The 115,343-nt window shown below is 73.5% G+C and carries 100 protein-coding genes, 1 tRNA gene, 1 other RNA gene and 1 pseudogene (1 of these 103 cut by a window edge); 54 read left to right on the forward strand and 49 right to left on the reverse strand.

The genetic code is table 11. The annotated features are described in order from the left end of the window. The 3 genes from V1634_RS09660 to V1634_RS09670 all read right to left on the reverse strand — a co-directional run. Positions 1–101 carry the start of a HelD family protein gene (locus V1634_RS09660; RefSeq protein ID WP_331207420.1) on the reverse strand. 2,026 nt of this gene lie to the left of the window's left edge, so only the first 101 of its 2,127 coding nucleotides appear in the window; the start codon lies at positions 99–101; the stop codon falls past the left edge of the window. 150 nt (positions 102–251) lie between these two features. Continuing rightward, positions 252–1,256: an alpha/beta fold hydrolase gene (locus V1634_RS09665; protein ID WP_331207612.1), complete on the reverse strand. Its 1,005-nt coding sequence runs from the start codon at positions 1,254–1,256 to the stop codon at positions 252–254. A 305-nt stretch (positions 1,257–1,561) separates the two neighbouring features. Then, on the reverse strand, positions 1,562–1,891 hold the full coding sequence (locus V1634_RS09670) for a hypothetical protein (protein ID WP_331207421.1): 330 nt from the start codon (positions 1,889–1,891) through the stop codon (positions 1,562–1,564). 294 nt (positions 1,892–2,185) lie between these two features. Between V1634_RS09670 and V1634_RS09675 the strand changes: the two genes are divergently transcribed. The 4 genes from V1634_RS09675 (at position 2,186) to V1634_RS09690 (ending at position 7,938) form a co-directional block, all read left to right on the forward strand. Further along, positions 2,186–2,677, forward strand: a complete 492-nt coding sequence (locus V1634_RS09675) for a DUF3145 domain-containing protein (protein ID WP_107261790.1) — start codon at positions 2,186–2,188, stop codon at positions 2,675–2,677. A 71-nt stretch (positions 2,678–2,748) separates the two neighbouring features. Next, positions 2,749–4,470: a glycoside hydrolase family 3 protein gene (locus V1634_RS09680; protein WP_331207422.1), complete on the forward strand. Its 1,722-nt coding sequence runs from the start codon at positions 2,749–2,751 to the stop codon at positions 4,468–4,470. Positions 4,471–4,564: 94 nt separating this feature from the next. After that, a complete protein-coding gene (locus V1634_RS09685; RefSeq protein WP_331207423.1) occupies positions 4,565–5,662 on the forward strand; it encodes a glycosyltransferase family 2 protein in 1,098 nt (365 codons plus the stop codon). Continuing rightward, positions 5,659–7,938, forward strand: coding sequence for a hypothetical protein (locus tag V1634_RS09690; protein ID WP_331207424.1), 2,280 nt, complete (start codon positions 5,659–5,661; stop codon positions 7,936–7,938). The genes V1634_RS09685 and V1634_RS09690 overlap by 4 nt, the downstream gene beginning before the upstream one ends. 18 nt (positions 7,939–7,956) lie before the next feature. On the opposite strand, the gene V1634_RS09695 is transcribed toward V1634_RS09690, so the two are convergent. From V1634_RS09695 to V1634_RS09725, 7 genes are all read right to left on the reverse strand, one after another. Next, positions 7,957–9,222: a D-arabinono-1,4-lactone oxidase gene (locus V1634_RS09695; protein WP_331207425.1), complete on the reverse strand. Its 1,266-nt coding sequence runs from the start codon at positions 9,220–9,222 to the stop codon at positions 7,957–7,959. A gap of 8 nt (positions 9,223–9,230) precedes the next feature. Then, positions 9,231–9,863 (reverse strand): class I SAM-dependent methyltransferase, encoded by a 633-nt coding sequence (locus V1634_RS09700; protein WP_331207426.1) that lies wholly within the window; start codon positions 9,861–9,863, stop codon positions 9,231–9,233. 121 nt (positions 9,864–9,984) lie between these two features. After that, the gene (fabF, locus tag V1634_RS09705; protein WP_331207427.1) at positions 9,985–11,211 is read right to left on the reverse strand and encodes a beta-ketoacyl-ACP synthase II; all 1,227 of its coding nucleotides are present in this window, start codon (positions 11,209–11,211) and stop codon (positions 9,985–9,987) included. Positions 11,212–11,213: 2 nt separating this feature from the next. After that, entirely contained in the window at positions 11,214–11,453 is a 240-nt protein-coding gene (locus tag V1634_RS09710) for an acyl carrier protein (protein ID WP_107261778.1), read from the reverse strand. 135 nt (positions 11,454–11,588) lie between these two features. Next, positions 11,589–12,518, reverse strand: a complete 930-nt coding sequence (locus tag V1634_RS09715) for a beta-ketoacyl-ACP synthase III (protein ID WP_331207613.1) — start codon at positions 12,516–12,518, stop codon at positions 11,589–11,591. Between the two features lie 52 nt (positions 12,519–12,570). Next, on the reverse strand, positions 12,571–13,746 hold the full coding sequence (locus V1634_RS09720; protein ID WP_331207428.1) for an acyltransferase domain-containing protein: 1,176 nt from the start codon (positions 13,744–13,746) through the stop codon (positions 12,571–12,573). Between the two features lie 133 nt (positions 13,747–13,879). After that, entirely contained in the window at positions 13,880–15,100 is a 1,221-nt protein-coding gene (locus tag V1634_RS09725; RefSeq protein ID WP_331207429.1) for a PucR family transcriptional regulator, read from the reverse strand. 59 nt (positions 15,101–15,159) lie between these two features. Between V1634_RS09725 and V1634_RS09730 the strand changes: the two genes are divergently transcribed. Next, positions 15,160–15,822, forward strand: a complete 663-nt coding sequence (locus tag V1634_RS09730; RefSeq protein ID WP_331207430.1) for a phosphatase PAP2 family protein — start codon at positions 15,160–15,162, stop codon at positions 15,820–15,822. Positions 15,823–15,858: 36 nt separating this feature from the next. Here V1634_RS09730 and V1634_RS09735 read toward each other — a convergent pair whose 3' ends face one another. Together V1634_RS09735 and V1634_RS09740 are read right to left on the reverse strand one after the other, a co-directional pair. Beyond that, the gene (locus V1634_RS09735; protein ID WP_107264336.1) at positions 15,859–16,512 is read right to left on the reverse strand and encodes a response regulator; all 654 of its coding nucleotides are present in this window, start codon (positions 16,510–16,512) and stop codon (positions 15,859–15,861) included. After that, positions 16,509–17,948 (reverse strand): sensor histidine kinase, encoded by a 1,440-nt coding sequence (locus tag V1634_RS09740; protein WP_331207431.1) that lies wholly within the window; start codon positions 17,946–17,948, stop codon positions 16,509–16,511. Before V1634_RS09740 ends, V1634_RS09735 begins: the two co-directional genes overlap by 4 nt. Positions 17,949–18,150: 202 nt before the next feature. Between V1634_RS09740 and V1634_RS09745 the strand changes: the two genes are divergently transcribed. Together V1634_RS09745 and V1634_RS09750 are read left to right on the forward strand one after the other, a co-directional pair. Next, positions 18,151–18,708 (forward strand): hypothetical protein, encoded by a 558-nt coding sequence (locus tag V1634_RS09745; RefSeq protein ID WP_331207432.1) that lies wholly within the window; start codon positions 18,151–18,153, stop codon positions 18,706–18,708. 198 nt (positions 18,709–18,906) lie between these two features. Next, positions 18,907–19,590 (forward strand): hypothetical protein, encoded by a 684-nt coding sequence (locus V1634_RS09750; RefSeq protein ID WP_331207624.1) that lies wholly within the window; start codon positions 18,907–18,909, stop codon positions 19,588–19,590. Positions 19,591–19,675: 85 nt separating this feature from the next. Here V1634_RS09750 and V1634_RS09755 read toward each other — a convergent pair whose 3' ends face one another. After that, the gene (locus V1634_RS09755) at positions 19,676–20,332 is read right to left on the reverse strand and encodes a hypothetical protein (protein ID WP_407951743.1); all 657 of its coding nucleotides are present in this window, start codon (positions 20,330–20,332) and stop codon (positions 19,676–19,678) included. A gap of 224 nt (positions 20,333–20,556) precedes the next feature. Here V1634_RS09755 and V1634_RS09760 point away from each other — a divergent pair, with 224 nt between their 5' ends. Next, entirely contained in the window at positions 20,557–21,183 is a 627-nt protein-coding gene (locus V1634_RS09760) for a copper resistance CopC family protein (RefSeq protein WP_331207434.1), read from the forward strand. Between the two features lie 33 nt (positions 21,184–21,216). On the opposite strand, the gene gltX is transcribed toward V1634_RS09760, so the two are convergent. Beyond that, positions 21,217–22,626, reverse strand: a complete 1,410-nt coding sequence (gene gltX / locus V1634_RS09765; RefSeq protein ID WP_331207435.1) for a glutamate--tRNA ligase — start codon at positions 22,624–22,626, stop codon at positions 21,217–21,219. 195 nt (positions 22,627–22,821) lie between these two features. On the opposite strand from gltX, the gene V1634_RS09770 reads away from it, so the two are divergent. Then, positions 22,822–23,259: an SRPBCC family protein gene (locus tag V1634_RS09770; RefSeq protein WP_331207436.1), complete on the forward strand. Its 438-nt coding sequence runs from the start codon at positions 22,822–22,824 to the stop codon at positions 23,257–23,259. Between the two features lie 61 nt (positions 23,260–23,320). Here the strand turns inward: V1634_RS09770 and aceE are convergent, their stop codons facing one another. Continuing rightward, a complete protein-coding gene (gene aceE, locus V1634_RS09775) occupies positions 23,321–26,077 on the reverse strand; it encodes a pyruvate dehydrogenase (acetyl-transferring), homodimeric type (protein ID WP_331207437.1) in 2,757 nt (918 codons plus the stop codon). A gap of 224 nt (positions 26,078–26,301) precedes the next feature. On the opposite strand from aceE, the gene V1634_RS09780 reads away from it, so the two are divergent. Continuing rightward, entirely contained in the window at positions 26,302–26,706 is a 405-nt protein-coding gene (locus tag V1634_RS09780) for a YjbQ family protein (protein ID WP_331207438.1), read from the forward strand. Between the two features lie 71 nt (positions 26,707–26,777). Continuing rightward, positions 26,778–28,430 carry a DUF4139 domain-containing protein gene (locus tag V1634_RS09785; RefSeq protein WP_331207439.1) on the forward strand — a complete coding sequence of 551 codons (1,653 nt, stop codon included), beginning with the start codon at positions 26,778–26,780 and terminating at the stop codon, positions 28,428–28,430. A 96-nt stretch (positions 28,431–28,526) separates the two neighbouring features. On the opposite strand, the gene V1634_RS09790 is transcribed toward V1634_RS09785, so the two are convergent. Then, positions 28,527–30,182: an alkaline phosphatase D family protein gene (locus V1634_RS09790; protein ID WP_331207440.1), complete on the reverse strand. Its 1,656-nt coding sequence runs from the start codon at positions 30,180–30,182 to the stop codon at positions 28,527–28,529. Positions 30,183–30,481: 299 nt separating this feature from the next. On the opposite strand from V1634_RS09790, the gene V1634_RS09795 reads away from it, so the two are divergent. The 5 genes from V1634_RS09795 (at position 30,482) to V1634_RS09815 (ending at position 35,239) form a co-directional block, all read left to right on the forward strand. Continuing rightward, complete coding sequence (locus V1634_RS09795; protein ID WP_407951750.1) at positions 30,482–32,896, forward strand: transketolase C-terminal domain-containing protein; 2,415 nt, start codon at positions 30,482–30,484, stop codon at positions 32,894–32,896. A 111-nt stretch (positions 32,897–33,007) separates the two neighbouring features. Beyond that, on the forward strand, positions 33,008–33,445 hold the full coding sequence (locus tag V1634_RS09800) for a DUF3052 domain-containing protein (RefSeq protein ID WP_101367358.1): 438 nt from the start codon (positions 33,008–33,010) through the stop codon (positions 33,443–33,445). A gap of 148 nt (positions 33,446–33,593) precedes the next feature. Then, positions 33,594–34,058, forward strand: coding sequence for a peroxiredoxin (locus tag V1634_RS09805; protein WP_331207442.1), 465 nt, complete (start codon positions 33,594–33,596; stop codon positions 34,056–34,058). Between the two features lie 121 nt (positions 34,059–34,179). Then, positions 34,180–34,251, forward strand: a tRNA-Val gene (locus V1634_RS09810). Positions 34,252–34,540: 289 nt separating this feature from the next. After that, positions 34,541–35,239 (forward strand): DUF4142 domain-containing protein, encoded by a 699-nt coding sequence (locus tag V1634_RS09815; RefSeq protein WP_331207443.1) that lies wholly within the window; start codon positions 34,541–34,543, stop codon positions 35,237–35,239. A gap of 65 nt (positions 35,240–35,304) precedes the next feature. Here V1634_RS09815 and V1634_RS09820 read toward each other — a convergent pair whose 3' ends face one another. Further along, positions 35,305–35,514: a hypothetical protein gene (locus V1634_RS09820; RefSeq protein WP_331207444.1), complete on the reverse strand. Its 210-nt coding sequence runs from the start codon at positions 35,512–35,514 to the stop codon at positions 35,305–35,307. A gap of 56 nt (positions 35,515–35,570) precedes the next feature. Beyond that, the gene (locus V1634_RS09825) at positions 35,571–35,894 is read right to left on the reverse strand and encodes a zinc ribbon domain-containing protein (protein WP_331207445.1); all 324 of its coding nucleotides are present in this window, start codon (positions 35,892–35,894) and stop codon (positions 35,571–35,573) included. A 399-nt stretch (positions 35,895–36,293) separates the two neighbouring features. On the opposite strand from V1634_RS09825, the gene V1634_RS09830 reads away from it, so the two are divergent. Both V1634_RS09830 and V1634_RS09835 read left to right on the forward strand, forming a co-directional pair. After that, entirely contained in the window at positions 36,294–39,524 is a 3,231-nt protein-coding gene (locus V1634_RS09830; RefSeq protein ID WP_331207446.1) for an SNF2-related protein, read from the forward strand. Continuing rightward, a complete protein-coding gene (locus V1634_RS09835; protein WP_331207447.1) occupies positions 39,521–40,402 on the forward strand; it encodes an SWIM zinc finger family protein in 882 nt (293 codons plus the stop codon). Before V1634_RS09830 ends, V1634_RS09835 begins: the two co-directional genes overlap by 4 nt. A 14-nt stretch (positions 40,403–40,416) precedes the next feature. Here V1634_RS09835 and V1634_RS09840 read toward each other — a convergent pair whose 3' ends face one another. Further along, positions 40,417–40,671, reverse strand: a complete 255-nt coding sequence (locus V1634_RS09840; RefSeq protein ID WP_101367351.1) for a DUF3040 domain-containing protein — start codon at positions 40,669–40,671, stop codon at positions 40,417–40,419. A gap of 276 nt (positions 40,672–40,947) precedes the next feature. Next, entirely contained in the window at positions 40,948–41,628 is a 681-nt protein-coding gene (locus V1634_RS09845; protein WP_331207448.1) for a bifunctional DNA primase/polymerase, read from the reverse strand. A gap of 238 nt (positions 41,629–41,866) precedes the next feature. On the opposite strand from V1634_RS09845, the gene V1634_RS09850 reads away from it, so the two are divergent. From V1634_RS09850 to V1634_RS09870, 5 genes are all read left to right on the forward strand, one after another. Next, positions 41,867–43,099, forward strand: coding sequence for a helix-turn-helix domain-containing protein (locus V1634_RS09850; protein ID WP_331207449.1), 1,233 nt, complete (start codon positions 41,867–41,869; stop codon positions 43,097–43,099). Positions 43,100–43,121: 22 nt separating this feature from the next. Beyond that, on the forward strand, positions 43,122–43,691 hold the full coding sequence (locus tag V1634_RS09855; protein ID WP_331207450.1) for a flavoprotein: 570 nt from the start codon (positions 43,122–43,124) through the stop codon (positions 43,689–43,691). A gap of 81 nt (positions 43,692–43,772) precedes the next feature. Further along, positions 43,773–44,636: a Nif3-like dinuclear metal center hexameric protein gene (locus tag V1634_RS09860; protein WP_407951744.1), complete on the forward strand. Its 864-nt coding sequence runs from the start codon at positions 43,773–43,775 to the stop codon at positions 44,634–44,636. Continuing rightward, a complete protein-coding gene (locus V1634_RS09865; protein WP_331207452.1) occupies positions 44,633–45,373 on the forward strand; it encodes a zinc ribbon domain-containing protein in 741 nt (246 codons plus the stop codon). The genes V1634_RS09860 and V1634_RS09865 overlap by 4 nt, the downstream gene beginning before the upstream one ends. Positions 45,374–45,405: 32 nt before the next feature. Continuing rightward, the gene (locus V1634_RS09870) at positions 45,406–46,572 is read left to right on the forward strand and encodes a bifunctional RNase H/acid phosphatase (protein ID WP_331207453.1); all 1,167 of its coding nucleotides are present in this window, start codon (positions 45,406–45,408) and stop codon (positions 46,570–46,572) included. A 45-nt stretch (positions 46,573–46,617) separates the two neighbouring features. On the opposite strand, the gene V1634_RS09875 is transcribed toward V1634_RS09870, so the two are convergent. After that, on the reverse strand, positions 46,618–47,496 hold the full coding sequence (locus V1634_RS09875; RefSeq protein WP_331207454.1) for an alpha/beta fold hydrolase: 879 nt from the start codon (positions 47,494–47,496) through the stop codon (positions 46,618–46,620). A 372-nt stretch (positions 47,497–47,868) separates the two neighbouring features. Here V1634_RS09875 and V1634_RS09880 point away from each other — a divergent pair, with 372 nt between their 5' ends. Together V1634_RS09880 and mctP are read left to right on the forward strand one after the other, a co-directional pair. Beyond that, positions 47,869–48,117, forward strand: a complete 249-nt coding sequence (locus V1634_RS09880; RefSeq protein WP_331207455.1) for a DUF3311 domain-containing protein — start codon at positions 47,869–47,871, stop codon at positions 48,115–48,117. A 6-nt stretch (positions 48,118–48,123) separates the two neighbouring features. Next, on the forward strand, positions 48,124–49,800 hold the full coding sequence (gene mctP, locus V1634_RS09885; RefSeq protein WP_331207456.1) for a monocarboxylate uptake permease MctP: 1,677 nt from the start codon (positions 48,124–48,126) through the stop codon (positions 49,798–49,800). Between the two features lie 315 nt (positions 49,801–50,115). On the opposite strand, the gene V1634_RS09890 is transcribed toward mctP, so the two are convergent. Continuing rightward, a complete protein-coding gene (locus V1634_RS09890) occupies positions 50,116–50,931 on the reverse strand; it encodes a sulfite exporter TauE/SafE family protein (RefSeq protein WP_331207457.1) in 816 nt (271 codons plus the stop codon). Positions 50,932–51,059: 128 nt separating this feature from the next. Here V1634_RS09890 and rnpB point away from each other — a divergent pair. Further along, an RNA gene (gene rnpB / locus V1634_RS09895) (RNase P RNA component class A) lies at positions 51,060–51,500 on the forward strand. A 164-nt stretch (positions 51,501–51,664) separates the two neighbouring features. Here rnpB and V1634_RS09900 read toward each other — a convergent pair. Beyond that, positions 51,665–52,009: a hypothetical protein gene (locus V1634_RS09900; RefSeq protein ID WP_331207458.1), complete on the reverse strand. Its 345-nt coding sequence runs from the start codon at positions 52,007–52,009 to the stop codon at positions 51,665–51,667. A gap of 154 nt (positions 52,010–52,163) precedes the next feature. Here V1634_RS09900 and V1634_RS09905 point away from each other — a divergent pair, with 154 nt between their 5' ends. Together V1634_RS09905 and V1634_RS09910 are read left to right on the forward strand one after the other, a co-directional pair. After that, a complete protein-coding gene (locus V1634_RS09905; protein WP_331207459.1) occupies positions 52,164–52,730 on the forward strand; it encodes a hypothetical protein in 567 nt (188 codons plus the stop codon). A gap of 31 nt (positions 52,731–52,761) precedes the next feature. Next, positions 52,762–53,304, forward strand: a complete 543-nt coding sequence (locus V1634_RS09910) for a GNAT family N-acetyltransferase (RefSeq protein WP_331207460.1) — start codon at positions 52,762–52,764, stop codon at positions 53,302–53,304. A 57-nt stretch (positions 53,305–53,361) separates the two neighbouring features. Here the strand turns inward: V1634_RS09910 and V1634_RS09915 are convergent, their stop codons facing one another. Beyond that, positions 53,362–54,165, reverse strand: coding sequence for a protein kinase family protein (locus tag V1634_RS09915; protein ID WP_331207461.1), 804 nt, complete (start codon positions 54,163–54,165; stop codon positions 53,362–53,364). A gap of 426 nt (positions 54,166–54,591) precedes the next feature. Between V1634_RS09915 and V1634_RS09920 the strand changes: the two genes are divergently transcribed. Both V1634_RS09920 and V1634_RS09925 read left to right on the forward strand, forming a co-directional pair. Next, positions 54,592–54,855, forward strand: coding sequence for a hypothetical protein (locus V1634_RS09920; protein ID WP_331207462.1), 264 nt, complete (start codon positions 54,592–54,594; stop codon positions 54,853–54,855). After that, positions 54,852–55,592, forward strand: coding sequence for an alpha/beta hydrolase (locus V1634_RS09925; protein ID WP_331207463.1), 741 nt, complete (start codon positions 54,852–54,854; stop codon positions 55,590–55,592). The genes V1634_RS09920 and V1634_RS09925 overlap by 4 nt, the downstream gene beginning before the upstream one ends. A 227-nt stretch (positions 55,593–55,819) precedes the next feature. On the opposite strand, the gene V1634_RS09930 is transcribed toward V1634_RS09925, so the two are convergent. Beyond that, entirely contained in the window at positions 55,820–56,323 is a 504-nt protein-coding gene (locus V1634_RS09930) for an NUDIX hydrolase (protein WP_331207464.1), read from the reverse strand. A 62-nt stretch (positions 56,324–56,385) separates the two neighbouring features. Then, entirely contained in the window at positions 56,386–56,853 is a 468-nt protein-coding gene (locus V1634_RS09935) for a hypothetical protein (protein ID WP_331207465.1), read from the reverse strand. 405 nt (positions 56,854–57,258) lie between these two features. On the opposite strand from V1634_RS09935, the gene V1634_RS09940 reads away from it, so the two are divergent. After that, the gene (locus tag V1634_RS09940) at positions 57,259–57,462 is read left to right on the forward strand and encodes a hypothetical protein (protein ID WP_107261704.1); all 204 of its coding nucleotides are present in this window, start codon (positions 57,259–57,261) and stop codon (positions 57,460–57,462) included. Here the strand turns inward: V1634_RS09940 and V1634_RS09945 are convergent. After that, on the reverse strand, positions 57,459–58,229 hold the full coding sequence (locus V1634_RS09945; protein WP_331207466.1) for a hypothetical protein: 771 nt from the start codon (positions 58,227–58,229) through the stop codon (positions 57,459–57,461). The two genes, V1634_RS09940 and V1634_RS09945, sit on opposite strands and share 4 nt — an antisense overlap. Before the next feature lie 140 nt (positions 58,230–58,369). On the opposite strand from V1634_RS09945, the gene npdG reads away from it, so the two are divergent. Beyond that, the gene (gene npdG / locus V1634_RS09950; RefSeq protein WP_331207467.1) at positions 58,370–59,068 is read left to right on the forward strand and encodes an NADPH-dependent F420 reductase; all 699 of its coding nucleotides are present in this window, start codon (positions 58,370–58,372) and stop codon (positions 59,066–59,068) included. 82 nt (positions 59,069–59,150) lie between these two features. On the opposite strand, the gene panB is transcribed toward npdG, so the two are convergent. Beyond that, positions 59,151–60,008, reverse strand: coding sequence for a 3-methyl-2-oxobutanoate hydroxymethyltransferase (gene panB, locus V1634_RS09955; protein ID WP_407951745.1), 858 nt, complete (start codon positions 60,006–60,008; stop codon positions 59,151–59,153). 131 nt (positions 60,009–60,139) lie between these two features. Then, positions 60,140–61,924: an NAD+ synthase gene (locus V1634_RS09960; RefSeq protein WP_331207468.1), complete on the reverse strand. Its 1,785-nt coding sequence runs from the start codon at positions 61,922–61,924 to the stop codon at positions 60,140–60,142. Positions 61,925–62,232: 308 nt separating this feature from the next. On the opposite strand from V1634_RS09960, the gene glnA (V1634_RS09965) reads away from it, so the two are divergent. After that, positions 62,233–63,585: a type I glutamate--ammonia ligase gene (glnA, locus tag V1634_RS09965; RefSeq protein WP_101367317.1), complete on the forward strand. Its 1,353-nt coding sequence runs from the start codon at positions 62,233–62,235 to the stop codon at positions 63,583–63,585. Between the two features lie 105 nt (positions 63,586–63,690). On the opposite strand, the gene V1634_RS09970 is transcribed toward glnA (V1634_RS09965), so the two are convergent. Beyond that, positions 63,691–64,056: a hypothetical protein gene (locus V1634_RS09970; protein ID WP_331207469.1), complete on the reverse strand. Its 366-nt coding sequence runs from the start codon at positions 64,054–64,056 to the stop codon at positions 63,691–63,693. Between the two features lie 350 nt (positions 64,057–64,406). Here V1634_RS09970 and V1634_RS09975 point away from each other — a divergent pair, with 350 nt between their 5' ends. Continuing rightward, positions 64,407–66,044 carry a N,N-dimethylformamidase beta subunit family domain-containing protein gene (locus V1634_RS09975; RefSeq protein WP_331207470.1) on the forward strand — a complete coding sequence of 546 codons (1,638 nt, stop codon included), beginning with the start codon at positions 64,407–64,409 and terminating at the stop codon, positions 66,042–66,044. A gap of 25 nt (positions 66,045–66,069) precedes the next feature. Here the strand turns inward: V1634_RS09975 and V1634_RS09980 are convergent, their stop codons facing one another. Continuing rightward, a complete protein-coding gene (locus V1634_RS09980) occupies positions 66,070–66,999 on the reverse strand; it encodes a S66 peptidase family protein (RefSeq protein ID WP_331207471.1) in 930 nt (309 codons plus the stop codon). A gap of 71 nt (positions 67,000–67,070) precedes the next feature. Between V1634_RS09980 and V1634_RS09985 the strand changes: the two genes are divergently transcribed. From V1634_RS09985 to V1634_RS10015, 7 genes are all read left to right on the forward strand, one after another. Further along, on the forward strand, positions 67,071–67,886 hold the full coding sequence (locus V1634_RS09985; RefSeq protein ID WP_331207472.1) for a type 1 glutamine amidotransferase: 816 nt from the start codon (positions 67,071–67,073) through the stop codon (positions 67,884–67,886). 62 nt (positions 67,887–67,948) lie between these two features. Continuing rightward, entirely contained in the window at positions 67,949–71,098 is a 3,150-nt protein-coding gene (locus tag V1634_RS09990) for a bifunctional [glutamine synthetase] adenylyltransferase/[glutamine synthetase]-adenylyl-L-tyrosine phosphorylase (protein ID WP_331207473.1), read from the forward strand. Continuing rightward, entirely contained in the window at positions 71,091–72,800 is a 1,710-nt protein-coding gene (locus tag V1634_RS09995) for a hypothetical protein (RefSeq protein WP_331207474.1), read from the forward strand. Before V1634_RS09990 ends, V1634_RS09995 begins: the two co-directional genes overlap by 8 nt. A 119-nt stretch (positions 72,801–72,919) precedes the next feature. Further along, positions 72,920–73,084: a hypothetical protein gene (locus V1634_RS10000; protein WP_331207475.1), complete on the forward strand. Its 165-nt coding sequence runs from the start codon at positions 72,920–72,922 to the stop codon at positions 73,082–73,084. A 49-nt stretch (positions 73,085–73,133) separates the two neighbouring features. After that, the gene (locus V1634_RS10005) at positions 73,134–73,343 is read left to right on the forward strand and encodes a hypothetical protein (RefSeq protein ID WP_331207476.1); all 210 of its coding nucleotides are present in this window, start codon (positions 73,134–73,136) and stop codon (positions 73,341–73,343) included. Beyond that, positions 73,336–74,559: an asparagine synthase-related protein gene (locus V1634_RS10010; RefSeq protein ID WP_331207477.1), complete on the forward strand. Its 1,224-nt coding sequence runs from the start codon at positions 73,336–73,338 to the stop codon at positions 74,557–74,559. The genes V1634_RS10005 and V1634_RS10010 overlap by 8 nt, the downstream gene beginning before the upstream one ends. Positions 74,560–74,732: 173 nt before the next feature. Then, positions 74,733–76,343 carry a pyridoxal phosphate-dependent decarboxylase family protein gene (locus V1634_RS10015; protein ID WP_331207478.1) on the forward strand — a complete coding sequence of 537 codons (1,611 nt, stop codon included), beginning with the start codon at positions 74,733–74,735 and terminating at the stop codon, positions 76,341–76,343. A 161-nt stretch (positions 76,344–76,504) separates the two neighbouring features. Here V1634_RS10015 and V1634_RS10020 read toward each other — a convergent pair whose 3' ends face one another. The 3 genes from V1634_RS10020 to glnA (V1634_RS10030) form a co-directional block, all read right to left on the reverse strand. Continuing rightward, positions 76,505–77,608 carry a GlsB/YeaQ/YmgE family stress response membrane protein gene (locus V1634_RS10020; protein WP_331207479.1) on the reverse strand — a complete coding sequence of 368 codons (1,104 nt, stop codon included), beginning with the start codon at positions 77,606–77,608 and terminating at the stop codon, positions 76,505–76,507. After that, a complete protein-coding gene (locus tag V1634_RS10025; protein ID WP_331207480.1) occupies positions 77,605–78,009 on the reverse strand; it encodes a PadR family transcriptional regulator in 405 nt (134 codons plus the stop codon). Before V1634_RS10025 ends, V1634_RS10020 begins: the two co-directional genes overlap by 4 nt. Positions 78,010–78,172: 163 nt before the next feature. Continuing rightward, positions 78,173–79,597 (reverse strand): type I glutamate--ammonia ligase, encoded by a 1,425-nt coding sequence (gene glnA, locus V1634_RS10030; protein ID WP_331207481.1) that lies wholly within the window; start codon positions 79,595–79,597, stop codon positions 78,173–78,175. Between the two features lie 337 nt (positions 79,598–79,934). Here glnA (V1634_RS10030) and V1634_RS10035 point away from each other — a divergent pair, with 337 nt between their 5' ends. The 3 genes from V1634_RS10035 to V1634_RS10045 all read left to right on the forward strand — a co-directional run bounded on the left by V1634_RS10035 (position 79,935) and on the right by V1634_RS10045 (position 81,820). Further along, positions 79,935–80,372 carry an RDD family protein gene (locus tag V1634_RS10035; RefSeq protein WP_407951746.1) on the forward strand — a complete coding sequence of 146 codons (438 nt, stop codon included), beginning with the start codon at positions 79,935–79,937 and terminating at the stop codon, positions 80,370–80,372. A gap of 177 nt (positions 80,373–80,549) precedes the next feature. After that, on the forward strand, positions 80,550–81,596 hold the full coding sequence (locus V1634_RS10040) for a LacI family DNA-binding transcriptional regulator (protein ID WP_331207482.1): 1,047 nt from the start codon (positions 80,550–80,552) through the stop codon (positions 81,594–81,596). Between the two features lie 2 nt (positions 81,597–81,598). Beyond that, positions 81,599–81,820 (forward strand): hypothetical protein, encoded by a 222-nt coding sequence (locus V1634_RS10045; protein ID WP_331207483.1) that lies wholly within the window; start codon positions 81,599–81,601, stop codon positions 81,818–81,820. Positions 81,821–81,845: 25 nt separating this feature from the next. On the opposite strand, the gene V1634_RS10050 is transcribed toward V1634_RS10045, so the two are convergent. Then, positions 81,846–82,538: a DUF4191 domain-containing protein gene (locus tag V1634_RS10050; RefSeq protein ID WP_107261650.1), complete on the reverse strand. Its 693-nt coding sequence runs from the start codon at positions 82,536–82,538 to the stop codon at positions 81,846–81,848. Positions 82,539–82,840: 302 nt separating this feature from the next. Between V1634_RS10050 and V1634_RS10055 the strand changes: the two genes are divergently transcribed. After that, on the forward strand, positions 82,841–83,023 hold the full coding sequence (locus V1634_RS10055) for a hypothetical protein (RefSeq protein ID WP_331207484.1): 183 nt from the start codon (positions 82,841–82,843) through the stop codon (positions 83,021–83,023). A 156-nt stretch (positions 83,024–83,179) separates the two neighbouring features. Then, positions 83,180–86,098 (forward strand): helix-turn-helix transcriptional regulator, encoded by a 2,919-nt coding sequence (locus tag V1634_RS10060; RefSeq protein ID WP_331207485.1) that lies wholly within the window; start codon positions 83,180–83,182, stop codon positions 86,096–86,098. Between the two features lie 50 nt (positions 86,099–86,148). On the opposite strand, the gene V1634_RS10065 is transcribed toward V1634_RS10060, so the two are convergent. Further along, positions 86,149–87,624, reverse strand: a complete 1,476-nt coding sequence (locus tag V1634_RS10065) for an NAD(P)/FAD-dependent oxidoreductase (RefSeq protein ID WP_331207486.1) — start codon at positions 87,622–87,624, stop codon at positions 86,149–86,151. Between the two features lie 199 nt (positions 87,625–87,823). Next, positions 87,824–88,912, reverse strand: a complete 1,089-nt coding sequence (locus V1634_RS10070) for a lipoyl synthase (protein WP_407951747.1) — start codon at positions 88,910–88,912, stop codon at positions 87,824–87,826. A gap of 463 nt (positions 88,913–89,375) precedes the next feature. Here V1634_RS10070 and aspS point away from each other — a divergent pair, with 463 nt between their 5' ends. Then, positions 89,376–90,662: an aspartate--tRNA(Asn) ligase gene (gene aspS, locus V1634_RS10075; RefSeq protein WP_331207488.1), complete on the forward strand. Its 1,287-nt coding sequence runs from the start codon at positions 89,376–89,378 to the stop codon at positions 90,660–90,662. Positions 90,663–90,743: 81 nt separating this feature from the next. Here the strand turns inward: aspS and lipB are convergent, their stop codons facing one another. Further along, positions 90,744–91,400 (reverse strand): lipoyl(octanoyl) transferase LipB, encoded by a 657-nt coding sequence (gene lipB, locus V1634_RS10080; RefSeq protein ID WP_331207489.1) that lies wholly within the window; start codon positions 91,398–91,400, stop codon positions 90,744–90,746. Positions 91,401–91,494: 94 nt separating this feature from the next. Between lipB and V1634_RS10085 the strand changes: the two genes are divergently transcribed. Further along, positions 91,495–91,962, forward strand: a complete 468-nt coding sequence (locus V1634_RS10085) for a hypothetical protein (protein WP_331207490.1) — start codon at positions 91,495–91,497, stop codon at positions 91,960–91,962. 55 nt (positions 91,963–92,017) lie between these two features. Here V1634_RS10085 and V1634_RS10090 read toward each other — a convergent pair whose 3' ends face one another. Further along, a complete protein-coding gene (locus tag V1634_RS10090) occupies positions 92,018–93,856 on the reverse strand; it encodes a DUF2079 domain-containing protein (protein WP_331207491.1) in 1,839 nt (612 codons plus the stop codon). Between the two features lie 117 nt (positions 93,857–93,973). Between V1634_RS10090 and V1634_RS10095 the strand changes: the two genes are divergently transcribed. Then, complete coding sequence (locus V1634_RS10095) at positions 93,974–94,984, forward strand: ATP-binding protein (RefSeq protein WP_331207492.1); 1,011 nt, start codon at positions 93,974–93,976, stop codon at positions 94,982–94,984. A 102-nt stretch (positions 94,985–95,086) separates the two neighbouring features. Further along, a complete protein-coding gene (locus V1634_RS10100; protein ID WP_331207493.1) occupies positions 95,087–95,479 on the forward strand; it encodes an SCO5389 family protein in 393 nt (130 codons plus the stop codon). Positions 95,480–95,511: 32 nt separating this feature from the next. Here V1634_RS10100 and V1634_RS10105 read toward each other — a convergent pair whose 3' ends face one another. From V1634_RS10105 to lpdA, 4 genes are all read right to left on the reverse strand, one after another. Next, a complete protein-coding gene (locus V1634_RS10105; RefSeq protein WP_331207494.1) occupies positions 95,512–95,916 on the reverse strand; it encodes a hypothetical protein in 405 nt (134 codons plus the stop codon). Positions 95,917–96,101: 185 nt separating this feature from the next. Next, positions 96,102–97,004 (reverse strand): TIGR01777 family oxidoreductase, encoded by a 903-nt coding sequence (locus V1634_RS10110; protein WP_331207495.1) that lies wholly within the window; start codon positions 97,002–97,004, stop codon positions 96,102–96,104. A 138-nt stretch (positions 97,005–97,142) separates the two neighbouring features. Further along, positions 97,143–99,008 carry a 2-oxoglutarate dehydrogenase, E2 component, dihydrolipoamide succinyltransferase gene (sucB, locus tag V1634_RS10115; RefSeq protein WP_331207496.1) on the reverse strand — a complete coding sequence of 622 codons (1,866 nt, stop codon included), beginning with the start codon at positions 99,006–99,008 and terminating at the stop codon, positions 97,143–97,145. 72 nt (positions 99,009–99,080) lie between these two features. Then, positions 99,081–100,469 (reverse strand): dihydrolipoyl dehydrogenase, encoded by a 1,389-nt coding sequence (gene lpdA, locus V1634_RS10120; protein ID WP_331207497.1) that lies wholly within the window; start codon positions 100,467–100,469, stop codon positions 99,081–99,083. Positions 100,470–100,737: 268 nt separating this feature from the next. Here lpdA and V1634_RS10125 point away from each other — a divergent pair, with 268 nt between their 5' ends. Next, positions 100,738–101,064 carry a hypothetical protein gene (locus V1634_RS10125; protein WP_331207498.1) on the forward strand — a complete coding sequence of 109 codons (327 nt, stop codon included), beginning with the start codon at positions 100,738–100,740 and terminating at the stop codon, positions 101,062–101,064. A gap of 48 nt (positions 101,065–101,112) precedes the next feature. On the opposite strand, the gene V1634_RS10130 is transcribed toward V1634_RS10125, so the two are convergent. Continuing rightward, positions 101,113–102,696 carry a leucyl aminopeptidase gene (locus tag V1634_RS10130; protein ID WP_331207499.1) on the reverse strand — a complete coding sequence of 528 codons (1,584 nt, stop codon included), beginning with the start codon at positions 102,694–102,696 and terminating at the stop codon, positions 101,113–101,115. Positions 102,697–102,858: 162 nt separating this feature from the next. On the opposite strand from V1634_RS10130, the gene gcvT reads away from it, so the two are divergent. Further along, the gene (gene gcvT, locus V1634_RS10135) at positions 102,859–104,049 is read left to right on the forward strand and encodes a glycine cleavage system aminomethyltransferase GcvT (protein WP_331207500.1); all 1,191 of its coding nucleotides are present in this window, start codon (positions 102,859–102,861) and stop codon (positions 104,047–104,049) included. Between the two features lie 29 nt (positions 104,050–104,078). Here gcvT and V1634_RS10140 read toward each other — a convergent pair whose 3' ends face one another. The 3 genes and pseudogenes from V1634_RS10140 to V1634_RS10150 all read right to left on the reverse strand — a co-directional run. Further along, positions 104,079–105,371, reverse strand: a complete 1,293-nt coding sequence (locus tag V1634_RS10140) for a DUF2314 domain-containing protein (RefSeq protein WP_331207501.1) — start codon at positions 105,369–105,371, stop codon at positions 104,079–104,081. Between the two features lie 83 nt (positions 105,372–105,454). After that, positions 105,455–106,225 carry an adenosylcobinamide-GDP ribazoletransferase gene (locus V1634_RS10145; protein ID WP_331207502.1) on the reverse strand — a complete coding sequence of 257 codons (771 nt, stop codon included), beginning with the start codon at positions 106,223–106,225 and terminating at the stop codon, positions 105,455–105,457. 223 nt (positions 106,226–106,448) lie between these two features. Then, positions 106,449–108,446: pseudogene (locus V1634_RS10150) on the reverse strand (bifunctional adenosylcobinamide kinase/adenosylcobinamide-phosphate guanylyltransferase); the annotation flags it as partial. 148 nt (positions 108,447–108,594) lie between these two features. Between V1634_RS10150 and V1634_RS10155 the strand changes: the two are divergent. Then, complete coding sequence (locus V1634_RS10155; protein WP_331207503.1) at positions 108,595–108,795, forward strand: hypothetical protein; 201 nt, start codon at positions 108,595–108,597, stop codon at positions 108,793–108,795. Between the two features lie 5 nt (positions 108,796–108,800). Beyond that, positions 108,801–109,598 carry a site-2 protease family protein gene (locus V1634_RS10160; protein ID WP_331207504.1) on the forward strand — a complete coding sequence of 266 codons (798 nt, stop codon included), beginning with the start codon at positions 108,801–108,803 and terminating at the stop codon, positions 109,596–109,598. Positions 109,599–109,662: 64 nt separating this feature from the next. Here the strand turns inward: V1634_RS10160 and V1634_RS10165 are convergent, their stop codons facing one another. Both V1634_RS10165 and V1634_RS10170 read right to left on the reverse strand, forming a co-directional pair. Then, positions 109,663–110,661, reverse strand: coding sequence for an aldo/keto reductase family protein (locus tag V1634_RS10165; RefSeq protein ID WP_331207505.1), 999 nt, complete (start codon positions 110,659–110,661; stop codon positions 109,663–109,665). Between the two features lie 107 nt (positions 110,662–110,768). Continuing rightward, positions 110,769–115,055: a WG repeat-containing protein gene (locus V1634_RS10170; RefSeq protein WP_331207506.1), complete on the reverse strand. Its 4,287-nt coding sequence runs from the start codon at positions 115,053–115,055 to the stop codon at positions 110,769–110,771. Positions 115,056–115,343 lie beyond the last annotated feature (288 nt).

Raw genomic sequence — 115,343 nt, forward strand, 5'->3', positions numbered from 1 at the left:
AGTACGGCGGAGTGCCGCAACTGCGCCAGCCGGGCGTAGACCCGGTCCAGGTGGCGCTGTTCGGCTTCGATCTCCTGCCGCAGCGTGGTGTTGTCGGTCAACGCGTCTGCTCCCGGAGATCGATCTGCGGCGACGTCGCCGTCCGGCACCGGAGTCCGGGCGGCCGCGCGCCGAATTGCCAGGAAGCGAGGGTACGCCGTGCCGGCGCGGCCCGGCTCGGCCACGCCAGTCGCGCAGCGGCCGGATTCGGCTCAGGGACAGGGTGCGCCGCGTCCGGCGCCGACCCGTCTGGGCTGTTCGAGGATGGCGGCGGTCCGCCTCGGCCGGCTGGCGCGGGTCGCCTTCCGGGTGATCTTCGTCGCGGTCCGGACCCGGTCGACGACCGAGCGCAGCGCGGCGGTGACCTCCTCGGGCCGTTCCAGCATCAGCATGTGGCCGGCGCCGGGGCAGACGGTGAGTTCGGCCGAGGGGAGGGCCTCGCTGATCGACACCGTGCAGGGCGGCGGGGTGAGCCGGTCGCGGTCCCCGACCAGGGCCGCCGCCGGCAGGTCGCCGAGGGTGGCGAGCGTGTCCAGCCGTCGCTGCGCCCCGATGGACGACCGGAAACCGCCGATCGAGACGAGCGAGGCCCGGGCCACCGCCGAGGTGGTGAGCCGGATGTCGGCCGGGTCGCAGGCGTCGCCGAAGAGCAGCCAGCGCAGGGTGGGGCGGAGCGCGTGCAGCAGGGGTGGCGGGGTGCGCAGGCCGCCGCACCGGGCCAGCAGGCCGGCGCAGGTGGTCTCGGCGAGCCGGATCAGCCGGGCCAGTGGGGTCGGTACGCCGTACCCGGTGTGCGCGTGTCCCTCGGCGGTGGTGGCGACGAAGACGACTCCGGCGACCCGGCGGGCGAAGTCGGCGGGGTGCCGGTGGGCGTACTCCATCACCGTCATGCCGCCCATCGAGTGCCCGGCCAGCACCACCGGCCCGGTCGGCGCGACCTGGGCGAGTACCTCGGCCAGGTCGTCACCGAGTTGGTCGAGGGTGGCCGAGGGGAGCGTGGTCGGGCCGGACCGGCCGTGCCCGCGCGCGTCGTAGCAGACCACCCGGACGGCGTCGCCGTACGTCTCGCGCAGCGCGGCCGACTGCCGGTGCCAGGTACGCCCGTCCAGGGTCCAGCCGTGCAGCAGCACCACGGTCAGCGGGGCGGTGTCCGGACCCGAGACGTCGACGTGCAGTCGTACGCCGTCGGTGAGCCGTACCGAGGCCGGGTGGGGCATGGTCACCTCCGCATCGGGCCGGTAGCCGTACCGGTTGGTAACAATTGTGCCCGGTGCGGCGCTCCGGCTGCGGGTGGCGCCGACGGGTCCGGCCGGCGCGGCGCCCACGTCCGCGGACTGCCGGAACGCGTCGCTGCGTCGGTGGATACCCGCGCGCCGTCCCGGCGAATCATCCGGACCGGACGTGAGGTCGCCGACCCGGAAGATCGACCGGCGGGACGGCCGGCGCAGATGCGAACGCCCCGACGCGGATGATCCGGGTCGGGGCGTTACGGGTCGTGCGACTGGTTCTGTGCCGGTGCGGCTCAGGCCTCGAAGACGCCGGCCTCGACCAGGCGCTTCTCGGTGGTGTCCCAGCCGTCGGCCGGGTAGGTGGCGGCCAGGTTGTTCAGCTCGGCCCGGATCTTGATGGCGTGGCCGGCACCGGCCAACGTCCGGATCTCCTCGACGAAAGCCTCGGAGTCGGTGCGCAGGTGCGAGGTCTTGCCGTTGGTCAGGTTCCGCACGTAGGCGTGCTTGCCGCCGTTGAGCGGGATGAGGTACTTGAACTCGCCGAGCACGCTCAGGGCACCACCCTGGCCTGCCTGGCCGGCACGGACGGATGCGCGCGCGGTCTTGGAGGTGTTGCTCGCCACGGAGGGACTCCTTGAAGACGTACGGGAGGACTGGAAGTCCGGGAGGGACAGGGCTGTGCGACAGACGCCAGCGGGCAAATTTTACACGACACCGGTGATGGCCGGACGGCTACCGCCGCTGACGTGCGGTCCAACTACCGTCACCGGTACGGCTATTCCCCCCGGGCAGTTTCGTGAATCCCTGGCGTACCATCCGTCACAACCGTCATCATGTGTTCCAGCAATCGCACAGGTGATCAGCCGCCGAGGCCGAGGTCGTAGGGGAAGACGCACCTCGCTCTCCGGGAGGTCACCGTGCCAACGCGTGGCGTCGTATACGTCCACTCGACCCCACTCGCCGTGTGCCAGCACGTCGAGTGGGCGATCGCGCGCGTCCTTACCGCGCCGGTCACCCTGCACTGGACGGCCCAGCCGGTCGATCCGGGCGCCCGTCGGGCGGAGTGCGGGTGGTCCGGCCGGCCGGGGACCGGCGCGGAGCTGGCGGCTGCCCTGAGACAGTGGCCCATGATCCGCTTCGAGGTCACCGAGGAGCCGAGTCCCGGCGTCGACGGTGAGCGGTTCATGTACGTCCCCGGCCGGGGGCTCTTCCGGGCCACCGCCGGCGCGGCCGGCGACATCCAGCTCGGCGAGGACCGGCTGCGGTCGATCATGGAGTCGGCCCGGGCGCCGGAGGCGCTCGCGCACGCCCTCGACAAGGCGATGGGCACCGCCTGGGACGCCGAACTCGAGCCCTACCGGTACGCCGGGGACGGTGCCCCGGTCACCCTGCTCACCCGGGTCGGCTGAGCGACGGCCGGCCGTTCCCGGGGCCGATGGTCAAGTTGCCCGGCCGGGGACGGGCTGGTGGGATAGCGGGCGTGTCGACTCCCCTCCGGCGCGCTCTGGTCGTGCTTCCCCTCGTCACCGCCTTGATCGTCTCCGGCTGCGCCGGCTCGCGGCAGCCCGGGGCGGCCCCCGCGCCCGCCTCGCCGTCAACGGCGCCGAGCAGCACCGCCCCGACGGCCGCGCCGGACCCGGCGGCCCGGGCCGCCCAACTGGTCGGCACCCTCGCCGACGAGGACCTGGTCGGCCAGGTGCTGATGCCGTACGCCTACGGCAACTCCGCGACCAAGGTGTCGGGCGGCTCGGCGGCCGGCAACCGGAAGCTGGCCGGAGTCGAGACCCCGGCCGAGATGATCGCCAAGTACCGGCTGGGCGGGCTGATCCTGGTCGGCTTCTCCGCCGACGACCCGACCAGCGACACCCAGCCGACCACCAACGTCGACAACCCGGCCCAGGTACGCGAGCTGACCGCCGGGCTACAGGCCGCGGCCGGAAAACTGCCGGCCGGTGCCGCCGGGGCGCTGATCGGCATCGACCAGGAGTTCGGCGTGGTCACCCGGATCTCCGAAGGGGTGACCAACCTGCCCAGCCCGATGGCGTTCGGCGCGGCCGGTGACCCGGCGCTCACCGAGTCGGCCTGGCGGGCCGCCGGCACCGAACTCGCCGCCCTCGGGGTCAACGTCGACTTCGCGCCCAGCGCCGACGTACTGGAGGCGAACAGCAAGGTGATCGGCTCCCGCTCGTACGGGTCGGATCCGAAGGCCGCCGGGGTGCAGGTCGGCGCCGCCGTACGCGGATTGCAGGGCGCGGGCGTCGCGGCCACCCTGAAGCACTTCCCGGGGCACGGCCAGACCGCCGCCGACTCCCACAAGGGCCTGCCGGTGGTCACCGCCGACCGGAAGAAGCTGGAGTCGGTCGCCCTGCCGCCGTTCTCGGCCGGGATCGCCGCCGGAGCCTGGCTGGTGATGGCCGGGCACCTCGACGTGCGGGCGGTCGACCCGGAGGTGCCGGCCACCTTCTCCCGCAAACTCCTCACCGACGTGCTGCGCGGACAGCTCGGCTTCACCGGTGTGCTGGTGACCGACGCGATGGACATGGCGGCGGTGGCGAAGCAGCCGCCCGGGACGACCGCGGTCCGCGCGCTGAACGCCGGCAACGACCTGGTGCTGATGCCGCCGAACGTGACCGAGGCGTACAACGGGGTGCTGGCGGCGCTGCGGGACGGCTCGCTGCCCCGGGCCCGGCTGGTCGAGGCGGTGACCCGGGTGTTGACGCTGAAGTTCCGGCTGGCCGGGCAGCCCCGGCCGGAGATGGGCACGCTGAACAGCGCCGCACACCAGGAGGCGGCACGCCGGGCGGCGGCCTCGTCGATCACCATGCTGCGCGGAAGCTGCCGCGGGCCGCTGGTGACCGGGCCGGTGACGGTGACCGCGGCGAGCGGCCGGGAGGGGAGCCGGGACCGGCTCGGCAGGGCGCTGGCCGCCGCCGGGGTCAGGGTGACACCCTCCGGCGGGGCCGTGGTGCACCTCGTCGGGTACGGCGACACCGCCGCCGACCTGCGCGGGAACGCGGCCGTGACGGTGGCGATGGACACCCCGTACCTGCTCGGCCGGGCCGACTCCAAGGTGCTGCTGGCGACGTACTCGTCGAACTCGGCCTCGCTGACCGCGCTCGCCGAGGTGCTCGCCGGCCGGACCCGACCGACCGGGCGCTCCCCGGTGCCGGTGGGCGGCCTGCCCCGGACGAGTTGCTCCTGACCTGGCCGCTCCGCCCGCCGCTGGTGAGATCGGTCACTGGGCCGGCTGGTAGCGTTCGGCTGTCCGGTGATCTGGAAACGGGGGTGTACGCACGGTGACGAGCCGGGAGCCGACCCTCTCCGTGGTCGTGCCGATCTACAACGAGGAGAGCGTCCTCCCGTTGCTGGTCGAACGGCTGCGGCCGGTCCTCGACGGGCTCGGCGAGCCGTACGAGGTGGTCGCCGTCGACGACGGCAGCAGCGACGCCACCCCGGTGATCCTGGTCGGGATGCGGCGCGGCTGGCCACAACTGCGGGTCATCCGGCTGCGCCGCAACAGCGGCCACCAGGCGGCGTTGATCGCCGGCCTGTTCCGCGCCCGGGGGCACTACGTCGCCAGCATCGACGCCGACCTCCAGGACCCGCCGGAGGTGCTGGTCGAGATGCTGCGGCTGGCCCTTGCCGAGGGACTGGACATCGTCTACGGAGTACGCGGCGACCGCTCCACCGACACCATGTTCAAGCGGTACACCGCCGGCATCTACTACCGGCTGGTCCGCCGGCTGGTCGGCAACGCCGTACCGGCCCAGGCGGGTGACTTCCGGCTGCTCAGCCGGGCCACCGTCGAGGCACTGCGCGAGCTGCCCGAACGCCGCCCGGTGCTCCGGCTGGTGGTGCCCTGGCTCGGTTTTCCCAGCGGCGAGGTGAGCTACATCCGCGAGGCGCGGGCGGCCGGCCGCACCAAGTACTCGCTGTCGCGGATGGTCCGGCTCGCCACCGACAGCATCATCAGCTTCTCCGAGGCGCCGCTGCGGGTGGCGACCTGGCTCGGTGCCGGCGGCATGCTGCTCTGCCTGCTCATGGTGGTCTTCGCGGTCGTCATGTACTTCCGCGACTCGACCGTCACCGGCTGGGCCTCGCTCTACGTCGCGGTGCTCTTCCTCGGCGCCGTCCAGTTGCTCTGCCTCGGGCTGCTCGGCGAGTACATCGCCCGGATCTACGCGGCGGTGCAGGGCAGGCCGGCCTACTTCATCGGCTCCGACACCGCCGACGGGCCGGCTGCGGCGACCGAGGTGCCGGCCGGTCCGCCGTCCCCCGCCTCCGACGACCACGTCCCGGCCGCACCGGCCGCGCGGGATGCCGCCGAAGAGCACCCGGCCGCGCGGGACGCCGCAGGCCCGGCCAGCCGCAACGGCGTGCGGGTGGTCCGGTGACCGCTACCGAAGCGGCGGTGGCGGCCTCCTCCGCCCCGGCCGCACCGCCGCGCCGGACCGCGCTGCTGCGCTGGGCGCCGCTGCTGGCCGGCGCCGGCCACTTCGCCGTGGTGCTGCTGGCCGCCGACACCGACCCGGTCGACATCGCCCGGTACGCCGGCTACCTGCTGCTGGCCCTGATCCTCCCCGGCACCCTGGTCTACCGGGCGCTGCGCCGCCGGCCGCACACCCTGGTCGAGGACGTGGCGATGGGCGCCGCCGTCGGGCTGGTGCTCGAACTGCCCGCCTGGGCGCTGTGCGCCTGGCTCGGTCTCGCCGGCTGGCTCTGGACCTGGCCGGCGGCGATCGTCGCGCTCTTCCTGGCCGTGCCCCGGCTGCGCCGGCACTGGCTGGTCCGGGACTACCGGCCCACCCCGGTCGGCTGGTCGTGGTCGGTGGCGGGTGCGGTGGCCTTCTTCACCACCTATCTCTCCAGCACCTTCCTGGAACGCAACCCGGTGCTGCCCACCTCGGAGCAGACCCACCAGTACCTGGACCTGGCCTACCAGCTCTCGCTGGCGGGCGAGGCGAAGCACCAGTTCCCGATCCACCTGCCCCAGGTCGCTGCCGAACCCCTCGACTACCACTGGTTCGGCTATGTGCACATGGCCGCGACCAGCCTGATCGGCGGGATCGACCTGCCGGTGGTGGCGCTGCGGCTGACCATCCCGGCGCTCTGCGCGGCGGCGATCGTGCTCACCGCGGTGCTGGGCTGGCGGGTCAGCGGCCGGCCGGCGGTCGGTGCCGTCGCCGCGGTGCTCTTCTTCGTGATCGGCGAGACCAACTTCACCGACCCGGTGACGATGCCGTTCGGCACCCAGGCGTCGTTCGTGATCTGGCACGGCATGTCGATGATCTACAGCTGGGTACTGTTGATCGCGCTGATCGCCGTCCTCGCCGACGTGGTGGACCGGCGCCCGGACCGGCCGGTCGCGGCGATCGGCCGGGGCGCGTTCGTGCTCGCCCCGCTGCTGATGCTCGCCTCCAGCGGGGCGAAGGCCAGCTCGCTGCCGGTGGTCGGGCTGGCGCTGGCGTTCACCGCGGTCGCGCTGCTGGTCGCCACCCGACGGATCCCGTGGGCGGTGGTCGGGGCCGGGCTGGGCACCGCCGCCGCGCAGCTCTTCGCCACCGCCGTGCTCTACCGGTTCAAGGCGTACGGGATCGAGGTCGATCCGCTGGCCAGCAGCCTGGAGCCGTACTGGACACCGCCGCCGGAGGGCTGGCCCGTCCCGCTGGCGGTACTCGCCGTGGTCGCCGCCTTCGCGGTGAACATGCAGCTCCGGGTGGTGGGCATCGGGCCGCTGCTCTGGCTGCGCCGGGGCCGGCTCGAACCGGTGCAGTGGTTCCTGCTCGGCGGTGCGCTGGCCGGCCCGCTGCTCTACCTGCTGCTGCGCCAGCCCGGCGGGGCGAACCAGTACTTCACCCGGGCCGGCTTCACCTTCGCGGTGGTCCTCTCCGCCTGGGGATACCTGATGGTCGCCGACCGGGCCCGGCTGACCCGGCGCTCCGGCACCGTACTCGGGCTCTGCGCGCTCGCCCTGGCCGCCGCGCTGGTCGCGCTCCAGTTCCGGTACGCCGGCCCGGCCGCCGGGGAGACCATGTTCGACTGGCTGCGACCGTTGCTCTGGTGGTCGGCCGGGCTCGCCGTGCTGGCGGTGATCGCCGTCGGGATCTGGCTACCGGCCAGCCTCGGCATCGCCGCGCTGCACCGGCGGGGCGCGATCGCGCTGCTCACCGCCGTCCTGGTGGTCGGGGCACCCGGACTGCTGATGGACATGCGCAAGTCGGAACGCTCCCCGAACGGCGGCGCGTACGCCAACATCGCGCTGCCGAAGAGCCGGGTCGACGCCGCCCGCTGGGCCCGGGACCACAGCGAACCCGGCGACGTGCTGGCGACCAACGTGCACTGCCTGGCGGTGGTGAACGGCTGGTGCGACGCCCGCTCGTTCTGGCTCAGCGCGTACGCCGAGCGCCGGGTGCTCGTCGAGGGCTGGGGGTTCGCGCCCCGGGTGGCGTCGTCGGGGGCGTACACCCCGTTCTGGGATCAGGAGCTGTTGCGGCGCAACGACGCGGCGTTCACCGAGCCGACCGAGGCCGGGCTGCGGGAGTTGCGGGACCGGCACGCCGTGCGGTGGCTGGTGGTGGACCGGACCGTCGGGGTGGAGTCTCCGGAGTTGGCCCGGCTGGCCCGGCTGCGCTACGAGAACGACCGGATGGCGGTCTACCAGCTCCGCTGAGCTGTGCCGCGCCCGGGTTCAGCCGGCGGCGGGGAAGTAGCGGTCCAGCATCTCGTTGCGGAACTTGCCGCTCGGGTCGTAGCGGCGGGCCAGCTTGGCGAAGTCGGCGTACCGGTCGTAGCGGTCGCGGAGCTGCTCCGGCGGGGTGACGAAGAGCTTGCCCCAGTGCGGCCGGGGCGCGTACGGCGCGAGCCGTTCCTCGATCGCCGCCAGCACCGGCAACACCGCTTCGGTCTCCTTGACCCAGGTGAAGTGCAGCGCGGCGCTGTCCCGCCGGTGGCTCGGGCTCAGCCACAGCTCGTCGGCGGCGATGGTGCGGATCTCCGAGATCTGGAGTACGGCGGCGATCCGGTCGGCGATGCCGTCCAGGGCGGCCATCGCCGCGCCGAGGTGCTCGCGCGGCACGAAGTATTCCGACTGGAGTTCCTCGCCGCTGCTCGGGGTGAACTCGAGCCGGAAGTGCGGCAGCCGGGCGTGCCACGGCCCCGGCACGCCGAGCTGCTCGGTGCAGTGCACCGCCGACATCCCGGGTACCGGGTGCCGGGGCTCGGCCGCCAGCGTGCCGCCGTACCAGTGCGGCTCGGCGGCGCCACCGTCGGCGCCGTCCACCCGGCGCTTGCGCCACACCTGGTTGATCCGGGGACCCGTCCAGTCGGTGAAGAGGCTGACGCTGTAGCCGCCGCCGAGGATCTCGGCGGCATGCGCGTCGAGCTGGTCGCGGGGCAGGTCGTCGTAGACGTACTGGGCGATCTCGAAGGCCGGGACGAGATCGAGGGTGAGCCGGGTGACCACGCCGAGCGCGCCGAGCCCGACCACGGCGCCGAGGAAGTCGTCGTCGCCCCGGCGCAGCGTCAGCAGGTCGCCGTCGGCGGTGACCAGTTCCAGCGCGGCGACGGCGGTGGCCAGGTTGCCGTTGCCCGGTCCGGAGCCGTGCGTGCCGGTGGCGCAGGCGCCGGCCACCGAGATGTGCGGCAGCGAGCCGAGGTTGTGCAGCGCGAAGCCGGCCCGGTCCAGCTCGCCGACGAGGTCGCCGTAGCGCAGCGCCGCCGAGACGGTGACGGTGCCGGCCGCCCGGTCGATCTCCAGCACCGGCGGCAGGCCGGCGACCGAGACGAGGTCGCCGGTGGTGTCGGCGATCCGGTTGAAGGAGTGCCCGGTGCCGAGGGCGCGGATCCGGTCGCTGCCGGCGACCAGCGACCGCAGTTCGGTGAGCGAGTTCGGCCGGTGCAGCCGGCCGGCCCGGAAGTCGACGTTGCCGGCCCAGTTGCGCAGCGGGGTGGTCATCGCGGCCGTCAGCCGGCGTCGGGGACGAGTGCCGGGGTCCGCATCCGCATCATCCAGTGGCTGGTCGGTATCCGGGTGGCGTCGTCCACGACCTCGCCGTCGACGTCCGCGAAGGTCTCCCGGCCGAGCGCCACGAACGCCTCCGGGGTGCGGACGTACTCGCCACGGTCGTTCTTCGACATCCACCGCGAGATGGGATGCTGCCCCGGCACCAGGGTGGGGTCGACGGCGATCACCCGGCCGCCCGGGGCGAGCGCCTTGGCGGAGACCCGCAAGAGGTGCCGGCATTCGTCGTCGGAGAGGTGGTGCAGCAGCCCGAGCAGCAGGATCGCGTTGGCCGGCGGAATCTGGGCCAGGTGCTGCTCGCCGAAGACCTCGCAGCGGAACTCGACCTGGTCACCGCCCCAGCGCTTGCGGGCGTGCGCGATGTATTTCTCGCTGGTGTCGAAGCCGTAGTAGCGGACCTTCGGCAGTCGCCCGAAGTAGTAGGCCGGGCCGCAGCCGACGTCGATGATGGTGTCGCCGTCGACCAGGGCCAGCTCGTCGAGGCAGCGGTAGCGGAGCCGGTCCGCGCCGAGGCCCTTCTGTAGGGCCACGTAGAGCGCCTCGTGCCCGAGCAACCCCTTCAACGCCGCCAGCATCCGCGCCTCTCCTCGGCTCGCCGTGCTGTGAGAGTCCCGCCCGCCGCACCCGGTGGTGCGGCGGGCGCCAGAACGACCGAAAATCTACCACCGCCCGCCGTACCGGAGGTCGGGCGGACGGTCAGGCCCGGGCGAAGACGAGGACGGCGTTGTGCCCGCCGAACCCGAACCCGTTGTTCAGGGCCGCCGGAATGTCCATGTGCCGGGCCTTGTGTGCGGCGACGTCCAGGTCGAGGGCGTCGTCGGGGTCGTCGAGGTTGATCGTCGGCGGGATCACCCCGTCCCGGATGGACAGGATGGTGGCGATCGACTCCAGCGCGCCCGCGGCGCCCAGCAGGTGCCCGGTCATCGACTTGGTGGCGGTCAGCACCGGGTGGGTGCCGAGCGCGGAGCGCAGCGCGACGATCTCGGCGATGTCACCGACCGGGGTGGAGGTGGCGTGCGCGTTGACGTGCACGATGTCGGAGCGGTCGATCCCGGCGTCGGCGATCGCCATGTTGATGGCCCGGATGACGCCGCGTCCCTCGGGGTGCGGCTGCACGATGTCGTAGCCGTCGGAGGTGAGCGCGGCGCCGGCCAGCCGGGCGTAGACCCGGGCACCGCGCGCGGCGGCGTGGTCGGCCCGCTCCAGCACCACCGCGCCGGACCCCTCACCGAGTACGAAGCCGTCCCGGCCCTTGTCCCAGGGGCGGGACGCGCGCTCCGGGTCGTCGTTGCGGGTCGACATCGCCCGCATCGAGGCGAACCCGGCGATCGGCAGCGGGTGTACCACCGCCTCGGTACCGCCGGCCAGCACCACGTCGGCGCGCCCGGAGCGGATCATGTCGAGGCCGAGCGCGATCGCCTCGGCCCCGGTGGCGCAGGCACTGGCCACCGAGTGCACGCCCGCCTGCGCACCCAGCTCCAGCCCGACCCAGGCGGCCGGGCCGTTCGGCATCAGCATCGGGACCGTGTGCGGGGAGACCCGCCGTGGCCCGGACGCCTCCAGGATGTCGTCCTGGGCGAGCAGGGTCTGCGCGCCGCCGATGCCGGAGCCGACGCTCACCGCGAGCCGCTCCGGGTCCGGCGGGGAGTCGGCGAGGCCGGCGTCCGCCCACGCCTCGTGCGCGGCGATCAGCGCGATCGCCTCCGACCGGTCGAGCCGGCGCAGCTTGACCCGATCCAGTTTCTCGGTCGGTTCGACCGCGAGCTGGGCGGCGATGCGTACCGGAAGCTGCCCGGCCCACTCCTGGGTGAGCGGACCCACCCCGGAGCGGCCTGCCAGCATGGCTTCCCAGGTCGACGCGACGTCCCCGCCGAGCGGGGTCGTCGCGCCGAGCCCGGTGACGACGACGTCGGGACGAGTCATGATCAGGACTGTGCCTCGATGTAGGCGACGGCGTCGCCGACGGTCTTGAGGTTCTGGACGTCGTTGTCCGGGATCTTGACGCCGAACTTCTCCTCGGCGGCCACCACGACCTCGACCATGGAGAGCGAGTCGACGTCGAGGTCGTCGGTGAACGACTTCTCCTCGGCGACGTCGTCCGGGCTCACCCCGGCGACCTCTTCGAGAATCTCGGCGAGGCCGGCGGTGATCTCGTCACGGGTCATTGTGGTTCTTTCCTCTCCATGGATGGATATCTGCGGTGGCGGCGGATCCGTCCGCCGCCGCTGGTCAGCGTTCGACCGGTTGATGGTGCTGGGCCAGGGGCGGCGGGTGTGCCGCCCCGGGTCCGGAGCATCCGGTCAGGGGCACCGGACGACCTGCCCGGCGTAGGTGAGGCCGCCGCCGAAGCCGAACAGCAGTACGGGGGCGCCGGAGGGCACCTCCCGGCGTTCGACCAGCTTGGAGAGGGCCAGCGGCACGCTCGCCGCCGAGGTGTTGCCGGACTCGACGATGTCCTTGGCGATGACCGCCTGCGGCATGTCGAGCCGCTTCGCGATGCCCTCGATGATCCGCAGGTTGGCCTGGTGCGGCACGAACGCGGCGATTTCCGACGGGGCGACGCCGGCCCGTTCGCACGCCTTCAGGGCGAGCGGGGCGAGCGCGGTGGTGGCCCAGCGGAAGACCGACTGCCCCTCCTGCTGGATGTACGGCCGCCAGCCCTCGATCCGGACCGCGTCGCTGCGCTCCGGGACCGAGCCCCAGACGACCGGTCCGATGCCGTCCGGCTCGCCCTCCCCGGTGGCGGTGAGTACCGCGGCACCGGCGGCGTCGCCGAAGAGGATGCAGGTCGACCGGTCGGTCCAGTCGACGAAGTCGGAGAGCTTTTCCGCGCCGATCACGATGGCGTTGCGGGAGGCGCCGGCCCGCAGTGCGTGGTCGACGGTGCCGAGCGCGTAGGAGAAGCCGGAGCAGGCGGTGTTGAGGTCGAACGCGCCCGGGGCGTCGATGCCGAGCTTGGCGGCGACCCGGCAGGCGGTGTTCGGGCTGCGGTCCACGGCCGAGCAGGTGGCCACCACGACGAGGTCGATGTCGGAGGCGGCCAGCCCCGAGTTGGCCAGCGCCTTGTCGGCCGCGGCGGCGGCCATGTCGGCGACGGTCTCCGTGTCGGCGATCCGCCGGGTGGCGATGCCGACCCGCTCGCGGATCCAGGTGTCGTTGGTGTCGACGATCTGGGCTAGGTCGTCGTTGCTGAGCACCCGGGACGGCTGGTAGTGGCCGAGCGCGATCATCCTGCTCACCGGGTCACCGCCAAGCGGTGGCCCGGGGTCTCCCGGTGGCCGGTCATGAAAGCTGTCCTCCGATGCGGGCGAGGGGCTGGCCCGGGGCGACCGGGTCGTCGTGGTGGGCGAGCCATTCGGTGAGCACGCCGGAGCCGTGCGCGGTGACCTCCACCGCGCCCTGCCGGGTGGTGACGTGGCCGACGACCTGCCCGGACTCGATGGTGGCGCCCTCGGCGAGGTCCTCGGCCGGAGTGAAGGTGCCGGCGGTGCCGGCCACCACCACCCGGAACCGCGCGGCCGGCGCGGGCCGGGACGGTGTGCCGTGCCGGGCGATCAGGTCGCGGGCCGCGGCCAGGTCGCCCGGGGTGTTCAGGGTGACGATCTCGGGAACCTGCCCGGTGCCCTTGAGTTCCCGCTTGATCAGCCCGGCCAGGGTGCCGGCCGGGGGCAGTTCGATCACCGCGGTGACGCCGAGGTCGACGAGGCGGCGGATGCAGAGGTCCCAGCGGACCGGGGCGGTCACCTGGCGTACCAGGCGTTGCCGCAGCTCCCGGCCGTGGCCGACGGCGGCGCCGTCGGCGTTGGAGAGCAGGATCCGGGTCGGGTCGGCCGGTACGATCCCGGCGGCGACGGCGGCGAGGGCCCGCTCGGCCGGTGCCATGTACGGGGTGTGGAAGGCTCCGGCCACCTTGAGGGCGATCACCTTGGTGCCGGCGGGCGGGTTGGCGGCGAACTTGGCCAGCCGGTCGACCGCGCCGGCCACCACGAGCTGGCCGGCGCCGTTGAAGTTGGCCGGGTACAGATCGTGTGCCGCCAGTGCCTCCAGTACCTCGTCCGGGTCGCCGCCCATCACCGCGGACATTCCGGTCGGTTCGAGCGCACAGGCGGCGGCCATCTCCCGGCCCCGTACGCCGGCCAGGGTGACCGCCGCCTCCTGGCTCAGTACGCCGGCCAGTGCCGCCGCGGCGAGTTCACCGACGCTGTGCCCGGCGGTGACGCTCACGTCGTGCATCGGAAGCTGTTCGGCGGCGAGCAGGGCGGCGGCGACCAGCAGCGGCTGGGTCCGGGCGGTGTCGCGGATCTCCTCGGCGTCGCCCTCGGTGCCGAGCCGGACGAGGTCGACGCCGGCCAGGGCGGACCACCAGCGCAGCCGTGCCTCGGTGCCGGGCAGGTCGAGCCACGGAGTCAGGAAGCCGGGCTTCTGGGAACCCTGGCCGGGTGAGAGTACGGCAAGCACGCCTACGACTCTCCTGGATCAAGCGCCCCGGCGTGGTTGCCGTGATGTACCAATCCACACTACGACCTTTGTGAAGACCCTACAAAAATCCATGGCGGTCACGGGCTTCTCGTTCCGTCTGTCCCAAACGGGGTTAGTGTCCCGGCCCAGGTCCGACCGGGGCGGCCGGGTCGAGTCGTCCGATCGTCAGCGCCATCCGCAACGCGAAGGCGTCCCGGGCGGTCAGCGGGGAGAATCCCGTCACATCCGCGACCCGGCGCAGCCGGTACCGGACGGTGTTCGGGTGCACGAAGAGGGTCCGGGCGGCGCTCTCCAGTACCCCGTTGGCGGCGAAGAACGCGTCCAGGGTCTCCAGCAGTTCGCCGCCGGCCCGGACCAGCGCCGCGTAGACGTCCTGGCGCAGCGCCCGCCGGGCCTCCGGGTCACCGGCGAGGGCCCGCTCGGGGAGCAGGTCGGCGGCGGCCACCGGGCGGGGTGCGGCCGGCCAGGCCGGTGCGGCCCGGAAGCCGGCCAGCGCCGCCCGGGCTGAGTCGGTCGCCGCGTCCAGGCTCGGTACCGCCGGCCCGACCACCACCGGGCCGGGGCCGAAGCCGGCGAGCATCTTCGCGGTGGCGGCCAGCGGGTCGGTCGCGCCGCCGAGCACCAGCACGAGCCGGTCCCCGTGCACCCCGCCGATCATCTCCAGGCCGAGTCGCCGGGTGACCCGGTAGATGGTGTGCAGCACGGCGGCGACCTCGCCGCCCGGGGAGCGGCCCACCGCCACCGCCACCGGTGGGGCGTCCGTCCAGCCCAGTGCTGCCGCCCGGCTGGCCAGCACGTCGGGGGAGTCGCCCCGGAGCAGCGCGTCCACCAGCAGCGCCTGGAGCCGGGCGTCCCAGGAGCCGCGCGACTCGGCGGCCCGCGCGTAGACCCGGGCGGCCGCGAAGGCGATCTCCCGGGAGAACTTGAGCACCGCCTCGTGCAGCAGCCGCTCCTCGCCCGGCGCCGCCAGGTGCGGCACCTGCTCCTCCACCACGTCGATGGTCACCTTGATCAGGGCCACCGTCTGCTGGAGGCTGATCGACCGGGCCAGCGCCCGGGGCGCGGCGGCGAAGACCTCGTCGGGGCTGTCCGCCAGGGCGTCGGCCCCGCCGGGGCCGTCGGCGGCCGGTCGCGACCGCAGCCACTCGACCAGGGACCGGACGCCGGCCTGGGCGACCAGCATCACCCAGGACCGCTGCTCGGCCGGCAGGTCGCGGAACCAGGGCAGGGTCTCGTCCATCCGGGTGACACTGGCGCTGGCCAGCGTGCCCGCCGCCCGCTCGATCCGGCGCAGCGTGGCCGCCAGTTCGCCGTCACCCGCCTCGCTCGCCATCGGCCCAGCGTGCCACGCGGAACTCCGAAGGCCGCCACCGGCCGTGGCATCATGTCCCGATGGTCGCCCGCCCGCCGCTGGTCGTCCCGCTGCTCGCGCTCGCCGGCTTCCTGGCGCTGCTCGCCCTGACCGTGGCCGGCTGGGCGCCGCTGGACCGCTTCGACGCCGCCGTCAGCGACGCCTTCCGGGGGTACGGCGACGCCAGCCCCCGCACCGTCGACGTGTTGCGGGTCGCCACCGACGTGGCCGCCACGGTGCCGTTCCTGGTCGCCGGCCTGGCCGTCACGGTGGGACTGGCGGCCCGGGGCGGGCGTCGGCCGGCCGCGTTCTGTGCCGTGGTGACGGTGCTGATCCCGGTGCTCTGGGGGCTGATGCACTGGCTGGTGCACCACCCCCGGCCGGAGAACGGCTTCGTCGTGATCAGCAGCAACGGGTTTCCGAGCGGGCACACCAGCAACGCGGCGGCGGCGGCGCTGGTGGCCGTACTCCTGCTCTGGTCCCGGCTCGGCGGTCCGGCCCGGGCGCTCACCGTCGGGCTGGCCGTGGCCTTCGCGGCCTTCGTCGGGCTGACCCGGGTCGCCCTGCTGGCGCACTGGCCGACCGACGTGCTCGGCGGTTGGCTCCTCGCGCTCGCCGTCGTCCCGCTGGCCGCCCGGGCGGTGCGGCGCCCGGCCGGCACCGCGCGGGTGCCCGCATCCCACCGGGACCGGGCCGTCCGGTAGCCCGGCGGCAGCCCGGCCGGCGGCGGTCCGGCCGGGTCAGGGCGGTGGCGGCAGGGCCAGCTCCTGGGCGAGGATCGCCGCCTGTACCCGGCTGCGCAGGCCGAGCTTGCCGAGGATCCGGCTCACGTGCGTCTTGGTGGTGCTCTCCGCCATCGTCAACCGCTCGGCGATCTGCTGGTTGGACAGCCCGAGGCCGAGACAGGCCAGCACGTCCCGTTCCCGTGGCGTCAGGTCGGCCAACGCCGCCCGGGCGGTCGCCGGGGTGGCCGGCACGGCGGCGGCGAAGGCGCTGATCAACCGACGGGTCACCGCCGGTGCGATGATCCCCTCGCCCCGGGCGACGGTACGCACCGCGTCGACCAGTCCGGTGGCGTCGGTGTCCTTGAGCAGGAACCCGGACGCGCCGGCCCGGAGCGCGCCGAAGACGTACTCGTCGAGGTCGAACGTGGTCAGCACGAGGACGTCGGCGAGCCGCTCGGCGACGATCTCCCCGGTCGCCGAGACACCGTCGAGCCGGGGCATCCGGACGTCCAGCACCGCCACGTCCGGCCTGAGCCGCCGGCAGAGCGCCACCGCCTCCTCGCCGTCGGCCGCCTCGCCGACCACCTCCAGCCCGGGCGTACCGGCGAGGATCAGCACCAGGCCGGCCCGCACCGCGTCTTGGTCGTCGGCGACCACCACCCGGATCATCCGCCCCGCCCCGGCTCCGTCAGCGGTCCCCGGTCGGGGAAGTCGGCGTTCGGCAGTTCCGCGTGTACCCGCCAGTTCGTTCCGCGCGGTCCGGCCTCGAACCGGCCGCCGAGCAGGGCGGCCCGCTCCCGCATCCCGATCAGGCCGGCGCCCGCCCCGGGCAGCCCGGCCCCGGCCGCGACGCCGGTACCCCGGGGCTCGCCGGAGCGGGCGAGCGGGTTCACGATGGTGAGGTTGACCGAGCGGCGCTCGTGGCAGATGGTCAGGGTGGTCTGCCCGGCGCCGTGCTTGAGCGCGTTGGTCAGCGACTCCTGGACGATCCGGTACGCGGCCAGGTCCACGCCGACCGGCAGCGGGCGTACCTCGCCGGTCGTCTCGAACCGTACCGGGAGGCCGGCGTCCCGGGCCTGGCCGACCAGCCGGTCCACCTCGGCGAGCCGGGCCCGGACCGGACCGTCGACCGTCCCCAGCCGGGCCGGTTCGGTGCCGGGGCGGCCGCCCCGGGCCGATACTCCGGTCGACTCCGCGCCGGCACCGGACCGGGCATCCGAGGCGGAAGTCCCGCCCTCGCCCGGTGCGGGGTCCGGGGTGGCCGGCCGGCTCGGGTCGTGCCCGGGCGGACCAGGCCCGGCCCCGGTCGGAAGCGGGGCCGAGCCGGGGGCGGCCGGTTCCCGGAGCAGGCCGATCATCTGCCGCATCTCGGCGAGCCCCTGCACGCTGTTCTCCCGGATCACCCGCAGCGCCTGGTCGAGCTGTGCCCGGTCCAGCCCGGAGACCGAGAGCGCCGCGGTGGCGTGGATGGCGACCGCGCTCAGGTGGTTGGCGATCACGTCGTGCAGTTCCCGGGCCATCCGGCTCCGTTCCGCCGCCACCGCCTGGCGCCGGTCGAGTTCGGCCAGCCGGGCGGTCTGCTCGGCCCGGGCGCGTTCGGCGGCGGCCTGGTCGCGGTACTGCCGGACGCCGATCCCGCTGACCACCGGCAGTACGCCGATCAGCACCACCGGAATCGCCAGCCCGATGCCCTGCCAGGCCGGGGTGGCCAGGAAGACCCCGACCAGCGCGGCGACCCCGGTCAGCGCCAGGTTGGCCTGGAGCAGCCGGCGCCAGAGCCGCGCCGACCCGTAGACGCAGGAGTCGAAGAGCACCTGGGTGTAGACCAGCGTGGTGGCCAGCGACGATCCGTGCAGCAGGTCGACGACGATGGCGACGGTGCCCAGCGCCAGCCCGAGCCGGGTCGCCACCCGGCGCAGCGCCACGGCGAGGCAGGTCACGGCGAGGAGGCCGACGGTGAGTCCCGGCGGGGCGTCCAGCAGGCCGGGGTTGAGCGGGTGGTAGACCCCGAGCGCCATCATCAGCAGCCCGCCGGCCAGCGACGCGGACGCCAGCGCGATGTCCCGGGACAGGGACCCGCGTTCCAGGCGCAGCCGTGCGGTCATGCCCCGATCCCATCACACCGGCCGGCCGTTCCCGTCGGCCCCGACGACGAGCCGGCGCCGGCCGGGGTCCGTCGAAGGGTGTACGCGTACCTCTTTCGGCGGACCCGGATCTCGGTATCGGTACCGAGGCCGCGGCCCCTCGCGCTGCCGAGACTGGTGACAGTGACCGGGCGGCGGCCGGGTGAGGATCGGGGGGTACGGCATGCTGGCAGTGATCGCCGCGGGCGAGATCGGGTTCTGGGTACTGCTCGGTGCCGGCCTGATCGCGCGCTATCCGCTCCGGATGCCCCGGCTCGGCGCGCTGCTGCTGCTCGGTACGCCGTTGATCGATCTTGTGATCCTGGTCGCCACCGTACTGGACCTGCGCGCCGGTGCCACGGCGAACTTCACGCACGGGCTCGCGGCGGCGTACCTCGGTTTCTCGGTCGCCTTCGGGCACAGCATGATCCGCTGGGCCGACCAGCGGTTCGCGCACCGGTTCGCGGGTGGGCCGCCGCCGTGGAAGCCGCCCAGCGGCGGCTGGGCCCGGGCCCGCTACGAGTGGCGGGAGTGGGGCAAGGGGCTGCTCGGCTGGGCCATCGCCTGCGGCCTGCTCGGCCTCGGCATCCTCATGGTCGGCGACCTGGACCGTACCGCCGAGCTGCTGGCCTGGATCGTCCGGCTGAGTGTGGCGATGGTGATCTGGCTCGTCGCCTTTCCGGTCTGGGCGACCGTCTTTCCCAAGCCCGCCGCGCCGGAGTCACCGCGGGCCGGAGGTTAACCGGTTCGTGACCTGGATCTTCCACACCAGCGGAATGCAGCAGTTTCTCGCCACGGCAACGTCGAACTCGTCGTCGGGGACCAGTACGGTGACAAGGTCCCGGTGATGCGCTTTCCCGCACTGGCTCACCGTCAACCGCGTGGGTGCCGCGCGCCGGGGCGACCGCCCACCCGGCGGCGAGTGTGTGAGGAGGCCTGGATGGCGCATGACGCCGAGCGTGGCTGTTCGGAGGACGAGCAGGACTCGCTGCTTGGCGATCGTGGGCCGCTGCCCCCGCTCGGCCCGGTCGGCCGGTTCCGCTGGGTCTGTGGTGCCAGTGCGGGGCTGCCGGCGAGCCCGCTCGACGCGACGCCCAACCGGCCGGGTGCCGAGCCGGTCGATCGGCTGTCGGGCGCCGAGCCGGTCGACCCGCCCGGTGCGGCCCGCCCGGCGGCGGCGCGGACCGGAGCGCGTCCGGCCGGAGCGGCGGCAGCGGACGAGCAGGTCGGGATGGCGCGGCCGGGCCAGCCGGGGGAGGGCGCCGTGCTGGCTTCCGACGCCGGTGGCTCGGAGCGCGCCCCGACCGACCCCGGTCGGCTGGGCGACCGGTCGAGGCTGGTTCCCCGGCCCCGCCCCGGCGAGCCGGACGGCGACGACCAAGCCCGGCCCGACGGCGACGACCAAGCCCGGCCCGACGGCGACGACCAGGGCCGGCCGGCTGCTGCCACCACCGGGCCGGGTGAGCCGGACGGGGCACCGGGCACGTCGCCCGAGCCGGCGAGCCGGCGTACGCCGGGCTGTCAGACCGATCTGCCGGGCTGGGCCGGGGCGCACCGGCACGGGGCCGTACGCCCGTCGCGGCGCTCCGTCCGGCGTGACCGCCCGCCACGCCGCTGGTGCTGAACCCCGCTGCCGCTGCCGCTGGACCCTGCCGCTGCTGTCGCTGAGACCCCGTGCGGGGAAGTGCCCGGGCCGCCGGCCGCTCGGGTCAGCGGGTGCGGCGCCGGACCAGCAGCGCGATGCCGGCGAGCCCCAGCGTGATGGCGAGCAGCACGGCGCCGTTGAGCAGCATCAGCTGCCGCAGCTCGCCGAGCAGCCGGTCGACGTCCTTGCCGGTGCCGATCGCGTCGTCGGGGATCACCCGCTCGCCGCCGCCGATGCCGCCACCGTGCAGGCTGGTGACGTTCTGTTCGGGCAGTGGCGCACCGGCCGCCAGGAGGGCCTCCGCCATGGTCAGCCGGCCGAAGAACCAGGCCGCGCCGGGGCGGCTCTTGTCCGGCTGCCGGGCGGGCCGGTACACCCGGGGCCCGCCCTTGGCCAGCGGGTAGAGGTCGTACGACTGCTGCGCGGCGTCGCCGACGTGCACCACCATGGTGTATTTCGGACCCAGGTCGGCGGCCTTCAGCCCACCGGTGTTGCCGGGGCCCGTCTTCAGGAAGCCCACCTGGTCGAGGAGCGCGGCGAAGAGTTCGGGCTTGCCCTGGGCCCGGATGGTCACCGGGGTCGACAGGTCCTTGCCGGTGATCACCACCGACGTCGGTCTGGCCGGCTTCGCCTGGGCGGCGCCCGCGATTCCGAGCCAACTCGCCGCCGCGATCAACAACGTGGCCACGCCGACAAGTCGACGACTCACCCCTCCGGCCATCGCCGACCTCCTCGCCCCGTCTCGATGGTGGCCATGATGCAGGTCACGCGCTGGTTGGTCGGTGGCGTGCACGACACTGTCCGGGATGGACCTGTCGTACTCACTACAAAGACTCCGCAGAACGCCGCTCGGTTGCACCTGGACGAGCGGTTATTTGGAACTATCTGCGATCTAGGGTCGACTAAGTGACGAGCCAATGATCAGTTGTGCGAAATCGTAGCGGGATGGAGGCGATCATGGGGGCCCGGGTCACCCGTGTCGGGACACTGGTGCTGAGCGTCGTGGTGGTGGCGCTCAGCGTACTGCTGCCGGCCGGTCCCGCCGCCGCGCACAACTCGCTGACCAGCAGCGATCCCCGTAACGGAGCCCGGCTCGGCAAGGCGCCGGCCACCGTACGGCTGACCTTCCTGAACAAACTCGATCCCACCACCACGAGGGTCACGGTGACCGGCCCGGACAACGTCGACGCGGCGGCGGGAAAGCCGGCCTTCTCCGGCCCCCGGGTGGCCGTGCCGGTCCGGCCGGGGGCCGCCGGGCTCTACATCGTCCGCTACCAGGTCGCCTCCGGCGACGGGCACCCGGTCAAGGGTGAGGTCCGGTTCACCCTCACCGTGGGCGCCACCCCGACCGCCTCGCCCTCGGCAGCCGTGCCCACCGCGACCCCTCCGGCCAGTTCCGCACCGGCCGCGCCGCCGTCGCCGGCCGAGGCCGGGCCGCTGACCCCGGCCGCCGACTCGTCGGGTCCCGGGTGGTGGCCCTGGCTCGCCGGTGCCGTACTGGCGCTGGCCGCGCTGGCCGGCGCGGTGCTGCTCCGCCGCCGGCGTCCGGGACGCCCGGGCTCGGCGAACTGAGACCTGCGTCGGTCAGACCAGCCGGAGGGCCGGTCAGACCAGTCGGAGCCGGGCCGCGCGGAGCCGGGTGAGGCTACGCTCGCGGCCGAGTACGGCCAGCGACTCGAAGAGCGGCAGCCCGACGCTGCGCCCCGTCACGGCCACCCGGACCGGTGCCTGCGCCTTGCCGAGCTTCAGTCCCCGGCGGGCGCCGACCTCCTCCAGGGTCGCCTTCAGCGGCTCCGCCGCCCACTCCGGCAGGGCCTCGAAGGCGGCGATCGTCTCGTCCAGCAGCTCGGCGGAACCCTCCTTCATGGCCTTCGCCCAAGCCGCCTCGTCGATCAGCGGCGAGTCGAGGAAGAGGAAGTCGACGTTCGGCACGATCTCGCTGAGTACGGCGATCCGGGTCTGTGCCAGCGGCGCCACCGCGGCGAACGCGGCCGGGTCGAACTCGGCCGGCTGCCAGGGCGGCGGAGCGATGGTGCCGGTACCGGTCAGCCACGGCTGGCAGGCCGCGACGAACTCGTCCACCGACAGCGCCCGGATGTATTCGCCGTTGAAGGCCCGCAGCTTCTTCTCGTCGAAGAAGGCCGGTGACGGGTTCACCTCGGCGAGCCGGAACTCGGACTCGATCACCGACCACGGCACGATCTCCCGGTCGCCGGAGGGCGCCCAGCCGAGCAGCATCAGGTAGTTGCGCATCGCGTCGGCGAGGTAGCCCTCGTCCCGGTACGCCTCCAGGGCCACCTTGTCGCGCCGCTTGGAGAGCTTCTGCCGCTTCTCGTTGACCACCACCGGCACGTGGGCCCAGATCGGCGGCTTGACCCCGAGCGCGTCCCAGAGGAGCTGCTGCTTGGGCGTGTTCGGCAGGTGCTCCTCGGCCCGGATCACGTGTGTGATGCCCATGCTGAGGTCGTCCACGACGTTGGCCAGCAGGAAGACCGGCGAGCCGTCGCCCCGGGCGATCACGAAGTCCTCGATCAGCTTGTTCTCGAAGGTCGGTTCGCCGCGGATCAGGTCGACGACCACCGTCTCGCCCTCGTCGGGGGTGCGGAAGCGCAGGGCGCGTCCCGGTGCCGGTTCGAGGCCGCGGTCGCGGCAGAAGCCGTCGTAGCCCTGGTACTGCGAGCCGGTGCGGGCCTGGATCGCCTCCCGGGTGCAGTCGCAGTAGTACGCCCGGCCGGCGCGGTGCAGCCGGGTCGCGGCGTCGCGGTGCTCGCCCGCGTTCGCGGACTGGAAGTACGGTCCCTCGTAGCTGCCCCGGGCGATCCCGATCCAGTCCAGCGCGGAGAGGATGCCCTCGATCCATTCCGGCCGGTTGCGGGCCGCGTCGGTGTCCTCGACGCGCAGCACGAAGACGCCGCCCTGCTGCTTCGCGAAGATCCAGTTCTGTAGGGCCGAGCGGGCACCTCCGACGTGGAACATTCCAGTCGGGGAGGGGGCAAAGCGTACGCGTACCGTCACGACCTCCAGCCTACGCACGCTCCCCGGGCGGCCCGCCACCAGGTTTCCGTCGTCCGGTTCCGCGGCCGCTCCGGGCCGGCGAATTCCACGGCGGTAGTTTCCCCCGGCGTGTCGATGGCTAATCGTCCGTTTTCGTCCGTAATCGTGAATAAGCTGCCAATGGTCACGGGTTGTCCGCAATGGAGGCGACTGAGGATGATGCTCATCGAACGCAGCACGCGGGTGTCCGCACCGATCGAGGCGGTGTGGGACCTCGTTCAGCGGGCCGAACACCTGCCGGGCTGGCTCGCCGGGGTACGACAGGCGGAGGTGCTCTCCGGGGAGGGCATCGGCCGCCGCCAGCGGGTGCACGCGGACGGGCGGGCGCTGGACGCCGAGGTGATCGCGTACCAGGAGCCGACCCTGATCGCCTGGCGCGAACGGGCCGAAGGCTCGGGTGCCCGGGCCGAGGCCCGCACCGAGGTCTACGTCGAACTCGCACCCGAGGAGGACGGCACCTCGGTACGCCTGATCATGGTCCGCTGGCCCGCCGGCCCGGTCAGCGGGGCGCTGCTGCGCTGGGGAATGCGTCGGGTCGGTGCCGACCTGGAGGGCTCGCTGGCCCGGCTCACCGGGCTGGCCACCGTCGGCTGAGGGGCGGGCCGTCGCCGTCGCGACGTCCCGCCCCCCAAGGCTGCCGATCAGTACGGAACCGTCAGGAGTCCCCGCCGGTCTCGCCCACCGGGGCCGCCGCGATGTCGTCGATCGCGTACTTCTTCGCGGCCTCGGCCGGCACCGAGGCCGGCACCACGCCGCGCCGCGCCAACTGGCGCAGCGTCGCCACGGTCACCGACTCGGCGTCCACGTGGAAGTGCCGGCGCAGCGCGTGCCGGGTGTCCGAGAGCCCGAAGCCGTCGGTGCCGAGCGAGGTGTAGTCGCCGGGGATCCACCGCGAGATCAGGTCCGGTACCGCCCGCATCCAGTCGCTGACCGCCACCACCGGTCCGTCGGCGTCGGCCAGCTTGCGCTGGACGTACGGCACCCGCGGCTCGTCACCCGGGTGCAGGAGGTTGTACTCCTCGCACTCCACCGCGTCCCGGCGCAGCTCCGTCCAGGAGGTGACCGACCAGACGTCGGCGGCCACCCCCCAGTCCTGGGCCAGCAGGTTCTGGGCCTTGAGCGCCCACTGCATGCCCGTGCCGGAGGCGAGGATGTTGGCCCGGGGCGCGTCGCCGCCGTCCTGCCCGTCGACCGAGCCGGCCGGCGAGTACCGGTAGATCCCCTTGAGCAGCCCCTCCACGTCCACGTTCTCCGGCTCGACCGGCTGGAGGATCGGCTCGTTGTAGACGGTCAGGTAGTAGAAGATGTTCTCCGGCTGCTCGCCGAACATCCGGTGCAGGCCGTTCTCGAAGATGTGCGCGATCTCGAACGCGAACGCCGGATCGTACGCCACCACGGCCGGGTTGGTCGCGGCGATCAGGTGCGAGTGCCCGTCCTCGTGTTGCAGGCCCTCACCGTTGAGCGTGGTCCGGCCGGCGGTGGCGCCGAGGACGAAGCCCCGGGCCATCTGGTCGGCCGCCGCCCAGAACGCGTCACCGGTGCGCTGGAAGCCGAACATCGAGTAGAAGATGTACAGCGGGATCATCGGCTCGCCGTGCGTGGCGTACGACGAACCGGCGGCGGTGAACGAGGCCACCGAACCCGCCTCGTTGATCCCCTCGTGCAGGATCTGCCCGGTGACGGACTCCTTGTACGACAGGAACAGCTCCCGGTCGACCGAGGTGTACTTCTGCCCGTGCGGCGAGTAGATCTTCTGGGTCGGGAAGAGCGAGTCCATCCCGAAGGTCCGCGCCTCGTCCGGGATGATCGGCACGAACCGCTTGCCGAACTCCCGGTCCTTCATCACGTCCTTGAGCAGCCGGACGAAGGCCATCGTGGTGGCGATCTTCTGCTTGCCGGAGCCCTTCTTGACGTCGCCGAAGCGCTCGCTGCCCGGCACCGGCAGCGGCACCCACTCGGTGCGCCGGCTCGGCAGGTAGCCGCCGAGCTGCTGCCGCCGCTCGCGCAGGTATTCCATCTCCTCGGACTTCTCGCCCGGGTGGTAGTACGGCGGCAGGTAGGGGTTGGTCTCCAGCGCCGAGTCGGGGATGTCCAGGTAGAGGCGGTCGCGGAAGCTCTTCAGGTCGTCCAGGGTGAGCTTCTTCATCTGGTGCGTGGCGTTGCGGCCCTCGAAGCTCGACCCCAGCGTCCAGCCCTTGATCGTCTTCGCCAGGATCACCGTCGGCTGGCCGGTGTGCTCGACCGCCGCCTTGTACGCCGCGTAGAGCTTGCGGTAGTCGTGCCCGCCCCGCTTGAGGTTCCAGATCTCGTCGTCGGAGAGCCCCTCGACCATCTTGCGGGTGCGCGGGTCACGGCCGAAGAAGTGCTCCCGGACGTACGCCCCGGACTCCGCCTTGTAGGTCTGGTAGTCGCCGTCCGGCGTGGTGTTCATCAGGTTGACCAGCGCGCCGTCGGTGTCCGCGGCGAGCAGCGGGTCCCACTCGCGGCCCCAGACCACCTTGATCACGTTCCAGCCGGCGCCCCGGAAGAACGCCTCCAGCTCCTGGATCACCTTGCCGTTGCCCCGCACCGGCCCGTCCAGCCGCTGGAGGTTGCAGTTGATCACGAAGGTGAGGTTGTCCAGCTCCTCGCGGGCGGCCGCGCCGATCGCGCCGAGCGACTCCACCTCGTCCATCTCGCCGTCACCGAGGAACGCCCAGACGTGCTGCTGGGAGGTGTCCTTGATGCCCCGGTGCTGCAGGTAGCGGTTGAACCGGGCCTGGTAGATCGCGTTGATCCCGCCGAGCCCCATCGAGACGGTGGGGAACTCCCAGAAGTCCGGCATCAGCCGAGGGTGCGGGTACGACGGCAGCCCGCCGCCCGGGTGCGACAGCTCCTGCCGGAAGCCGTCGAGCTGGTCCTCGGTCAGCCGCCCCTCCATGAACGCCCGCGCGTACATCCCGGGGGAGCCGTGGCCCTGGTAGAAGATCTGGTCACCGCCACCCGGGTGGTTCTTGCCCCGGAAGAAGTGGTTGAACCCGACCTCGTAGAGCGACGCCGAGCTGGCGTAGGTGGAGATGTGCCCGCCCACGCCGATCTCCGGCCGCTGCGCCCGGTGCACCAGCATGGCGGCGTTCCACCGGATGTACGCCCGGATCCGCCGCTCGATGTGCTCGTCCCCCGGGAACCAGGGTTCCTGCTCCGGCGGGATGGTGTTGATGTAGTCGGTGGTGGTCAGGGGCGGCACCCCGACCTGGCGCTCCCTGGCCCGCTCCAGCAGGCGCAGCATGACGTAGCGGGCGCGTTTGGCGCCGCGCTCGTCAATGACACCGTCAAGCGACTCGACCCACTCGCTGGTTTCTTCGGGGTCGATGTCCGGAAGCTGGCTCGGTAGGCCGTCGCTGATCACCGGGCGCTTGCGTTCCGTGGCCACAGGCGTTCCCTAGGTTGTGTGTGGGATAGGTCTCTAGCGCCATCCTGCCCCCTCATGCCTGGCTCCGTCACCTCTAGACCCGGCAGAGGCGACGCGCGACACAGGTACCAGCCGGTAACTTTCCGGCAACAGGTCGTTTTCACCTCAGGAATTCCAGGACCGCGCGCGGCGGCGGAAAGCGGACCGCCCCGACCTGGCGCCGACGGGTCGGGGAGACTGGGGGAATGCAGAGTGAGGTGATCACCATTCGGACCGGTTCCCGGCCGGTGGTCCGGGACATCACCCGGGAGGCCGAGCAGTTCCTCGCCGGCCGGGGCGACGGGCTGCTGCACGTCTTCGTGCCGCACGCCACCGCCGGCCTGGCGATCATCGAGACCGGGGCCGGTTCCGACGACGACCTGCTGACCGCGCTGGACGAACTCCTCCCCACCGACGACCGCTGGCGGCACCGGCACGGCTCGCCGGGGCACGGCCGGGACCACGTCCTGCCCGCCTTCCTGCCGCCGTACGCCACCCTGCCGGTGCTGGACGGCCGGCTCGCGCTCGGCACCTGGCAGTCGATCTGCCTCGTCGACCCGAACGGCGACAACGCCACCCGCCAGGTCCGGTTCTCCTTCCTGCCGGGCTGACCGGTTTCCCTCCCGGACCGGAGGAGGCTTCGGGACAGCCCGGTGTGGCGGCGGATCGGTAGCCTCGCGCGATGACCCCATCCCGAATCGACGCGCCGATCGTCGCCGTGACGGTCTATCCGGACCGGGCCCGGGTGACCCGCCGGACCGATCTCCAGCTTCCGCCCGGGGAGCACCGGGTCCGGATCGGACCACTGCCGCTCGGCCTGCTCCGCGACTCGCTGCGGGTCGGTGGACGCGGCCCGGCGACCGTACTCGGGGTGGACGTGGCGACCGAGGTGCTGCCCCGGGCCACCGAGGGGACCGCCGCCGAACTGGCGCAGCGGCGTCGGGACATCACCGCCGAGCTGGCCGGGCTGGCCGACGCCGAAGCCGTCGAGCAGCAGCGCGCCGACTTCCTGACGCTGCTCACCCAGCGGGCCGGTGCCAGCTACGCCCGGGCCCTGGCCGCGGGGGACGCCACCCCGGGCGACGTCGCCGGTTTCACCGACTCGGTGGCCGAGCAGACCGCCGCCAGCCAGGCCCGGCGGCGGGAACTGGCCCGTCGCCAGGAGGAGGCCCGGGAGCGGCTGGCCGCCGTCGAGCGCGAGATCGCGGCGCTCTCCGGCCGGCGGTCACCGGACCGGCTGGCCGCCGAGGTGAGCCTGCGGATCGAGCCGGACGGCGACGCCGAGCCGACCGCACCGGAGCGGCCCGCCGAGGTCCAACTCGAGCTGTCGTACGTGGTGGAGGGCGCCGGCTGGACCTCCTCGTACGACCTGCGGCTGGTCGAGGAAACCCTGACCCTCACCTGGTTCGGGCTGGTCAGCCAGCGCACCGGGGAGGACTGGCCCGAGTGTGAACTGCTGCTCTCCACCGCCCGCCCGGCGACCGGCACCGAGCTGCCGGAGCTGGAGCCGTGGTATCTCCGCCAGGCGGAGCCGGTGGTCTGGATGGAACAGGAGGGCAGCCGGGGCGGCGGGCCGGTCCGGGCCAGGACGGCCGGCGGGCCGCTCTCCCCGGCCGCGATGCCGGCACCGGGCGCCGCCGGCAAGGCCCAGCCGTTCGGCGCCGCACCCCGCCCGCCCGCGCCGGTGGCACAGTCCGGCGCCACTCTCAGCCAGGGCGCGCTGGCCGCCACCTACCGGCCGGCCCGCCCGGTGGCCGTACCCGCGGACGGGGGCGCGCACCGGGCCGTCGTCGCCGTACTGGAGCTGCCGGCCCGGCTCGACCACGTCACCGCGCCGGTGCGTGCCCCCGGAGTACACCTGCGGGCCACCGCCGTCAACGGCTCCGAACACACCCTGCTGCCCGGGCCCGCGTCGGTCTTCCACGGCGGGGACTTCGTCGGCGGTACCACGCTGCCGACCTGGGCGCCGGGGGAGGAGGTCGAGGTGGCGCTCGGGCTCGACGACCGGATCCGGGTGAAGCGGGAGCTGGTGCGGCGCAGCGACACGAAGGCCACCCTGGGTTCGACCCGGCGGCGGGAGGTCGAGTACCGGATCACCCTGGCCAACCACACGCCCCGGCCGGCTCGGTTGACGGTGCGCGACCAGCTCCCGGTCTCGCAGAGCGACGGGATCACGGTCCGCGAGCTGCGCCTCGACCCGCCGCCGGACGAGCGGGCCGCGCTCGGCGAGCTGATCTGGCGGGTCGAGCTGCCGCCGGGCGGCTCCCGGGAGATCGTCACCGGGCTGCGGGTGGAACTGGCGAAGGGGGTCGAACTGCTCGGCTGGCGCGAATAGGGCAGCGGTGGGCGGTCCTGGCCGGCCCGGACGGCGAACCGGGCCGGCCAGGGGGTCGACCCGCGGGATTGCCGGATCGACGCCGTGCGTGGTCGGTCAGGGCCGCAGGTTCTCCCGGGCCGCGGTCTCCGCCGCCTGGTCGACCAGGGACCGGGCGGTGGCGGTGGCCGGGTCGACCGGCCGGTCGTACGTCTGGTGCAGCCCCGGCACACGGTCCTCGACCACGAACGACGCCCGGGTGTACGCCTCCGCGCCCGGCGTCCTGACCTGCGGCAACACCTTGAAGTCGGCCCGCATCTCCCGCTCGGTGAACCGGGTCAGCACGTAGCCCCGCTGGTTGTTGTGGAACCGCAGGTGCGGATTGTGCGGGAAGTACGGGTGGCTGCCGGTCACCGAGTCGGCGCCGTCGCCGCCCGAGGTGATCGACGAGCAGACCAGCTCGGCGCCGACGGTCCGGGAGGTCGGGTCGTCGTAGTCGAGCTTGAGGTCGGTGGCCCAGTGCGCGTGCACGTCGCCGGTCAGCACGATCGTGTTGCGGACCTTCGCCTCCACCCAGCCCCGGGTGATCCGGTCCCGGGAGCCGACGTACCCGTCCCAGCTGTCCATCGAGGTGAACCTGGCCGGGCCGGCGTCGGTGTCCCGCTGGCCGAAGAAGACCTGCTGGCCGAGGACGTCCCAGCGTGCGTCGGAGCGGCGGAACCCGTCGATCAGCCAGCGCTCCTGCGCGGCGCCGGTGATCGAGCGGGCCGGGTCGAGTGCGGCCGGGCAGTCCTTCGTGCCGTCGCCGCAGGCCTGGTCGTCCCGGTACTGCCGGGTGTCGAGCATGTGGAAGTTGGCCAGCCGGCCCCAGCGGATCCGCCGGTAGAGCTGCATGTCGATGCCGTTCGGGATCGAGGTGCGGCGCAGCGGCATGTTCTCGTAGTACGCCTGGAACGCCGCCGCCCGGCGGGCCAGGAAGTCCGGCTGCGGGATCTCGGGCTTCTCGTAGACCTCGTCGGCCCAGTTGTTGTCCAGTTCGTGGTCGTCCCAGACCACCACCCAGGGCGCGACCTGGTGCGCGGCCCGCAGGTCGGGGTCGGACTTGTACTGTGCGTGCCGCTGCCGGTAGTTCGCCAGCGTGACCGTCTCCGGCCCCTCGTGGTCGCGCGGGTTGCCGCCCGGGATGGTGTACGACCCCAACGCGTACTCGTACTGGTAGTCGCCGAGGTGCAGGACCAGGTCCGGCTGCTCCTCGGCGAGCCGCCGGTAGGCGGTGAAGTAGCCGTGCTCGAACTGCGAGCAGGAGGCGAAGGCCATGGTCAGGGCGCCGCCCCGGGCCCAGGGCGCCGGAGCGGTACGGGTCCGGCCGGTCGGCGAGGTGTGCCGCTCGGCGTGGAACCGGTAGAAGTACTCGCGTCCCGGCTGCAACCCGTGCAGCTCGACGTGCACGCTGTGCCCGGACTGTGGGCGGGCCACCGCCGTGCCCCGGCGTACCACGTGCCGGAACCGCTCGTCGGCGGCGAGTTCCCAGCGGACCGGGACGGCCCGGTTCGGCATGCCGCCGAGGCCGTCCTCGGCCAGCGGGGTCGGCGCGAGCCGGGTCCAGAGCACGAAGCCGTCGGAGTCAGGGTCGCCGGAGGCGACACCGAGGGTGAAGGGGTCGGCGGCCAGCGGCCGGGCGGCGGCGGCGGACGCGGCGGGCAGGCCGGTCACCGCGCCGGCGGCCCCGACCGCGGCGCCGGTGAGTAGGAGGGTACGGCGGGACAGAGCCATCGAGATCTCCCAAGATCCGGTGGACAGGCTCCGAGCAGCCTGGCGATCACCGGTTCATCGGGCCGATCGTCCCGATAACGCCCCGTCGAACAGTACGTGGAGGAGAGGGGCAGCTTGCCCGGTTCGGGCCGTCCCCGCCCCGGCGCGCCCGAGCGGTCCCTCACGGAGGGTCGCGGACGCCACGGGCGGTTGTGACGTGTCTGAGTGGTCAGGGGTGGCCGGCGTCGGTAATGCTGTCGGACGTGACCACCCCCCAAGATCTCGACGAACGGTTCCGGGAGGCGGTCGGCGCCATCGAGGTGTCGGCGACCGGGCGCACGGCTGCCGAGCCGGTCCGGGACGGCGGCACGCTCGACGGCCGGACGGCCCTGGAGCTGTTCGACGCCCAACTGGTCAGCCGGCATCTTGATCTCGCGGCGCGCTGGCTGCGCAGCTTCGGCGAGGGGTTCTACACCATCGGCTCCTCCGGGCACGAGGGGAACGCGGCGGTGGCGCTCGCGGTCCGGCACACCGATCCGGCCCTGCTGCACTACCGGTCCGGCGCCTTCTACTGCGCCCGGGTCGCCCAGGCCGAGGCGGAGGGCTCCGCCGCGCGGGCCGAGCAGGCCGACGGCCCGGCGCACCGGGTCGGAAGCGCCGAACGGGTGGCCGAGGCGATGCGCGGTCAGGACGGCAACGGGAACTCCGGCGACCGGGACGACGACGCCGACGACGGGGCCGGCGCGCCGGAGGCGGTCCTGGAGGCCGCCCGGGACGTGCTGCGCGGGGTGGTGGCCTCCGCCGACGAGCCGGTCGCCGGTGGCCGGCACAAGGTCTTCGGCAACGCCTCCGTCGCCGTCGTGCCGACCACCTCGACCATCGCCTCGCACCTGCCCCGGGCGGTCGGGATCGGCTTCGCCATCGAACGGCTGCGCCGGCTCGGTGACGGTCGGGGCCGGCCGGTCGGCCGGCGGGCGGCCGGCGGCGCGCCCCGGCAGCGCGGCGAGACCGATCCGGCCTGGCCGGCCGACGCGATCGTGGTCTGCTCGTTCGGCGACGCCTCGGTGAACCACGCCACCGCCGTCGCCGCGTTCAACACCGCCGGCTGGTGCGACCACACCGGGCTGCGCATCCCGGTGCTCTTCGTCTGCGAGGACAACGGGCTCGGGATCAGTGTCAGGTCGCCGGACGGCTGGGTCGCGCAGGCGCTGCGGGCCAAACCGGGGATCCGGTACTTCTCGGCGGACGGCTGCGACCTGGTCGAGACGTACGACGTGGCGGTCGAGGCGGCCGCCTGGGTGCGCCGGCACCGCCGGCCGGCCGTACTGCACCTGTCCACGGTGCGGCTGATGGGGCACGCCGGTGCGGACGCCGAGATCGCGTACCGGAGCGCCGCCGAGATTGCCCGGGACGTGGAACGGGATCCGGTGGTGGCCACCGCCCGGCTGCTCGCCGAGGCCGGCCTGGCCACCCCGGAGGAGCTGATCGCCCGCTACGACGAGGTCGGCTGGCAGGTCCGCAAGGTCGCCGAGGAGGTGCTCGGCGAGCGCAAGCTGGAAAGCGCGGCGGACATCGTGGCGCCGCTGGCACCCCGGCGGCCGGTCCGGGTCGCCCGGGCGATCACCGACGCCGCCGGGCGGGCCGCCGGGCCGGGTGCGGCCGCCCGTGGCGCCGCCTTCGACGGCAAGCTGCCGGAGCAGGCCGGCCCGCTCACCCTGGCCCAGACCATCAACGCGGCGCTCGCCGACGGCCTGCTCGACTATCCGGGCATGACCGTCTTCGGCGAGGACGTGGCGGTCAAGGGCGGGGTGTACGGGGTCACCAAGGGCCTGCGGGAGCGGTTCGGCGCGCCCCGGGTCTTCGACACGCTGCTGGACGAGACGTCGATCCTCGGGCTCGGGCTCGGTGCCGGGCTGAGCGGGATGCTGCCGGTGCCCGAGATCCAGTACCTGGCGTACCTGCACAACGCCGAGGACCAGTTGCGGGGCGAGGCGGCGACCATGCAGTACTTCTCCCGGGGCGCCTACCGCAACCCCATGGTGGTGCGGATCGCCGGGCTCGCCTACCAGGACGGGTTCGGTGGGCACTTCCACAACGACAACTCGCTGGCCGTACTCCGGGACGTTCCGGGGCTGGTGCTCGCGGTGCCGTCCCGGGCCGACGACGCCGCCCCGATGCTGCGCTCGTGCCTGGCCAGCGCGGCGGTCGACGGCAGTGTCTGCGTCTTCCTGGAGCCGATCGCGCTCTACCACACCCGCGATCTGCACGCCGACGGCGACGGGGAGTGGCTCGCCCCGTACCTCGGTCCGGGCGGCTGGACGGCCAGCCACGTGCCGATCGGCCGGGGCCGGGTGTACGGCGTCGGCTCGGCCGAGGACGTCACGATCATCACGTTCGGTAATGGTGTTCGCATGTCGCTGCGGGCCGCCGCGAAGCTGGCCGAGGAGGATGTCGGCGTCCGGGTGCTGGACCTGCGCTGGTTGGCTCCGCTGCCGGTCGCGGACATCATCCGGGAGGCCCAGGCCACCGGCCGGGTGCTGGTCGTGGACGAGACACGCCGGTCCGGCGGGGTCGGCGAGGGTGTGGTGGCGGCGCTGGTCGATGCCGGTTTTGTCGGTTCTGCCCGTAGAGTTGCTTCTATCGACACGTTCGTCCCGTTAGGTCCGGCTGCCCGTCACGTACTGGTCTCCGAAGAGGCCATTACCCAGGGTGCCCGAACGCTGCTGGCACGGTAAATTCCCTTCGACCCGGTGCGCCACTTGCGCGCGACCGGACAACTGTGTGGACTTTGCGTCATCGGCGTCGCACGGATGCCGCTGGCAGTGGAGATGAGGAGGCACGTGACAGTGAGCGCGACCGCTGGTCAGGCCGCCGACGGCGTACGGAGCCTGGCGGACCGGTTCGGCATCGAGCCGGGGATGGTCGTCATGGAGATGGGGTACGACGACGACGTCGACCAGGATCTCCGGGACGCCCTGACCGATCGCTGCGGAGAGCTGGTAGACGAGGACACCGACGAGGTGGTGGACTCGGTGCTGCTCTGGTATCGGGACGGCGACGGTGACCTGTTCGAGATGCTCGTCGACGCCCTCGGCCCGCTGGCTGACAACGGTGTGGTGTGGCTGCTGACCCCCAAGGCGGGGCGGGACGGCCACGTCGAGCCGAGCGAGATCAGCGAGACGGCGGTCACCGCCGGCCTCCAGCAGACGTCGACCGTGAACGCGGGCAAGGACTGGAGCGGAGCGCGCCTGGTCCTGCGCCGTGGTGCCAAGGCGAAGAAGTAGCCCGGAGGAGCGGCACGGGCGCCGTCTGACCCCGGACGGTGCTCGTGGCGAGACCCACCCCGGACGGTGCTCCCGGTGGCACCGTGCCGGACGTACCGGCCGACCCGCGTGGTCAGCCGGTCGCTGCCCCACGACCAGGGAGGACCACATGCCGATCGACGTCGGTGCCCAGGCGCCGGACTTCGTGCTGAAGGACCAGAACAACCAGCAGGTGAGCCTGGCCGAGCTGCGGGGCCGGCGGGTGGTGCTGCTCGTCTTCTATCCGCTGGCCTTCACCGGCACCTGTCAGGGTGAGCTGGCCGAGCTGCGGGACAACCTCCACGAATACCAGAACGACGACGTTCAGGTGCTGACGGTCAGCGTCGACTCGGTCTACGCGCACAAGGTCTGGGCGGACCGGGAGGGCTACCAGTTCCCGATGCTGGCCGACTTCTGGCCGCACGGCGCGGTGGCTCGGGCGTACGGCGTCTTCAACGACGCCGCCGGCTTCGCCGACCGGGGCACCTTCGTGATCGACAAGGCCGGTACGGTGCGCTTCGCCGAGTGCAACGGCCCCGGTGAGCCGCGCGACCAGGCCGGCTGGCGCAAGGCCCTGGCCGCTGCACTGGCCTGAGTCCGGTACCGCAGCCTGACCGGAGCGCCGCCGCCCTCCGGGCGGGCCGGCGAACTGGGTGGAGCGGGTACCGGGGTGGCAGGGTAAGCTTGCCGCCGCCGGTAGGCCGCAGAGGCACTCCGGGCGCGTAGCTCAGTGGGAGAGCACTCGCCTTACAAGCGAGGGGTCGCAGGTTCGAAACCTGCCGCGCCCACCGATTTTCGTACACCTCACCCGAAGTCTCGACCGTCGTCGACACCGGCCACCGGTCGGTCGCCGAGGGTGATCTCCCCGCCACCCGCCGCCCTGCTCGTCGGGTCGTCGCTACCCGCCGGTATAGGTTTCCTTTAAATGTGGCCTAAGCTTCGCTCTGCTCGGGCGTCCGAGATTGACTCGTAAGCGCGCATCGCAATACCGTCCTGGCCGACAACTCCATTTGCCACTCTGGCGCCGCTTTCTGGGAGGTTGAGTACGTGGCCACGGCCCGATCTGCGGTAAAGGCAATGCGCCCGACGGCTGTTCTGCTGGCTGGCCTGGTAGTCGGACTGCTCGTGCTGCCGGGGGCGGCGATCGCCGCACCGGCCGGGCCGACCCAGCTCGGCGCCGCCGACATGGCACTGCTCAGCGGGGTACGGCTGGCCGGGCTCTGGGAGATGCCGGCCGGCCAGATGGCGGCCGAGAAGGGTGACAGCGCCCGGGTCCGGGAGATCGGCGCCGAGATCGCCAAGCAGCACGTCGAACTGGACCAGCTCACCGTCGAGGCGGCGAACAAGCTCGGCGTCCAGTTGCCCAGTGAGCCGACGGCTCAGCAGAAGGGCTGGATCACCGAGATGACGAACGCGTCCGGGGCGCGGTTCGACCGGATCTTCGTGGACCGGCTGCGGGCGGCGCACGGCGCGATCTTCCCGGTCATCGGTGCGGTCCGGGCCGGTACCCGGAACGAGACCGTACGCACGCTCGCCGAGCAGGCCAACGGCTTCGTGCAGACCCACATGAGCCTGCTGGAGAGCACCGGCCTGGTGCGCTACGCCGAACTTCCCCCGGTGGTGGTGCCCGCGCCGCAGGACCAGTCGCTGGCCGCCAACGCCAAGGCGAACGCGGAGTTCGGCACCGGCCTGAACACGACCGTCATCTGGGCGGTACTCCTCGGCGCGCTGGCCCTGGGCGGCGTCGCCACGGTCCGGGTCTTCCGGGGCAAGTGACCGGCTCCGGTTTCCGGGGCAGGTAACCGGCTCCCGGGCCGGGGGGAACGGGACCGGCCTCACCCTCAGGAGGGGGCCGGTCCACGCCACCGGTAGAGCCAGGGCTGTCCCTCCCCGGGTACCGCCTCCAGTTCGTAGATCTCGGCCCGGGCGAGTCCGCCGTCGACCACGTGGTGGTGGGTGAGCGGTGGACGGCCGTGCACGTCGAGTTCGACGGCCACGGTGCCGCCGTCGGCCGCGCCACCGACCAGCGGGATCTCGGTGCTGCCCTCCATGTGGTCATCCTGCCGCCGGTGCGGCACCCGGCGCAGCGGATCGCCGGCACCGGGGCTCACCGCCAGTGGTAGTGCAGGTCGGCGACCCGCACCCCGATGCTGACCCGGGCCAGTACGGCGGCCAGCAGCGCCTGCCGCTGGTCCTGCGGCACGTCCCGGGCCGCCTCCCCGTACGTCGCCGCGACGTGTGCCCAGACGGCCTGCTCGGTCTGCTCCGCCGGTATCCAGGGGCGGGGGCACTGCCGTCGGGGGCACCCGTAGTAGCGGCGCCCGCTCGACGAGAAGGACGGGATCACCAGTTCGTCGCAGGGTCCGCAGGAGAGCAGCCCGCGGAGCAGGTAGCGCCCTGGCGTGGCGCGCTTCACGATCGGGAAGTCCATGGTCACCGCCTCGCCTCGTGATGCCGACGCATCCATGCCTGTCGTCATCTTCTCCGTTAGTACGGCTGCCGGGGCGGAACTGTTCGATTCGTGACTGGGGAATGGCCGAAAATCGCCAATAATCATGGGTCCGGTCGGTCCCGGATATTCGCCCTGCCGGGATGGATCACGCACGGCCTGCGGAAATGAGGCCGGGGGAACTGGTCCCCGTGGTCGCCCGCTCCAGGAGTTCCCGTTCGGCCGTCTGCGAAGGCCCGTCATCCGCCGCGCCGCCGGAGGCGGGGCCCGCTCTACGGCGTGGACCGCCAGCCGGACCCGGCGCGCGCCCGGCGACGGTGCCGGACGGGGTGCTACAAAGGGATCCGCCCGCTGACCCGATGGCCGAGAAGGGACCTCTGCGTGCTGGTCGTCCACGCCGTGTGGCTGGCCGGTGGTCGGCTCGCGGTGTGGGGGGAGGACTCCACGCTGCCCGCCCGGCCGCCGCGCCGGCCAGGCCGCCCGCCCCGGCACCGGCCGCACCCGTTCGCGGCCGGATATTCCGGGCTGGCCGGCACGCTCGGCGAACTCGCCGCGAAGGCGACCACCGGTACCGCCCTGCTCGCCCTGCCCACCCGGGCCGGCGCACCCGCCGACTCGGCGGAGCTGGTCCGGACCGAGCCGGCCGCGCCCGGCCGTGGCCGGATCGGCCTCGCGTCGTGGCGGGTGCCGGTGCTGGAGTACGACGCCGACCACGCCCTGCCGGTGCTGCTCGCCTTCGGCGACGGTTCCGGCCCGCCGGTCCGGGGCGCGTCGCTGCGCCACCTCGCCCTGCTGGCCGAGTTCGCGGTGGAACTCGTCCGGCGCGGCCGGACCCTGCCCGGCCTCCACCCGCCGCCCACCTCCGGCTCGGCCCGGGCGGTGTGGCGCCCGCTCCTCACCGGGGCGGACGCCGGCTGGGCCCGGGCGCTGACCATGGCGTTGCCGCCGGTGACCCGCGCCGCGCTCGACCCGCCCGCACCCGGGGGCGCCGTGTCGGACGGCAGCGACGGGTCGGGGAGCAGCCGACCGGACGCCGGGGGCGGGCCGGAGGCGGTCGGGCCGGGCGACGCTCCCGGAGCGAACGGCTCGGCGGCGGCCACCGTCGTGGACGCCCTGGACGCGCTCACCGACGCCGCCGCCCGGACGGCCCTGGAGGGGGTACGGCTGATCGGGGCCGGTCGGGCCGGCGCCCCCGATGCCGCCGTACGGGGCTGGCTCCGGGCGCTGACCGGGCGGCAGCGGGACTTCGGCGCGGCACCGGAGGCGCTGGCCGGACTGGACCGTGAACTGCGTGCCTGGCAGCGGGATGCCGCCGGCAGCCCGGTACGGGCCTGCTTCCGGCTCGTCGAACCACCCCTGCCGGTCGAGATCGACGTGGCGCCGACCGGGGCGGCCGGGCTGACCGAGCTGGCCGTGGCGGACGGGCTGGGCGGGTCGGACGAGCCGGGGCGGCGCTGGCGGGTCGAGTTCGCGCTCCAGGCCGCCGACGAGCCGAGCCTGGTGGTCGGGGCGGACCGGATCTGGACGGCCCGGGGCGACCTGCGGGCGCTGGTCCGGCACCTGGCCGACCCGCAGGAGACCCTGCTGACCGAGTTGGGCCGGGCCAGCCGGCTCTGGCCGGAGTTGGACGACGCGCTGCGTACGGCCGCGCCGGAGGCGTTGGAGCTGGACACCGAGGGAGCGCACCGGTTCCTCCGGGACGGTGCGCCGGTACTGCACGCCGCCGGCTTCGGGGTGCTGCTCCCCTCCTGGTGGCAGCGGCCGGGAGCCCGGCTCGGGGCCCGGTTGCAGGCGAAGACGCGTACCGCGCCGGGTACGGTCGCCTCGCGCAGCGCGCTGGGCATGGACGCGCTGGTCGACTACCGGTGGGAGCTGGCCCTCGGCGACCAGCCGCTGCACGCCGCCGAGCTGCGGGCGCTGGCCAAACTGAAGACGCCGCTGGTCCGGCTGCGCGGCCAGTGGGTCGAGCTGGACGCGAAGCGGCTCGCCGCCGGGCTCAAACTGCTCCGCGCCGGTGGCGAGCTGACCGTCGGCGACCTGCTCCGGCTGGGACTGGCCGCCCAGGACGATCCGGAGGCGCTGCCGGTGCTCGGGGTCAGTGCCGACGGCCCGCTCGGCGACCTGCTCGCCGGGCAGGTCGAGCGGCACCTGACGCCCCGGGACGCGCCGGAGTCCTTCCGGGGCACGCTGCGGCCGTACCAGCAGCGCGGGCTGGCCTGGCTCGCCTTCCTACAGTCGCTCGGGCTCGGCGGCATCCTCGCCGACGACATGGGGCTGGGCAAGACGATCATGATGCTCGCGCTGCTCGCCGACGACCCGCCGGAGGCCGGCCCGACCCTGCTGGTCTGCCCGATGTCGCTGGTCGGCAACTGGCAGCGCGAGGCGGCCCGGTTCGCCCCGGAGCTGCGGGTGCACGTACACCATGGTGCGGAACGGCCGCGCGGGGCGGCGTTCGGCGCGGCGGTGCGGGACGCGGACCTGGTGCTCACCACCTACTCGCTGGCGGCCCGGGACGCCGCCGCGCTGGCCGAGGTCGACTGGCACCGGATCGTGGTCGACGAGGCCCAGTCGATCAAGAATGCCGCCACCCGGCAGGCCGCCGCCGTCCGGTCGCTGCCCGCCCGGCACCGGGTGGCGGTCACCGGTACGCCGGTGGAGAACCGCCTCGCCGACCTCTGGTCGATCATGGAGTTCGCCAATCCCGGCCTGCTCGGCACCGCTCCGGCCTTCAAGAAGCGGTACGCCGAGCCGATCGAGCGGCACGGCGACGACGAGGCGGCGGCCCGGCTGCGCCGGATCACCGGCCCGTTCGTGCTGCGGCGGGTGAAGACCGACCGGTCGATCATCACGGACCTGCCGGAGAAGCTGGAGATGGAGGTGCTCTGCAACCTCACCCGGGAGCAGGCCTCCCTCTACCAGGCGGTGGTCGACGACATGATGGCCAAGATCGAATCCAGTGACGGCATCGAACGGCGCGGGCTGGTGCTGGCCACCATGACCCGGCTCAAGCAGGTCTGCAACCACCCCGCCCAGGTGCTCCGGGACAGCTCGGCGCTGCCCGGCCGCTCCGGCAAGCTGGCCCGGCTGGAGGAGATCCTGGACGAGGTGCTCGCGGCCGGCGAGAAGGCACTGATCTTCAGCCAGTACGCCGAGTTCGGCGGGATGCTCCGGGCCCACCTCGCCGCCCGGTTCGGCCGCGAGGTGCTCTACCTGCACGGCGGCGTCGGCAAGGCGGACCGGGACGCGATGGTGGCCCGATTCCAGGATCCCGCCGCGGCCGGCCCCGCCCTCTTCGTCCTCTCCCTGAAGGCCGGCGGCACCGGGCTGACCCTGACCGCCGCCAACCATGTCATCCACGTCGACCGGTGGTGGAACCCGGCGGTCGAGGACCAGGCCACCGACCGGGCGTTCCGGATCGGCCAACACCGGGCGGTGCAGGTCCGCAAGTTCGTCTGCGCCGGGACCGTGGAGGAGAAGGTGGCCGCGATGATCAACGAGAAGCGGGGGCTGGCCGCCCGGATCGTCGGCACCGGCGAGCAGTGGCTCACCGAACTGTCCACCTCGGAACTGCGCCAGCTCTTCGCCCTGGAGAACGGGGCGGTGGTGGAGTGACCGACTTCCGCGAGTACGGCCGGCCGCGCAGGGTCGACGGTGGACTGCGGGCGCGTACCGCCCGGGGGGCGATCGGGCGGTCGTGGTGGTCCCGGCGCTTCCTCGACGTACTCGAGTCCTTCGCCCTGGGTACCCGGCTCACCCGGGGCCGCTCGTACGCCCGGGCCGGGCAGGTCGTCTCGCTCGACGTGGCACCGGGCAAGGTGACCGCCGTGGTCCAGGGCTCCCGGCCGACGCCGTACCAGGTGTCGATCCGGTTCCGGCCGCTGGCCGAACGGCTCTGGACCCGGCTGGAGACGCTGCTCGCCGCGCAGGCGCTGTTCAGCGCGCGGCTGCTGGCCGGCGACGTACCCCCGGAGTTGGAGGCGGTCTTCGCCGAGGCGGGCGCGCCGCTCTTCCCGGCCGGCGTCGACGAGCTGACCCAGCGCTGCGACTGCCCCGACTTCGCCGTGCCGTGCAAGCACCTGGCCGCCACCTTCTATCTGCTCGCCGAGGCGTTCGACGCGGACCCGTTCCAACTGCTGCACTGGCGGGGACGGGACCGGGCACGGCTACTGGCCCGGCTGCGCGAACTGCGCGGCGCAGACGCCGGCACCGACTCCGCTGCCGGCGAGGTCGAGCGGAGGGACGGCCCGCTCGCCCCGCCGGTCGGCGCCGGGCTGGCCCTCGCCGACCTGCCCGCCGAGCCACTGGCCGGGATGCTGGACCGGTTCTGGGTCGCCCCGGTGCCGCTGCCGGCCCGGGCGCCCACCCTGGCGACCGAACCGGAGCTGGTACTGCGCCAGCTCGGACCGCCGGGGGCGGCGATCGGGGGGCCGGGCCTGGCCGAGCGGCTCCGCCGCGCCTACACCCGGTTCGGCGAGAGCGCCCCGGACTGACCGCCGTCGCCGGTTCACCGGTTCCGCCGCGCCTGCCACATCAACAGGGTGGCGGCCACCAGTACCGCCGGGGCGATCGCGACGGCCAGCCAGCCGCCGAGTACGACCAGGGCCGGCACGGTGGCCCAGAGTACGAAGGTCAACACGAGTATCAGCCGAGCGCGGCGCAGTTTGCTCCGGTCGCCCAGCCGGGCGACGAACTCGGGATCGGTTATCCGGAGATGGTGCGTGATCTCGTCAAACCGGCGCTGATCCTCTTTGCTGAGCATGGCGTGGGCCCTTTCCTCAGGCGTCAACCAGTCCGGCGCCGGATTACCCGGTCCGGGGCGGCTCTCACGCTGCTCGTACCCCTGCTGCCGGCCCGGTCGGCGGCCGCGCGGGGGCCCGTGCGGTCCCCTCCGGACCGAACCGCCCAGCCGGGCGGGACCGGCCCGGAGGCGGCAGAAGAGACCCGGCGGACATCTCCGGACGGGACGGGACGCCGGCACCGCAGAGCGCGGCGGACTCCGGACGGCCCGGCGGGACCGGGACCGGACGGCCCGGACTCAGTAACCCCGGCGCGGGGCGGGCAGGTGTGCCGGGAAGAGCGGCTCGGGCAGGGCCGGCGCGACCGCCTCCAGCGCCTCGACGAGCAGCTCCTGTACGCCGTACGGGTCGGCGAGGCGCCAGCGGGCCTCCTCCGGCGACACCAGCCAGCGCACGGTCCCCTCTGGCAGGCGCGTCGGCGGAGCCGGAATCCACGAGCCGGAGCCGTGCCGGACCACGTACAAGCTCTGCTCCAGTTCGGGCCGGAGCGGCTCGCCGGGGCGTACCAGGAACATCCACCGGCCGTCCGGTGTGACCGCGACCGGCCCGCGGACCTGGCCGGAGACGGCGCCGAAGAGCCGGGGCCGGGCCTGCTCCAGTGCGAACCGGCCCAGATAGGCGGGAACCTCCAGCACGTCGAAGGCCCCGCCGGTGGCGAGCAGGATCGAGTGCGGGCGGAGCCGCCACCAGGCGGCGACCCGGGCCGGATCGGCGGTGGCGCTCTGCTCCCACTGCTCCAGCGCCGGATGGCAGCCGGTGGTCGGGCAGCCGGCCCGACCGCAGACGAAGCGGTGCCGGGCCAGGCAGGCGCCGGGGGTGACCTGCCAGCCGTGCCCGGCGTAGCGGACCGCGATGCGACGCAGCCGCACCCGGTCGAGTTGGGCGAAACGGACCGAACGGGGACGGACTTTCTCCCACATTTTCGTGAACCCCCTACATTTATCGATCTCGGCCAGTAATGCAGGTCGAAGCCCGTCACTGGCGTCTGACGCGGTCGTTTGTCCGGGCAGACAGCCGCAAGTTGCATCGAAAGCTACGAGCGGCCGTCTCCGGAGTGACGTACATGCTGTGCGACCAGCGCAGACGTGAGTCGCACCCCGTTTTCGCACCGGCGCGGGCCCCCTGACCGGACCGCCGACGCAGAAAGGAGGGCCGGACGTGGACGAACTGCCGATCGGGCGGCGCGTCGCCTACTGGCGCGGTCGCCGCAAGATGTCGCAACAGGTCTTCGCCGATCGGCTCGGGAAGTCGAAGAGCTGGGTGGACAAGGTCGAGCGGGGCGTACGCCGACTGGACAAGTTCTCGGTGCTGTACGAGATCGCCGACGTACTCCAGCTCGACGCCCAACTTCTGCTCGGCAAGGCACCGGAACGCCGGGCCGACGGGCTCACCTGCATCGACGAGGTGGAGGTCGAGGAGATCCGCTCCGCCCTGGAGCGGTACGACTCGATGCGATCCTTCTTCAGCACCGCCCCGCCGCCGCCCTCGCTCGCCGAGATGACCAAGTCGGTCAACCACGCCTGGCTGACCTACCAGTACGCCCGGTACGGGGTGCTGACCCGGGCGCTGCCGAAGCTGCTCCGCGACGCCCAGGCGCTGGACAGCGTGGCCGGTGGCGACGACGCCGGCAAGGCGGCACACCTGCTCGGGCAGGTCTACCAGATCGCCTCGTCGGCGCTGCGCAAACTCGGCGAGTACGAGCTGGCCTGGCTGGCCGCGGACCGCTCGATGGCGGTCTCACAGCGGGCCGACGACCCGCTGCTGGCCGGGGTGGCCACCTACCGGGTCGGCAACGCCCTGCTGGCCCTGGGCCGGGCCCGGCCGGCGCTGGAGGTGAACGTGAGCGTCGCCAACCGCCTCGCGCCGGGCGGCGGCAACGACGCCGGGCCGGACCGGCTCTCCGTCTACGGGATGCTGCTGTTGCAGGGGGCGATGGCGGCGGCCCGGATGGGCGACAACAACACCGTCAAGGATCTGGTCAACGAGGCCGAGGGGGCGGCCGACCGGCTCGGCGGCGACCAGAACCGCTACTGGACCAGCTTCGGCCCGACCAACCTGGAGCTGCACCGCGCGGCGGCGGCGGTGGAGCTGGGCGAGGGCGGGAGCGCGGTGCAGACCCACGAGCGGAGCATCATGCGCCGGGAGGGGTTCAACGCGCTGCTGCCGGAGCGGCGCGCCCACCACATGCTGGACCTGGCCCGCGGGTTCGCCCAGATCGGCGACCTGGACCGGGCGGGCGAGGCGCTGGTCGACGGCGACCGGCTGGCCCCGTCCGAGATCCGGTGCCGCCCGATCGCGCACGAGGTGATGTCACACGTGCTGCGTCGCACACGGGGTGCGCCGCCCGCGCCGATTGCGGAGTTGGCTGAGCAGATGGGAGTAGCGATATGACCCCGGCGCGGGGGGTCGTCCGGTGACCGAGTCGACCGGGTCGCGGGTGCTCTACGTGCTCGCCTGCGGTTCGCCGCTGACCCGGCACGTCGGCCGGCTGGTCACCTGTGCGCAGCGGGACGGCTGGGACGTCTGCGTGGTGTTGACCCCGGACGGGACGAAGTTCGCCGACGAACCGGCGCTGCGCCGGCAGACCGGGCATCCGGTGCGGTCGACGTACAAGAACCCCGGTGATCCGGACGTACTGCCCGGCGCGGACGCGATGATCGTCGCTCCGGCGACGGTGAACACGATCAACAAGTGGGCGGCCGGGATAGCCGACACGCTCGCCCTCGGCCTGCTGGTCGAGGGACTCGGCAAGGGGCTGCCGATCGTGGCGATGCCGTTCACCAACGCCGCGATGGCGGCCCACCCGGCCTTCCTGACCAGCCTCGCCCGGCTGCGTGACTGGGACGTCACGGTGCTCTTCGGCGACCACGTCGTGCCACTGCATCCGCCCGGCACCGGGGAGCGCTACCTGGAGCGGTTTCCCTGGGAGATGGCGGTGACCGCGCTGCGGTCCAGGCTCTCGGTGAGCGGCCAGCTCGGCTGAACCGGGCGGACGGCGTAGCGGGCCGGCCCGGCGCCGGTAAGCTGGGCCGCCGTGGGTGCATCCGGAGCTCGAACGGTCAGCGTGGCCGACGTCGTGGCAGCGCTGGACCAGCGGTATCCGCCGGCCTGGGCCGAAGGGTGGGACCGGGTGGGACTGGTGGTCGGTGAGCCGTCCGCACCCGTACGCCGGGTCTGCTGCGTCGTGGACGTCGTGCCCGAGACCGTCGCCGAGGCGCTCGGGTACGGCGCCGACCTCATCGTCGCGCACCACCCGCTGCTGCTGCGCGGTGTCTCGTCGGTGGCCGCGACGACGTACAAGGGCCGGATCGTGCACCAGTTGATCAAAAACGACGTGGCCCTGTACGTGGCGCACACCAACGCCGACGTCGCCGCTCCCGGGGTATCGGACGCGCTCGCCGCCCGGCTGGGCCTGACCGACCTGCGCCCGCTGCGCCCGGCCGACCCCGCCGGTCCGGCCGCCGGGGCGGGACGGGGCTTCGGGCGGATCGGCCGGCTGCCGGAGCCGATGACGCTGGCCGAGTTCACCGGGTACGCGGCCCGGGCGCTCCCGCCGACCGCCTGGGGCGTACGCGCCGCCGGCGACCCGGGTCGGACGATCTCGACCGTCGCGGTCAGCGGCGGTGCCGGCGACTCCTTCCTCGGCGACGCCCTCCGGGCCGGTGCCGACGCCTTCCTCACCGCCGACCTGCGGCACCACCCGGTCAGCGAATACCTCGCCGAGGAGGGGCCGGCGCTGCTCGACGCCGCGCACTGGGCGACCGAGCGGCCCTGGCTCGACGACCTCGCCGGACACCTGCGCGAGCGGCTGGGCGTGCAGACCCTGGTGTCCGATCTGGACACCGACCCGTGGACGGTGCAGGCGGCGTCTCCGGTACCACCCGTGCTAACCCCCGCATCCTCCGTGGACAAGGAGTCCCAGCGATGAAGGCCGATCCGAAAGACCAGCGTCGCCTGCTCGACCTACAGGCGATCGACACCGGGCTCGCCCAGCTCGCGCACCGGCGTCGTACGCTGCCGGAGCACGCCGAACTGGAGACACTGGCCCGGGAACTCTCCGCGCTGGAGGACGAGCGGGTCCGGGCCCAGGTGGCGGTGGACGACCTGGACCGGGACATCGCCCGGCTGGAGCGCGACGTCGAGCAGGTGCGGATCCGCAAGGACCGTGACCAGGCCCGGCTGACGGTCGGCTCGGGGCCGGCCCGCGAACTGGAGGCGTTGCAGCACGAGCTGGCCTCGCTCAACCGGCGGCAGACCGAGCTGGAGGACGCCGAGCTGGAGCTGATGGAGCAGCGGGAGACCGCGCAGGGCGTACTCGACGGGATCGAGCAGCGGCTGACGGCGACCCGGCAGCGGCGCGCGGAGACCGAACAGCGGCGGGACCAGGCCCTTGCCGAGATCGGCAAGGAGGAGGAGTTCAAGGCCGGTTCGCGGCAGCCGCTCGCGGCCGACCTCCCGGCCGACCTGCTGACGCTCTACGACAAGATCCGCGAGTCGTCGGGCGGGCTCGGCGCGGCCCTGGTCGCCGGTGGGCGCTGCGGCGGCTGCCGGCTGGAGCTGTACGGTGCGGACCGGGCCCGGATCAAGGCCGCCGCCCCGGACGAGGTGGTGCGCTGCGAGGAGTGCCGCCGCATCATGGTGCGTACCGCCGAGTCCGGGCTGTGACCGGCGTCGGTGGCGGGATCGGGGGTGGGCCCGTGCCGGGTCGTAAGGTCGTGGTGGAGGCGGACGGCGGTGCCCGGGGCAATCCCGGCCCGGCCGGCTACGGGGCGGTGGTCCGGGACGCCGGCAGCGGCGAGGTGCTGGCCGAGCGTTCCGAGTCGATCGGCGTCGCCACCAACAACGTCGCGGAATACCGTGGTCTGATCGCCGGGCTGGAGGCCGCCCGCGAGGCGGGTGCGTCCGGCGTCGAGGTGCGGATGGACTCCAAGCTGGTGGTCGAGCAGATGGCGGGCCGCTGGCAGATCAAGCACCCGGGGCTGCGCCCGCTCGCCGCGCAGGCGGCCGGGCTGGTCCGGAAGTTCGACTCGGTGACGTACACCTGGATTCCCCGGGAGCGCAACCGGCACGCGGACGCGCTGGCGAACGCGGCGATGGACCTGGCGGCCGGCAAGGTGCCGGAGGTGGCCCGGGACAGCGCGGCCGAGGCGGCCGCCTCGCCGGCCGGCGCGACCGGGCGGGCGGAGGCGCACGAGGTCGCCGCGCAGGGGTCGACCGCGAAGAGCTCCTGGGAGCCGCGCCCGGCGGAGACCGCCACCCGGCTGCTGCTGATCCGGCACGGCGAGACGGAGTACACCGCGAAGGGCCGCTATTCGGGCCGGGGTGACGTGCCGCTCTCCGACCGGGGCCTGGTCCAGGCCGGTGCGACGGCCCGGCGGGTGGCCGGGCTGGTCGACCAGGTCGCGGCGGTGGTCAGCTCGCCGCTGTCCCGGTGTACGGCGATGGCCGGCATCATCGCCGGCGGGCTCGGCGGGGTACCGGTGGTGGTCGAGCCGGATCTGATCGAGTGCGACTTCGGCGAGTGGGAGGGGCGCACCTTCGCCGAGGTACGCGAGCGCTGGCCCGCCGAACTGGACGCCTGGCTGGCGTCGCCGGCCGTCGCCCCGCCCGGCGGGGAGTCCTTCGTCGACGTCGGCACCAGGGTCAGCCGGGTGATGGCCAAGCTGCTGGCCGACTATCCGGGGGAGACCGTGGTGGTGGTCTCGCACGTCTCGCCGGTGAAGATCGCGCTCCGTGACGCGCTGGCCGCGACCGACGCCTTCCTGCACCGGCTCTATCTCGACCCGGCCGGCCTGTCCCTGCTGGACATCTGGCCCGACGGCGGAATGGCGGTACGAACCGTCAACGACACTGCCCACCTGTAAGGAAGGGCCCCTTCTTATCGCTTTCTGTATATGTGGGGGCCCTTCCTAACACTTCTGCGGCGAGGGTTCCTCGGTGAGGAAGGTGAGCACGGTCTTGACGAACCGGGGCGGGTCGTCGAGCCAGGCAGAATGGCTGGCACCGTCCAGGACCACGGTCTCGGCCTTCGGGAAGAGCGCGGCGAGTGCCCGGGCCGCCTCCGGGGTGGGCGCCGGGTCCAGTTCACCGGCCACGACGAGTACCGGGGCGTCGAGGTTGGCCAGTGCGGCGCGGACCGCGGCGGTGTCGGGGGCGAAGCCGTCGTAGAACCCGACGGAGGGCGCGTCGGGTCGCTCCTCCTGCTCGGCCTCGGCGTGTGCCCGGGCCCGCTCGTCCCACCGCCCGTACGCGAACGGCGCGGCCGCGCTGCGCAGCGGGTTCACCTCGTCCGGGCCGGCGCCCCGGCCGGCCGCCTCCTGCCAGGCGTCCAGCGCCGTCTTCGCCTCCGGATACCACCACTCGGTGGCGCGGGCGGCGACCGCCTCGGCGAAGCCGATCGTCTGCACCCCGACCGAACGCAGGCCGGGGGTGACGAGCAGCAGCCGGGAGATCCGGTGTGGATGCCGGGCCGCGTAGAGCGCGGCGAGATTGCCGGCGGCGGAGTGGGCGAGCAGGTCCATCCGGTCCAGTCCGAGGTGGACCCGGAACGCCTCGACGTCGTCGACCAGCCGATCGCACCGGTAGCTCGCCGGGTCCTCGGGGACCGCCGACTCGCCGCTGCCCCGCAGGTCGAGCTTGAGCAGTGTGCGTTCCCGAGCCAGTCCACCGAGGTCGCCGAGATAGCTCGACGCCCGGGCGGGTCCGCCCGGCAGGCAGACGATCGGTGGCCCGGACCCCAGCACGTGGTACGCGAGCGCGGTGCTGTCGTACGAGGAGAATCTCGGCACCCGGCCAGCATCGCAACCGACCGACCCTCGATCAAGAGCAATCGCCATACTTCGATATATTCTTTGTCCTGTTAGGTCCCTTTGGTGCGGCCTTATTCTGACCGTTGATCACCATTCGGCGCACCGTGGTCACCATTCGGCGCACCGGCCCGGTTTCCTCAGGGTGACCGTCGTCACTCTGCCCTAACCTCCGGCGTCACACACAGGTCAGCGACGACACGTCACCCGGAGGCCCGGACGACGCGGGTCAGTCCGGGGCGGGTCACCGGGCCGAGCGCAGCGAGGAGACGGCATGAGCGAGCGCAGCGAGCGAATCTTCGAACTCAGCGCCGATGAGCCTCAGGACGGTACGCGGCGAAGCGGAGTGCCGGCATGAGCGACTCTGAGACGCCGGCGGTGCCGGCCGGCGAGGTGGTGTCGAGAGCGCGGGCGAAGGACCACAGCCCCTGGAACTGGCTGCTCTTCCTGCCGATCGTCGTGCCGTTGATCACCCCACTGTTCAACGCCGACTCGCCCCGGCTCTTCGGCTTCCCGGTCTTCTACTGGCTCCAGTTGGCCTTCATCCTGCTCGGGGTCGGCACCACGACCCTGGTGTACCAGATGACGAAGAAGCGGGGGTGACCAACGGTGTGGCAGGACCATCTCACTGAGATCATCGTCTTCACGCTGCTGTTCCTGCTGGTCAGCGCGATGGGATTCGTCGCTGCCCGGTGGCGTGCGCCGAACGACATGGCGCACCTCGACGAGTGGGGCCTCGGCGGCCGCAGCTTCGGCGGCTGGATCACCTGGTTCCTGGTCGGCGGCGACCTCTACACGGCGTACACCTTCGTGGCCGTGCCGGCGCTGCTCTTCGGAGCCGGCGCGGCCGGGTTCTTCGCGGTGCCGTACACGATCATCATCTATCCGTTGGTCTTCCTGGTGCTGGTCCGGCTCTGGTCGGTGTCGCACCGGCACGGCTTCGTCACCCCGGCCGACTTCGTCCGGAAGCGGTTTGACTCGCCGACCCTGGCGCTGATCATCGCGATCACCGGCATCGTCGCCACGATGCCCTACATCGCGCTCCAGCTGGTCGGCATCGAGGCGGTACTCAAGACGATGGGGGTGACCGGGGAGAGCACCATCGCCCGGCACCTGCCGATCATCATCGCCTTCGCCATCCTGGCCGCCTACACCTACCAGTCCGGGCTGCGGGCCCCGGCGCTGATCGCGTTCGTCAAGGATTCGCTGATCTACATCGTGATCCTGGTGGCGATCGTCTACCTGCCCTACAAGCTGGGTGGCTGGGGGAGCATCTTCGACGCGGCGGACGCGAAGTTCGACGCCAGCCCCTCCCCGAACGACGGCATCACGCTCAACGCCAACAACCAGTTGCAGTACATCACCCTGGCTCTCGGCTCGGCGCTGGCGCTCTTCCTCTACCCGCACAGCCTCACCGGCGTACTGGCCAGCCGGAGCCGGGACGTGATCAAGCGGAACATGTCGGCGCTGCCGGCGTACAGTCTGCTGCTCGGCCTGATCGCCCTGCTGGGGTACGCCGCCATCGCCGCCGAGGTGACCCCGCTGCCGGGTGCGACCGAGGGCACCGTGGACAACAACACGGTGGTACCGCTGCTCTTCGAGCAGCAGTTCCCGAGCTGGTTCGCCGGCATCGCGTTCGCCGCGATCGGGATCGGCGCGCTGGTACCGGCCGCCATCATGTCGATCGCGGCGGCCAACCTCTTCACCCGGAACATCTACAAGGAGTACCTGCGCAAGGACGCCACCTCGGCCCAGGAGGCGAACGTCTCCAAGATCACGTCGCTGGTGGTGAAGATCGGTGCGGTCGCCTGCATCGTCTTCCTCGACCCGCAGTTCTCGATCGACCTCCAGCTCATCGGCGGGGTCATCATCCTGCAGACGCTGCCGGCGGTCGCCCTCGGCCTCTACACCCGCTGGTTCCACCGGGGCGCGCTGGTCGCCGGCTGGGCGGCCGGAATGGGGCTGGGCATGTGGATGCTCTACCAGATCCCCAACCCGGCGACCAAGCGGGCGCACTTCGGCGGCTCCGCGTTCCCGCTGGAGAAGCTCGGCTTCGACGGCTCGACCAAGACCATCTACGTCGGCCTGGTCGCGGTCGTGGTCAACCTGCTGGTCGCGGCCATCGTCACGCTGATCCTGCGGGCCGCCAAGGTCGCCGACGGGGTCGACGGGACCGAGCAGGACGACTACTTCGCCGACGAGGGCGACCCGCGGCTCGTACCCAGCCCGAGGGAGTCGACCGACGAGGTGGCCGACGAGGCCGTCGAACCCGCCCCGAAGGTCTGACCGACCCGGCACTCACCCCGACCCCACCACCCCCGCCCCCGGGAAGATCCCCGTGGCCAGCACAGGCAACCCATCGGGTACGCCGACCTGGTCACGGGGATCTCTTGTCCGGTGCCGGACGCCGGGTGTTGCTAGCGTGGGAGGAACGACCCGCGAGCCGATCCGGACCGGAGGTGCGGCAGATGATCGAGATGGTGCTCGTCGGTGCATTCGGTCTGCTGGAATTGGCGTTCTTCGGCTGGATGCTGACCGAGGTCCGGCGACGCTACCCCGCCCAGCGCAGACACTGAGCCACGAGCTGCCCCCTGCGGTGGGTCAGGTCCAGGAGCGGTAGAGCAGCAGCAGGCCGATCGCCGTACCGAAGAGCACGATCACGGTCTTGAGCAGCTCCGGCGGCATGCGGCGGACGAGCCGCGCGCCCGCGTACCCGCCGATGACGGTCGCCGGGGCGACGACCGCGACGGCGGTCCAGTTCACCGGGCCGAACGCGGCGAAGGCGACGATCGTGGTCAGCCCGACCACCGCGGAGAGTACGTTCTTGATCGCGCTGACCCGGGTCAGCGTCTCGTCCAACACCAGCGCCAGCCCGGCCACCAGCATGACCCCGAGCGCGGCGCCGAAATATCCACCGTAGACAGCGCCGACCACGACCATGGTGTGCAGCGCGAGGGTCTGCCGGGAGGTACTCCGCAGCACCGTCCCGCCAGCGGCGGCGCGGCGGCCGGAACCGGGTGTGGCGGGTCGGCCGCCCTCCTGGCCCACCAGGCGGCGAAGCTGGTCCTGGAACGCCAGTACGGCGGTCGCGCCGAGCACCAGGAACGGTACGGCCAACTCGAACGCCCGGGCCGGAGTCGAGAGCAGCAGCGCGCAGCCGGCGGCGGTGCCCAGCACGGTGCCGGGGACCAGCCGGAGCAGCCACCGCCGGTCCGGCAGATCGGCTCGGCTGCCCCACACGCTGGCCAGATAGCCGGGGCAGACCGACATCGAGTTGCTCACGTTCGCGGGGATCGGCGGCAGCCCGACCGCGATCATGGCGGGGAAGGTGATCAGCGAACCGCCGCCGGCCACCGCGTTGACCACGCCTGCGGCGAGCCCGGCAGCGAGCAGTAGCAGCGCCTCGGGAAAATCCATAGCCTGTCGAGGCTAATCGGCGCCACTCCCGCGCTCTCGGTGGCCTGCCGGATTCGCCGAGGCGTACCCGTGGAGCGGCCGGGTGGATCGCTCTTCGGGATCATCGCTACCATTGGGTACGCGACGGACGAGTCGACCGGGCGGTCGCGTCGGCGGGCCGTGAGCCCGCCGCCGAGGAACGTCCGGACTCCACAGGGCAGGGTGGTTGCTAACGGCAACCCGGGGTGACCCGCGGGAAAGTGCCACAGAAAACAAACCGCCGGGCGGGTGGTTTACGCGGAGACGCGTTGATTGACCGGTTCGGTAAGGGTGAAACGGTGGGGTAAGAGCCCACCAGCATCCCGGGTGACCGGGATGGCTCGGTAAACCCCACCCGGAGCAAGGCCAAGAGAGGGCCATCGCCGAAAGGCAACGGCCCGCGCAGGCGATCGAGGGCGGCCCGCCCGATGCCTGCGGGTAGGCCGCTGGAGCCTGCCGGCAACGGTAGGCCGAGATGGATGACCGCCGCCGGCACCACCGGCAACGGTGCGTGCCGGGCACAAAATCCGGCGTACAGGTCGACTCGTCCGTCGTACCCCAGGTCAGCGCCGTGATCATGGCTCTGACCTGGTCGTATGTTCTGGCGTCGGTTGGCATTGATGGTCAACATCGGGCGACGTTTGACGCCTTGGAGACGCCCTGACGCCCTGAGCACGCCCTCAACTTGGCGGCGTTACGACTCAGACTCGCTCGCTCAGGCGATGACCCGATAGCGGGCGAGCATCGACAGGACCGTTTCGACGCGGGCCGTCAGGGCTTCGTCGGCGGGGTGGTGGACCTGGACGGACGTGATGGTGGAGCCGGGATCGTTGGCCAGCTCTAGACGGAGCGTGCTGGTTCCGACGAGGGGATAGTCGTACCACCCCTGCGGGTTGTCGGCGTCCGTACCGCTCAGTCCTGCCTCGATGGCGTTCCAGTCCCAGTCGTCGGCCTCGTAGTCGACCAGGACGGCCAGCGACTCGATCAGGACGCGGACGTTCGCCGAGAGAACCCAACCGACTGTCCTCGCAGAAGCGCTCGTCTCGACTCTGCCGGTCATGCCGCCAGCGTAGGCCGTCGGCCACCACGCGGGAACTGATCCGGCTCGCGGCGGCCGGGTTGACCGTCGTCGGGACGAGGCCCGGGTACGTCTGCGCGGGCCGACCACAGCGGACTCACGCTTTCCTCACAACACGCTGCCTACCCTTCATGCGGTGTCCGAGACGACAGCGGGGGCGGTCATGGGCAGGAAGAAGACAGTCACGGGCCTGGTCGGGCTGGTCGTCACGGTGGCGCTGGGCGCGACCGGCATCGTCGGGCTGCGGGCGCTGCACCGGCTGGCCGAGCCGCCGGGCCGGCCGGTCTGCTCGGCCGCCGAAGCGGCCTTCGCGGCCACCTTCGCAACCGATCCGATGCTGACCCGGGCGCCCGCCGGGATGGAGCTGGACTCGACCGAGTACGCCGAGCCGTGCGAGAGCGTAGGCGTCGGCGACTGGCACGGCGGCGCGGTCACCATCTGGGCGTACCCGGCCGCTGCCGGGCCGGCCCGGCAGGAGATCGAGCGCTTCTACCGGGACCTCGCCCAGCGGCGCGGGTGGCCGGCCGGTGGTGACGACGCACCGGCGGGTCCATGGTTCAAGAGCATCGACGGCAGGCGGGTCGAGTTCCGGCTCAGCCCGGACCATCGGCGCGACGGGCGGACGGTGTTGCGGGTGTCGATGACGTACCGGATCGAGCCCCGGGACGGTGCCGTCCGAGGCACCGGGCGGGTGGTTGAATGACGGCCGGACGAGACCGCCTGCGAGGAGGGCCATGACGCTGACCAGCCGGCTCGCCCGGCGCGCCGACGTGCCGGAGCTGCTGCCGCTGATCGACGCCGCGATCAGCGAGTTACAGAAGGGCTTCCTCGACCCGGCACAGATCGCCTCCAGCCGTTCGATAATGGGCATCGACACCCAGCTGATCGACGACGGGACCTACTTCGTGGTCGAGTCGGCCGGCAGGCTCGCCGGCTGCGGCGGGTGGAGCCGTCGGGCCACCCTCTACGGCGGCGACCACTCGCAGGGCCGCGATCCCGCGATGCTGGACCCGGCCCGGGATCCGGCGAAGGTCCGCGCGATGTACACCCACCCGGATTACACCCGCCGTGGCGTCGGCCGGCTGATTCTCGCCCGCTGTGAGGCGGCCGCCGCCGCCGAGGGCTTCCGCACCCTCGAACTGATGTCGACGCTCGCCGGCCGGCCACTCTACGAGGCGGCCGGCTTCGTACCGGTCGAGCAGGTCGAGGACCCGGCCGGTGGCGTACCGGTGCGACTGGTCCGGATGCGCAAGCCGATCGCGGCTCCGGCACGCTGAGACCGGCCGGGCCGGAGGCCGCCGACGCACGGAGCACGCCGACGACCTCCGGATCCCTCAGCCGCCGGAGACGGCGCGTTCGAGCAGGGTGCGGTGCCGGATCATCCATCCGGCGGCCCGCGCTCGCCAGGCGAGTGCCCAGACCGGTGCCGGGTCGGTCGACTCGGGCGTGATCCGGGCCCGGATCGCCTCGGCGGCACAGTCCCGGATCGCCAGCTCGATCATCCGGCCGACCAGGCCGACCCGGTCTGCCGCCGACAGTTCGTAGCCGTCCAGGAACAGCCGTAGCTGCCGGGCCCGGCCGGCCGCATCCGGCAGGTGGTGGCGTTCGGCGATGTCGTCGTCGTGCAACTGGGCGTTCCACCACGCCGTGGCGGCCACCTCGTCGAGCCGGTCGACCGGCCCGGCCAGGGTCCAGTCGATGAACGCCACCGGTCGGCCGGCCCGGGCGACGATGTGCCACGGCCCGGCGTCGCAGTGCCCGATTACCGAGTCGGGCCCCTCCCGGTGCATCCACCACGGCTGCCACCGGGCGTCCGGCGGCGGCCGGAAGCTGGCGGTGGCGGTGTGCAGTTCGCGCAGCAGCGCGCCGACCTGCCAGATCCCCTCGTCCGTCCAGGCCCGGGGGTGGATGATGTCGCCCTCGACGTACGTCAGCATCTCGTTGCCGTTGTCGTCGATGCCGGTACCGACCACCCAGGGGGAGCCGGCGAACCCGATCTCCTCCAAGTGGTGCAGCAGGGCGTGCACGGTACCGGTCCAGGGCTTGGCGGCACGCCGCACGATCGAACCGGTACGGATGACATGACTTGGTCCGCCCTCGGCCGCGGTCAGCGGTTCGAAGGATGTAGCGGAATCCACGGGTACTCCTCGGTTCAGCGCAATGAGCGGTGAGAGACAGCGCCGGATCAGGGCGCAAAAGGCTGCCGGCGGCAAGGGGTTGCCGCGGCCAGCGGACCGCTGACGACGCGAGGAGTTGGCGGGTCAGCCGGCGCAGGAGGCCGGCGGAAGCCGGTGGGGCGAGTGTCCGGAGGTCAGCTCGCGGTGCGCCCGCGCGTCGTGGCGGTGGTGGCTACTGCGCCAATGACCATGCCTGCCATCATCGACCTCCTCGAAGAGTCGGGTGTCGCGAGGCTACGACACCGCCCCACCCTCCGCCACCGATTTCCCAGGCCGATCCCTCCGGGTTTCCCTGATGCTGCCGATCCCCGGTTCCGCCGGTTCCGCCCGTCGCTTCCGGGACGAGGCGATCGGCAAGTGTCGGTACTCGCACCTACACTCCGTGTCGTGGAGCAGATCGTGCCGTTCGTGGCGCTGGCCGGCGCACTCGCCGTGGTCCTGGGCGGGCTCCGCTGGCTGGCCGCCCGGACCCGGCGACGCGGCGTCGGCCGGGCGGTGCTGGGCCCGCTCGACGAGATCTACAACCCGGCCGCACACCGGTCGCAGATCGAGATCCAGGTGCAGGCCGAACGCCAGGCACCGGCGCCGGTACCCGGTGACAAACCGCGCCGGGGCGGAGCCGGCGGGCCGGGGCTGGCGGCCAACCGGTGACCGGAGCGGATTGGACGGCCCGGCCGACCTACCTGCTCATCCACGGTGCCGCCGCCGACTCGTGGTGCTGGCACCTGCTGGCTGCCGAGTTGCGGGCCCGGGGAAACGACGTGGTCGCGGTCGACCTGCCCTGCGACGACGACTCCGCCGGCCTCTCCGAATACGCCGACGCGGCGCTGGGGGCGATCGGTGACCGGCCCGGCTCGGCCGACCGGGGTGGGCTGGTGGTGGTCGCGCACTCCTTCGGTGCCTTCACCGCCCCGGTGGTCTGCGACCGGACACCGGTGGAACTGCTGGTGCTGTTGGGACCGCAGATACCACTGCCCGGCGAGACGCCGGGCGACTGGTGGGCCAACACCGGCTATCCGCAGGCCCGGCGCGAGCAGGACGTCCGTGACGGCCGGGCCGAGGACGACCTGGTGGGGCTCTTCGCCAACGACCTTCCGCCGGACCTGGTGACCGAGGTCTTCCGGCGTGGCAGGCATCAGGCCGACAGGCCGTTCGGTGACCCGGTGCCGGTGGCGACCTGGCCCGACGTGCCGACCCGGGTACTCCTGCACCGAGACGACCGCTTCCTCCCGGCCGACTTCGTCCGCCGCGTCGCGCGGAAGCGGCTCGGCATCGAGCCGGACGAGATGCCCGGCGGCCACCTCGGGATGCTCGGTCACCCGATCGAGCTGGCCGACCGCCTCGACGCCTACCGGGCGGGGCGGGCGGAAGTCGCCGGACGGGACTGACCTGGCCGGCGACCTCGATCGTCGAGACGGCCGGAATCCGCAGTGGACCGACGGCGACCCCACGGCTTACCGGACCGGTCGCCGGGCGGCCTGCCGGCGTGCCGGACCAGCCGGCCGGGCGGCGTGCGCGGCAACGTCAGCGCCCGGGTGCCCGGCGGAGGACGGGAGGACGGCGGATCAGGCAGTGCCGGGTCGGTGTGCCGGGGTCGGGCAGGTGGCCGCTCAGGTCACGCCCGGACGTTCCGGGAGAGGGCGGAGGAGTTCGGGGCGAACCAGCTGGCGGCGGTGGCCGGGGCGAGCGCGTGTGTGATCGTGATCCGTCCGTGCTCGTCGAGCGGCGGCAGCCGGTCAGGGGCGAACCAACCGACCGCGACCGACTCGTCGTCGTTGACCCGGGCGACGCCGTCGAGCAGCCGGCACCGGAAGCCGATATTCAGAAACTGGCACTGGTCGCCGTTGGGGTAGGTGTGCGGGCGCGCCAGTACGCTCGTCACCCGCTCCGGCAGCACCCGTACGCCGGTCTCCTCGAAGACCTCCCGGACCAGCGCCTCGGCGGGCTGCTCGCCGGGCTCGACGATGCCGCTGACGACCGACCAGCGCCCGTCGTCGGCCCGCTGGCCCAGCAGCAGTTCCCCGTCGTCGTTGCAGACCACGGCGCTCACACTGGGCAGCCAGAGCAGGTCGTGCCCGACGAGCCTGCGGATCCGCGTGACGTACTCCGGGACGGCCATGCCGAGGACCATAACCACCCACCGGCCGGCCGGACCGGTCGGCCCGGTCCCGCGGCGCTGGTTCAGCCGCCCGGTCCGGCGGCCGGGCCGGGTGCGTCGGCCGGGCCGGGTGCGTCGGCCGGGTCGGTGCCGGGTGCCGGCGCGGGATGGCCGGCCGGGTGGCTCGGTGCCGCCGTCGGCGTCATCCCGGGCAGCAGGCTGTCCGGGCACGGCACCTCGACCCGGGAGAAGTCCGCCCGTTCCTGGTCGACTACCTGACGGAAACAGATCCGTACCTCGGCCTGCTTCCGTCCGGCCATCCCGGGCCGGGACATCGCCACGTGCACCCGGAACACCATCCGTACGCCGGGGGAGCGACGCCGGTCGGTGCCGTCGACGCTGAGTACCTCGACCCGTCCGCTCCGCGCGGCGGTCTGCCCGAGTGCGGCGGCGCTGTCACCGACGCCGTTCACGAGTGCGTCCCCGATCAGCGCGGCCTGACGTACCGCTTCCTGTCGGGCCTGTTCCTCGATCGGGGGCTCGGTCGCCATACCCATAATGGTGTGCGCGGCGCTGCCGACGAGCAGCAGCAGAATGGCTGACGCGACGATTGACAGGACCCGGCCGAGCCGTCCCGTCCCACCCGCCTGTCGCATGCCGCCCACACCGCGAATTGTGCTCCATTCCGCGCCGCGAAGTGCCAGGTCAGCCTGATGAGGCGGGAGTTGGACCCGGTCGGCGGGGGAAATTTTTCCGGCGTCTCCGCAGCACGCCGTCGTCGCCTTCATCGGCCGCTGACGGCGGTGAATCCCTTGTCGCAGAATGCCTTTCCCCCGTACGGCGGCACTTTGCCGTTTCACCGGTGACGGTTATCCGATCGGGTCTACTGTGGAAGTCACTCTGTCATTTTGCGCGAAACGGTAGCGCCTGGGCGGTTTGCCGTGCACAGTTACCCCATGAGCGACAGCGGGAGTGATGTGCAGTACTTCTGGTGCATCCGTCATCACCGGGTCGAGACCGGTGCCGACGTCTGCCCGGCGAGGTACGTGCTCGGTCCGTATGCCTCGGGAGCCGACGCGGAGCAGGCGTTGCAGCGGGTACAGCAGCGCAACGAAGCGTGGGACGCCGAGGATGCCCGCTGGGCCGGGGAGGAGCGCTAGACCGGCGCGGCGACAGCCCGCGTCGAGAAACTCCGTGGTGCTCCGCGAGGAGACCCCCGAGAGCATGTCCCGCAAGGAGGAACACAGATGGCCGAAGCAACCAGGGCCACCCGCACGGTAGCGAGAAGTGCTGCCGGCAAGAAGACCGCGGCGCGCAGCCGGACCGTGGGTGCCAGCAAGGGCACCTCGGCCCGCAAGGCCGCCAGTTCGTCGGTGGCCAAGAAGGCACCCGCGAAGAAGGCCCCGGCCAAGCGCGCGACGGCGGCGAAGAAGGCGCCGGCGAAGAAGGCACCGGCAAAGCGGGCGCCCGCGAAGAAGGCCACCGCGAAGACCACCACGCGGGCGACGACGGGCCGCGCCGGCACGGCGAAGCGCACCACCGCGGCGGCGAAGAAGACCGCCGGCACCGCGAAGCGCACCACCGCGGCGGCGGCGAAGAAGACCGCCACCGCGGCGAAGCGGGCCACGGCCGGCAAGAAGACCACCGCCGCGGCGCGGAAGAGCACCACGGCGGCGAAGCGGACCACCACGGCGGCGAAGAAGGCCCCCGCCACGCGCACCACCGCGAAGAAGGCTCCGGCGAAGCGGGCGACCGCGACGAAGGCTCCGGCGAAGCGGGCGACGGCGAAGAAGGCTCCGGCGAAGCGGGCGACCGCGACGACGAAGCGGACCAGCACGGCGGCGAGCAAGGTCACCGGCCGGAAGGCGCCCGGCAAGCAGGCCGCGGCGCGGAGGGCTCCGGCCAAGGCGCCGGCCCGGAAGGCCACCAGGGCGACCGCCCGGAAGACGATGGGTTGAGCCTCGCACCGGAACGCCTTCCGGGGCGTTCCGGTGCGGTGCCAAACCCCCGGGTACGCAACCTGGCCCGATGCCGCCGGTGCGCCGGACGGTCTGCGAGGATTCCGGCATGGCATATGACGCGAGCGTGCTGCCGGACGTCACCGGACTCACCGTCGGCATCATCGGCGGCACGGGCGACCAGGGGCGGGGACTGGCCTACCGGCTGGCCCGGGCGGGTCAGCCGGTACTCATCGGTTCCCGCTCGGCGGACCGGGCGGAGCAGGCGGCGGCGGAACTCCGTACCCTCCCGGGGATGCCGGCCGACGCGGCCGTCTCCGGCGGCGACAACATCGAGGTGGCGAGCCGCTCGGACGTGGTCGTCATCGCGGTGCCCTGGGAGGGGCACCGGGACACCGTCGCCGGACTGCGCGAGTCGCTGGCCGGCAAGGTGGTCGTCGACTGCGTCAACCCGCTCGGCTTCGACAAGCAGGGGCCGTACCCGTTGCGGGTCGAGGAGGGCAGCGCCGTGCAGCAGGCGGCGGCGCTGTTGCCCGACTCCCGGGTCTGCGCGGCCTTCAACCACGTCAGCGCCCCGCTGCTGGCCGACCCGGAGGTCGACCGGATCGAGTTGGACGTGCTGATCTGCACCGAGGAGCGCGAACTGGTCGGGCTGGTCGGGGCGCTCGCCGCGCGGATCCCCGGAATGCGCGGCATCTACGCCGGGCGGTTGCGCAACGCGCACCAGATCGAGGCGTTCACGGCCAACCTGATCGCGATCAACAAGCGTTACAAGGCACACGCCGGAATCCGGGTCACCGACGTCTGAGGCCGGCGGTGGCCGGGCCGGCCGGGAGGACGCACCGGTGCGGCGGCCCTCCCGACCGGTCGGGATCAGCAGGTGCCGGGGCTCAGAAGGTGTGCTCGGCGGTGGGGAACTCGGCCTCCCGCACCTCGGCGGCGAACCGCCGGGTCGCCTCGGCGAGCGTGCCGGACAGGTCGGCGTAGCGCTTCACGAACCGGGGCATCCGGCCGGACCGCAGCCCGGCCATGTCCTGCCAGACCAGCACCTGGGCGTCGGTGTCCGGGCCGGCCCCGATCCCGATGGTGGGTATCGCCAGCTCGTGCGTGATCCGCTTGGCCACCTCGCCCGGCACCATCTCCAGGACGACCGAGAACGCCCCGGCCTCGGCGACCGCGAGCGCGTCCGCCACCACCTCGTCGGCGGCGTCGCCCCGGCCCTGCACCCGGTAGCCGCCGATGGTGTGCTCCCGCTGCGGGGTGAAGCCGATGTGCGCCATCACCGGGATGCCGGCCCCGGTGATCGCCCGGATCTGCCCGGCGACCTGCCGGCCGCCCTCCAGCTTCACCGCGTGGCAGCCGCCCTCCTTCATGAACCGTACGGCGGTGCGCAGCGCCTGGGTCGGCCCCTCCTCGTACGAGCCGAACGGCAGGTCGCCGACGACCAGCGGGTAGCTGGTGGCGCGTACCACCGCGCGGACCAGCGGGAGCAGGTCGTCGACGGTGACCGGCACCGTCGTCTCGTGCCCGAACACGTTGTTCGCCGCCGAGTCGCCGACCAGGAGTACCGGAATCCCGGCCTCCTCGAAGATCGCGGCGGTGTACTGGTCGTACGAGGTGAGCATCGGCCACCGCTCACCGCGTTCCTTGGCGGCGACCAGGTCGCGGGCGCGTACCCGTCGGGTCGCCGGACCGCCGTACAGCGTCGCCACCTCGGTCGGGGCGGACGCCATCTGCTGCTCGGACATCGTCGTCTCCTCTCGCCTCGAGGCCGCGTTCGCGGTCCCCGGGTCACTGCCGATCGTCCCACCGTTCGGTGCGGCTACGGCAGGGAAGAGTGCAGGTTTTCACACCGGGGAGACCGACCTCGCCGAAGCGGTCAGGGACGCTCGCGCCACCGGTTGGTGATCGGCACCCGGCGGTCCCGACCGAACGCCTTGATCGAGATTTTCGGGCCGGGTGCGGACTGCCGGCGCTTGTATTCCGCGATGTCCACCATCCGGAGCACCTTGTCCACCACCTCCGGATCGTGCCCGGCCGCGACCAGGTCGTCCCGGCCCTGGTCACCGTCGACGTAGCCGACCAGGATCGCGTCGAGGACCGAGTAGTCCGGCAGGGTGTCGGTGTCGAGCTGGCCGGGGCTCAGCTCGGCGCTCGGCGGCTTCCGGATCGAGTTCTCCGGGATCGGCGGGGTCTCGCCGCGCCGCCCGGCCTCGGCGTTGCGCCAGTTCGCCAGCTTCCAGACCAGGCTCTTCCAGACGTCCTTGAGCGGGTTGAACCCGCCGACCGAGTCGCCGTAGAGGGTGGAGTAGCCGACCGCCAGCTCGCTCTTGTTGCCGGTGGTGAGCACGAGGTGGCCCTCCTGGTTCGACAGCGCCATCAGCAGCACCCCGCGTACCCGGGCCTGGAGGTTCTCCACCGCCATCCCGGAGAGCGACAGGTTGGCCAGGAAGCCGTCGACCATCGGCTGGATCGGCTCGACCCGGTAGTCCAGCCCGGTCCGCTTGGCCAGGTCGGCGGCGTCGTCCAGGGAGTGCTCCGAGGAGTGCTGGCTCGGCATCGAGACCCCGACCACCCGCCCCGGACCGAGCGCGTCCACCGCGATCGCGGCGACCAGCGCGGAGTCGATGCCGCCGGAGAGGCCGAGCACCACCGAGCGGAAGCCGTTCTTGTCGACGTAGTCGCGCAGCCCGAGCACCAGGGCCTGCCACACCTCGCCCTCGTCGACCACCGGCTCGGTCACCCCGCCGGTGGCCCGGGGGCCGGTCGGGGCGGGCACGCCGTCGCTGACCCGGACCCGGGTGAGGGCCATCTCCTCCTGCGCGTCGGCCGGCACCGGTCGCGCCGGCTCGGTGCCGGTGGCCGCGTCGGCGCGGCCGGCGGGCAGGTCGAGGTCGTGCAGGAGCAGTTGCTCGACGAACTGCGGGGCGCGGGCCAGCAGGGTGCCGTCGGCGGCGACGATCATCGAGTCTCCGTCGAAGACCAGCTCGTCCTGGCCGCCGACCATGTTGACGTACGCGACCGTCGCCTCGGCCTCGGCGGCCCGGCGGCGGACCAGCGGCAGGCGTACGTCGTCCTTGTTCAGCTCGTACGGCGAGCCGTTGATGTTGACGACCAGCCCGACCCCGGCGCGGCGGGCGACCGTGAACGGACCGCCGGCCTGCCACAGGTCCTCGCAGACCGTCAGCGCGACGTCGACCCCGCCGATCCGGACCACCGTCAGGGTGTCGCCCGGCACGAAGTAGCGGTCCTCGTCGAAGACGCCGTAGTTCGGCAGGTGGTGCTTGAAGTAGCGGGCCACCACCCGTCCGCCGTGCAGCACGCCGAGCGCGTTGCGCGGCCCCCGGGTCGGGGTGGCCTCGGCGTTGGCGCTGGCCGGTCCGTCGGCGTCGAGGTAGCCGACCAGCACCGCCAGCCCGCCGAGCCCGTCGGCGGCGAGGTCGGCGGCGAGCTGGTCGAGGGCGGCCCGGGAGGCGGCGACGAAGGAGTCCCGGAAGACCAGGTCCTCGACCGGATATCCGGTCAGCGCCATCTCCGGGAAGGCCACGAGCTGCGCGCCGGCTCCGGCGGCGTCCCGGGACCGCTGGCGGATCAGCGCCGCGTTACCGGCGATGTCGCCGACGGTGGGGTTGACCTGGGCCAGGGCGATGCGCAAGGTCGGCATGACTCCATCTTGCCGCAGCCGGCCCCGTCCGGCTCGGTGCGCCGGCCGGCGCCGACGGTGGTACCGCTCACCGCCGCCCGCGGTGGGCGTCGCCGCCGAACGGCCGGTCCGCGCTCGCCCGGCGCGCGCCGGAGCCGGTCCGCGGGCTATGTTTGGGACGAACACCCAGTAAGTACGCAGGCCGCGCGCCGCCGCGCATCGGTACCGGTCTAGTTCACGTAACGTCCGCGTAACGGAACCGGTGAAGACTGGACCGCTAGGCCGTGCGCCGGCTGGGCCGGTCCGAACAGAGTGTGCGAGGGGTTGAGGTGGACCGTCAGCAGGAGTTCGTGCTCCGCACGCTGGAAGAGCGTGACATCCGTTTCGTCCGGTTGTGGTTCACCGACGTGCTCGGCACGCTGAAGAGCGTCTCGGTGGCCCCGGCCGAGCTGGAGGCGGCCTTCGACGAGGGGATCGGCTTCGACGGCTCCGCCATCGAGGGTTTCGCCCGGGTCTTCGAGTCGGACATGGTGGCGATGCCCGACCCCACCACCTTCCAGGTCTTCCCGTTCGAGGGCGGCGTCTCCGGCGAGAGCGCCCGGATGTTCTGCGACATCCTGCTCCCCGACGGCAGCCCCTCCTGGGCCGACCCGCGGCACGTGCTGCGCCGGGCGCTGTCCCGGGCCGCCGAGAAGGGCTTCACCTTCTACACCCACCCCGAGATCGAGTTCTTCCTGCTCGAGAACGGCCCCAACGACGGCTCGCTGCCGGTCCCGGTCGACGACGGCGGCTACTTCGAGCACACCACCCACGCGGTGGCCCGGGACTTCCGCCGGCAGGCGGTGCTGGCGCTGGAGCGGATCGGCATCTCGGTCGAGTTCAGTCACCACGAGGTCGCGCCCGGCCAGCAGGAGATCGACCTGCGCTACGCCGACGCGCTCACCACGGCCGACAACATCATGACCTTCCGGCACATGGTCAAGGAGGTCGCGCTCTCCACCGGGGTACGGGCCAGCTTCATGCCCAAGCCCTTCACCGACCAGCCGGGCAGCGGGATGCACACCCACCTGTCGCTCTTCGAGGGCGAGCGCAACGCCTTCCACGACGCCAGTGACCCGATGAAGCTCTCCAAGGTCGGCAAGGCGTTCATCGCCGGGCTGCTGGTGCACGCCCGGGAATACACCGCGGTCACCAACCAGTGGGTCAACTCCTACAAGCGGCTCTTCCCGCAGGCGCTGCCGGACCGGATCACCGAGTCCCCGGCGTACGTCTGCTGGGGGCACCTGAACCGCTCCGCCCTGGTCCGGGTGCCGGCCTACGGCAAGCCGAACTCGGCCCGGGTGGAGGTCCGCTCACCGGACTCGGCGACCAACCCCTATCTGGCGTTCGCCGTGCTGCTCGGCGCCGGCCTCAAGGGGATCGAGGAGGGCTACGAGCTGCCGCCGGGTGCCGAGGACGACGTCTGGTCGCTCTCCAACGCCGAGCGCAAGGCGATGGGGTACGAGTCGCTGCCGGAGAACCTCGCCGAGGCGATAGACGTGATGTCCGGCTCGGAACTGGTCGCCGAGGTGCTCGGCGAGCACGTCTTCGACTTCTTCCTCCGCAACAAGCGCGCCGAGTGGGAGCAGTACCGCCGCGAGGTCACCCCGTACGAGCGGCAGCGCTACCTGGGTCTGCTCTAGGCCCCTAGGCCGTTCCCGGCGCCATCGTGCTGGGCCGGGCTCGGGATGCCGGGTCGCGCGCCGACGGGACGCGCGACCCGGTGACCTGGAATATCGCCCCCGGATCTACTTGCCGGCCGGGGTGTCCGACTCGCCGCCGTCGGCCGGAGCACCGGCCGGGCCGCCGTGCTTCGGGCCACCCCCACCGGGCCAGCCGCCCCAGGCCGGGAAGACGCCCGCCTCGGCCGCCGCGACGAGGGCGTCAGCCTGCTGCCGGGTCAGCTTGCCGTCCGAGACCGCCCGGTCCAGCCGCTCCTTCAGCATGGCCTGCCGGTCGGCCTTCGACCGCGCGTCGGGCCTGCCCTTGCCCCGCTGCTCCGCCAGGCGCTTGTCGTGCCCGGGCGCGGTCCTGTCGCGCTCCCACGAGGTCGACGGGGACGGGGCAGGTGTCGCGTCCCGCGCGAACGCCACGGCCGGAGCCGCCAGCCCCACCGTGAGTACCCCGGCGGCCAGCAGCCCGCCGACGACCTTCCGCCGTCGACCGTGGCGGTAGCCGCCCCCTGCCGTCGGTTGTCCGTCGGCGTCACGCCCGGACCCGCCGCCGGCCGGACGTCCACTCTGGGGCGATTGTCGGTCCTGACGGAACCGGCCGTCACGGGCGGCCGTCCCGATGCCCGGCCCCATATGCTCTTCGCGCCCGCCCGGTCCGCCCTCGCTCACCGGCGCGTCACCCAGTCGGGTCGCGACGACACCCGCTGACCCGGGCACCGATCGGCTCGCCGGGAGGACATCGCCGGGGCCGGTCGCGGTGGCAGCTCGGTGACCGGCGTGGAAGGGGACAAATGGCGGATCGGTCGGTCCGGTGGTCACGGCGGACGACACTGACGCTGTTCGGAGCCGGCGCACTCGGTTCGCTCGGCACCGCCGGGGCGTACGGCGTCCTCAAGGCCCGTGGGGCGGCGGAGCCCACCGGCGCGGGTAGCTGGGGCGGCTCGGTGCCGGCCCGGGCCGCTACGTCCGGTGCGCCGACCGCCGCCCCGTCGACCGATCCCTACTATCCCGGTGACGCCGAGCCCGGCCCGGTCGAGGCGCCGCCGCGACGCGCGTCCGGTGCCGGACAGTCCGCGGTCGCCCGGGAGAACTCCCGGCCCGGTGCCGCCGGGTTCAGCATCGAGCGGCGCCGGTTCGGCGACGACGTGCGCAACCAGATCGCCGGCTACACCTCGTCGAGCGGGGTGCAGGTCGGTGCGGAACTGGGCTTCCACGTCTCGGTCGCACCGGCGCAGTCCTACCGGATCGAGATCTACCGGCTGGGCCACTACGGCGGGCTCGGCGCACGACTCGTCACGACCAGCCCGTGGCTCACCGGCCACCGGCAGCCGCCGCCGAAGGTGTCGACGGAGACCGGGATGGTGCACTGCGACTGGCCGGTCGGCTGGCGCCTGCGGGTGGGCCGGGACTGGGTCAGCGGTTTCTACCTGGCGCTGTTGACCAACGCCGACGGCTGGTGCCGGTGGGTCCCGTTCGTGGTGCGTGATCCGGGGCGGCTGGCGGCCGGGCTGGTCGTCGTGCCGACCAGCACCTACCAGGCGTACAACATGTGGCCGGACGACGGGCGTACCGGCACCAGTCTCTACAACGGCTTCGATCCGGCCGGTCGCCGCGACTCCGAACTGCGGGCCACCGCCGTCTGCCACGACCGGCCCTACCGGGGCAGCGGAATTCCGGGTCAGAGCCGGCACGACATCGGCTTCGTGCAGTGGCTCGAACAGCACGGCCACGACGTGGCCTACGCCACCAGCGAGGACCTGCACACGGGCCGGGTCGACCCGCGACGGTACTGGGCGGCGGTCTTCTGTGGACACGACGAGTACTGGTCCGTCGAGATGCGCCGGCTGACCGCCGCCGCCCGGGACGCCGGGACGAGCCTCGTCTTCCTGTCCGCCAACAACTGCTACTGGCGGATCCGATACGCCGGCCCGGAGAGCCGCTCGGCGGAACGGGTGATCGACTGCGCCAAGAGCCTGCCGCCGTACGACGGCGAGGTCCCGCTGACGACCCGGTGGCGCAACGCGGGCAGCCCGGAGCAGGAACTGCTCGGCGGGCAGTACGTCAGCATCGTCGACGGGCAGGCGCCGCTGGTGGTCCGGGACAGCCGGCACTGGTTCTGGGCCGGCACCGGACTGCGCGACGGCGACCGCATCCCCCGGGTGGTGTTCGGCGAGGCGGACCGGGTGCAGCCGGCCCTGCGCAGTCCCCGGGCCACCGACCGGGTCCTGCTCGCCGACTCCCCGTACCGGCGCAGGGGCCGCACCTACCAGCAGCAGACCTCGCTCTACCAGGCGGAGTCCGGGGCGTGGGTCTTCGACGCCGGTTCGCTGGGCTGGACCCGGGCCCTCTACGCAGACGGCTTCGTCGACGCCCGCCTGCGACGGGCGACCCGCAACCTGCTCGACCGCGTGCTGCGCCCGCCGGCCTGAGCGCTCCGCCGGGCTGAGCGGGGGCTCAGCGTACGGCGGAGGTGACGGTCAGGGTGCCGGCGTCCGCGTCCATCGTCGCCGGTACGCCGACCGGCACGGTGAGCTGACCGACCCCGTGCCCGATCGGCAGCCCGCCCAGCACCGGCACCCCGAGATCGCCGAGGCGCTCGGCCAGCACCTCCGCCACCCCGACCGCCCAGCCGTCCGCGCAGTCGGTGAACTGGCCCACCGCCACCCCCGCCACCCCGGCCAGCGCACCGGACCGGCGCAGGTGGGTGAGCATCCGGTCGACCTTGTACGGCGGCTCCCCGACATCCTCGACCAGCAGGATCGCGCCGGTCAGGTCCGGCATGTCCGGGGTACCGAGGGAGTGCGTCAGCAGGCAGAGGTTGCCGCCGAGCAGCGGCCCGGTGGCCGTACCGGACACCAGCACCGCCGCGGTCTCCTCGGTCGGCAGCCGGTGCAGCACCACCGGCTCGGGGCACATCAGCGCGGCGCGCAGCGACTCGGCCGAGACCGGCGGGGTCCGCTCGTCCAGCCAGGCCGCTCCCGGGCCGTGCACGGTGGCCAGCCGGGCACCGCGCCAGAGCGCGAGTTGCAGCGCGGTGATGTCGGAGAACCCGGCCACCACCTTCGGGTCGCGGCGCACCGCCGACATGTCGATCGCGTCGACCACCCGCTGCGCGCCGTAGCCGCCCCGGGTGCAGAGCACGCCGCGTACCGCCGGGTCGGCGAAGGCGGCGTTCAGGTCGGCGGCGCGCAGCGCGTCGTCCCCGGCGAGGTAGCCGCGCCGGGCGTACGCGTTCGGGGCGAGGACGGGACGAAGGCCCCAGCCGGTGAGCAGTTCCATCCCCCGGGCGACCCGCTCCGGCCGGGTCGGCCCGGACGGCGACACCAGCAGCACCGTGTCGCCGGGCCGCAGCGCCGGTGGTCGTACCGCCTGATCGTCGGGCACCGGCGCCTCCTCGCTCCGTCCGGCCCCGAGCCTATCGGTGGCCGCCGGGCGCACCGGATAGCCTCGACACCGTGGCAACCGAGACCGGAACCGAGAGCGACACCGGCAGCGCGGGCGGCGCCGCGACCGCGCTGGTGATCGAGAACGACCCGACGGACGACCCCCGCCGGCTGGGGGAGTGGCTCACCGAGGCCGGCCTCGACCTGGCGGTGCTCCGGCCGTACGCCGGGGACGCGCTCCCCGACGACCTCACCGGGTACGCCGCGCTCGTCGTACTCGGCGGTTACCAGCATCCGTACCCGGCAGCCGACGGCAGCCCCGGGGCGCCTTGGTTCCCGGCCCTGGAGGGGCTGCTCCGCAAGGCGGTCCGGCACCGGGTGCCGACCCTGGCGATCTGCCTCGGCGCCCAACTGCTGGCCACCGCGCACGCCGGGACGGTCGAGCGGAGCGCGGCCGGGCCGGAGGTCGGGCCGAGCGTCGTCGGCAAGCGGGACGCCGCCGAGCACGACCCGCTGTTCCGGTACGTGCCGATGATCCCGGACGTGCTCCAGTGGCACGTCGACGAGATCACCGAGCTGCCGCACGGCGCCACCCTGCTGGCCGCCTCGACCCGCTATCCGCACCAGGCGTTCCGGCTCGGCGACCGGGCCTGGGGGCTCCAGTTCCACATCGAGTGCGACGCCGAGATGATCGCCGACTGGGCGACCGACTCGGCGACCCTGGCCGAGCTGGGCTACGACCCGGAGCTGGTGGTGGCCGCCTGCGCCGAGGTGCTGACCGACGTGGAGGAGGTGTGGCAGCCGTTCGCCGCCCGGTTCGCCGCCCTGGCCCAGGGCCGGCTCGACGGCGCGCCGCCCCGGCCCACCCTGCCGCTGCTCGGGCACTAGGGGCAGCACCATGAGGGAGACCGGGAGCCACCGCCGATGACCGATATCTCGGCCCGCCGCCGATGAGCAGACCGACCAGCGCGTCCGGTCGACTCACCCGGCTCGCCCGGTACGGCTTCGGGGTGGGCGACGCGGAGCGGACCGGCGGCAACGGCGTGGGCCGGGCCGCCGAGCTGCTCGGACCGGACGGGCTCGGGCTCTGGGATCCCGACACCCAGGAGCCGGTCGACCCACCGGCCGGTGAACTGCTCACCGCGCTCTCCCGGACCGCCGATCCGGACCTCACGCTGCGCCAGCTGCACCGGATCGTCGAGGCGGAACGCCGGTCCGCCACCCCGGGCACCGACGACGGCGGGAGCCGGAGCGGCGACGCGGGCTCTCCGGAAAGCCTGCTCGCCGCCCTGCACGCCGATCCGGGACTGCGTCGGCGGATACTCGCGATCCTCGGTGCCTCGTCGGCGCTCGGCGACCACCTGGTGGCCAACCCGGAGCAGTGGCGGGCACTGCGCACCGGGGTCGACGGGGTGGCGCCGAACGCCGACGGGCTGCTGCACCCGGACGCCGCCGGACCGGAGGACGGCTCGGGAGCACTGCCGGCGGTGGCGGCGCTGCGCCGGGCGTACCGGCTGGCCCTGCTGCGGATCGCGGCGGCCGACCTGACCGGCGGGCGCGGCCTGGAGCAGACCATGGTGGCGCTGTCGGCGCTGGCCGACGCCACCCTGGCCGACGCGTACGGCATCGCGGTCGGCGAGCTGCCCGAGGGAACCCCGGTGCCCCGGCTGGCGGTGGTGGCGATGGGCAAGTGCGGCGGCAACGAGCTGAACTACGTCTCCGACGTCGACGTCATCTTCGTGGCCGCCACCGACGAGGACCTGCCGGCCGGTACCCAGGTGGCGACCCGGATGATCGAGATCTGCGGGCTGGTGGCCTGGCCGGTGGACGCCGCGCTGCGGCCCGAGGGTAACCGCGGGCCGCTGGTGCGTACCCTCGCCAGCCACCTCGCCTACTACCGCCGCTGGGCCCGGACCTGGGAGTTCCAGGCGCTGCTCAAGGCCCGCCCGGCGGCCGGGGACGTCGGGCTGGCCCAGGAGTGGATCGACGCCCTCGCCCCGCTGGTGTGGCGGGCGGCCGAGCGGCCGGAGGCGGTCGAGGACGTCCGGGCGATGCGCCGCAGAATCATCGACAACATTCCGCCGCGCGAGCTGGAACGGGAGATCAAGCGCGGGCCGGGCGGGCTGCGCGACATCGAGTTCGCGGTCCAGCTCCTCCAGCTCGTGCACGGCCGGGTCGACGAGTCGCTGCGGGCGCCGGGCACCATTCCTGCGCTGCGGGCGCTGGTCGCCGGCGGCTACGTCGGGCGGGCCGACGGGGAGGCGCTGCTGCGCGGGTACCGCTTCCTGCGCGGGGTCGAGCACCGGCTCCAGTTGCAGGCGCTGCGGCGTACCCACACCGTGCCGGCGGACCGTCCCGCGCTGCGCTGGCTCGCCCACGCCCTCGGCTACACCGCGCTGCCCGGCCGGGACGCGGTGGAGGCGTTCCGGGCCGACTGGGTCGGCCACGCCACCGAGGTACGCCGGCTGCACGCCAAACTCCTCTACCGGCCGCTGCTGGAGGCGGTCGCCCGGGTACCCGCCGACGGGCTGCGGCTGACCCCGGAGGCGGCCCGGAACCGGCTGGAGATCCTCGGCTTCGCCGACCCGACCCGGGCGCTGCGGCACCTGGAGGCGCTGACCGGCGGGGTGACCCGGACCTCGGCGATCCAGCGCACCCTGCTGCCGGTGCTGCTCCAGGAGTTCGCCGACGCCCCGGAACCGGACCGGGGGCTGCTCAACTACCGGCAGGTCTCCGACAAGCTCGGCGGCACCCCGTGGTATCTGCGGCTGCTCCGCGACGAGGGGCCGGTGGCCCGCCGGCTGGCCCGTACCCTGGCGGTCTCCCGCTACGTCGCCGACCTGCTGGCCCGGGACCCGGAGGCGCTCCGGCTGCTCGCCGACGACAACGAGCTGACCCCCCGGGACGCCGAGGTGCTCCGGGACGGCTTCGTGGCCGCCGCCGACCGCTACCTCGTCGGTCGGGGGCCGACGCCCGCCGACCCGGCCGAGGCGATCCGGTCGGTCCGGGCGCTGCGCGGCCGGGAGCTGATCCGGATCGCCTGCGCGGACGTGCTCTACCGGGCGGGTTCGCTGGCACCGGCCGGTCCGACCGGGGTGGCCGCGACCCTCACCCCGGAACCGGCCCCGGCCGGCGTCGTCGGCGACTCCGACGTGCTCACCGTCGGCGCGGCACTCTCCGCCGTCACCGACGCCACCCTGCGGGCGGCGCTGCGGGTGGCCCGGGCGACCCAGCCGGAGATGCCCGGCCTGCGGTTCGCGGTGATCGGCGTGGGCCGGCTCGGCGGGTACGAGATGAACTACCTCTCCGACGCCGACGTGCTCTTCGTCTACGACCCGCCGCCCGGGGTGGCCGAGGACGCGGCCAGTGCGGTGGCTCGGGGGATCGCCGAGGAGTTGCGCCGGCTGCTCGGCATGCCGGCCGCCGACCCGCCGCTCGGGGTCGACGCCGACCTGCGCCCCGAGGGGCGGCAGGGGCCGCTGGTCCGCAGCCTCGGCGCGTACGCGCAGTACTACGCCCGCTGGTCGAAGGTCTGGGAGGCACAGGCGCTGCTGCGGGCCCGGCACGTCTGCGGCGACGCCGATCTCGGCCGCGAGTTCGAGGCGGTCGCCGACCCGGTGCGCTATCCGGAGCGGGGACTGAGCCGGGAGCAGGTGGTGGAGATCCGCCGGATCAAGGCCCGGGTGGAGACCGAACGGCTGCCCCGGGGCGCCGACCCGGCCACGCACACCAAACTGGGCCGGGGCGGGCTGGCCGACGTCGAGTGGGCGGTGCAGCTCACCCAGCTCCGGCACGCCGGCCGGCTGCCCGAGCTGCGCTGCACGCGTACCCTCGACGCGCTGGCCGCCGCCCGGGAGGCCGGGGTGATCGACGCTGCCGACGCCGCCGCGATGGCCGCCGGGTGGAGCATGGCCGCCCAGGTGCGCAACGCGCTGATGCTGGTACGCGGCCGGGCCGGCGACCAACTGCCCCGGCACGGCGTGGAGCTGGCCGGCGTGGTACGCCTGCTCGGCAGGGACGACCCGGGCGAGTTCCTGGACCACTACCTGCGGACGGCGCGGCGGTGCCGGACGGCGGCGGAGCGCGTGCTGAATGCCTGACCGGCGCCGCGTCCCGAAGGTCCTCTCCGGCGCGGTCGGCCTGGCCGCCGTGCTGGCGGTCGCCTTCCTGCTCGCCCCGCCGCTCGGCACCGACCTCTCCGCCCAGGTCGCCCGGGCCAACTTCTTCGGCCGGCACGGATCCGCCGTCCTCGACCTCGGCTGGTACGCGGGCATCTCCCCGTACGGCTACAGCCTCTTCACGCCGCCGCTGATGCACTGGCTCGGCGCCGACGCGCTCGGTCCCCGGCTGGCCGGCGCGCTCGCGCTGCTCGGCTCGGCGGCGGCGCTGGCGTTGCTGATGGTGCGTACCGGTGCCCGCCGGCCACTGCTCGGCGCGACGGTCGGCGCCGCCTGCATCGCCGGCAACCTCGTCTCCGGCCGGATCACCTATGCCGTCGGCGTCGCCTTCGGCCTGCTCGCGCTGCTCGCCCTGACCAGCACCTTCCGGCCGGCGCTGCGGCTGGGCGCGGCCGGGATCGCCGCCGCGCTGGCCGGGGCGGCGAGCCCGGTGGCGGGCCTCTTCGTGGTGCTCGCTGGCGTGAGTAAGGAAGGGCCCCCGCTTATCGCTTTCGGTGGTAGAAGGGCCCCCGCCAAACACCTCAGCCTCGACGGGCTGGTGCTGGTGGCGGGCGCCGGGGTACCGGTGGTGGCGCTCGGGCTGGTGTTCGGTGCGGGTGGCTGGATGAACATCAGCCTGGTGGACACGGTGACGGCGGCGGTGCCGAGTGTGCTGGTGGCGTTGCTGGTGCCGCGCCGGGAGGTCCGGGTCGGGGCGGTGCTGGCCACGCTGGGAGTGCTGGCCGCGTTCGCCATCCGGACCCCGGTGGGGCTGAACGCCACCCGGCTGGCCGCGATGTTCGCGCTGCCGGTGCTGGTGGGCTATGGGACGCTGCCGGCCGGGCTGGTCCGGCGGTGGTCCCGGCGGACGGCCGGAGCGGCGCTGGTCGCGATCGTGGCGCTGGTCGCCGTGGTGGAGCCGCCGGTCTCGGTGGCGGACCTGCGCGCGGCCGGGGACCCGACGGCGTCCCGGGGCTACTTCACACCGCTGCTGACCGAGCTGGCCGGCCGGCCGCCCGGCCGGATCGAGGTGGTACCGACGGCGAACTACTGGGAGGCGGCGTACGTGCCGGAGGCCGCGCCGCTGGCCCGGGGCTGGCTGCGCCAGGCCGACCAGGCGCACAACCGGCTCTTCCTGGACGGCAGCGTCGACGCGGAGTCGTACGGCCACTGGCTGCGGGACAACGGTGTCCGGTACGTCGCCCTGGCCGGGGCGGAGCCGTCCTGGGTCGGCCGCCGGGAGGCGGAACTGATCCGGGGCGGGTTGCCGTACCTGACTCCGGTCTGGCAGCACCCGGACTGGACCCTGTACGCGGTGACCGGCGCGCCCTCCGTGGTGCAGGCGCTCGGCGCGGGGGCGGTCGGGCCGGGTGGGGGCGATCCGCCGGACGGTGTCGAGGGGGCGGTGCCGGGTACCCCGGGTGCCGAGTTGGTGCGGGCCACCTCGGTGGAGTTGACCGTCGACGTACCGGCCGCCGGGGAGACCCTGGTCCGGCTGCGCTGGTCGAGGTGGCTGCGGGTCGAGGGTGGCGGCGACGCCTGCCTGGCCCCGTACGCCGACTGGACCGTGCTCCGGGTGACGCAGCCCGGCCGGTACTCGATCACGGGGAGCCTGACCGGCGCCGGGCCGCGCTGTCCGGGGTGACCGGGGCGGCGTGACTGCGATGGTCGAGAGCCCGACGCGTCGTTGCGGGAGGGCGGTATCGGGTGGCGGTACCATCTCACTGTCCATTTGCTCCCGGTCTTGAATGAAAGGCACTTTTGGTGAACCTCATTCGGGATGATTCGGCCGGGCACCCGGACGACGGCCCCGCCGACTGCCAGGCACCGACGGTGCGCCGGCTGGGCACGCGGGCCGAGCTGACCCGGGGCGACACCGTCGGCCCCGACGACGGGCTCGGCGGCGCGGGTGACGAGGGGTCGGTGTGACCGGCGTCGGTGTGACCGGCACCGGGGCGCCGTACCCGCAGCGGGCCTGATGCTGGTCGCCCGGCTCCGGCTGCCGGCGCCCGACCGGTCCGCGGAGGTGCGCCGGCTGGAAGCCGAGCCGGGCGTCGACACCTTCTCCGGTACGCCGGTCCGGCAGGCGCCGCTCGGCACCACCGTCGTACTGGTGCCGGCCGCGATGTGGAGGTTCGGCCTGGCCCCGCGCTCGGCCCGGTGCCGGGGGACGCTCACCCGTGGCTGATCCTCCCGCCTCCCGGCTGACCCGACGCGAGATCGCCTCCGGGGTGGTCCTCGGGCACGTACCGGAGCCGCCGGCACACCGACCCGGGCCGGCCCGGTGGTCGCTCGGCTGGACGCCGCCGGAGACCATACCGGTCCGGCAGCGGGCCGTGACCCCGCTGGGCGCCCTCGAACAGGCGGTGCTCCCCGCGTTGCGCCGACCGCCGTGCGTGGTCAGCTTCTCCGGCGGGCTGGACTCGTCACTCGTGCTCGCGGTCGCGCTCCGGGTGGCCCGGCGGGAAGGGCTGCCGCACCCGGTGCCGGTCACCTGGCGGTTCACCGGGGCACCCCGGGCCGACGAGTCGCGGTGGCAGGACCGGATCGTCCAGGCCCTTGGCATCGGAGACTGGCAACTGCTCCAGGCGGACGACGACCTCGACCTGGTCGGTCCGACGGCGGGACGGCTGCTGCGCCGGCACGGCCTGCGGCACCCCGCCAACCTGCACCTGCACCTGCCCATCGTCGAGCTGGCGACCGGCGGGTCGATGCTCACCGGTGCCGGCGGCGACCAGGTGCTCGGCGGCTGGCGCCGGGCGCGTTCCGGTCCGCTGCGGGTACGGCTGCGCCGGAGCGCCGGCCAGTTCCGGGCCGTACTGCGGATGCGCGGACCGGGTCCGGAGATGTTCCCCTGGCTGCGGCCGGAGGTGTCGGCGGAGATCCACCGCGCCTTCCGGGCGGAACGGCGCCGGGAACCGCGCCGGCTCGACCGCCGGATCGCCTGGCACGTCCGTCGGCGTGACCTCGGGCTGACCTGCGCCAGCCTGGCCGCGCTCGGTGCCGCGCACGGCGTGGCGGTGGTGAACCCACTGCTCGACCCCGGGTTCCTGACCACCCTGACCGGACCGGACGGCCGGCGTCGGTGTCCGCCCCGGGACCGGCTGGTCGCCGAGATCGCCGCCGGGCTACTGCCGGAGGTGGTCACCGCGCCCCGGCCGAAGGCGCGTTTCCTGGAGGTCTTCCTCCGAGGGCCGACCCGCCGGTTCGTCCAGTGCTGGGACGGCAGCGGCGTCGACGAGGAACTCGTCGACGTGGCCGCGCTGCGTACGCTCTGGTCCCGGTGGCCGATCCCCGGCGGCACGGCGGGACTGGTCCAGGAGGTGTGGCTCGCCTCCAGCTCCGGCGGCGGAACGCGCCAACCACCCACGCCCCGGCCTCCCGGACCCGAGCCACGCCGCTGACCGGGGCGGCAGAGCCGGCCCACCGGACTCGACCGCCACCCAGCCGTCGCGGTACCACCGTCCGGCGATTGGCCCTGCCCCCGCCCGGCGCGGTGGTGACAGGGTGGGACCGCCGGGCTCCGACCCGGGCGGACGGCGCGCCGCAGGCCGCGCCCGGAGCGGAGGAGGAGCGCGTGGGCGACCCGTTGGACGATCGGGGCTCGGCGGAGGCGGTGCTGCGCCAGGTCTACGAGGCGGCCGGTCCATACCTGGATTCGCTCGCCGACCGCCCGGTGCACGAGCGGGCCACCGAGGCCCTGCTCGCCGAACTCGCCGGACCGGGCGAGCCCGCCCGGACCACCGCCGGTGGTGAGCCTCCGGGCGCCGGTGCCGGGCATCGTGCCGGCGAGCTGTTCGACGGTACGCCCCTCGGCGGCGCACCCGATGGCGGCGGCCCGGCCGACGGCGCTGCTCCGGACGGTGGGCTTCCGGAGCGGGGCGTCGGATCGGCGGCCGCCCTGGAGCGGCTGCTCCGGATCGGCAGCACCGCCGCGACCCACTCCAGCGGGCCACGGTTCTTCCACTTCGTCATCGGCGGCGCCACCCCGGCCGCGCTCGCGGGTGACTGGACCGCCGCGCTGCTGGACCAGAACGCGGGGTTCCGGGCCTCCTCGCCGCTCGCCGCCGAGCTGGAGGCGATCGCGCTGCGCTGGCTGCGCGAGCTGTTCGGACTCCCCGACCGGTACGGCGGGGCGCTGGTCGCCAGCGCCACCTTCGCGAACTTCACCTCGCTGGCCGTCGCCACGCACTGGTGGGCCGAGCAGCACGGTGTGGACGTCGCGGCGGACGGGCTGGTGACGCTGCCCCGGATGCCGGTGCTCTCCGGCGGCTACCTGCACGCCAGCGCCCGGAAGGCGTTGCAGATGCTCGGCCACGGCCGGGACACCGCCGAGGTGTACGCCCGGGACCGGGTGGGCCGGGTCGACCTGCCGGCGATCGAGCGGCGTCTCGCCGAGCTGGACGGGCCGGCGGTGCTGGTCGCCAACGCCGGTGAGGTGAACGCGGGCGACTTCGACCCGGTCGACGTGCTCGCCGACATCGCCGAGCGGTACGGCGCCTGGTTGCACGTGGACGGCGCGTTCGGGCTCTTCGCCGCGCTCTCGCCCCGGACCGCGGGCCTGCTGCGCGGGATCGAGCGGGCCGACTCGATCGCCTGTGACGGGCACAAGTGGCTCAACGTGCCGTACGAGAGCGGCTTCGCCTTCATCCGCGAACCGGCCCGGCTGCCGGTCGCGTTCGGGATGCCCGGCACGACCTACCTACCGGGGCCGGGCAGTCCACTGTGGTCAGGTCAGCCGGGGCCGGTCGACTACGCCCTGCACGGGCCGGAGTCGTCCCGCCGGGCGCGGTCGATGCCGATCTGGGCGACCCTGGCCGCGTACGGGCGCCAGGGGCACCGGGCGATGGTGGAGCGGCAGCTCGACCTGGCCCAGCGCCTCGCCCGAGGAGTGGACGAGGCGCCCGACCTGGAACGGCTGGCCGAGGTGCCGCTCTGCATCGTCTGCTTCCGGGCCGCCCCGGCGCACGTGCCGGCGGACGAACTCGACGAGCTCAACCGGCGGCTCGGTGCGGCCCTGCTCGACGACGGCCGGGTCTTCGTCGGCACCACCGTCTACGACGGCCGGGTCGCGCTCCGCCCCGCGATCGTCAACTGGCGGACCACCGAGGCCGACATCGACCTGCTGGTCGACGTGGTACGTGAACTCCTTGCCCAGCTTGCTCCGGCACCCCGATCCGTCGGGTGAGGAGGCAGGTCAGCAGTGGTTGGGAAGGTTGCCCGGCGTCAGCCAGTCTCGGTCTTCGGCCGGGCCGAGGTACGGCTGCCCGGGGCGCACGAAACACGCACCCGACACCCGCCACTCGATCGTCCGGACGTGCCGGAAGCCCCGTTCCCGGGTCGGGCTGGTCAGGGCACTACCCGGCCGCTCCCGGCGTCGGCCCGCCGCTCGACATTCCAGACGTGCCCGCAGGTCGGGCACGGGTTGCCGACCGAGCGTGCCCGGATCGCCCGGTACCGGGCGCCGTGCCAGGCGACCACGGCCAGTAGCAGGCTCGCGCCGGCCAGCGGGAGCACGACGGCGGTGGCGAGGAGTTCGTACCAGGTCAGGGCGCCACCCCAGTACCAGTGGGCGATCGGTCGGATCCCGAGCAGGCTGGCCGGGGTGACGAGAAGTACGACCGACCACAGTGCCCTGCTGTCGCCGGTGACCGCCCGGAGGAGGCCGAAGACCAGAGCCAGCCCGACCAATCCCACACTCGCCATCCCCAGGACCTCGGCGGTGGAGTAGTAGCTGGTGAACCAGTTCCCGCCGTTCTCGGCGACCTCGAACAGCGCGGCCACGGCCGTACCGGTCAGCGCCCCGAGCAATGGCGGGATTCGGCCCGCCCAGCCGGGACGGGCGGGCAACGCCAGCGCCGTCAGGCCGAACGCCAACACCGGGACGAGCACGTAGAGCGGGGGCCGGGGCAGCCCGGACAGCGGTGCGGCCGGGATCGCGGCCAGGGTCAGCAGGATGGCGGCGGCGATGCCCCGGCGTGCCCAGCCCGCCGGCAGTACCGTCGTGGCGAGCGCGGCCAGCAGCCAGCCGATCCAGAGAAACACGCCGAGGGTCTGCGCCGGCCCGACCTGCGCGGGCAGCACGTGGGCCGGCAGGTTCGTGAACTCGACCTGGATGAGCAGGAACGCCGCGAGCGCGCCCAGCGTGCTCACGGCGATCGTCGCGGCGATCGGCAGGGCTGCGGCGAGCCCGAGGGCGCCCTGCTCGCGCAACCGTTGCCGCAGCCCGCCGCGTAGCACGTCGACGGCGTCGTGCCGGGAGGGCCGGCGCCGATCCGGGTCCACCAGATCGAGGTACGTCCCGACCAGTTCGTCGCCCCGACTCGACCGGTAGCGACTCGGGTACGCGCGCAGCAGTCGCCGGTAGCGCCGCTCCAGCGGACTCACCTCGGCGATCGGTCCGTCCTGTCCGGTCCTGTCGGGCTGTTCGGCGATGCCGGACCGGTCGGTCATGCCGGGCCTCCCGCGAGCCGGACGGCGGGGCGGGCTGCCGGCGCCGGACGGATGGCTGATCCCTCGGACCCTCGGGCGCTACGAACTCGCAGGCGTTGGCTGGCGGCCTCGACGTTCCGGCGTAGCCGCTCGGTCTCGGCGGTGAGCGCGGCGGTCCCGCTGTCGGTGAGTCGGTAGTAGCGGCGGAGCCGGCCGCCGACGACCTCCTCCCGGTCCGGCTCGACCAGGCCCTCGTCGGAGAGCCGGTCGAGCGCGCCGTAGAGGGTTCCGGGCCGCAGCGCCAGCCGGCCGTCGGAGAGCGCGGCGACCTCGGTGACGATGCCGTAGCCGTGCATCGGCTCCCGGGCGAGGGCGGTCAGGATCAGGAACGTCGGTTCCCGCAGCGGGACAGGTGTACTCATGCGGGCGAGTATATCGCTCACCAAGGTATAACGGTGAAGGATGTATGCGGTCGGCCGAAACGAAACGTCCCGGTCATCCCCCGAGGGGCGACCGGGACGGCGTTCCGTGGTCGTGCCGTACCGCCCGGGGCATGCAAACGCACGACCCCGGGCGACGGTTGGGCTAGACGTCGAAGTACATCGCGAACTCGTGCGGGGTCGGCCGCAGCCGGACCGGGTCGACCTCGTTCGCGCGCTTCCACTCCACCCAGGTGGAGATCAGGTCGGGGGTGAAGACGCCACCCTCCAGCAGGAAGTCGTGGTCGGCCTCCAGCGAGTCGAGCACCTCGGGCAGCGAGCCGGGCACCTGCTTGACCGAGCCCCACTCCTCCGGCGGGAGGTCGTAGAGGTCCTTGTCGATCGGCTCCGGCGGCTCGATCTTGCTCTTGATGCCGTCCAGCCCGGCCATCATCATCGCCGAGAACGCCAGGTAGACGTTGGCCGACGGGTCCGGCACCCGGAACTCGACCCGCTTTGCCTTGGCGTTGCTGCCGGTGACCGGGATGCGGGTGCAGGCGGAGCGGTTCCGCTGCGAGTAGACCAGGTTCACCGGAGCCTCGAAGCCCGGGACCAGCCGGCGGTACGAGTTGATCGTCGGGTTGGTGAAGGCCAGCAGCGACGGCGCGTGGTGCAGCAGGCCGCCGATGTACCAGCGGGCCATGTCGGAGAGGCCGGCGTAGCCGGTCTCGTCGTAGAACAGCGGCTCGCCGTTCAGCCAGAGGCTCTGGTGGGTGTGCATGCCCGAGCCGTTGTCGCCGAAGAGCGGCTTCGGCATGAAGGTCGCGGTCTTGCCGTTCGCCCAGGCGGTGTTCTTCACGATGTACTTGAAGAGCTGGAGCTGGTCGCCCGCGTGCAGCAGGGTGGAGAACTTGTAGTTGATCTCAGCCTGGCCGGCGGTGCCCACCTCGTGGTGCGAGCGCTCGACGGTGAAACCGGCGCCCAGCAGCCGCTGGACGATCTCGTCGCGCAGGTCGGCGTAGTGGTCGACCGGCGGGACCGGGAAGTAGCCGCCCTTGTACGGGGTCTTGTACCCCCGGTTGCCGCCCTCTTCCTCGCGGCCGCTGTTCCAGGCGCCCTCGATCGAGTCGATGTAGTAGAAGGCCTGGTGGGCCGAGGTCTCGTGCCGGATCGAGTCGAAGATGTAGAACTCGGCCTCCGGGCCGAAGTACGCGGTGTCGGCGATGCCGCTGGCCGCCAGGTAGGCCTCGGCCTTCTTCGCCACGTTGCGTGGGTCCCGGGAGTATGCCTCGCGGGTGAACGGGTCGTGGATGAAGAAGTTCAGTGCGAGCGTCTTCTGTGCCCGGAACGGGTCGATGAAGGCGGTGGCGACGTCGGGGAGCAGCAGCATGTCCGACTCGTGGATCGCCTGGAAACCACGGATCGACGATCCGTCGAAGGCGAGACCGTCGGTGAAGACCGATTCGTCGAACGACTCGACCGGCAGGTTGAAGTGCTGCATCACGCCGGGCAGGTCACAGAAACGAACGTCGACGAACCTTACGTCCTCGTTTTTGAGGTATCGCAGGAGTTCCTCGGGGTTGGCGAACACACGTCCTCCTGGCACGTCCACTGATGGCTAGGCTGGTGGCGACGCTATGGCCATGCGATTGCCCGAGCATGTCTCTGATGTTTCTGCCGTGTTACGTCGTCTGCGGAGCGTGATCCCCGCAGGTGATCGGCCCGGGTCTACTCCGGGATGATACTCCGGTTTGACGGGTTGGCTCAGTTTGTCGGGTTTCGCTGGTCGTCGAGGGCCGGCGCGGCAGTGGTGGGGGAGCGGCGGGGACGCGCGGCGGCGCGGTCGGGCCGGTGTCCGTGGTGTCGAACGTCCCGGTCGGCGGAGCCAGCCGGTCGGTGGCGGTGGCGGCCCGATACTCTGGTCGACCGTGGCAACACCGCAGAACAGTGCCGCTCCGCTCGGGCCGGCGGCCGACCCGAGCAGCCCGCTGCCGAGCCTGTCGCGCCGGTTCGCTGCGCTGAGCATCGACTGGATCCTCTGCCTGCTGGCCACCAACCTCTACGCCGACCCGATCGCCGACAGTTGGGCGCCGGTCCTCACGCTGATCGTCGTCTACGGTTTCTTCGTCGGCCTCTTCGCGCAGACCCCGGGCATGTGGGTGTGCCGGATCAGCTGCGTCGGGTACGCCGACGGCGGCCGGATCGGCATCCTCCGCGCGCTACTCCGGGGCACCCTGCTGGGGCTGGTGGTCCCGGCGGTGATCATGGACGAGCGCCGGCGTGGCCTGCACGACCGGGCGGCCGGCTCGATCGTGGTGCCCGTGCCGTCGCCCGGACCGGTCGGCGGAGCCGCACCCACCCGCTGACCCCGGCTCCGGCCCCGCACGGGGCCGAACTCTTCTCTCCCGGCTTTCGCTCCGTTCCGGGCGGCGGATCGAGGGGATCGAGACTGGCGAATCGCGCTGGAGCGGCGTACTGTATCGATCCAGAAGGTCTACTGGATCGATACAGAAGGCGGACCGGTGAAGCCGACACTGCAAACCGTGGCCGACGCCGTAGGCGTCTCCCGGAGCACGGTCTCCAACGCCTACAGCCGGCCCGACCAGTTGTCACCGGCGCTGCGCGAGAAGATCCACGAGGCGGCCCGCCGGCTGGGCTACCCGGGACCGGACCCGACGGCACGGTCGCTGCGACGCGGCCGGGTCGGCGCGATCGGCGTGCTCTTCACCTCGGCGCTCTCCTACGCCTTCACCGACCCCTACGCCGTGCAGTTCCTCCGGGGCATCGCGGAAACCGCCGAGCGGCACGGCAGCGGCCTGCTGCTCGTCCCGCTCTCCGAGTCGGAGGAGGAGACCGGCATCCAGGCGGTCCGCAACGCGGTGGTCGACGGCTTCTGCGTCTACTGCGTACCGGCCTGGCACGGTGCGCTGGACGTGACCCGGTCACGCGGGCTGCCGACGGTCGCCGCCGAACGACCCGCCGGGGCAGGGCCGGAGACGATGTACGTGGGGATCGACGAGGCCGCCGCCGCCCGTACCGTCGGCAGTCACCTCGCCCGGCTCGGGCACCGCCGGGTCGCGGTGGTCTCCGACTTCCTGGTCGCGCAGCGCCGTACCGGACCGGTCACCGTCGCCGACCCGGCCGAGATCCGGTACGACGTCACCCGCGAACGGCTGCGCGGCTTCGCCGAGGGACTGGCCGAGGGCGGAGTCGACTGGCCCGACCTGCTGCTCTGCAACGCCGCCGCCAACAGCCGCACCGAGGGCGCCAACGCGGCGGCGTACGCGCTCGACCGCGCGGACCGGCCCACGGCGGTGCTGGCCATCACCGACCTGCTGGCGCTCGGGGTGCTCGACGCGCTCGCCGCCCGGGGCCTGCGACCCGGCCGGGACGTCTCGGTCACCGGCTTCGACGACATCCCGGAGGCCGCCACCGCCGGGCTCACCACGATCCGGCAACCGGCGGTGGAGAAGGGCGCGATCGCCGGCCGGCTGCTGCTGGAGCCGCCGGAGAATCCCGCCGACCGTCAGGTGCTACTCCCCACCGACCTGGTCGTCCGCGCCTCGACCGGTCCCGTCGAAAGGAAGTGACCATGGATCCCGTCGGTTACCACCTCGCGCTCGGTGCGACCGAGCGACACGTCCGGTCCGCCCGGCCGGAGGCACCGGTCCGGCCGGACCGGGAGTCGAACCCCGGCGGTGGCCCGGGCCGGCTGCGTCGCGGCACGGCGGCGATGCTGCGGCAGGTCGCGGACCGGCTCGCCCCGGCCCAGCAGGTGGTGCCCGCCTCGACCAGCCGGGCCTGCCCGTCCTGACCCCGGCTACCGGCCCTGACCCCGGCTACCGGCCGCGCATCTGCCGGAAGGCCCCCTTGGGCGGGCGCATGTTCTTCGGAATCGCGCCCTTCGGCAGTTGCGGCCGGGCCGCGGAGAGCGCCTTCAGCCGCTTGTCCAGGGCGTTCACGTCCTTGCCCTTGAGGTTCGGCGGCAGCCGCAACAGCGTCGTACGCAGCTTGCGGATCGACAGCTCGTCCTCGCCCTGGCCGATCAGGTAGTCGTAGAGCGGCGCCGTGCCGATCACCTTGGCGAGCCGCCGCTTCTCCTGGCCGAGCAGGCTGCGGGTCCGCTGCGGGTTGCCCTCGCCGAGCAGGATCACCCCGGGCTTGCCGACGACCAGGTGCACCATGTCCATCTGGGTGGTGGAACTGACCGCCGGGGTGACCCGCCAGTCACCCCGCATGCTCTCCAGGATCTGGGCCGCCGCCCCCGGCTGCCCCTCGGCGGCGTTCATCATCGCCCGGTTCGAGCGCAGGTTGAGCACGATGAGCAGGGCGAGCAGGGCGACCAGGATGCCGATCGGCAGCCAGAGCCAGCCCCAGGACAGCACCGCGACCACGGTGAGCGCGATCGGGACCAGCACCGCGACGACGGCGAGCGGCACAAACCACTTGTCGCGTTTGGCGGTGAACGAGAACACCATCCCGATCTGCTTCAGCCGCTGGCCGAACGACACCTTCTCCTGCGCCTTTGCCATGCAACGGAGTCTAGTGGGCCGGGGCCGCCGGCCCGATCCCCGGCCGGGCACCGCACCCGGGGCCGGCCGCTCCCCGACCGTACCGGCAGGTCGGGCGGGGCCGTGGGGCACCGGCCGGGTGGTGGGGCGCCCGGCCGGCGAGCTGGGCCGGGTAAGGACCTTACGGCCGTACGGCACCGCCGATGGGCGGAACTAAGGGGGTCGGCCGGGCGGAGATGAGGCGGAACGCCAATGTGGCCGGGGTGCCTTCCGGCGAAGAGTGGACATCAGCGACGAGGAACCCGAACGAACGGAGTTCAACGATGTTCAGCACCGACCCGCACTTCCTGCTCACCCTGCACCGTACCCACGCCGCCGAACTGCGGGCGGAGGCCGACTCGGCGCGGCTGGCCTCCTCGGTGGCTCGCGGTTCCCGGCGGGACCCGAGGCGCACCGCGCGGAAACGGCGGCTCGACTCCGCCGCGTCCCGAGCCCCGGCCGCCTAGGTGAACCGGGAACCGGCCCTCGCCGTCCGGCGACCCGACCGGGTCGACGGGCGGCCCGGCGCCGCGGGCACCGGCCCGGCCGGCCGTTCCGGCCAGCCGGCCGGGGCCGGCGTCCGGATCTTCGAAGATCCGGCCCGGCGTGGCATCCTCGATCCCGTGACCACTCGCGCCGCCAGCAGCGTTCTCGTCGGCCGTCAGTCCGAACTCGCTGTCCTGCGGGACGCGCTCAAGCGGGTCCGGACCGACGAGCCGACCGCGCTGCTGGTGGGCGGCGAGGCCGGTGTCGGCAAGAGCCGGCTGATCGAGGAGTTCGGCCGGCACGCCGTCGCCGAGGGCAACCAGCTCCTCGTCGGCCAGTGTCTGGAACTCGGCGAACAGGGCCTGCCGTTCGCGCCGTTCGCCGCCGCGCTCCGCCAGGTGCTGCGCCGCGACGGGCCGGCGGCCTTCGAGGGGTACGAACGGGAGTTCGCCCGCCTGCTGCCCGAGCTGGACCGGCTCGGGGCGGTGCCGGCCGGCGCCGACACCCGGAGCGCGCCGGACGCGCCGGGACTCTCCCTGGACCCGCACCGGGGCTACCTCTTCGAGCTGGTCGCCGGGCTCTTCACCCGGCTCGCCGCGCAGCGCCCGCTGGTACTGGTGATCGAGGACCTGCACTGGGCCGACCGGTCGACCCGGGACCTGATCGCCTTCCTGGCCCGCGCCGTCCGGCCGCCCCGGGTGCTGCTGATCTGCACCTACCGCTCCGACGAGCTGCACCGGGGACACCCGCTCCGCCCGTTCCTGGCCGAACTCGACCGGGCCCGGGGCGTCGAACGGCTCGAACTCGACCGGCTGGACCGGGAGGGTACCGGTCAGGTCCTCGCCGACCTGTTCGGCTTCGAACCCAGCGACCGGGCCATCGACACCATCCACGACCGGACCCAGGGCAACCCGTTCTTCGTCGAGGAACTCGCCGCCGCCAGCGACCCGAGCGGCTGCGCCGACCTGCCGGACACCCTGCGCGACCTGCTGCTCGCCCGGGTCGACCGGCTGCCCGAGCCGGCCCAGCGGGTGCTCCGGATCGCCGGGGCCGGCGGCACCCGGATCGCCCACGAACTCCTCGCCGAGGTAGCCGGAGTGCCGGAGACCGAGCTGGAGGAGGCGCTCCGGGCCGCCGTCGCCGCCCAGCTCGTGGTCGCCGACCCCGACGGCGGCTACGAGTTCCGGCACGCGCTGGTCCGGGAGGCCGTGCACGATGACCTCCTCCCCGGCGAGCACGCCCGGCTGCACGCCCGGTACGCGGCCGCGATCGAGGCGCAGCCGCAGCTCGTCGCCGACGGCCGGGTCCCGGCCGAGCTGGCCCACCACTGGTACGCGGCACACGACTACCCCCGGGCGCTGACCGCGGCCTGGGCCGCCGCCGAGGCGGCCGGCTCCCGGTACGCGTACGCCGAGCAGGGGCGGCTGCTGGAGCGGGTACTCGAACTCTGGGAGCAGGTGCCGGACGCGGAGCAACGGCTCGGCCGCGACCACCTGGCCGTGCTGGAGGCGACCCTCTCGGCGACCTCGACCGCCGGCGACTACGGCCGGGCGCTGGCGCTGACCCGCGCCCTGCTGACCGAACTGGACGGTGCGGCCGAGCCCGTCCGGACCGCCCGGGTACGCCTGCTGCGCGGGCGGCTGCTCCGGATCCTCGGCAAGTCCGACGGCGCCGAGGACCTGCGCGCGGCGTACGCGCTGGTCGCCGACGTCGACGGAGATCCGCAGCGGGCCCGGCTGCTCGCCGAGATCGCCTTCCAGATCGCCCGGGTCGACCGGGCCGAGGGCGCCCGGATCGCCGCCGAGGCGGTGGCCGCCGCGACCGCACTCGCCGACGAGGACGCCGTGCTGAGCGCGACGCTCGCCGCCGGCTGGGTGTGCAGCCGCGCGGTCTCCTCGGATGCCGGGCTGGCCGACCTGCGCCGCGCGGTCGAGCTGGCCCGGGCGGCGGGCGACCCGCAGGCGCTGGTGACCGCCCTGGTGGTCAGCTCCGACGCGCTCTGCGAGGTCGGCCGGTACGCCGAGTCGGCCGAGGCGGCCGCCGCCGGGTACGCCGAGGCGAGGCGGGTCGGGATCAACCGTTCCACCGGCGCCTTCCTCCTCTCCAACCAGGCCGAGGCGCTGATCGCACTCGGCCGGTGGGACGAGGCCGACGAGCTGTGCGGGCAGGCGGCCCGGCTCGACCTGCCCGGCATCAACGGGTACCACTGGTTGCAGTTGCGGGCCGGGCTGCGGCTCGCCCGGGGCCAGGTCGGTGCCGACGAGCTGGTCGCCCGGGCGTTGGGCTTCCTCCGCCGGCCGTACCTGCCGCTGGAGTTGCCGCTGCACGAGCTGCGGGTCGAGGCGGCGCTGGCCGGCGGGGACGTCCCGGCGGCGGTGGAGGCCGCCCGGGCCCTGCTCAACCGGCGACTTCACACCGACCCCCGGTACGCCTGGCCGGCGCTGGCCGCCGCCGCCCGGGCCGCCGTGGCGGCCGCCGACCCGGAACTCGCCGAGCGGGTACGCGCGGCGCGCACCGGACTCGCCGCCCGCTATCCGGCCGAGGTGGCGTACGCGGCCCAGGTGTCGGCGACGCTCGCCGAGGCTGCCGAGGCGGTGCCGTGCTGGCAGGAGACGGTGGCGGCGTGGCGGGTGGACGGTCAGCGGTACCCGCTCGGCCGGGCACTGTTCTGGCTCGCCGAAGCGGCGGCCACGGCCGGGGACCGGACCCTGGCGGCGAGCGCCCTCGAGGAGGTCTCGACGATCGCGGGTGAGCTGGCGGCCGTACCCCTGGCGGAGCAGGCGGCGACGCTGGCCCGGCGGCTCGGGCTGCGGACCGGGCCCGGCGCGGCGCCCGGCACCGACCTGCTCACCGCCCGCGAGCAGGAGGTGCTGCGGCTGGTAGCGGAGGGGCACAGCAACAGCCGGATCGCGCAGCGGCTCTACATCTCGCCCAAGACGGCGAGCGTGCACGTCTCCCGGATCATCGCCAAGCTGGACGTGGCGAACCGGATCGAGGCGGCCGCGGTCGCCCACCGACTGGGCCTACTCGACCCACAACCCCGGGACGGCGGGTAAGGAAGGGCCCCCGCATATCGTTTTCTGTTGTAGAAGGGGCCCTTCCTAACTCAGCTCGGGACGGGGTCGCGGGGCAGCACCGGGGCGGCCCGGCCGGTGCCGTGCTCGCCCGGGCCCTTCTCCTCGTGGTACTCCTCCTCCACGTTGACCGTCCACACGTCATGGTCGGTGCCGTCCAGGATGTTCGACACCGAGAGCAGCGCGGTCATCATCGAGTGGTCGGCGTTGTTGTAGCGGTGCATCCCGTTGCGGCCGACCGGATGCACGTTCGGCGCCTCGGCGGCGAGCCAGTCGCGGATCGTCGCCACGTTCTCCTTGTAGGCGAAGTCGTAGAACGGATAGGCGCGGGGCATCCGGACGACGTAGCCGGTCTCGACCGAGCCGGGACGGACCAGGCCGAGCCGCTCCAACTCGGCGGTGCCGAGGGCGACCAGGTCAGCGTCCGGGCTGTTCCACAGCTCGTCGCCGATGTTGAGGAAATATTCCAGTCCGAGGCAGGTCCGGCCGTCCTTGACCAGGTACGGCGACCAGGAGCCGAAGTTCTGGATCCGCCCGACCTTCACCTCAGGGGCGTGGATGTAGATCCAGTTGTCCGGAAAGCTGAACTCGGCCGGCACCACCAGCGCGACGGTCAGGAAGTCGCGGTAGAACAGCTCGTTCGCGGCGGCGCGTACGGCCGGTGGGGCCGGTGGGTCCATCGCCAGCACCAGGTGCGAGATCGGCATCGACGACACCACGTGGTCGGCGTCGACCCGGCGCGACCCGTCCGGCCCGGCGACGGTGACCGCGACCGCCCGGCCGCCGGCCCGGTGCACGGCGGTGACCCCGGTGTTCAGGATGACCCGGCCGCCGCGCTTCTCGACGAGTTCGGCACAGCGTTCCCACATCATCCCGGGGCCGTGCTTCGGATAGTTGAACTCCTCGATCAGGCTGGTGATGTCCTTCTGGTTGCGCCGGGGCAGCAGCGCGTTGAGTACCGCGTTCGACAGCGACAGGTTCTTGATCCGCTGCGCCGCCCAGTCGGCGGAGAGTTCGGTCGCCGGTACGCCCCAGAGCTTCTCGTTGTACGTCTTGAAGAAGTGCTCGAAGAGCCGCCGGCCGAACCGGGCGGTCACCCAGCCGGCAAGGTGGGACTGGTCCTTCGGCGGGGCGACCTTGGCCCAGAGGTACGAGCCGACGCAGCGCAGCGCCTCGACGACGCCGAGGTTGCGCAGCGCGTTGCTGGCCTTGAGCGGATAGTCGTACAGCTTTCCCCGGTAGTAGATCCGGCTCATCCGGGGCCGGAGCAGGAAGTCCTCGGCGGGCAGGATCTCGTGCCAGAGCGCCTCGACCTGGGGCACCTTGGTGAAGAAGCGATGCCCGCCGATGTCGAACCGCCAGCCGTCGCGTTCGACGGTACGGCTGATCCCGCCCACCACGTCGTCGGCCTCGAACACTTCGACGGTGGCGGTCCGCTTGGTCAGCTCGTACGCCGCGGTCAGTCCGGCGGGGCCGGCGCCGATGATCACGGTGTGGGGTGCTGTCATGCTTCTATTCATCACCTTCGACGTGTTGCCGGCAAGCACCTCCCGGCTGACGGCCGGAATCTAACACGCTGCGACAGGCGGAGCGCGCTTCGCCACCGCGCGTGGGCGAGCCGGGTGAAGGTGAAAAGAGCCTGGCGGCACCGCCGCCGAAGTCCCGCCGGGAACCGCGGCGAGGGTTACCGGACCATCGCGCCGGACGTTACCCGGCCGTGCTGGCGGCCGGCACCGTCCGGGCCTCGACGGCCTGCTGGTAGAGCCGGCCGGCGCGGTACGACGAACGCACCAGCGGCCCGCTCAGCACCCCGGCGAAGCCGATCTCCTCGGCCTCCTCGCGCAGCTCGACGAACTCCTCCGGGCGGACCCACCGCTCGACGGGGTGGTGCCGGGGCGTCGGCCGCAGGTACTGCGTGATGGTGACCAGTTCGCAGCCGGCCGCGTGCAGGTCGCGCAGCGCCTGGGAGATCTCCTCGCGCTCCTCGCCGAGCCCGAGGATCAGGTTGGACTTGGTCACCAGCCCGGCGGCCCGGGCCTGGGTGAGCACGTCCAGCGAGCGCTCGTAGCGGAACGCCGGACGGATCCGCTTGAAGATCCGGGGCACCGTCTCGACGTTGTGCGCGAGGACCTCCGGCCGGGCGCCGAAGACCTCGGCGAGCTGCTCCGGGTTGCCGTTGAAGTCGGGGATCAGCAACTCCACCCCGCAGTGCGGCAGTCCCTCCAGGGCGCCCTCGGCGACACCGTCGGCACCGGCCGGCCGATCCCGCCGGGTCAGCGCGTGGATCTGCCGGACCGTCTCGGCGTACAGCCAGGCGCCGCCGTCCGGCAGGTCGTCCCGGGCCACCCCGGTGACGGTGGCGTACCGCAGCCCCATCGCGACCACCGACTCGGCGACCCGGCGCGGCTCGTCCGCGTCGAAGTCGGCCGGCTTGCCGGTGTCGATCTGGCAGAAGTCGCACCGGCGGGTGCACTGGTCACCGCCGATCAGGAAGGTCGCCTCCCGGTCTTCCCAGCACTCGTAGATGTTGGGGCAGCCGGCCTCCTGGCAGACGGTGTGCAGACCCTCCCGGGAGACGAGCCCACGGAGCTGGGTGTACTCGGGCCCCATCTTCGCCTTGACCTTGATCCACGGCGGCTTGCGCTCGATCGGCGTCTCCGCGTTGCGGGCCTCGACCCGCAGCAGCCGACGCCCCTCCGGCGCGACAGGATTGCCGGTACGGATCTCCGGTGCGGTCACGACGCTCACCCCTCCGGCATCGGCGGCGGGGGATGGCGCGGAGTGCTCGATGGTCACGAATCCGAGCCTACGCGCCAAGGGGTCGGCCGATCGACCAGAGGCGACCGGACTCACGTGCCGGACCAGGTGATACCACTCACGCCGCCCTCCGGCGACGCGGACGGCGCCGGAGGCGGATATTCGGTGTCAACACGCCACCCGCCTCGGCTACCGTCCGGGCAGAGCGTTGACGGAGCCGAGTACCACCCGACAACCGGAGTCCAGAGAGTCACCGTCGCTGGAAGGTGATCTCCGGCCGGGCTGGGAAGACCCTCCCGAGCTGCGGGAAGAACGGCGCCCCGGCGCCCGGTAGAACCCGCCGTCCGGCCCGCGTCAAGGGCTACGAACGAGGCCGCCGGCCGTACCGCCGGCGGTGAAGGTGTGGTGGCACCGCGAGTTCCCGCTCGCCCACACTCCCCGGGGTCTCACGGCGCGGTCCGCCTCGGGCGCGCGTCGCGACACGCGACAGGAGTGAACGCAGTTGCCACGGGTCCTTTCCACGTCCCTGCCGGCGCAGGTCGGCGCGACCGTGACCGCCGCCGGCTGGGTGCACCGGCGCCGGCAGCTCAAGTCGGTGACGTTCCTGATCCTGCGGGACGCCGCCGGACTCGCCCAGGTGGTGGTGACCGACGCCGACCTGCGGGCCCGGCTGGCCGACCTGCCGGAGGAGTCGGTGCTGGAGGTGACCGGCCGGGTGGTCGGCAACCCCGCCGCGCCCGCCGGGGTCGAGCTGGTCGACCCGACCGTACGACCGCTCGGCGACCCGGCCGTGCCGCCACCCTTCGACCTGTACCGCCCGGAGTTGACCGCGACCCTGCCGACCCAGCTCGACCACGCGGCGGTGGCGTTGCGTCATCCCATCCGCTCGGCGGCGTTGCGGGTCTCGGCCGCCCTGGTGGCCGGGTTCCGGGCCACCCTCGACCGGCTCGGCTTCGTCGAGGTGCACACCCCGAAACTCGTCGCCGCCGCGACCGAGAGCGGCGCGAACGTCTTCGCGCTCGACTACTTCGGCCGGCCCGGCTACCTGGCCCAGTCGCCGCAGTTCTACAAGCAGATGCTGGTCGGGGTGTTGGAGCGGGTCTACGAGGTGGGGCCGGTGTTCCGGGCCGAGCCGCACGACACCACCCGGCACCTGACCCAGTACACCTCGTTGGACGTCGAGTTCGGCTTCATCACCGACCACCGGGACGTGATGCGGCTGCTCCGCGAGGTACTGGCCGGGATGCTCGGCCGGCTCACCGACTCCCCGACGGCACAGCTCCCGGTGGTACCGGCCGAAATCCCGGCGGTGCACTTCGCCGAGGCGCTGGCCATCGCCGGGGCGCCACCGGACGAGCCCGACCTCGCACCCGCGCACGAGCGTGCGCTCGGGGAGTGGGCCCGGACCGAACACGGCTCGGACTTCCTCTTCGTCACCGGCTATCCGCTGGCCAAGCGCCCCTTCTACACCCACCCGGCCGCCGGGCAGAACCCGCCGGGCGGCCCGACGCGGGCGTACTCGAACGGGTTCGACCTGCTGTTCCGGGGTGTGGAGCTGGTCACCGGCGGGCAGCGGCTGCACCGGTACGCCGACTACCTGGCCGCACTCGCGCAACGGGGCGAGCCGGTCGAGCCGTACGCCGGATATCTGGACGCGTTCCGGCACGGCATGCCCCCGCACGGCGGCTTCGCGATCGGCCTGGAACGCATGGTCACCCAGCTACTCGCCCTTGCCAACGTCCGCCAAGCCGCCGCCTTCCCCCGTGACCCGCACCGCCTCACCCCCTGAGCGGAGGTCGGCCTGTTTCCTGACGTAGTGGCTTCACCGGCTGCGGAAGGCACAACGTCGGGGAAGTAGCGGGATCCTGCGTCAGGGGAGCAGCGTCGGGAGGTGGCGTTCGACCACCGGGAGCACTTCGGCGGTGGTGACGGGGCGGTTCAGTTCGGCGGTGAGCGAGGTGACGCCGACGTCGCGCAGCCCGCAGGCGACGATCCGGTCGTACGCGGCGAGGTCGCAGTCACAGTTGATCGAGAAGCCGTGCTGGGTCACGCCCCGGGCCACCCGGATGCCGATCGCGGCCACCTTGCGTTCCGGCCCGCGCTCGTCGGCCGGCACCCAGACCCCGCTGCGCCCCTCGACCAGCATGGCCGTGCCGAGGCCCAGCTCGGCGCAGACGTCGAGCAGCAACTGCTCGGTGCGCCGGACGAAGGCGACGACGTCCACCGGCAGCCCGGTGTCCGCACCGGGGAGCTTGAGGATCGGATAGCCGACGAGCTGCCCCGGGCCGTGCCAGGTGATCTTGCCGCCCCGGTCCACGTCGATCACCGGCGTACCGTCCATCGGCCGGTCCCAGGGCTCGGTGCGCTTGCCGGCCGTGTAGACGTTCGGGTGTTCGAGCAGCAGTACGGTGTCCGGGCGCTCCCCGGCGACCACCGCCTCGTGCACCCGACGCTGTTCCTCCCAGGCCGCCAGATAGTCGACCGTCCCGAGCCGGACGCTGGTCAACGCGGCAACAGTGCTGGTCACCGCTCCAGCTTAGTTGGCTACCGGCGGGTCGCTCCGGTTCGTGGCCGGAGTCACCGCCTCCGCCGGGTCGGGCCGGAGCGGGCATGATGCCCGGATGGACGCGCTGCTGGCGGGGACGGTACTGGTGCACGCCGGAGTCGCGGCGCTCTGGCTGGGCTCGATGGCATACAGCCTCTTCGTGGTGCAGCCGAAGCTGACCCGGATGTTCGACGACCCCGAGCGGGTGGAGGACGGGCAGCGGGTGCTGGCGCACGGCAACCGGTGGCCGGTGGTGTGCCTGATCGGGGTCCTCTGGGTGACCGGGTTGGGCCTGGTGCTGCTGGCGGGCGGGCGGTCGGCCGGGTGGTGGGCGGCGGTCGCCGGCAAGGCGGTGCTGCTGGCCGCCGCGACCGGCCTGTTCTGGTGGGTCTCCTGGCGGGGCTGGCCGCGCCGGGTCTTCGCCCTGCCGGCCGAGCTGCCCGGGTTGGCCCGCCGGTTCCGTCGGGTCGCGGTGCTGATGCTCACCCTGGTCGCCACCGCCTACGCCCTCGGCATCCTCACCGCGCATCCCGGGGCCGGCTGAACCGTGGCGTCCGGCCGAGGCGGGCGGGCCGGGCGCCACGGGGATCACCGGGGCGTCACGGGGTGAGGCGCCACAGCCAGACGTCGGCGACCCGCTCCGGGGGGCCGAGCAGCGCGGTGGTGACCTCGCGCAGCGCGTCGGTGTGGATCGGGAACTTCGCCCCGTGCGCCCGGTCGGTGAGCACCACCGCCTCGACCTGCCAGTGGCGCAGGTCGGCCCGGGCGGCCGCCCGGTCGGCGTCGGTGATCACCGGCCGTTCGCCGGTCTCGGCGACCCGCATCAGGAGTGCGTCGGTGGCCCGGGGAACCGGCCCGATCCGGCCCCGGCCGTCCGGCCCACCGGGGCCGAGGAAGAAGCCGGACGGGATGCGGAACTCGCCCTGCCGGTGGCTCAGCGCGTACGCCTGCCAGCGTTGCCCGTCCGGGGCTAGGTCGAGGGTGAGCGGCAGCGGGGTCAGCACCCCGCCCGGCGAGACGTACTGCCGCCAGGTGCCGGCGGTGACGAACTCCGGGATCGGTTCCCGGGCGATGGTGAGCAGCGGCACCGGCAGCAGCGGCAGCAGTGCCACGGCGAACCCGGCGGTCCAGCCGGCCCCGGCCCGCCGGGAGACCGGGGCGGCCCGGAGCAGGTCGACGGTGTGCGCCAGCAGCAGTCCGACCAGCGGGGCCACCACCAGGGCAAGTCGGGACGGCAGGGCGGCGTTGAAGACCGGCAGGTGACCGAGCAGGGCGTACGGCAGCGGGACGTCGGTGTGGGCACCGAAGATCTTCACCCGGGGGCCCCAGGAGAGTACGGCGAAGACCAGCGCGGTCACCCCGATCGCCCGTACCGTGGCCCGGCGCTCCAGGCCGGCACGCCGCCAGAGCACGACGAAGCAGAGCACGGCGAGCACCAGCAGCGGCAGCCCGAGGAAGGAGTTCTCCTCGGTCGGGTTCGGCGCCAGCGAGGTGCCCAGCCCGGCCTCCCCGGCCAGGGTCCGCTGCGGGTACGCCCCGTACGCGGCGATGTCCTCGGCGTGGATCACCGGATCGAATCCGGTGCCGTGGAACCGCTGCGGCCCGAGGAAGTGCAGCCACAGCGGGTACGCCAGCAGCCCGAACGCCACCAGCGCGGTGACGCCGAGCCCGCGCAGGAAGTCCGGCAGCGCGGCCCGCGCCTCGGCCCGGCGGTGCCGGTCGAGTGCCCAGGTGCCGAAGAAGACCGCGCAGGCCAGTGCGGTGAAGAAGAGCCCCTCGGCGGCGATCGAGAAGGCGACCGCCACCAGCACTCCGAGCAGCAGCCCGTTGCGGAGCCACCGGCCGGGCCGGCGCAGCCGGAGTACGCCCCAGAGCAGCATCGGGACCACCCAGCCGGCGCTCCAGTTCAGGTGGGCGTTGGCGTGCGCGACCATGCCGGGGGCGAAGCCGATGAAGAGCCCGCCGAGTACCGCCGCCGGGGTGCTCCGGACGAGTTCCTGGGAGAGCAGCCAGTACCAGCCGAACGCCGTGGCGGCGATGTTGCCGGTGAGGATCACCAGGAAGGTGGCCGGGGCGCCGACGGTGTAGGTGAGCGGGGCGAAGACGGCGGCATAGACCGTGACCGAGGTGTTGACGGCGAGGTTGACCCCGTCCGGGACGTTCACCAGCTCGGTGAAGAACGGGTTCTGGCCGTGGGTGAGCGCGTGCGCGCCGTACGCGAGCAGCCACTCGAAGAGGGCCTGGTCGCTGGAGTTGACGGTGATCGCCCGCCCGTTGGGGTCGAGCCAGAGTCCGCTGGTGACCCAGCCCGCTCCGACGATCGCGACCAGCGCGACGAGCAGGTCGGTCCGGCGGCTCCGCCGGGCGCCCGGGGGCGTGGGCGACGGGGGCGACGGGGGCGAGGTCGGCCCGACGAGCGCGGGCGGGGAGTGCGGCACGGGCCGGAGGTTACCAACCCCGGCCCGACACGCCGAGGAAGCGGGCCGCTTGACGGATTCAATGGAAATGATTTCCAATTGGATTAACTTCGCAGAGTGCACCGGAGGATCCGTACCGTGAAAATCTCGTTCGTCGGCAAGGGTGGCAGCGGCAAGACCACCCTGGCCGCCCTCTTCGCCCGGCACCTCGCCGCGTCCGGCCCGACCGGCGGCTCCCCGCCGCTGCTCGCCATCGACGCCGACATCAACCAGCACCTCGGGACCGCGCTCGGCGCCACCGAGGCGGAGGCGGCCCGGCTGCCGACGCTCGGTGACCACCTGCCGCAGATCAAGGAGTACCTGCGCGGCGAGAACCCGCGGATCTCCTCGGTCGCGGCGATGGTCAAGACCACCCCGCCGGGGCGCGGTTCCCGGCTGCTGCCGGTCGACGGCGACAACCCGCTCTACGCGGCGGTGGTCCGCGAGGTGGCCGGCGTCCGGCTCGCGGTGACCGGCCCGTTCGGCGCCGACGACCTCGGGGTCTCCTGCTACCACGCCAAGGTCGGCGCGGTGGAACTGCTGCTCAACCACCTGGCCGACGGCCCGGGGGAGTACGTGGTGGTGGACATGACCGCCGGGGCCGACTCGTTCGCCTCCGGGCTCTTCACCCGGTTCGACGCCACCTTCCTGGTCTGCGAGCCGACCCTGCGCAGCGTCGGCGTCTACCGGCAGTACGTCGGCTACGCCCGGGAGTACGGCGTCCGGGTGCACGTCGTCGGCAACAAGGTCGACGACGCGGACGACGTGGAGTTCCTGCGCCAGCACGTCGGTGCCGACCTGCTCACCTGGCTGACCCGCTCCGACTACGTGCGCAGCGCCGAACGGGGCGTACCGGCACCGGTGCACGCGCTGGAGCCGGGCAACCGGGCCGCGCTCGACCTGCTCCGGGCCACCGTCGACGAGCAGGTGCAGGACTGGGCGACCTTCCAGCGGCACGCGGTGGAGTTCCACCTGCGCAACGCGGCCGCCTGGGCGAACGACCGGGTCGGCGAGGACCTGGCCGGCCAGGTGGACCCCGACTACCTGCCCGGACCGCAGGCGGTGGACGGGTCGCGGGCGGTGGCCGGGTCGCGGGCGGTGGTTCGCTGACCGACCCGGTGGCCGGCACCCCGAACGGTGCCGGTCGGAGATGAGCCGCCGGTCCGGGCCAGCCAGCCCGGGTCGGGTCGAATCCACGACAGGAGGAGAAAGATGTCCCTGGACGTACCCGCCGCACTGCTGGAGCGGGCCGAGGCCGGCCGGGTCGACGACGAGGAGTTCGTCGACTGTGTCCGGCGGTCCCTGCCGTACGCCTGGGCGGTGGTCGCCGAGGTGTCGGCCCGGGTCCACGCGACCACGGCCGACTACGCCGACCACGCCGTACCGCCGCCGAGCGAGGCGGAGCGGGGCCAACTGCTCCGCGCACTGGCCAGCGACGCCATCCGGGGCGGGCTCGAACGCCACTTCGGGGTACGCCTGGCGTTCCAGAACTGCCACCGGGTGGCCGCGTTCCGGCCCGGGGCGGTGGGCGGTACGACGTACCAGCGGTTCGTCTCGCCGCTCGCCCAGATCCGCAACCAGTCGCCGGAGCTGCGCGACTGCTGACCCGCTGACCGCCCGGCGCGGGGCCCGGCCGGCTATCCGGTGGGTCCCGCGCCGCCGGGGCGGCGGGACCGGCGGGCGACCACGACGGTCACGGCACCGGTCAGCACCAGCATGGCGCCGAGCGCCGGCAGCCAACCGGGTGTCGGATTACCGCCGCCGGTGACCGGAAGGTGGTCCGAGGGAGCCGGCCGGGGAGTGGGCGGCTGCGGCGTCGGTGCCGCGGTCGTCGGCACGGGCACCACCCGGAAGGTGACGGTGCCGGGCTCCCCGGGTTCCGCCGCCGCGACGGTGATGCCGGTCGGGCTGCCCGGCCAACCGGCTGTCGCGATCGTCGTAGCGCCGACGGCCAGGCCGGCGGAGAGCGCGAGTGCGGCGGCGACCACCCGGCGCGGTGGCGGCGGGACGGCCGGTCGGCCGGTCCGGTCCTCGGCGGTCATCGAGCCTCCAGCCTGGCGGCGCCGCTCGCGGCGCGGATCGCCTTCCCGGCCGGACCGCCACGACGGTGTCCGGATGCCAGATGCTTTGTCCGGTACGGAAGGTGAAACTACCTTTACACACCTTCTCGCCCTTGTCGGCTGTTTCGCGGCTCCCGCATGCCTCGATCCGGATTCGGCAGGGTGGCTCAGCGGCCCGGCAACGCCGCCTCCAGTGCGCTGGGCAGGTCCGGATGCCGATAGGTGAAACCGGCCCGGTTCAGCACCCCGGGCAGCACCCGCAGGCTGCGCAGCGACTCGATCGACAGCTCACCGAGCAGGATCCGCAGCGCGATCCCGGGTACCGGCATCACGGTCGGCCGGTGCAACGCCCGACCCAGCGCCCGGGTGAACTCGGCGTTGGTCACCGGCGCCGGTCCGACCACGTTGACGGGCCCGGCAATGTCCTCGCGGTCCAGCAGGAACGTCATCGCGGCCAGCCAGTCGGCCATCGAGATCCACGGGATCCACTGCCGCCCGCTGCCGAACCTGCCCGCGATGCCGAGCCGGTACGGCAGCAGTTGCGGCTTGAGCAGCCCGCCGGTGTGCTCCAGCGGCAGGCCGATGCGCAGGCGTACCACCCGTACCCCGGCCTGCTCGGCCGGCCCGGTCGCCGCCTCCCAGACCCGGCACAGGTCCGCCATGAAGCCGTCGCCGGCCGGCTCGTCCTCCTCGACCGGGCGGTCGCCGGTGTCGCCGTACCAGCCGATCGCCGAGCCGTTCAGCAGGGTCCGGGGACGCTGCTCGGCCGGCAGTGCGGCGATCGCCCGGGCCAGCGTCCCGGTGCTGTCGACCCGGCTGGCCCGGAGCACCTCCTTGAAGCCGGGAGTCCAGCGCCGGTCGCCGATGTTGGCACCGGCCAGGTTGACCACCGCGTCGACGTCGGCCAGGGTCGCCGGGTCGAGCTGACCGGCGGCCGGATCCCACCGCACCTCGTCCGGGCCCTGCGTCCGGCGCCGGACCAGCCGGACGACGTCGTGGCCCGTGGCCCGGAGCCGATCGGTCAGGTGGGTGCCGAGCCAACCGGACGCGCCGGCGATCAGGATACGCATCCCTGTATCTTCGCCCACTGCGTCCGGATCGGCCGAGGTCGGCTAGGTCCCGTCGGAACGGCGGGGGCGGATAGGGGCGGAAATGGCGGCGGGGCGCCCGGCCGATGGCCGGACGCCCCGTACGAGACGCTGGTGCGGTCAGGAGAGCCCGAGTTCGGCCTCGAACTGGGCAGCCTCCAGCCGCTCCTTGATCGCGGAGAGGAACCGGGCGGCGTCCGCCCCGTCGATCAGCCGGTGGTCGTAGGAGAGCGCCAGGTAGACCATCGAGCGCGGCACGATCACCTCGCCGAGCTGCGGGTCGGTGACCACCATCGGACGCTTGACCACCGCGCCGGTGCCGAGCATCGCCGACTGCGGCGCCGGCACGATCGGGGTGTCGAAGAGCGCACCCCGGCTGCCGGTGTTGGTCAGCGTGAAGGTGGCCCCGGCGATCTCGTCCGGGCTGATCTTGTTGGTCCGGGTCCGCTCGGCGAGGTCGGCGACCCGGCGGGCGATCCCGGCCAGGTTCAGGTCACCCGCGTTGTGGATCACCGGCACCATCAGGCCGCGCTCGGTGTCGACGGCGATGCCCAGGTGCTCCGCCTCCGGATAGGTGATCGTCCCCGCCTCGAGGTCCATCCGGGCGTTGACCACCGGGTAGGTCTGCAACGCCTCGACGGCGGCCAGCGCGAAGAACGGCAGGAACGACAGCTTGGTCCCGTGCCGCTGCAGGAACGTGTCCTTGGCCTTGGCCCGCAGCCGGGCCACCTTGGTCACGTCCACCTCGACGACGGTGGTGAGCTGCGCCATCTCGTGCAGCGACTCCTGCATCCGCTTGGCGATGACCGCGCGGATCCGGGGCAGCTTCTGGGTGCTGCCCCGCAGCGGGCTCGGTGCCGCCTTCGGCGCCGGTGCGGCGGCCTCCGCGGCCGGCTGGGCGGCCGGGGCCTGCGCGGCCGCCCGGGCCCGCTCCGCCGCCTCGAGTACGTCCTGCTTGCGGATCCGGCCACCGACCCCGGTACCGCTGACGGTGGAGAGGTCGACGCCCTGGTCGCTGGCGAGCTTGCGTACCAGCGGGGTGACGTACCCGGCACCGTTCTCCCCGGAGGGCGCCGGAGCCGGCGCGGGCCGGGTACCCGTCGGGGCGGGCTGGGCCGCCCGCTCGGTCCGGGACGGCTGCTCGGAACGCTCGGTCTCCGGCGCCGGGGTCTGGTACGACGCACCGGCCGCCGGTGCCGCCTCCGCCGCCGGCTTGGCGGGCTCCGGCTTGGCTGCCTCGGGCTCGGGCTTGGCTGCCTCGGGCTCGGGCGCCGGCTTCGCGGCCTCCGGTGCCGGCTTCGCCGGTTCGGCGGCCGGGGCGGCACCTCCGGCGGCACCGATCACCGCCAGGTCGGCACCGACCGGCGCGGTCTCGTCCTGGTTGACCCGGATCTCGAGCAGGGTGCCGGCGACCGGGGAGGGGATCTCGGTGTCCACCTTGTCGGTGGAGACCTCGACCAGCGGCTCGTCGACCTCGACGGTGTCGCCGACCTCCTTCAGCCAGCGGGTCACCGTGCCCTCGGTGACGCTCTCGCCCAGCGCCGGCATCTTGAGTACGGTGCCCGAGTCGCCGGCCGGCGCGGCCTGCGCCGGCGCCGGCTCGCCCTGCTCCTGCTCCTCGGCCTCTTCCTGCTGCTCGGCCTGCTCCTGCTGGCCGGCCGGCTCCGCGGCATCGGCAGACGGGACGGCATCGGCCGGGCCCGCTTCGGCCTCGGCCGGCTCGGACTGGGCCTCGCCGCCCGCCTCACCGTCGCCGTCGATCACCGCCAGCTCGCTGCCGACCTCGGCGGTCTCGTCCTCGCTCACCACGATCCGGGCCAGCACGCCGGCCGCCGGGGAGGGGATCTCGGTGTCGACCTTGTCGGTGGAAACCTCGAGCAGGGGCTCGTCGACCTCGACGCGGTCGCCCTCCTGCTTCAGCCACCGGGTTACGGTGCCCTCAGTGACGCTCTCGCCCAGCCGGGGCATGGTGACCGATACCGGCATCTTTCAAGACTCCTTCGTGGCCTGTTGCGTTCCTGGCCCGGTTGGTGCCGGGCGGGCGCGGAGATTCTGTGGTCAGGCGTGTGCGTGCAGCGGCTTGCCGGCCAGGGCCAGGTGCGCCTCGCCGAGCGCCTCGCTCTGGGTGGGGTGGGCGTGGATGAGCTGCGCCACCTCGGCCGGGTACGCCTCCCAGTTGAAGATGAGCTGCGCCTCGCCGACCAGCTCGCCGACCCGGGCCCCCACCATGTGCAGGCCGACCACGGGACCGTCGTCGACCCGGACCAGCTTGACGAAGCCGGCGGTCTTGAGGATCTGGCTCTTGCCGTTGCCACCGAGGTTGTAGTTGTAGGTCTTCACCTTGTCGGCGCCGTACTGCTCCTTGGCGCGGGCCTCGGTGAGCCCGACCGAGGCCAGCTCCGGGTCGGAGTAGGTGACCCGGGGGATGCCGTTCTCGTCGATCACCGCGGGGTTGCGGCCGGCGATCTCCTCGGCCACGAAGATGCCCTGCTGGAAGCCCCGGTGCGCGAGCTGGAGGCCGGGCACGATGTCGCCGACCGCGTAGACGTTCGGCACGCCGGTACGCAGCCGCTCGTCAGTGATCACGAAGCCACGGTCGATCTTGACGCCCTGCTCCTCGTAACCGAGGTTGGCGGTGTTCGGCCCACGGCCGACCGCGACCAGCAGCACCTCGGCCTCGAAGGTCTCGCCCCCCTCGATGGTGACCTTGACGCCCTTCTCGGTGTGCTCCACCTTCTCGAACCGCTTGCCGGTCTTGAACCCGATGCCGCGCTTGCGGAACGCCCGCTCCAGCGCCTTGGACGACTCCTCGTCCTCGGCCGCCACCAGCCGGGGCAGCGCCTCGATGATCGTCACGTCGACGCCGAAGGACTTCCAGACGCTGGCGAACTCGACGCCGATCACGCCGCCGCCGAGCACGATCGCCGAGGTCGGCACCCGGTCCAGGGTCAGCGCGTGGTCGCTGGTGATCACCCGCTCGCCGTCGACCTCCAGGCCGGGCAGGGTCCGGGCGTACGAGCCGGTGGCCAGGATGACGTTACGGCCGGTGTAGCGGGCCCCGTTCGCCTCGACGGTGTCGGCGGAGACGAGCTTGCCCTCGCCCTCGACCAGGGTGATCTTGGCGCCCTTGATCAGCCCTTGCAGGCCCTTGTAGAGCCGCGAGATCACGCCGTCCTTGTACGAGTTGACGCCGGCCATGTCGATGCCGACCAGTTCGGCCTTGACCCCGAACTGCTCCGACTCGCGGGTCTGGTCGGCGATCTCGGCCGCATGCAGCAGCGCCTTCGTGGGGATGCAGCCGTTGTGCAGGCAGGTGCCGCCGACCTTGCCCTTCTCGATCATCGCGACCGAGAGGTCCAGTTGGGCGGCGCGCAGCGCCGCCGCGTACCCGCCGCTGCCACCTCCGAGGATGACGACATCGAACGTTCCGCCGTTCGGCTCGCTCACAGTTAACTCCCAGGTCGCGTCGCTGCTACGAGGGTGATGCCGGTCAACCGGGCATACCGCCACCCCGGTCGGGTTCTCCGGCCGGTGTGGCGTGGACTTTCTCCGGAACTGACAGTCGCCGACCGGGGAGCGCCCACCTCGGTCATCTTGTCACTAGTGGAAGCGGGCCGCGTACCGAGGTGCCCAAGGACACGTCGTCGGGACGTACGCTTGCCGGAAGTCGCCAGTTTCGTCGCGGGGCGGCCATGCCGGGGAGGAGAGGGTCGGGTTGGCCTGGTTTCGCCGACGCAAGAAGGCCGTTGTCACGGCGGGTGACCGTCCCGCCAGCCGTGCCGATCTTGACCATCTTGAACAGTTCGTCCGGTCGAAGCGCGGTGTCGAGGCGTTCATCGAGCCCCGGACGACCGTGACCGAGACCACCGTCATGCTGATCGCGCACGACGGCGAATGGACCCGGCGCCGGATCGACGGCCCGGACGGCGCCCGGCGGTTCGCCCACAAGATGGCGATCCCGGTCTACGACGTCCGGCTGGTCGGCTATCCGCAGCGGATGCGCGACTTCAACGAGCGTCGCAAGCGGCGGCCCACGACCTGACCGCCCGGCGACCGCCGACCCCAATCCCGGGGCCGGCGGCGCGCCGGCTCAGTCGTTCGCGGCGATGTCGTCGACCAGCTCCAGCAGGGTACGCACCGGCACTCCGGTGCCGCCCTTGGTCCAGTACCCGGTCGGCTCGCCCGAGTGGTAGCTCGGCCCGGCGATGTCGATGTGCGCCCACGGCACCTCGTCGGCGACGAACTCGCGCAGGAAGACGCCGCCCTGGAGCATGTGACCGGCCCGGTCCATCGACGCGTTCACCTGGGAGATGTCCGCGACCTCGGAGTCCATGCCCTTGCGGACGTCGTCCGGCAGCGGCATCGGCCAGGTCGGCTCGCCGGCCGCGTCGCCGGCCTGCTGGACCCGCTGGCAGAGGTCGGTGCTGCCCATCACCCCGGCCACCCGCTTGCCCAGCGCCACCACCTGGCCGCCGGTCAGCGTCGAGGTCTCGACCAGGTAGTCGCAGCCGTCCTCGCAGGCCCGGGCCATCGCGTCACCGAGGACCATCCGCCCCTCGGCGTCGGTGTTGAGCACCTCGACCCGCTTGCCGTTGTACATCGTCACCACGTCGCCCGGCCGGTACGCGGTCGCCGACGGCATGTTCTCGGCCATCGGCAGGTACGCCGTCACCGCCACCGCCGGCTTCAACTCGGCGATCGCCAGCATCGTGGCGGCGACCGCCGCCGCGCCGGCCATGTCGGACTTCATCTCCCACATGCCCTGGGCCGGCTTGATCGAGACACCCCCGGTGTCGAAGGTGATGCCCTTGCCCACCAGCGCGAGCCGCTTCACCGACCCGGCGGCACCGGCGGCGGCCGGGTCGTAGCTGAGCTTCACCAGTCGGGGCGGCGCCTCCGAGCCGAGCCCGACGGCGAGGATGCCGCCGTAGCCGCCGGCGGCCAGCGCCTGCTCGTCGAGGACCTCCACGCCGAGCCCCGCCTCCCGGGCAGCGGCGGCCACCGAGTCGGCGAAGGAGGGCGGGCGCAGCTCGTTCGGCGCCGTGTTCACCCAGTCCCGGGTACGGGTGACCGCCCCGGCGACCACACCGGCCCGGGTGATCTCCGCCTGGGCCCGGTCGTCACCGGCGTCCGGCACGTGCACCGCGATCGCGGCGACCGGCGAGCGGCGGGTCGGCTGCGGCCGGGTCTTGTAGCCGGCGAACCGGTACGCCCCGAGCAGCGCGCCCTCGGCGGTGGCGCGCAGTGCGGCCGGGCCGTCCTCGTCGTCGGGCAGCGGAAGGGTCAGCGCCACCCGCTCGGCGCCGGCCAGCGCCCGGACGGCCGAGGCGGCCGCCCGGCGCAGCGTCTCCGGTGCCGGTGCCGCGCCGGTGGGCTCGGGACCGAGCCCCACGGCGACGACCAGCGGCGCCGTGATGGTGCCCAGGGTGGCCAGCTTGATCACCTCACCCGGGCCGCCGGTGGCGCCCAGCAGTGCCAGGGTCTCCGTCAGCCGGCCGTCGAACGCCGCGGCGATGCTCTCCGCGCCGGTCGCGAGGAGCAGGGCCCCGGCGGCGTCGGCGCCAGAGCCCGGGTCTTCCGCCGTCTGGCTGTGCAACCCGATGACGATGGCGTCGACGGCGAGTTCGGCGGGGTCGGTGTCGACCAGGCTGAGGCTGGTGCTGGGCGATGTCACTGCGCGGCTCCGGACGGGCGTGGCCGGCCGCCTGGTTGCGGCCGGGCGTTGTGGTCTCCGGCGCAACCTACCCGCCGGACGAAGGGGCTGTCCCGCCGACGGTCCGCCGGAGGGGTCCCGCCGATGCTAACCATCAGCCGGATCGCAGGTAGGTTGCGACCCATGACCGACCCGACGCAGGTGACCGGCGAGGCCCCGGAACCTTCCGCCGACGTACTCCGCCAGTCGCCGCTGCACGAGCGGCACGCCGCGCTCGGCGCCAAGTTCGCCGCCTTCGGCGGCTGGTCCATGCCGCTGGAGTACACCGGCGGCGGGGTCCTCCGGGAGCACACCGCGGTGCGTACCGGGGTGGGTGTGTTCGACGTCTCCCACCTCGGCAAGGCCCGGGTCACCGGCCCGGGGGCGGCCGACTTCGTCAACGCCTGCCTCAGCAACGACCTCGGCCGGATCGGGCCGGGGCGGGCGCAGTACACGCTCTGCTGCGACGAGGCCACCGGCGGCGTGGTGGACGACATCATCGCCTACCTGCACGGCCCCGAGCACGTCTTCCTGATCCCGAACGCCGCCAACACCGCCGAGGTGGTACGCCGGCTCCGCGCCGCCGCCCCGGACGGGATCACCGTGACGGACGAGCACGAGGCGTACGCCGTACTGGCGGTGCAGGGGCCGCGCTCGGCCGAACTGCTCGGCACCCTCGGACTGCCGACCGGACACGACTACATGAGCTTCTCCACCGCCGAACTCGGCTTCTCCACCGCCGGGGCGCCCACTCCGGCCGGTGACCTGGTGTCGCTGGTGGTCTGCCGGACCGGTTACACCGGCGAGCACGGGTACGAGCTGGTGGTCCCGGCCGAGGCGGCGACCACGGTCTGGGACGCGCTGCTGGCGGCCGGCGAGCCGTACGGGATCCGCGCCTGCGGGCTCGGCGCCCGGGACACCCTGCGGACCGAGATGGGCTACCCGCTGCACGGCCAGGACCTCTCCCCGGAGATCACCCCGGTGCAGGCCCGGGCGGGCTGGGCGGTCGGCTGGGACAAGCCGGCGTTCTGGGGCCGGGACGCGCTGCTCGCCGAGAAGGCGGCCGGGCCGCGCCGTACCCTCTGGGGACTGCTGGCGCTGGACCGGGGCATCCCGCGGCCGGGCATGGCGGTGCTCTCCGCCGCCGACGGCACGCCGGTCGGCACGGTCACCAGCGGCACCTTCTCGCCGACCCGGAAGGCCGGCATCGCCCTCGCCCTGCTGGACAGCGCCGCCGGGCTGGGCCAGGACGACGAGGTCGTGGTCGACGTCCGGGGCCGCCGCGCGACGATGCGGGTGGTCCGGCCCCCGTTCGTGCAGCCCTCCGTCAGGTAACGCCCGCGGGGTCGGCGCTGGGAGCAGGGTCAGCGCTGGGAGCGGTCGCCGGCGTCGAGTACGGCCTGCGTCCAGCCGCCCTCGATCACCCCGCTGCCGTCCAGCAGGGCCCAGTCGACCACGTCGACGGCGTCGACCACGACCGGCCGGCCGATCCGGACCGCCGGATCGGCCGTGGCGTCGCTGGCGCTGGCCCCGACGATCCGTTCCGGTGTCGCCCACGAGGTCACCCCGGCCCAGACGAACTCCGGCCCCTCGTCGGTCGGCAGGCCGTACTTGACCAGCAGCTGCACCCCCTCCGGCAGCGTGCCGGCGAGGAACCGCTCCCGGATGCCGGGCAGCCCGTCCCGGGCGGTGGCGATCGCCCGGGCCATCGCGTCGTCCGGCCGGGCGTACCGGACGTCGGACTGGGCGGCGGCGCCGAAGAGGGCGGCGCAGACCGCGGCGAAGTACCGCCCGGCCGGGCCGGGATGGCCGGTCGGCGGCAGCAGGGTCAGGAACGAGTCGGCGTCCGGGTCGGTGGCGGGGTCGAGTTCCAGCCGCAGTGCCGCCGGGCCGGTGGTGTCGTGCTGCTGCGGGTTGCCGTACGCCACCGCGATGTCGTGGCCGGTGACCGAGGTGACCACCGGCAACTGGACGAAGGCCGGCACCTCGCTGTCGGTGAGCCCGTCGGTCCAGGCCCGGAGCAGTCGCCGGGCCGCCCCGGTCATCACCGCGCCCCAGGCCCGGGTCAGGTGCGTCGGCACCCCCTGGGCCTGCAACTCCAGCAGCCCGAACCGGCGCAGTCCCTTGGTGGTGAACCAGAGCCCGCCGTCGTCGGACGAGTACGGCACCAGGACCCAGTCGATCAGACGTACCCGGCCCTCGGCGTCCGGCAGCGAGCGCAGCGCGGTGGCCGGGTCGAGGAACTGCAACGCGAAGACGTCCACCAGGTCGGCGCCGAGGGACTCGGCGACGGCGCAGGCGACGGTCCGGGCCGCCCACTCGTGCGCGGGTGGCCAGCCCGGCCGGTAGCTGGCCTGCACCACCACCAGGTCGGTGGCGGCGTCGAGCCGGGCCAACTGGGTGTCGGTGGCCCCGAACGCGGTGAGCAGGTCCGGCGGCAGGTGCGGGAACTCGGCGATCGGCCGGGTGTCGACCGTCATCAGCGGGCTGTCCAGCATCTGCCGGGCCAGGTCGTGCACCGGTCCGGAGAGCCGGCCGCCCAGCGCGGCCACCGCCTCGGCCGGGGCCGGGTCGACCTGGCCGGTGGTGGGCACCAGGTAGGTCGCGGTCAACGACTCCGGGACCGGCACGGGCAGGAAATCGTCCGTGATGAGCATAACGTCCCCCGCTCGACCGCCTGTCGGCCTGAAACTCGTGCTGGTGTCCTTTTCGCGAACGCTACCCGCGAACGCCTGCCCGGTCAGCCGGTCAGCACCACCCCGAGGTAGAACAGCGTGCCGCCGAGTTCGACGCTGGCGCCGAGCACGTCGCCGGTGATGCCGCCGATCCGGCGTACCACGTGCCGGACCAGCAGCAGCGTGCCGGCCAGCGCCACGGCGACCGCGAGCGGGCCCTGCCAGGGGCGGTCCGGCACCGCCGGCACGGCGAGCAGCGCCACCCCGGCCGAGAGCCCGAACAGCGCCGCCGGGCCGACGGTGCCGGCGACCAGCGCGCCGAGCCCCTCCGGGCGGGCCGCCGGGACACCGCGCCGGCAGGCCCAGCTCACCGCCAGCCGGCCGGTCGCGGCACCGGCGGCCAGCGCCGCGAGCAGCGCGGTCCACGGCCGGGCCGCCAGCGCCGCGAACGACGCGGCCTGGAGCAGGAGTACCAGGAGCAGCGCGGTCACCCCGAACGGGCCGACGTCCGGCTGCCGCATGATCCGCAGCGCCGCCTCCCCGGAGCGGTACGAGCCGAGCGCGTCCACGGTGTCGGCCAGCCCGTCCAGGTGCAGTCCCCGGGTCAGCAGCGCCGCCGCGGCCACGGTCACCCCAGCGGCGACCAGTGGCGGGGCGATCGCCGCCAGTCCGCCGAGCAGCCCGGCGAGGATCAGCCCGAGCAGGGCGCCGACCAGCGGGGCCAGGGTCATCGCCGTACCGGCGGTGGCGCGGTCGACCCGACCGGCCCGCAGCGGCGCGACGGTGAAGGTGGTCAGGGCCAGCCGGCCGCCGGCCGCGAACCGGCCCTCAGACACCCGGTGGCACGGTGGCGCCGCCCACCCGCCCGGCGTCCCGGTCGCCGGCCGACCCGGCGTCCCGGTCGTCCACCGACCCGGTGCCGCCGGTCGACGGCTGTCCGGGTGGCGGCGTCCCGGTCGTCGGCTGTCCCGGCAGTGCCGGGGTGTCGGACGTCGGCTGTCCGGATGGCGGCGCGTCCGTCGACGGCTGCCCGGTGGCGTCGTCGGGCCCGGTGGCGTCGTCGGGCCCGGTGGCGTCCTTCGGGACGGTGGTCGGGCCGGGGCCGGCCGGCGGAGGCTCGATGAACTCCTGGTCGTCGTCGGGGCTGTCGTCGCCCTGCCCCGGCCGGTCGCCGGCCGGGCCGGGCGCCCACGGCTCGGCCGGGTCCGGCACCGGCGGAAGCGACTCGTCGGCTGGCCCGGTCCCACCGCCCTCCGCCGGGTCGGCCGGGTCGGCGGTCGCCAGGCTCGGATGCACCGGCAGGGTGCCGGCGAGGGTCAGCGCCGAGCGCAGCAGCGGCAGCGCGGCCAGCGCGGCGGCGCCCTCACCGAGGCCGAGTCGCAGGTCGAGCAGCGGGGTCAGGTCGAGCACGTCGGCGCCGAGCTTGACCGCCGGGTGGTCGCCGTGGTCCGGCAGCAGGCACCAGTGCCGGGCCTGGCCGGCGAGGTCCCGGCTGACCAGCCCGGCCGCCACCCCGACCGGCCCGTCCAGCAGCACCGGGGTACGCCGGGCGGTCGCGCCGAGCAGCACGCCGGTGGCGATCGCCAGGTCGCCGCCGCCGAGTTCGGCGAGTACGTCCTTGGCGTCCCGCGGGCTGCGCCGGGTGCGGTGCATCGCGTCCCGTACCGCCGCGCAGCGCAGCATCCACGCCTCGTCGTCCACCCGTCCGCCGAGGGTCACCACCCGGCCGAGCACCGCCGCGGGTTCGGCGCCGGCCGTGGCCGCCAGTACGGCCGAAGCGGCGGCCTCGGTACCGGCACCGCAGGCGGCGAGGACCAGCAGGTCCACCCCGGCGTCCACCGCCTCCTCGGCGAGCCGCCAGCCGTAGCGCAGCGCCGCGTCGACCTCGTCGGCGGTCAGCGCCGGACCCTCCTCGATCGCCCGGGACAGCGGTGCCTCGACCACCTGGAGGGTGGCACCGGACTCGGCCGCCAGCCGGGCGATCGGCCCGGTGCCCTGCCGGGCCTGTTCGGCGCGGCGGGCCGACTCACCGGGTACCGCGCCGGCGGCGGCACCGCCGGAGTGGTCGCCGTGCAGCAGCAGTACCCGGACCGAGCGCCAGGGCTGCGGAGTCGCCGTACCCTGCGTGGCGGCGGCGAACGAGACCACCCGCTCCAGGTGACCGAGGCCGGCGCCGGGCAGGTCGAGCGTGCCGAGCCGGTCGACGGCGGCGGGTCCGGCGTACTCGTCCGGCATCGGCAGGTCCATCCCGGGCTGGATGACCAGGCCGGTGGCGACCATCGGCAGCGCCATGGTCGGCGCGGTCCAGCCCCTCGCGTTCTCCGGCCCGCTCGGTGGCGCCGATTCGGCCGCCGGGGCCGGGATCACGGTCGGACGGAGGACCTGCGGCACCGCGCCCAGTACCTCGGTCCAGGCCGACGGGGCCGGGGTGGCCCGGTCGGCGGCGGCCCGGTCGGCCTGCGCCGGTACGCCAGGCTGGCCGGCGCCGTCCGGAGCCGGCAGCGCCTGGTCCGCCCCGGCCTTCAACCAGGCCGGCTGTCCGGCGATCACCAGCACCACCGCGTCACAGGCGTCCGCGACCGTCTGGTTGGTGGTGCCGAGCGCGTCGGCGAAGGCCCGCCCGAGCGGGGTGACCGGCACCGTCGAGAGCCCCACCTCGGGGCTGACCAGCACCAGTCGGGCCGGGCAGTCCCGGATCGCCGCACCGAGTTCGCCGATGGTGGCGACGTCGTCGGCGGGCTGGTGCGCCGGGTCGAGCAGCACGGTCACCCAGCCGCCGAGGTCCTCGACGAGCAGCGTGTCGCCGGGTCCGGCGTCGGCGATCAGTCCGGCGAGCCGGGACGGGTCGGCGTTGGCCTCCTCGGTCGTCCAGCCCGCCGGACGGCGCAGCCGGTGTGTGTCGATCCGGGCCGTCCACTCCGGGTCGTCCGGGGCGGTCACGGCTGTCGCGACATAACGGACAACCGGTACGTCCTTCAGCAGCGACTCGGCGAACTCGGACTTGCCGGAGCGGATCCCGCCCAGCACCAGGAGCCTGCTCCACCCGTCTACGGACATGCCCGTACCTTAGAGCGCTCGGCTGGGCAGTTCGCGGTGAGGTACGGGTGCGCAACCCGCTCCGGACCGCTCTGACTGGCTGGCACCGGCCGGCCGACTAGGCTGGCGGAGGTTTGTCGGCGCGAAGATCGGCGAGGGGAGACGCGACATGCCGTGGAGCTGGCGGTACGAGGGCGCGGACGGCGATCCGGTGAACGGACCGGCCGAGGCGTTCAGCAGCCAGGCCGACGCCGAGTCCTGGATCGGCCAGACCTGGCGTGAGCTCGCCGCCTCGGGTGTCGCCTCGGTGCTGCTGGTCGAGGACGACCGGGTGGAATACCGGATGAGCCTGCTGCCCGCGGCCGAGTGATGCCGATGGACTTCGACCAACGCGGCCGGGACCGGCTGGTCCTCGGCGTGCCCCGGGAGGCGTTCCGGCCCAGCCCGATCTTCCTGGCCCTGGTCGCGCTCTTCGTGACCAGCGGCGCGATGGCGTGGAACGGGTTCGGCAACCTCCGGCTCGACGTCTTCCTCTTCGTCGTCTCGGGCTGGCTGGTCTCGCTCTGCCTGCACGAGTACGCGCACGCCGTGGTGGCGTACCGGTCCGGTGACCGTTCGGTGGCGCACCGCGGCTACCTGACCCTCAACCCGTTGAAATACAGCCACCCGCTGTTGTCGATCATCCTGCCGGTGGCGGTGGTGCTGCTCGGCGGCATCGGCCTGCCCGGCGGTGCCGTCTGGGTGGACCGGCACCAGATCCCCGGCCGGCTCCGGCACTCGCTGGTCAGCCTCGCCGGTCCGGCCACCAACGTGCTCTTCGCGCTGCTGCTGGTCATCCCGTTCGCGATCGGGGTGGACGTCTTCGCCCGGCCGGAGTTCTGGTCCGGCGTCGCGCTGCTCGCCTTCCTCCAGTTGACCGCGAGCGTGCTCAACCTGCTGCCGGTACCGGGTCTGGACGGCGGCAACGTCGTCCAGCCCTGGCTGAACGCACAGTGGCGGCGCGGCTACGACCTGATGGCGCCGTTCGGCTTCATCCTGCTCTTCGCCCTGCTCTGGAACCCGCGCGTCGGCGGCTGGTTCTTCGACGGGGTCTTCGCGGTCGGCGACGTGATCGGTCTACCCGACTACCTCTACGTCGAGGGCCTGCGCCTGATCCGCTTCTGGCAGGGCTGAGGTGTAAGGAAGGGCCCCCGCTTATCGCTTTTTGTATAAGCGGGGGCCCTTCCTTACACCGCCGCTACGGGCGCTGGGCCGGGCTCTGCGTCTTGGCCGGGTCCCGCTCGGTGATCGGGTCGACGATCTCGTCGATCGCCTTGAGCAGTTCGGCGTCGAGCTTCACCCCGGCCGCCTTGACGTTGTCGCGCACCTGCTCCGGCCGGGAGGCGCCGATGATCGCCGAGGAGACGTTCGGGTTCTGCAGCACCCAGGCGACCGCGAGCTGGGCCATGCTGAGGCCGGCCTGCTCGGCGAGCGGCTTGAGCCGCTGTACCCGGGTCAGCACCTCGTCGGACATGAACCGGGCGATGAAGCCCGCCCCGCCGGAGGTGTCGGTCGCCCGCGAGCCGGCCGGCGGCTCCTGGCCGGGCAGGTACTTGCCGGTCAGCACGCCCTGGCCGATCGGCGAGAAGACGATCTGGCCGACGCCGAGTTCCTGGCTGGTCGGTACGACCTCGCCCTCGATGACCCGCCACAGCATCGAGTACTGCGGCTGGTTCGAGACGAGCTGGATCTTCAGCTCGCGGGCCAGCGCGTGCGCGGCCCGGATCTCCGACGCCTTCCACTCCGAGACGCCGATGTAGTGCGCCTTGCCGGAGTGCACGACGTCGGCGAACGCCTCCATCGTCTCCTCCAGCGGGGTGGAGTAGTCGTACCGGTGCGCCTGGTAGACGTCGACGTAGTCGGTCTGGAGCCGGCGCAGCGAGCCGTTGATCGACTCCATGATGTGCTTGCGGGACAGGCCCCGGTCGTTGCGGCCCTCGCCGGTCGGCCAGTAGACCTTGGTGAGGATCTCCAGGCCCTCCCGGCGCTCGCCCTTCAGGGCCCGGCCCAGCACCGACTCCGCCTTCGTGCCGGCGTAGACGTCGGCGGTGTCGAAGGTGGTGATCCCGACCTCCAGAGCCGCGCGTACGCACTCCAGCGCGGCCTCCTCCTCGATCTGGGAGCCGTGGGTGATCCAGTTTCCGTACGAGATCTCGCTGATCAGCAGGCCCGAGCGGCCAAGGTGTCGGAATTCCATACCTACGACCCTAGTCCTCGTACCCCGAGTGGATCAGGTTGGGCGAGGGGGTGAGGAACGCAGATCACAGCGCGGGCCCGGCGCCCTACAGCACGGGGCCTGGCGCCCTACAGCACGGGCTTGGTGTCGGCGAGCAGCCGGTCGATCTCCTCCATCACGTCGTTCCGGCTCGGGTGCACCGGGTCGATCAACGGCTCGCCCCGGCGGTCCAGCGCACCCCACTGCCCGGTGCCGTTGCCGATCAGGAAAGCGACCGGGTGGATCACCAGCGCCGGGTGGGCCGGCGCGACCAGTACCTGCCCGGACCGGTCCACCACGCCCTTGCGACCGCCCGCGTCGACGATCGCCAGCCCCTCGTCGGTGAAACCGTCGACGTACCGCCCGTCGGTGAGGGCGGTGGTGAAGCCGGTGTAGCGGGTCGGCAGCACCACCTTGCCGGTCCGGTCGACCGCACCCCAGCCGCCCCGCCGGACGGCGGCGACACCGCGCCGGAACGGGCGTACGTCCTCGAAGCCGGCCGGGATGACCACCTTGTTGGCCTTGTCGATCGCGATCCAGCCGCCGGTGCCGTCCCGGGACACCCAGGCCAGCCCGTCGGAGAAGGAGCCGACGCCCAGGTAACCGGTGGACGCCTCGATCAACAGCTCACCGGTCTCGTCGATCAGCTCCCAGGTGCGGGTCTCCGGCCGGCGTACCCAGGCCACCCCGTCCCGGAACGGCTGCACGTCCGCGTAGCTCGGCGCGATCGCGAGCTGGCCGTCGGGGTCGGCGTACCCCCAGCGCTGCACCTTCTCGCTGAACTTCGGCACCGGTGGCTTGTGCACCTGGAGGATCTCGTCGCGGTCGCGCGGGTACGGGCCCCAGCCGTTCTGCGCGACCTTGTTGAAGACCGCGTCGAGTGCGAGTTCGGTCCGGGCGATCAGGTCCGGGTCCTCGACCTTGCGCAGCTCCAGCGCCTTCTCGAAGTGGTTGCAGGCTTCCATGTAGCGGCCCTGGTCGTAGCAGGACCGTCCGGCGTGTTCGTGCATGGTGGCCCGCAACCGGTCCGGCAGTTCGGAGGAGTTCGCCTCGGCGAAGAGGCGGTCCGCCTCGGCGAAGTCCCCCCGCCACTGGAGTACGTGCGCCAACCGGGCCTGCGCGATCGCGATCCGTCGCAACTGGCCGGTCGCCTCCGCGTGGGCCAGCGCCAGCTTGCCGTCCGAGAGCGCCTTGCCCAGCTCGCCGAGGATGCGGGAGACGACCGCGCGCAGGCTCAGCAGGCGGGCCCGGGTGCCGTTGTCCTTCGCCGGTTCGAGCTTCTCCGTCAACCGGTCCCGGATCGCCCGTAGCGACTCGGGGTCCTCGACCAGCTCGCGCAGGGTCTCGTGGTGGAACCGCCACTCGTACGACGCCAATACCTGTTCGGGGTCGGTGGCGGCCGGTTCTGGCGTCTCGTCGGCGGGTTCCGGCTCGGCCGGCCCGCGTTTCCCGCCGGGCCGGATGATCGGGGTGAGCATGGTGGGCGCGCTCAGCGCGGTCGCCGCCCCGGCGGCCGGCCCGGTCGGCAGCACCGTGTCCGGGCTCGCCTCGGCGACCGGCGAGCCGGGCGGCGAGGTGGCCAGTGGGGGCCCGGAGGTGGGTGCCTCGGCCGGCGGCCCGGAGACGGGCGCCTCGGCCGCCGCTCCGGAGACCGCTGCCGGGGAGGCCGGTGGTCCCGAGGTGGGCGCGGGGGCGGGTGGCCCGGAGGTGGGCCCGGAGGTGGGCCCGGAGGCGGGGGTGCCGGAGCCGTGCGCCAACTCCTCCGGAGCGGCTGCGGCGACCGGCGACACGCTCTGCGCCGCCGCGTCCGTCGGAGTTTCCGGACCCGGTGTGGCCCCGGGCGCGGGGTCGTCCGCCGGGGACGCCGGTGCCCCGGCGTCGACCGTCAGCTCGGGGTCGCCGCCGCGCGGCTGGTCCGCCGCGCCGGCACCTTCGTCGGCGGCCGAGGACGGGTCGCTCTCCGGCTCGGTGGGGGAGGGGGCCGCCGGGGCGGCATCGGTGAGCGGTCCGACTGGAGCACGGTCCGCGACAGGTCCGGTCTTTGGCATGGAGGGTACGGAAGTCTCACTCAGATCGGTGGCCCGTCCGGCCTCCGGTACGGGCCCGGCACCGGCCGGTTCGATCGGAGGACCGGACGAGGGGACGGGCGAGGCGGGTTCGATGGCGGTACCCGCCGCCGGGGTGGCGGCGGCTGGTTCGACCGGTCCGCCGGTCTCCGCTTCGACCGCCGAGCCCGGGTCCGGGCTGGCGGGCGGCGTCGACTCGACGGGTGTGGTCGGGGACGGTGTGCCGGCGGGCGTCGGCGCGGGCAGGAACTCCAGCCGTAGGCCGGTGGTCGGGGGTGGCGTGACCGGAGGGCGCTCGCCGGTCTCCTCCGCCGACGGCTGGCGGGGCGGCTTGGGGGCCGGATCCGAGGGTGCGGCCGGGGTCAGCCAGCCAGCAGGCCGGTCGCGCGGCGGCTCCGCCGGCTCGACCGGTTCGACGGGCCGGGCCGGCTCGACCGGTCGCGGTGCCTGCGCGGCCCGGGCCGCCTCGACGGGCCGAGGCGGCTCGACGGGCCGAGGCGGCTCGACGGGCCGAGGTGGCTCGACGGGGCGTGCCGGTTCGACGGGCCGGGGTGGCGTGACGGGACGCGGTGGTTCCACCGGCCGGGGTGGCTCGACGGGGCGGGCCGGCTCCACCGGGCGCGGTGCCTCCACCGGTCGGGTCGACTCGGCCGCGCGGGCGGGCTCGACGGGGCGGGGCGGTTCCACCGGGCGTCCGGAGTCGACCGGGCGGGGCTCGATCGGCCGGGACTGCTCGACCCGGCGTACCGGCTCGACCGGGTGCGCCGGTTCGATCCGGCGGGCGGGCTCGACCGGGCGAGGCTGCTCGGCGGCGCGGGCGGGTTCCCCGGTCCGGGGCGGCTCGCCGGTCCGGGGCGGTACGGCCGGACCTACCCGATCCGTCGGAGGGCTCGCCGGCCCGGCGGCGACGACCGGATATCCGGCGACCCGGTCCGGGCGGACCGGCGCGTCGTCGGGCTGGCCGCTGCGTGGCGGGACCCGGTCGGTACCCGAGACCGGCGTCCGCTCCGGGCGGCCGTATCCAGGGGCCAGTTCGGCGGCGGGCCGGTCGACGCCGGGCGGAGTCGGCGGCCCCACCCGGTCGCCCCGGGGCACCGGGCCAGGCCGGAGGGCCGGATCGCTGCCGCGCGGGTCGCGTACCGGTGGACGGCCGGAGCCCAGATCGGGGAAGCGCCGACCCTCGCGCGGCTCCTGGGCCGGACCGCGCTGCGCCGGCCAACTGGGTGCACCGGACGGTCCGGCGGCGGGGCGCCGGACCGGAGGCTCGGCGCCGGGCCGATCGGGCCGGGCCCGGGGTGGCGTGCGGCCCGGCGGCATCTCGCGGCCCGGTGGTACCTCGCGGCCCGGCGGTACCTCGCGGCTGCCCGGATACGCCGGGCCACCGGAGCGCGCCGCCCAACCGTCGGCGCGGTCCTGCCCGGGAGCGCCCCGCTCCGGGCCGGGGGAGCCGTCGAACGCCGCCGGCATGGCCGGGCGGCCGCCCGGCCCGACCCGCCCCCGGCCGTCCCGTGGTCCGGGCCGGCCGTCGGCGGGCATGGGGCGCCGGTCCGACAGCGGCTGGGTCTCCTCGGACGCCGGTCCGGTGAGCCACCGCCCGCGCCGCTCGGGCGCAGCGCCGGAGCGGCCCGGACGGTCGTCGTCGGAGCGGTGCGGGTCGTGCTGTGAGGCCGCCCGGCCACCGGCGAAGCCGCTCTCGCCGCGACCTCCGCGCGGTCCGGGCTCGCCGCCGGGCGGCCGCCGGTCGTCCCGGCCGACCGGCACCGTGCCGCCACTGCGGTATTCCGCCGGTGGCCGGCCACGTCCGTTCGACGGTTGGTCCCGGGAGTCCGGGCCGTCGTCCCGGGAGTCCGGCGGCGGGTTCCAGCCGGGGGACCGGCTGTCCCAGCGGTCGAGCCGTCCGGTACGCGTCTCGCGCGGCGGCCCCTCCCCCCGGGCCGACGGGTGTGCGCCGGCCGGCTGCCCGGGACGCCCGTTCGGCAGCGGTTCGGGACGCCCGTTCGGCAGAGTGTCGGGGCGCCCGCTCGGCAGCGGTTCCCCGCGGCCGGCAGAAGTCGGTTCGGGGCGCCCGTTCGATACCGGCTCGGGGCGGCCGAACGTCTCCGGCTCGCCGGGGCGGGCACCCGGCGGCGGCACCTTGGCCCGGCCGGTCGGCACCGGTGCCCGGCCGGCCGGCCGGGGGCGTCGCCGCTGGTGGCCGATGTCGCCGGGATAGCGCTGACCGGGGAACTGCGGCTCCCACTCCGCGGTCGGTTCGACCACCCAGGACGGTTCGGCCGGCTCGCCCCAGCGGCCCGAGTACCGGCCGCTCACCGCAGCACTCCCGGACCTACGCCGCCAGTGCGGCCGGGCGGGGCGACGGTGTCGTGAGCGGTGAGCCCCACCGCGCGCGACGCGGCCGGGGAAGCCGGCTCGCGTCGCTCACTCACGGGGTGTCACCTCGTCGAAAAATCTCGCTGGGCAGCCGGGCGTTCCGGGTAAAGTCACCCGGCTCGGTGCAGCGTGGTCGCGGAAGGAGGGTAACGGCGTGGGCTCGGTCACCGCCACTGTGGCACCACCCATCAGCCGAAACATCATCCCATGGTTCCGGACATTTGCTGC

Source organism: Plantactinospora veratri (assembly GCF_036421995.1).
Taxonomy (GTDB): Bacteria; Actinomycetota; Actinomycetes; order Mycobacteriales; family Micromonosporaceae; genus Plantactinospora; species Plantactinospora veratri.

Bases quoted from the DNA above. Each gene is read 5' to 3' on its own strand.
- V1634_RS09665 (WP_331207612.1), bottom strand. From the start codon at position 1,256: ATGCCCCACCCGGCCTCGGTACGGCTCACCGACGGCGTACGACTGCAC.
- V1634_RS09695 (WP_331207425.1), bottom strand. From the start codon at position 9,222: ATGACCACCCCGCTGCGCAACTGGGCCGGCAACGTCGACTTCCGGGCC.
- V1634_RS09700 (WP_331207426.1), bottom strand. From the start codon at position 9,863: ATGCTGGCGGCGTTGAAGGGGTTGCTCGGGCACGAGGCGCTCTACGTG.
- fabF (WP_331207427.1), bottom strand. From the start codon at position 11,211: ATGACTCGTCCCGACGTCGTCGTCACCGGGCTCGGCGCGACGACCCCG.
- V1634_RS09710 (WP_107261778.1), bottom strand. From the start codon at position 11,453: ATGACCCGTGACGAGATCACCGCCGGCCTCGCCGAGATTCTCGAAGAG.
- V1634_RS09715 (WP_331207613.1), bottom strand. From the start codon at position 12,518: ATGATCGCGCTCGGCCACTACCAGCCGTCCCGGGTGCTCAGCAACGAC.
- V1634_RS09725 (WP_331207429.1), bottom strand. From the start codon at position 15,100: ATGGCGAGCGAGGCGGGTGACGGCGAACTGGCGGCCACGCTGCGCCGG.
- V1634_RS09730 (WP_331207430.1), top strand. From the start codon at position 15,160: ATGGTCGCCCGCCCGCCGCTGGTCGTCCCGCTGCTCGCGCTCGCCGGC.
- V1634_RS09735 (WP_107264336.1), bottom strand. From the start codon at position 16,512: ATGATCCGGGTGGTGGTCGCCGACGACCAAGACGCGGTGCGGGCCGGC.
- V1634_RS09740 (WP_331207431.1), bottom strand. From the start codon at position 17,948: ATGACCGCACGGCTGCGCCTGGAACGCGGGTCCCTGTCCCGGGACATC.
- V1634_RS09745 (WP_331207432.1), top strand. From the start codon at position 18,151: ATGCTGGCAGTGATCGCCGCGGGCGAGATCGGGTTCTGGGTACTGCTC.
- V1634_RS09750 (WP_331207624.1), top strand. From the start codon at position 18,907: ATGGCGCATGACGCCGAGCGTGGCTGTTCGGAGGACGAGCAGGACTCG.
- V1634_RS09755 (WP_407951743.1), bottom strand. From the start codon at position 20,332: ATGGCCGGAGGGGTGAGTCGTCGACTTGTCGGCGTGGCCACGTTGTTG.
- V1634_RS09760 (WP_331207434.1), top strand. From the start codon at position 20,557: ATGGAGGCGATCATGGGGGCCCGGGTCACCCGTGTCGGGACACTGGTG.
- V1634_RS09770 (WP_331207436.1), top strand. From the start codon at position 22,822: ATGATGCTCATCGAACGCAGCACGCGGGTGTCCGCACCGATCGAGGCG.
- V1634_RS09780 (WP_331207438.1), top strand. From the start codon at position 26,302: ATGCAGAGTGAGGTGATCACCATTCGGACCGGTTCCCGGCCGGTGGTC.
- V1634_RS09785 (WP_331207439.1), top strand. From the start codon at position 26,778: ATGACCCCATCCCGAATCGACGCGCCGATCGTCGCCGTGACGGTCTAT.
- V1634_RS09790 (WP_331207440.1), bottom strand. From the start codon at position 30,182: ATGGCTCTGTCCCGCCGTACCCTCCTACTCACCGGCGCCGCGGTCGGG.
- V1634_RS09805 (WP_331207442.1), top strand. From the start codon at position 33,594: ATGCCGATCGACGTCGGTGCCCAGGCGCCGGACTTCGTGCTGAAGGAC.
- V1634_RS09815 (WP_331207443.1), top strand. From the start codon at position 34,541: ATGCGCCCGACGGCTGTTCTGCTGGCTGGCCTGGTAGTCGGACTGCTC.
- V1634_RS09820 (WP_331207444.1), bottom strand. From the start codon at position 35,514: ATGGAGGGCAGCACCGAGATCCCGCTGGTCGGTGGCGCGGCCGACGGC.
- V1634_RS09825 (WP_331207445.1), bottom strand. From the start codon at position 35,894: ATGGACTTCCCGATCGTGAAGCGCGCCACGCCAGGGCGCTACCTGCTC.
- V1634_RS09840 (WP_101367351.1), bottom strand. From the start codon at position 40,671: ATGCTCAGCAAAGAGGATCAGCGCCGGTTTGACGAGATCACGCACCAT.
- V1634_RS09845 (WP_331207448.1), bottom strand. From the start codon at position 41,628: ATGTGGGAGAAAGTCCGTCCCCGTTCGGTCCGTTTCGCCCAACTCGAC.
- V1634_RS09865 (WP_331207452.1), top strand. From the start codon at position 44,633: ATGAAGGCCGATCCGAAAGACCAGCGTCGCCTGCTCGACCTACAGGCG.
- V1634_RS09880 (WP_331207455.1), top strand. From the start codon at position 47,869: ATGAGCGACTCTGAGACGCCGGCGGTGCCGGCCGGCGAGGTGGTGTCG.
- V1634_RS09890 (WP_331207457.1), bottom strand. From the start codon at position 50,931: ATGGATTTTCCCGAGGCGCTGCTACTGCTCGCTGCCGGGCTCGCCGCA.
- V1634_RS09900 (WP_331207458.1), bottom strand. From the start codon at position 52,009: ATGACCGGCAGAGTCGAGACGAGCGCTTCTGCGAGGACAGTCGGTTGG.
- V1634_RS09910 (WP_331207460.1), top strand. From the start codon at position 52,762: ATGACGCTGACCAGCCGGCTCGCCCGGCGCGCCGACGTGCCGGAGCTG.
- V1634_RS09930 (WP_331207464.1), bottom strand. From the start codon at position 56,323: ATGGCCGTCCCGGAGTACGTCACGCGGATCCGCAGGCTCGTCGGGCAC.
- V1634_RS09935 (WP_331207465.1), bottom strand. From the start codon at position 56,853: ATGGCGACCGAGCCCCCGATCGAGGAACAGGCCCGACAGGAAGCGGTA.
- V1634_RS09940 (WP_107261704.1), top strand. From the start codon at position 57,259: ATGAGCGACAGCGGGAGTGATGTGCAGTACTTCTGGTGCATCCGTCAT.
- npdG (WP_331207467.1), top strand. From the start codon at position 58,370: ATGGCATATGACGCGAGCGTGCTGCCGGACGTCACCGGACTCACCGTC.
- panB (WP_407951745.1), bottom strand. From the start codon at position 60,008: ATGTCCGAGCAGCAGATGGCGTCCGCCCCGACCGAGGTGGCGACGCTG.
- V1634_RS09960 (WP_331207468.1), bottom strand. From the start codon at position 61,924: ATGCCGACCTTGCGCATCGCCCTGGCCCAGGTCAACCCCACCGTCGGC.
- V1634_RS09975 (WP_331207470.1), top strand. From the start codon at position 64,407: ATGGCGGATCGGTCGGTCCGGTGGTCACGGCGGACGACACTGACGCTG.
- V1634_RS09990 (WP_331207473.1), top strand. From the start codon at position 67,949: ATGAGCAGACCGACCAGCGCGTCCGGTCGACTCACCCGGCTCGCCCGG.
- V1634_RS09995 (WP_331207474.1), top strand. From the start codon at position 71,091: ATGCCTGACCGGCGCCGCGTCCCGAAGGTCCTCTCCGGCGCGGTCGGC.
- V1634_RS10005 (WP_331207476.1), top strand. From the start codon at position 73,134: ATGCTGGTCGCCCGGCTCCGGCTGCCGGCGCCCGACCGGTCCGCGGAG.
- V1634_RS10020 (WP_331207479.1), bottom strand. From the start codon at position 77,608: ATGACCGACCGGTCCGGCATCGCCGAACAGCCCGACAGGACCGGACAG.
- V1634_RS10025 (WP_331207480.1), bottom strand. From the start codon at position 78,009: ATGAGTACACCTGTCCCGCTGCGGGAACCGACGTTCCTGATCCTGACC.
- V1634_RS10045 (WP_331207483.1), top strand. From the start codon at position 81,599: ATGGATCCCGTCGGTTACCACCTCGCGCTCGGTGCGACCGAGCGACAC.
- V1634_RS10050 (WP_107261650.1), bottom strand. From the start codon at position 82,538: ATGGCAAAGGCGCAGGAGAAGGTGTCGTTCGGCCAGCGGCTGAAGCAG.
- V1634_RS10055 (WP_331207484.1), top strand. From the start codon at position 82,841: ATGTTCAGCACCGACCCGCACTTCCTGCTCACCCTGCACCGTACCCAC.
- V1634_RS10065 (WP_331207486.1), bottom strand. From the start codon at position 87,624: ATGACAGCACCCCACACCGTGATCATCGGCGCCGGCCCCGCCGGACTG.
- V1634_RS10085 (WP_331207490.1), top strand. From the start codon at position 91,495: ATGGACGCGCTGCTGGCGGGGACGGTACTGGTGCACGCCGGAGTCGCG.
- V1634_RS10100 (WP_331207493.1), top strand. From the start codon at position 95,087: ATGTCCCTGGACGTACCCGCCGCACTGCTGGAGCGGGCCGAGGCCGGC.
- V1634_RS10105 (WP_331207494.1), bottom strand. From the start codon at position 95,916: ATGACCGCCGAGGACCGGACCGGCCGACCGGCCGTCCCGCCGCCACCG.
- V1634_RS10110 (WP_331207495.1), bottom strand. From the start codon at position 97,004: ATGCGTATCCTGATCGCCGGCGCGTCCGGTTGGCTCGGCACCCACCTG.
- sucB (WP_331207496.1), bottom strand. From the start codon at position 99,008: ATGCCGGTATCGGTCACCATGCCCCGGCTGGGCGAGAGCGTCACTGAG.
- gcvT (WP_331207500.1), top strand. From the start codon at position 102,859: ATGACCGACCCGACGCAGGTGACCGGCGAGGCCCCGGAACCTTCCGCC.
- V1634_RS10140 (WP_331207501.1), bottom strand. From the start codon at position 105,371: ATGCTCATCACGGACGATTTCCTGCCCGTGCCGGTCCCGGAGTCGTTG.
- V1634_RS10155 (WP_331207503.1), top strand. From the start codon at position 108,595: ATGCCGTGGAGCTGGCGGTACGAGGGCGCGGACGGCGATCCGGTGAAC.
- V1634_RS10160 (WP_331207504.1), top strand. From the start codon at position 108,801: ATGGACTTCGACCAACGCGGCCGGGACCGGCTGGTCCTCGGCGTGCCC.
- V1634_RS10165 (WP_331207505.1), bottom strand. From the start codon at position 110,661: ATGGAATTCCGACACCTTGGCCGCTCGGGCCTGCTGATCAGCGAGATC.